A 115,343-nucleotide genomic window follows, 5' to 3' on the forward strand; every position below is an offset into this window, starting at 1 on the left:
TAGGACACCGCCGGACCACACCACCAAGGGTCGAGCCCCCGCACACCGTGCGGGGGCTCCCCGCATTTAACACCCCCCGCAACCGCACCGCAGCAGGGCACAGGCATCGCAGCACAGGCACTGCACCGCACCGGCACCACACCGGGCCCGCACCCGGCCGGCAGCGGAACGATCAGCCCACGTTTCTGCCGGCCCCCTGTAACACAAGCGCGGTCCCGGTCATCGGCGGACAATGCTGGCATGGATGCGACCAACCATGATGCCGAGACTCCCACAGTGACCGAGCAGCACGAGCAGGCCACGGCGGTGGTGACGGGGACCGTTGCCATGGGCGAGCTGCGGGCGTTCTTCGACCGTGCCTTCGACGAACTGGGTCGGGCCATGGCCGACGGGGCCTTCGAGCCGTCAGGACCTCCGATGGCCGTGTATCACGGAGTGCCCGCGGAGACGGTGCACCTGGAGGTGGGTTTCCCGGTGCAGGGGGAGGTCACCCCCAAAGGGACCGTGGTGGCCGGCCGGTTGTCTGCCTCCCGGGTGGCGACGTCCGTGCACCGCGGCAACTACGACGACCTGGGGCAGTCCTGGCAGCGACTGGCGGAGTGGGTGGAGCACCAGGGGCTCTCTCTCGGCGACCGCATGTGGGAGGTCTACGTGACCGAGCCGCGGCCGGGCGACGACCCCGCTGACATGGTCACCGAGCTCCACTGGACGCTTCGTCCCTGATGTTCCGGTCCCTGTTGTTCCGTGGGCCGCTCGGCCCACGACGAGGAAGGCCCCGACCGCGCGGTCGGGGCCTTCCTCGTCCTGGTGCAAACCCGCTGCGCGGAGATCTACCGAATGGTCTGTGCCTCCGAGAGCGTCAGCCCCTCCTGAGCTTCCTGGACGGACCCGGTCACGGTGCGACTGTCGATGAGCTTGTTCATGACCACGGCGATGGCGCCGTCCCCGGTCACGTTCGTCGCTGTGCCGAAGGAGTCGATGGCGATGTACGTGGCGATCATGAGGGCGACCGCGGTTTCGTCGAAGCCCAGCATGCCCTGGAGCAGACCGACGGCTGCCATGATCGCACCGCCGGGGACACCGGGGGCGGCGACCATCGTGATGCCCAGCATGAGGATGAAGCCCACATAGGCCAGGTCGTCGATCGGGGTGCCGGTGATGGTCATGACGGCTGCCGAGAACAGCACGATCTTCAGGGTCGAACCCGCGAGATGGATCGTCGCGCTCAGCGGGATCACGAAGCCGGCCACGGACGGCCGGACGCCGTTGGCCTCCGCGCACCTGAGGGTGACGGGGATGGTCGCGGCGGAGGACGACGTGCCCAGCGCGGTGGCGTAGGCGGGGAGCATGTTCTTCAGCAGGACCGCGGGGTTCCGACCCACGTAGATCCCGGCGAGCACGTACTGAGCCATGAGCAGGACGGCGGACAGGGCCAGGGCGACTAGCACCACCTTCGAGAAGGTGGAGACGACCACCAGGATCTGACCGTTCATGGTGAGGCCCATGAACATCCCGAAGATGTACAGGGGCAGCAACGGGATGATGACCAGTTCCACGATGCGCATGATGATCCGCCGGAGGTCGTCCATGCTCCTGTGGAGGGTGTCACCGGGAATGAGGGTGATGCCCACGCCCAGGCAGAAGGCCAGGAGGAGTGCTGTCATGACGCCGAACACGGGCTCCATCTCGAGCGTGAAGAATCCGGTGAGGGCGCTCTCCTCGGGGTTGGCGAGGGCGTCGACGTCGCGCTCCCCGTCCAGCAGCCACGGGTATCCCGCACGCGCGACGACGAAGGCCAGCAGGCCTGCGAGGACGGTGGACGCGTACGCGATGGCGGCGGTCACGCCCAGCCACTTGCCGGCCCCTCTGCCGAGGTCACCGATGGCCGGGGTGACGAGACCGACGATCAGCAGCGGGACGATGAAGCCGAGAAAAGCGCTGAAGAGGTCGTTGAACGTCAGGAAGAGCCGGGCGACCGGTTCGGGGAAGAACAGACCGCAGGCGATGCCCAGGACGATGCCGAGCAGCACGCGCACCAGGAGGTGGGACGTGAGGGGTTTTTTGGTCATGGGCCCATCATCCGACGAGGGGGAGGCCGGGGACGAATCGGGACCGAGGGGCGCCGGACGTGCTTATACAATGGGAACGATCAGCATGGCGGACCGTTCTCCGGCCACCGCCGACATCCACGAGAGCCGACCGGCACCGCGTCGGCACAGAGGAGCGGTACGTGTCCGAGTCTTTCCAGCACGGGTCCCGGGACGAGCGCGGGAACGGAAGTTCCGGCGATCGCCGGTCCGGCGGAGGAGCCGGGCGCCAGGGCGACCGGTCCGGTTCGCCGTCCCGACGCCGGTTCGATGACGGACGGCGCAGCCCAGCCCGCGACGGCGAGACGCGCGGACGCGACTCCGAGGGCCGGGGCGCCACCGGCAGGCCCGGCGGCGAGCGGCAGGACGACCGCCGTGGTGGCTATGCCCCGCGCGGAGATCGGCGCGATGACCGCCAAGGCGACCGTCGTGGTGGGTACGCCCCCCGGGGTGACCGGCGTGACGAGCGGCAGGGTGATCGCCGCGGGGGCTACGGCGATGACCGTCGGCGCGATGACCGCCAGGACGACCGTCGTGGTGGGTACGCTCCGCGGGGCGAGCGGCAGGACGACCGCCAGGGTGATCGGGGGCCACGCCGTGAGGGTGAGGGCTACCGTGGTCGGCGTGACGACCGGCGTGACGACCGGCAGGACGACCGTCGTGGCGGCTACGCCCCCCGGGGCGACCGGCCCGACGACCGCCGTGGCGGCTATGCCCCGCGAGGTGACCGTCGTGACGAACGGCAGGGTGACCGCCGCGGAGGCTACGGTGATGACCGCCGGCGTGACGACCGGCAGGACGACCGCCGTGGCGGCTATGCCCCGCGAGGTGACCGTCGTGACGAACGGCAGGGTGACCGCCGCGGAGGCTACGGTGATGACCGCCGGCGTGACGACCGGCAGGACGACCGCCGTGGCGGCTATGCCCCGCGAGGTGACCGTCGTGACGAACGGCAGGGTGACCGCCGCGGAGGCTACGGTGATGACCGCCGGCGTGACGACCGGCAGGACGACCGCCGGGGTGGATACGCCCCGCGAGGTGACCGCCGCGGTGGATTCCCGGACCGCAACGAAGGCTTCCGTGGTCGGCGCGACGACCGGGACGACGTCTCGACCCACCGTCACCGTGCGCCCGAGGTCGACGAGGACATCACGGGTCGCGAGCTCGACAAACCGACCCGCGCCCAGCTGGGGGCACTCGAACCGCGCAATGCCGAGGCCGTCGCCAAGCACCTGGTCATGGCCGGGCGCTATCTGACGGACGTCCCCGAACTCGCGCTCGAGCACGCACAGGCGGCCGGACGGCGCGGCGGCCGCATCGCCGCGGTGCGGGAGGCCACCGGGATCGCGGCGTACGAGGCGGGTGACTACGCGCTGGCGCTCAAGGAACTGCGCACGTTCCGGCGGATGACCGGCGCCGAGATCCACCTTCCCCTGATGGTCGACTGCGAGCGGGCCCTCGGGCGCCTGGACAAGGCCGTGGAGCTCGCGACGTCCGAGGCCGTGCAGTCGCTCGAGCCCAGCGAGAGGGTGGAACTGGCCATCGTCCTGGCCGGCATGCGACGTGACCAGGGGGACGCGCAGGGGGCGGTGGACGCGCTGACCATTCCGCAGCTCGACAAGAACCGGGGCTTCCCCTACAGCCCCCGGCTGTTCCGCGCGTACGCCGAGACCCTGAGGGGCGTCGGCAGGGACCATGAGGCTCTCACGTGGGACCGGCAGGCCGTGGTGGCCGAGGCCGCCCTCGGGACGGGGCAGTTCGCCGAGCCGGAGATCGTCGACTTCGACGACGAGGACGAGACCGAGCAGGTGCCGGCGAACGGCGTCGCCCTGGCCGGCGCCGAGGAGACGGCCGAGATGCCGGGCCAGGACCGGGCGGACGCCCCGGCCCACGGCCCTGCCGGGCAGACCGTCGGGCCGAACCTGGCAGGGAGCGCGACCGGTGCGGCCGACGGCGACCTGGGCGGCGACCCCGACGGCGGGATGGACGACGAGACCGAGGATGTGCTCGACGAGGGTGCCGACGAGGACCCGGACGAGGACCCGGACGACGAGGGAGAGAACCAGGAGCACGACCTGGACCCCGACGACGACTTCGAGGGCGGCTCCGAGGACGACCTCGACCCGGACGACGACGCGGATCTCGTCGACCTCGGCGGCGAGGACGCCGGCGACGTCGAGGACGGCGGCCCGCAGCGTGGCTGAACGGCTGCTCGACCGGTTCGACGCCGTCCTGAGCGATCTGGACGGCGTCGTCTACGCCGGCCCGCACGCGATCCCCGGGGCACCCGAGATCCTCCGCCGGATCTCCGCGGACGGCGTGCCCGTGGTGTACGTCACGAACAACGCCTCGCGCTCCGTCGCGACGGTCGCCGAGCACCTGACGGACCTGGGCGTGCCGACCGGCCCCGACGGCGTCGTGAGCGCCGCGCAGGCGGGAGCCGAGCTCCTGGCGCAGCGGGTCCCGGCCGGCACCGCGGTGCTCGTCACCGGTTCCCAGGCCCTGGCCGACGTCGTCGCGGACGCCGGGCTGGTCCCGGTCCGGGCCCAGTCCGACGCGCCCCGCGCCGTGATCCAGGGCTTCGACCCCGGCCTGGGCTGGGCCGAGCTCGCCGAGGCCGCGTACACGCTGGCCGACCCGGACGTGCTGTGGGTCGCGACCAACACCGACCGCACCATTCCACAGGCCCGCGGCCTGGCGCCCGGCAACGGCACCCTCGTGGCCGCCGTGGCGGCCACGACGGCGCGGCCGCCCGTCGTCGCCGGCAAGCCGGAGGCCCCGATCTTCCGCACCGCCGCCGAGCGGGCGGGCAGCACCCGTCCCGTGGTGCTGGGGGACCGGCTGGACACCGACATCCGGGGCGGCAACGCCGCCGGCTTCGCCACGATCGCGGTCCTCACCGGGGTGGACACCGTGCACACGATCCTCGCGGCGTGCACCGCGGAGCGCCCGGACCACGTCGTCGGCACCCTGCACGCGCTCTTCGAGCCGTACCCCGACGTCGAGGTCTCGTCCTCGGCAGGGGGGCACACCGCGCGCTGCGGGGCGGCGGAGGCCGAGACCGACGGCACGCGGCTGCGGATCCGGGGCGCCCAGGACGACCTCGACGCCTGGCGGGCCGCATGCGCGGCCTGGTGGGCGGCACACCCCCACACCGACGTCCCCGTGGTCCCCGACCCCGAGTGGGAGGCGGGGAAGTGACCGCCGACGCCGGGCCGCCGCACGCGGCGGGGGACGGCGGAGCAGCCCTGCGTCCGACCGGTCACGCCGGGGTGGACGCGGTGCTCGACCGGGCCGGCGAGCTGGAAAGGCTGCCCGTCGCCGAGCACCCCGGCCGCTACGGGGAGCTGCACGCGGCCCTCGTCGCCGAGCTCGACGCCGAGCCCGGCACCGTCCCCGCCGGCCTCGTGCCGCGCCCCCGGACCGGACAGGAGGAGGCGGGGCCGCGGTGAGCGCCCGTCTCGACCAGGAGCTCACCGCGCGGACACTGGCCCGCTCCCGCACGGTCGCCGCCCGGTGGATCGGGGAGGGCCGGGTGCTCGTGAACGGCCGGCCCGCGACCAAGCCCTCCGTCCGGGTCGGCCCCGACGACCTGCTGGAGGTCCGGCCCGCCGCCGCCCCGGACTACGTCAGCCGGGCCGGGCACAAGCTGGCCGGGGCGCTCGCCGCCTTCCCGGACATCGAGGTGGCGGGCAAGCGGTGCCTCGACGCCGGCGCCTCGACGGGTGGGTTCACCGACGTGCTGCTGCGCCGGGGCGCCCGGGAGGTGGTCGCCGTGGACGTGGGCCACGACCAGCTCGACCCCTCGCTCCGGGGGGACCCGCGGGTCCGGGCGCTAGAGGGCATGAACGTGCGCTGGATGCGCCCCGAGGACATCGGCGGCCGGGCGGAGCTCACGGTCTGCGACCTGTCGTTCATCTCGCTGACCCTGGTCCTGGAACCACTGGCGGAGGCCACGGTGCCGGGCGGGGACCTCGTGCTCATGGTCAAGCCGCAGTTCGAGGTCGGCGCCGACCGTCTCGCCCGCACGGGGGTGGTCACGAGCGAGCTGGAACGTGCCCGGGCCGTCGAGGCGGTGGCTGCCGCGGCCCGGAGCCACGGACTGTCGGTCCGGGGCCGGGAGCGCAGCCCGCTGCCGGGCCAGGACGGCAACCATGAGTTCTTCCTGTGGTGCCGCCGGGATCCGCCGTCCTGACTGTCCCCGCCCTCGCGTAGGGTGGTGAGCGGTGCCCGGTCCGCGGGCACGGCGTGCGCCACGGGCCGGTCCCGGTCCTGACGACGCCCGCGCGCACCGAGCAGTCGAGAACGGGAGGACCCGGTGAGCCGAAAGATCCTGGTCATGGCGCACATGGGCCGGCAGGAGGCCAAGGACGCCGCCCGCGACTCCTGTCTCCAGCTGCACGAGGCAGGCCTGGTGCCGGTGATCTCGCGGGACGACCTCGAGGCGCTCCAGGAGGACGCGGTGCCCCTCGCGCCCGTGGAGGTCATCGAGGAGGACGTCTCCCTGCGGGAGGTCGAGCTCGTGATGGTGCTCGGCGGGGACGGGTCGATCCTGCGCGCCGCCGAACTGGTGCGCAGCGTGGACACCCCGCTGCTGGGCGTGAACCTGGGCCACGTGGGCTTCCTCGCCGAGAGCGAGCGCTCCGACCTGCGCGAGTCCGTGGAGGCCATCGTGGACGGGCGCTATACGGTGGAGCAGCGCATGACGATCGACGTCACCGTGTGGCAGGACGAGAAGAAGGTCCTGCACACCTGGGCGCTCAACGAGGCCTCGGTGGAGAAGGGCGACCGCGAGAAGATGGTCGAGGTGGTCATCGAGGTGGACCGCCGGCCGCTGAGCACCTTCGGGTGCGACGGCGTGGTCCTCGCCACCCCCACCGGCTCCACCGCCTACGCGTTCTCCGCGGGCGGGCCCGTGGTGTGGCCCGAAGTCGAGGCGCTGCTCATGGTGCCGCTCAGCGCCCACGCCCTCTTCGCCCGGCCCCTGGTCATCTCCCCGAACTCCATGATGGCCGTCGAGGTCCTCACCCGCACCGACGCCCGCGGCGTGCTGTGGTGCGACGGGCGCCGGACCACCGAGCTGCCGCCCGGCTCCCGGATCGAGGTGGTGCGCTCCCCGAAGGCGGTCAACCTGGCGCGGATGCACCGCACCCCCTTCTCGGAGCGGCTCGTGAAGAAGTTCGAGCTGCCCACGAGCGGCTGGCGCGGCCCGGTGCCCCCGCACGAAGCGGCCGCGGCGCGGACCACGGCCCTGCCCACCGTCCGCGGCGACCAGAGCGCCGGCGGCCGGGCACAGGAGCTGCAGAAGTCCACGGTGGGGCACGAGATGCCCCACGAGCCGGACGCCCCGTCCCGCCGCACCCGGGACGAGACCGGGGAGGACGGCTGAATGATCGAGGAGATCCACATCCACGACCTCGGCGTCATCACCGACGCCGTGCTGCCTCTCGGCCCGGGGCTGAGCATCCTCTCCGGTGAGACCGGCGCGGGCAAGACCATGGTGGTCACCGCCCTCGGGATGCTGCTGGGCAACCGCTCCGACGCCGGCGCCGTGCGCTCCGGGGCGCCCAAGGCCGTCGCCGAGGCCGTCGTGCGGGTCCCGGTCGGCCATCCGGCCGCCGCCCTCGTCGAGGACGCCGGCGGGGCGGTCGACGTCGAGGCCGTCGGGGACGCCGAGGAGGCCCTCGTCACCGTCGCGAGGACCGTGACCGCGGAGGGGCGCAGCCGCGCCCATGTCGGTGGCCGCTCCGCTCCCGTGGGCACCCTCTCCGCGGTGGGCCAGACCCTGGTGGCGGTGCACGGCCAGTCCGACCAGCTGCGGCTGAAGTCCCCGGCCGCCCAGCGCCACGCCCTGGACCAGTACGCGGGGGAGGAGCTGGCCGCGGAGCTGCGCCGCTACCGGGAGCGGCTCGCCGAGTACCGCTCCGGGCAGCAGACCCTGCGCGAGGTCACCGAGCACGGCCGCGAGCGCGCGCTCGAGGCGCAGAGCCTGCAGGGCGCCCTGGAGGAGATCGACGCCGTGGACCCCCAGCCCGGGGAGGACGAGCGCCTCGACCAGGAGAGCCAGAAGCTGACCAACCTCGAGCAGCTGCGTGCCGCCGCCCTCACGGCCCACGCCGCCCTGAGCGGCGGGGAGTTCGCCGACGCCGACACGCCGGACGCGACCGCCCTCGTGGCGGCGGCGCACCGGGCCCTGCAGCAGGAGGCCGACTCCGACCGTGATCTCGAGGAGCTGTCCGGGCGGGTCGGCGAGCTCGCCGTGCTCGTCAACGACATCGCCGCGGACCTCTCCGGCTACGCCTCGGGCCTCGACGACGAGGGACCCGCCCGCCTGGCCGAGGTGGAGTCCCGGCGGGCCAGGCTCAAGACTTTGACCCGCAAGTACGGCGCCTCCGTGGACGAGGTCCTCGACTGGGCGGAGCGCTCGCGGGCGCGCCTCGACGAGCTCACCGACGACCCCGCGCGGGAGCAGGAGCTCCGGGCTCGCCTCGAGCAGCTGCACGCCGAGCTGAGCGAGCTGGCGGCGCGGATGACCGACCGGCGCCGGGACGCGGCGCACCGGCTCTCCGAGGCCGTCAGCTCCGAGCTCACGGCGCTGGCCATGCCCAACGCCTCCCTGGTCATCGAGGTCGAGCCGACGCAGGAGTTCTCCGGCCACGGGCGGGACGAGATCTCCTTCCTCCTCAAGCCGCACGCCGCCGCCGCGCCGCGGCCCCTCGGCAAGGGTGCGTCCGGCGGTGAGCTGTCCCGTCTCATGCTCGCCATCGAGGTGGTCCTCGCCGCCGTGGACCCCGTGCCCACCTTCGTCTTCGACGAGGTGGACTCGGGCGTGGGCGGCAAGGCGGCCGTGGAGATCGGCCGCCGGCTGAAGATGCTCGCCCAGCACGTCCAGGTGCTCGTGGTGACGCACCTGCCGCAGGTCGCGGCCTTCGCCGACCAGCACATCCTCGTCACCAAGAGCACGGACGCCACGGTCAGCGACGTGCGCGTGCTCGACGAGGAGGAGCGCGTGGTGGAGCTCGCCCGGATGCTCGCGGGTCACGAGGACTCCGCGGCGGCGCGCGAGCACGCCCGGGAACTGGTCCGCGGGGCAGTGCTCTGAGGTGTCCGCGCACGGTGATCCCCAGCACGCAACCGACGTCCTGAGCGGACAAGAATGATAGGGTCGAATTCCGTGGTGAATGCAAACGAAGCCGCCCACGTGGCCGGCGCACAGCAGACCGAAAACCAGCGACCGGGCAAGGTGACCCGCCAGATCTTCGTGACGGGCGGCGTGGCCTCCTCCCTCGGCAAGGGGCTGACCGCCTCGTCCCTCGGGATGCTGCTGCGGGCACGCGGGCTCTCCGTGACGATGCAGAAGCTGGATCCGTACCTCAACGTCGATCCGGGCACCATGAACCCCTTCCAGCACGGCGAGGTCTTCGTGACCGACGACGGGGCGGAGACCGACCTCGACATCGGCCACTACGAGCGGTTCCTCGACGAGAACCTCGACGCCTCGGCGAACGTGACCACGGGCCAGGTGTACTCCACGGTCATCGCCAAGGAGCGGCGGGGCGAGTACCTCGGGGACACCGTCCAGGTCATTCCCCACATCACCGACGAGCTGAAGAACCGCATGCGCCGCCGCGCGCAGGGCAACGACCAGCCGGACATCATCATCACCGAGATCGGCGGCACGGTCGGCGACATCGAGTCCCAGCCGTTCCTCGAGGCCGCACGGCAGGTCCGCCAGGACGTCGGCCGCCGCAACGTGTTCTACCTGCACGTCTCCCTGATCCCGTACATCGGCCCCTCGGGCGAGCTGAAGACCAAGCCGACCCAGCACTCCGTGGCCGCGCTGCGCGGGCTCGGCATCCAGCCGGACGCGCTGGTGCTGCGCTCCGACCGGCAGGTCCCGGACACGATGCTGCGCAAGATCGGCAACGCCTGCGACGTCGACCACGACGCCGTGATCTCCTGCCCGGACGCCCCGAGCATCTACGACATCCCCCGGACCCTGCACTCCCAGGGACTCGACACCTACATCCTCGACTACCTGGGGCTGGACTACCGGGACGCCGACCTGGCGCAGTGGGAGCGCCTGCTCAAGGCCGTGCACGAGCCCGCGCACTTCGTCACGGTGGCCATGGTCGGCAAGTACATCGACCTGCCGGACGCCTACCTGTCGGTTTCCGAGGCCCTGCGCGCCGGCGGCTTCGCCAACGACGCCCGCGTGAAGATCAAGTGGGTGGCCTCGGACCTGTGCGAGACGCCGGAGGGGGCCCAGCGGGAGCTCGGCGACGTCGACGCGATCTGCGTCCCGGGGGGCTTCGGCATCCGTGGCATCGAGGGCAAGCTCGGCACCCTGCGCTTCGCCCGGGAGCACCGCATCCCGACCCTCGGCCTGTGCCTGGGCCTGCAGTGCATGGTCATCGAGTTCGCCCGCTCGGAGCTCGGACTGGCCGGGGCCTCCTCGACCGAGTTCGAGCCGGAGACCGCGTACCCGGTCGTGGCGACCATGGACGAGCAGAAGCAGTTCGTCGAGGGCGCCGGCGACCTCGGCGGCACCATGCGGCTCGGCCTCTACGACGCGCAGCTGCAGCCCGGGTCCGTGGTGGCCGGCGCCTACGGCTCCACCGAGGTCAAGGAGCGCCACCGCCACCGCTACGAGGTGAACAACGAGTACCGCGGGCGCCTCGAGGCGGCAGGACTGGTGATCTCCGGGACCTCCCCGGGCGGCACCCTCGTGGAGTTCGTGGAGCTGCCCGCCGACGTGCACCCGTACTACGTGGGCACCCAGGCGCACCCCGAGCTCATGTCCCGCCCGACCCGCCCGCACCCGCTGTTCGACGGGCTCGTGAAGGCGGCCCTCGACCGCCGTGAGGCCGAGGGCCGCTGAGTCCCCGCCCGTGGCCGCACGGGCACCCCGGTGCAGGCGCCGGTCCTCGCGAGGACCGGCGCCTGCACCGTCACCCCACCCGCACCCCGCTCGCCGCCGCGGCAGCCCGCGCCGGGCCGCCGATCCGAAAGGGACCCCCATGGACATCCGCCACCTCGCACCCGAGGAGCTCTCCGACCAGCTCAGCGACCGCCGCACGGTGGCCTCCGAGACGGTCTACGAGGGCTTCATCTGGGACGTCCGGCGCGACGAGTTCGAGCTCGCCCAGGGCGAGGACCCGCTCCGGCGCGACTACATCACCCACCCCGGCGCCGTGTCCGTGCTCGTGCTCAACGACCACGACGAGGTGTTCCTGATCAACCAGTACCGCCGGCCGGTCGGAATGACCATGTGGGAGATCCCCGCCGGTCTGCTGGACGTCGAGGACGAGGCCCCCGCCTCGGCCGCCCAGCGGGAGCTCGCGGAGGAGGCGGACCTGCGCGCCGAGCGCTGGGACGTCCTCGTGGACTTCCACAACAGCCCGGGCTCCTCCTCCGAGGCCAACCGGATCTTCCTGGCCCGGGGCCTCAGCGACGTCCCCGACCACGAGCTCCACTCGCGCGACGGGGAGGAGGCGGAGATCCACGGGGCGTGGGTCCCGCTCGACGGCGCGGTGCGGGCGGTGCTGGAGGGCCGCCTGAACTCGCCCGCCGTGGTGATCGGGGTTCTCGCCGCCCACGCCGCCCGCTCGGAGGGCTACCGGTCGCTGCGCCCGGCGGACGCCCCGTGGCCCGGTCACCCCGACCTCCGGTGACCGGCACCCCGGCCGGCGGGACGTCCGGGACGCCGTCCGGCGACGCGCTCGAGCGGGCCCTGGATCGCTATCTGCAGCACCTGGCCGTCGAGCGGGGCCTGGCCGCCAACACGCTGGCCGCGTACCGGCGGGACCTGCGCCGCTACGCCGAGCACCTCCGGGAGCGCACGGACCCGCCCGTGACCACCCTGGAGGGGATCACCACGGGACACGTGCGCGACTTCCTCCGGGACCTGTCCGCCGGGTCGGAGGACAGCGCTGCCCTGAGCACCCGCAGCGCCGCGCGCAGCCTCGTCGCGGTCCGGGGCGCCCACCGGTTCTGGGCTCTCGAGGGCCTCACCCGCACGGACCCCGCGGCCCCCGTCCAGCCGCCCACGCCCGGGATGCGCCTGCCCAAGGCCGTCCCGGTCGAGCAGGTCACCGCGCTGCTCGAGTCGACCGGCACCGAGACCCCCCAGCAGCTGCGCGACCGGGCGCTGCTGGAGCTCCTCTACTCGACGGGCGCCCGCATCTCGGAGGCGACCGGCCTTGACGTCGACGACCTCTCCCGGGCCGTGCGCCGGAGCGGTGAGCCGGAGGACACGGGGGCCGGGATGCCCTTCGTGCGGCTGTTCGGCAAGGGCGGGAAGGAACGGATGGTCCCGCTCGGCTCCTGGGCCGTGCGCGCCGTGGACGACTGGCTGGTGCGCGGCCGGCCCGCGCTCGCCGCCGAGGGACGAGGCACGCCCGCGCTGTTCCTCAACGCCCGGGGCGGGCGGATCAGCCGCCAGACGGCGTGGACCACGGTGAAGAGCGCGGCGGAGCGGGTGGGCCTGGGCGACCGGATCACCCCGCACACGCTGCGCCACTCCTTCGCGACCCACCTCCTCGAGGGCGGCGCCGACCTGCGCGTTGTCCAGGAGCTGCTCGGCCACGCGTCGGTCAGCACCACCCAGGTGTACACCCTGGTGACCGTCGACTCCCTGCGGGAGGTCTACGCCGCCGCCCACCCGCGCGCCCGGTAGCCCGGCCCTCCGTGGCGCGTCCGGAGCCGGTCACACAGGTGAAAGTGCTGTCGCGAAGACCGGCCGGCGGCCTAGCCTGGACGCACGCCCGGACACTCCGCCCGGGCGGAGGGGGATGGGGACGCCATGCCGGAGACCACGCAGCCCAGCGCACCGCGCACCATGCAGCCCGGCACGCAGCACGGCGCCCTGTCCGGCACGCCGGGGAGCGGCCGGACGCACCGGATCCTGCTCGTGCTGCTGTGCGCGCTGGCGCTGGTGGTCGGGGGCCTCGGCGTCCCGGCGTCCGCGGCCACGGCGATCGAGGCCGAGCACCAGCGGCTCGGGGGCGCGGAGGGCCGGCTCGGCCGGGCGCTGGGCCCGGAGCGGTGCGGACTCGTCCGGGACGGCTGCTACCGGTCGTTCGAGCGCGGGAGCATCCACTGGTCCCCGCGGACCGGGGCGCGTCCCACCTGGGGAGCGATCCGCGCGGCGTGGGCCGCGCAGGGCTACGAGCGGGGGTCGCTGGGCTATCCCGTGGGCCGTGAGGTCTGTGGACTGCGTGACGCCGGTTGCTACCAGGCCTTCGAGGGCGGGGTCGTGCTGTGGTCGCGGCCGAGCGGGGCCCATCCCACCGTCGGCGGCATCCGGGCGGCCTGGTTGCGCCACGGCGCGGAGCGCGGCGCCCTGGGCTATCCCGTCTCGGGGGAGTCGTGCACGAGCAGCGGCTGCCGTCAGAGCTTCCAGCGCGGATCCGTCACGTGGGCGCGCGGCGCCGGGACCCGGGTGGCCCGGGAGATCGACCGCGCCGCGTCGGTGTACGTCGTCGTCAACAAGCGCCGCCCCCTCGACCCCGCGGACTACGTGCCCCGTCCCCTCGAAGCCGTGGGCGGGCAGCTGCTGCGGGCGGACGCCGCCGCGGCGTTCCGGCGGATGCAGCGGTCCGCCGCGGCGGACGGCGCGCCCCTGACGGCGGTCAGCGGCTACCGCTCCTACACCACGCAGGCGAGCCTCTACCGCCACTACGTGGCGCTCTACGGGCAGGCGCAGGCGGATCTGATCTCGGCCCGCCCGGGCCACAGCGAGCACCAGACCGGGCTGGTCATGGACATCGGCGACCCGAGCGGGGAGTGCGGTCTGCAGAGCTGCTTCGAGGACACCCCGGCGGGGGCGTGGGCGCGCGAGCACGCCCACGAGCACGGCTTCATCGTGCGGTACCCCCGGGGCCGCACGGCGACCACCGGCTACGCCTACGAGCCGTGGCACCTGCGCTACGTCGGCGTGCACGTGGCCGGCGGCATGGTCGACCAGGACATCCCCACGCTCGAGCACTACATGGGGCTGCCCGCGGCGCCCACGTACTGAGCGCCCACGTCGCGGTCGTCCGCCTCGCGGACGGCCGTGTCCCGTCCGGAACCGTCGCCGACCCTGGGGCGTCGGCGGGTCCCCGGTCCGGGCCACCCGTGCCGGGTCCCGGACAGTCACCGGGACGCCCCGCTGAGCCGGCCCTGTGCTACAGGTGCCGCTCGTCCGGGCCGTTGTACTCGGAGAGCGGGCGGATCAGGGAGTTGGACGCGACCTGTTCCATGACGTGGGCGGTCCAGCCCGTGATCCGGGCGGCCACGAACAGCGGGGTGAACGTGGGGATGTCGAAGCCCATCAGCCAGTAGGTGGGACCGGCCGGGTAGTCGAGGTTGGGCTTGATGCCCTTGGCCTGGTCCATGGACCGCTCGAGCCCGTTGTACAGGCCCAGCAGCTCGGCCCGGCCGTAGTGGGCGACCATCGTGTCCAGGGCCGCCTTCATGGTGGGCACCCGGGAGTCCCCGTGCTTGTACACGCGGTGGCCGAAGCCCATGACCTTCTTCTTCGCCGCCAGGGCCTCGTCCATCCAGGCCTTGGCGCGGACCTCGGCGTCGGCCTCGGTCTCCTCCTTGCGGATGCCCAGCTCCACGAACGTCTCCATGACGGCCTCGTTGGCCCCGCCGTGCAGCGGTCCCTTGAGCGCGCCGATGGCGGCGGTGACCGCCGAGTGCAGGTCCGACAGGGTCGAGGTCACCACCCGGGCCGTGAACGTCGAGGCGTTGAAGGAGTGCTCGGCGTAGAGGATCATCGACACGTTGAACGCCTCCACGACCTGCGGGTCGGCCTCCTCGCCGAAGGCCATCCACAGGAAGTTCGCGGAGTAGTCGAGATCGTCGCGCGGGGGCACCACGTCCTGGCCGCGGCGGCGGCGCTGGTCGTAGCAGACGACGGCGGGCATGGCCGCGAACAGCGTCTGCGCCTTGGCCAGGTTCGCCGCGGGGGAGGAGTCCTCGGCCTGCGGGTCCTGGGCGCCCAGGACGGACGCCGCGGTGCGGCAGACGTCCATGGGGTGGCAGGTGGTCGGCAGGGCGTCGATGATCGCCTTGAGCTCCGGCGTCAGGGCACGGTGCTCCCGCTCCCGGGCCTTGAAGTCCGCCAGCTCGTCGTCGGTGGGCAGCTCGCCGTTCCACAGCAGCAGGGCGACCTGCTCGAAGGAGCAGGACGCGGCCAGCTCCTGCACGGGATAGCCGCGGTAGAGCAGGGAGTTGGTGTCCGAGTTGACCTTGGAGATGGCCGTGTAGTCGGCAACGACGCCGGCCAGCCCCTTGTGGACCTCGCTCTGGGTCTCGGTCATGGTGGTCTCCTTCACGTGGTCGGTGCGGTGGGTGCGGTCAGTGGTGCAGTCCGGGGACCTCGAAGTCGAAGACCCCGGAGTCGAACTGGTTGTACCCGTTGTAGTCCACCAGCTCGTAGAGCCGGGCGCGAGTGAGCATGTCCGGCACGGCCGCCTCCTGGGTGCCGTCGGTGCGGATGGCGTCCAGCACGCGCTCCATGGCGCCCAGGGCGGCGCGCATCAGGGTCACCGGGTAGATGATCATGTTCACGCCGGCCTCCTGGAGCTGATCGGCGGTGAACAGCTGCGACTTCCCGAACTCGGTCATGTTCGCCAGGATCGGCACGTCCACCGCCGCCCGCATCGCCTCGAACTCCGAGAGGTCGGCCATCGCCTCGGGGAAGATCGCGTCCGCCCCGGCGTCCACCAGGGCCCTGGCCCGGTCGGTGGCCGCGGCCAGGCCCTCGACGCCGCGGATGTCGGTGCGGGCCATGATCAGGAAGTTCGGGTCCCGGCGGGCCTCGGCCGCGGCACGGATCCGTTTGACGGCCGTGGCCAGGTCCACGACGTTCTTGCCGTCCAGGTGGCCGCAGCGCTTGGGGTTGAACTGGTCCTCGATGTGGCACCCGGCCAGGCCCGCGTTCTCGAGCTCCTGCACGGTGCGGGCCACGTTCATGGGCTCCCCGAAGCCGGTGTCGGCGTCGACGAGGCACGGCAGGTCCGTCACCCGGGCGATCTGCCCGGCCCGGGCAGCCACCTCGGGCAGCGCGGTGAGCCCGATGTCGGGGAAGCCGAGCTCGTTGGCGAGCACGGCCCCGGAGATGTAGACGCCGTCGAAGCCCTGCTCCTGGATCAGTTTCGTGGACAGCGGGGTGTAGGCGCCGGGGAACCGGACGGTGGCCGGACCGGCCAGCATCTCGCGCAGGGCGATCCGCTTGGCCTCGGGGGTGGTGGTGGAGAACAGCATGGCTCTAGAAGATTCCCTTCGTGCCGGTGCGCAGGTCGACGGAGGCGGTGACGTTGAGGGCATCCAGCTCGCCGGCGCCCAGGTCCGGGAGGTTCTCGGCGGCGGCGATGAAGCGCTCCAGCTCGTCGTCGGCGACGACGCCGGCGGCGAGGGTGCGCAGCTTGGTGACGTACTGGTCGCGGGCGAACGGGCGGGCGCCGAGCGGGTGGGCGTCGGCCACCGCGATCTCCTCGACCACGGTGGTGCCGTCGGTCAGGGTGATCTCGGCCCGTCCGCCGAAGGCCTTCTCGGCCGGGTCGAGGGAGTGGTAGCGGCGGGTCCACTCCGCGTCCTCGGCCGTGGTGACCTTGTTCCACAGGGCCACCGTGTCGGGGCGGCCGGCGCGCTCGGGGGCGTAGGAGCCCACGTGGTCCCACTGTCCGTCCTGCAGGGCGACGGTGAAGATGTAGGGGATCGAGTGGTCGAGGGTCTCCCGGGTGGCGGTCGGGTCGTACTTCTGCGGGTCGTTGGCCCCGGAGCCGATCACGTAGTGGGTGTGGTGGGAGGTGTGCAGCACGACGGAGGCGATCCGGGCCGGGTCGGCCAGCTCGGGCCGTTCGCGGTGCAGCTTGCGGGCCAGGTCGATCCAGGCCTGCGCCTGGTACTCGGCCGAGTGCTCCTTGGTGTAGGTGTCCAGGATCGCGGCCTTGGCCTCGCCCGGGGCGGGCAGCGGCACCTCGTAGGCGGCGCCGGGGCCGTCCAGCAGCCAGGCGATGACCCCGTCCTCGCCCTCGTAGATCGGGGTGGGGGAGGTCTGCCCGCGCATGGCGCGGTCCACGGCCTCCACGGCCATCTTCCCGGCGAAGGCCGGCGCGTGGGCCTTCCAGGTGGAGATCTCGCCCTTGCGGGACTGGCGGGTCGCGGTGGTGGTATGCAGGCCCTGGCCGATCGCGTGGAAGATCGTCGGCACGTCCAGGCCCAGCAGGGTGCCGATCCCGGCGGCCGCGGACGGGCCGAGGTGGGCGACGTGGTCGATCTTGTGGGCGTGCAGGCAGATGGCCTTCACGAGGTCCACCTGCAGCTCGTAGCCGGTGGCGATGCCGCGCACGAGGTCGTGGCCGGTGGAGCCCACGTGCTGGGCCACGGCCAGGATCGGCGGGATGTTGTCGCCGGGGTGGGAGTACTCCGCGGCCAGGAACGTGTCGTGGTAGTCGAGCTCGCGAACGGCCACGCCGTTGGCCCAGGCCGCCCACTCCGGGGAGACCTTGTGCCGGTCCGCGGCGACCCCGTAGAGGGCGGACCCGGTCCCGTGCGGTCCCGGCGCGTGGGACAGCGCCTGGTCCCGGGCCGAGACGATCGGGTCCCGGTTGAGGGAGGCGATCGCCACCGAGGCGTTGTCCAGGACCCGGTTGATCACCATCTCGGTCACCTCCGGGGTGACCTCGACCGGGTCCGCGGCGACCTCGGCCATCTTCCAGGCCAGCTGCTCCTCGCGGGGCAGGTTGTCCTTGGACGGGTGGACGCGAACGGAGTGGAGAACGGTCATGGGATTTCCTCTCGTGGGGACGGACGACCGCCGGCGGTGGTCGAGGTGGGTCCTCGCTCAGCCGGCGGCCTCGAGCGGGGGAGCGGGCTGGACCCACTCGCGGACGGGGGTGGTCAGGACGGCCTGCAGCGAGTTGGCCAGGTGCACGCGCGTCGCGGCCTCGGCGAGCTCCTCGGAGCCGTCCGCGACGGCGCGGGCGATCTGGGCGTGCTCGGCGGCGGCGCGCGCGAGGCGGTCGGGGTTGGTGCGAGAGAGCTTGCGCACCCGGGCCAGGTGCAGGCGCAGGGAGCGCTGGGCCGCGGTGAGGTACGGATTGGCCGTGGCCTCGTCGATGGCCCGGTCCATGCGCTCCACGAGGTCGTAGTACTCGGCCCGGTCCGTGCCCGGCCCGTGGAGCTGGGCCACGACCGCCTCGAGCTCGGCGGCCAGTCCCTGGAACGCGACGGGGTCGCGGCGCCGGGCGGCGAGCCGGGCCGCCCGGCAGTCGAGGGCCTCCCGCAGCTCGAACAGGGCGCGGACGTCCTCGAGGGAGACCTGGGAGACCACGACGCCGCGGCCCCGGTGCGCCTCCGCGAGACCGTCGGCGGTGAGCCGGCTGAGGGCCTCGCGGATCGGCGTGCGGGAGATGCCGAAGCGCTCCGACTGCTCGACCTCCCCGAGCACCTGGCCCGGGAGCAGGCGCCACTCGACGATGTCCTCCCGCAGGGCCTCGTAGGCGCGGTCGCTGGCTCGCACGGCTCCCTCCTCGCTCTGGCGGACCGTGTCGGGGAGTGCGACGCGGACCCTCGGTGACAGGCATCACAATGCACGAGCATTGTATACACAGTTCCGGACGGAAGGCCAGGGATTTGGCCTGTCCCGGCTACATTGCACATCAGTGTATACAGAGGCCTTGTCGCATGTGACCTGCACCACTAGGGTGTCCGGCAGGACCGCAACCCCCGGGAGGGACCCATGAGCACCGACCACCGAACACCGCAGCAGGCCGAGGGCTACGCGGAGGCCTACCGTCGCAGCGTGCAGGACCCGGAGGGGTTCTGGCTCGACGCCGCCCGTGCCGTGGACTGGGTGCGCGAGCCCACCACCGCCCTCGACGACGCCGCCGCCCCGCTCTACCGCTGGTTCCCGGACGGCGAGCTCAACACCTCCTACAACGCCCTCGACCGGCACGTGGAGGCCGGCCACGGCGAGCGCACCGCGCTGGTCTACGACTCCGCGGTGCTGGGGATCCAGGAGCGCTTCAGCTACGCGCGCCTGCGGGACGACGTCGCCCTGCTCGCCGGGGTCCTCGCGGCCCGGGGGGTGGGCAAGGGCGACCGGGTGCTCGTCTACCTCCCGATGATCCCGCAGGCCGTCGTGGCGATGCTCGCCTGCGCCCGGCTGGGCGCCGTGCACTCCGTGGTCTTCGGCGGGTTCGCCCCGAAGGAGCTCGCCTCCCGCATCGACGACTCCCGGCCGGTCGTGGTGGTGACCACGACCGGCGGGGTCGAGCCGAAGCGGCGGATCGAGTACATCCCGGCGATCGAGGAGGCCCTGCGGATGGCCGAGCACGCCCCCGGGACGGTGCTGGTGCACGAGCGCCCGGGGTTCGAGACCACGGTCGAGGACGCCCGGGGCCGGGCCGGGGCCGACGGGCGGCCCGCTGTCGAGTGGCTCGACTGGGCGGCCGCCGTCGAGGGCGCCGAGCCCGCGGCGCCCGTGCCGGTCGCGGCCACCGACCCGCTCTACGTCCTGTACACGTCCGGGACCACCGGGGCCCCCAAGGGCGTGGTCCGCGACAACGGCGGGCACGCCGTGGCCCTGACGTGGTCCATGCGCAACATCTACGACGTCGGCCCCGGCGAGGTGATGTGGACCGCGTCCGACGTCGGGTGGGTCGTGGGCCACTCCTACATCGTCTACGGCCCGCTGCTGGCCGGCGCCACGACCGTGCTCTACGAGGGCAAGCCCGTGGGCACCCCGGACGCCGGGGCGTTCTGGCAGCGCGTCGAGGACCACGGCGTCAAGGTGCTGTTCACCGCGCCCACGGCCCTCCGGGCCATCCGCCGGGCGGACCCCGAGGGCGAGCTGGTGCGCCGGCACGACATCGGCTCCCTGCAGACCCTCTTCGTGGCGGGCGAGCGGCTCGACCCCGAGACGTACCACTGGGCCTCCCGGGTGCTCGGCGTCCCGGTCGTCGACCACTGGTGGCAGACGGAGACGGGGTGGGCCATCTGCGCGAATCCCTTCGGGATCGAGCGGCTGCCCCTCAAGGCCGGCTCGCCGTCCGTGCCGGTGCCGGGCTACCGGGTGGAGATCCTGGACCCGCTGAGCCGGCCGGTCGAGACCGGCGAGGAGGGCAACATCGCCCTGCGCCTCCCGCTGCCGCCGGGCACGCTGGCCACGCTGTGGGGCGACGACCAGCGGTTCGTGGACTCCTACCTCAGCGCGTTCCCCGGCTACTACGCCACGGGCGACTCCGGTCACGTGGACGAGGACGGCTACGTCTACGTCATGGGGCGCACCGACGACGTCATCAACGTCTCCGGGCACCGCCTGTCCACCGGGGCGATGGAGCAGGTCCTGGCCTCCCACCCGGCGGTGGCCGAGTGCGCCGTGATCGGGGTGGGGGACCCGCTGAAGGGCCAGCGGCCGTCCGGGTACGTGGTGCTCAAGACCGGCGCCGACGTGGCGCCGGACCGGCTCCGGGACGAGCTCGTGGCGCTGGTGCGCCGGCAGATCGGGGCGGTGGCGGACTTCAAGGACGTGGCCGTGGTGGAGGGGCTCCCCAAGACCCGCTCCGGGAAGATCCTGCGCAAGACCATGCGGCAGATCGCCGACGGCGAGGACTACGCCGTGCCCTCGACGATCGAGGACGCCACCGTGCTGGAGGCCCTCGAGGAGGTGCTGCGCCCGCCTCGCGGACGGTGACGCTCCGACGCACGACCACGAACCCGTGACGTCTCCCCGGGGCGGCCGCCACCGCCCCGCGCCCTCTCCCGGTCGGGAGTGGCGTGGATCGGGCCGGGCCCGGTGGCGCGTGATCGCCGCCGGCGTCCTGTTCCGGGCCGGGGACATCGTGGCCCGCGGCGAGGCGGCCGAGGCCGGGGCGGAGAGCACGGGACCGGACGCGGAACCCTCGCTCGGCATCGGCTCGAGGTCCGGCGGCGTCGCGTGCTGCCCCTCGTCGAGGTCCGGGCGCCCTTCGCGCTGTCCCGCCAGGAGCTCTTGTTCGCCGACCGCGGCGCGGCCGACCCGGACCTCCGGGACCTGGCCCGGGCCGCGCACCGGATGGCGGTGACGACCGCCGCCGTGCGCGCCGCCTGACGACCGTGCCGTCCGGCCGGGGCGCGGGCTGCCGCGGGCTGCCGCGGGCGGGCACCGGGTCAGCGGCCGGGGGAGACGTCCTGGCCGGCCCACCCGTACTCGAGCTCCGGCCGTCCGGGCGTGCCGTGGCGCGGGCGGCGCTGCACGAGGCCGCGGGCCGCCAGGTGCTCGAGGTAGCGCCGTGCCGTGACCCGGGACAGCGTGCTGCGCTCGGCGACCTCACCGGCCGAGAGCCACTCCCCGCCCCGCATCAGCGCGGTGACGGACTCCAGGGTCTGCGGGGACAGGCCCTTGGGCGCGTCCGGGCGGGTGGGCGCACCGAGGGCCGCGAAGGCACGGTCCACCTCGGCCTGTCCCATCGTTCCCCCAGCCCCCAGGGCGGAGCGGTAGCGCCGGTAGGCGTGGAGCTTCTCCTCGAACACGGCGTAGGTGAAGGGCTTGATGAGGTAGCCGACCACGCCGAGGGTGCTCGCCGCCCGGACGGTCGCCACGTCCCGGTGCGCCGTGATCACCAGCAGGTCCACCGTCTCGCCGCGGGCGCGGAGGGTCCGGGCCACGTCGAGACCGGACATGTCCGGCAGGTTCACGTCCAGCAGCACGAGGTCCACGGGGCGACCCGCCCGCCGGGCGGCCTGCACGGCCTGCACGGCCGTCCGCCCGGACACGGCGGTGGCGGCCGCCTCGAAGCCCGGCGAGCGATCGACGTACTGGGCGTGGGCGGCGGCGGTGAGCGGCTCGTCGTCGACGACCAGGACACGGACCGGCGCGCTCACGGGGACCGCCCCGCCACGGCGTCCCGGCCCACCGGGACGGTCACGGTGAACACGGCCCCGCCGTCGTTGCGGTGCTCGATCCGCGCGCCCCACCGGTCGACGACCTCCCGCACCAGGTGCAGGCCCACGCCGCGTCCCTCCGGACCGGCCGGCTTCGTGGTGACGCCGAGCCCGAACACGTCCTGGGCGAGGTGGTCGGGGACCCCCATCCCGGTGTCCGCGACGGTGATCACGACCGTGCCCCGGTCAGGGTCGGCGTCGTCGGGTGCCCCGGCGATCTCGACCTCCACGACCGGGCGCACCCGCGCGGCGTTGGCCGCGGCGGCCTCGACGGCGTTGTCGACGAGGTTGCCGACGAGGGTCACGAGGTCGGCGGGGGAGACGGGGATGCGGGGCACGTCCGGGTCCACGACGACCTCCAGCTCCACGCCGCGCTCGTGGGCCGCGGCGGTCTTGCCGACCAGCAGGGCCGCGAGGAACGGGTCGTCGAGGTGGGCGAGGAGGTCCTCGGACAGGACCCGGGTGCGCACCATGTCGGCCGAGGCGAAGTCGAGGGCCTCCTCGTCGCGGCCGAGCTCCAGCAGGGAGACGACCGTGTGCATCCGATTGGCGTGCTCGTGGGTCTGGGCCCGCAGCGCCCCGGCCAGGGCTGCGGTGGCGCGCAGCTGCCCCGACAGCCGGGAGATCTCCGTGTGGTCCCGCAGGATCACGATCGTGCCGCGCCCGGCGAGCGCCCCGCGGGCCGGGAGGGCCGAGACGATGAGCGTGCGCTCCCCGACCACGAACCACTGCTCCTGCACGGGCGCCCCCGAGCCCAGGACGGCGGCCAGCGCGCCGGGCAGGGCCAGGTCTGCGACCGGGAGGCGCTCGTGCCGGGCCGGGCCCGGGGCCCCCGGCGCGCGGCGGACCCCGAGCAGCTCCCGGGCCCGGGCGTTGAGCACCTGCACCGCACCGGCCGTGTCCACGAGCAGGAGACCCTCGGTGGCCTCGTTGAGCACGGCGTCGTGCAGGGAGTGCACCTGGGCGAGCTCCTCCGGCCCCCAGCCGTGGGTGACCCGACCCAGGTACCGGGCCCCGAGCGCCGCGACCGTGGCCGACGCGGCGAGCAGCAGCAGCCCGACGAGGAGCACGGCGGGGAGCTGGGCGAGCGCCTGCTGCGAGACGGCCTCGAGGAGGACCCCAGTGGCCACGAGCGCCACGACCGTTCCGTCCTCGTCGCGGACCGGGGCGATGGTGCGCACGGAGGGGCCGAGGTTGCCGCGCTCGGTGCTGGTCCAGGTCTCCCCGGCGAGCGCGTGCGAGCGGTCCCCGCGGTAGGCCTCCCCGACGGAGGAGGGCAGGGGGTGCGTCCAGCGCGTGCCGTCCGGGGCCATGATCGTGACGAAGTCGAGCTCCGTGTCCGCGAGCAGCCGGTCCGTGAGCGGCTGCAGGACGGCGTGCGGGTCCGGACCCCCCACCGCCCCGAGCACGTACGGGTCGTCCGCGAGGGCCGTGGCGAGGACCCGGGTCACCGCCTCGGCGCGGTCCACGACCGCTGCGCGCTCGTGGGCGAACAGGACCAGGGAGACGGCGAGGGTCACCAGCGCGACCACGGCGAGCTGCATCAGGAGGAAGCGCCGGGCCAGGGACATGTCCGCTCCTCACCCTCCTGGTCGTCCCTCCCGCAGTTGTGGTGGGCGTCACGACCATTATGACCACAACACGACAGGTGACCGGGCGGCGGTGAGACTCGTCACATCGGCCCGGTCCCGGGCCCCGCGCCACCCATCCGAACCGGAGGACAAGCATGGCCACCGTCGCCACGGACCCCGTCGACCCGCAACCGCCCGCCCAGAAGCAGAAGAAGGACAGGACGCACTACCTGTACGTCTTCGTCATCGTCGCCGTCGTCGCCGGCGCCGTCCTGGGCCTCGTGGCCCCCGAGTTCGCCCAGACGCTCAAGCCCGTCGGCACCGCGTTCATCGCCCTGATCAAGATGATGATCGCCCCCATCATCTTCTGCACGATCGTCCTGGGCGTCGGCTCCATCGCCAAGGCGGCGACCGTCGGCAAGGTCGGCGGCCTGGCCCTGGCCTACTTCATGGCGATGTCCACCATGGCGCTGGGCATCGGCCTGCTGGTCGGCAACCTCATCCACCCGGGCGAGGGGCTGAACATCCAGGGCTCGGAGTACGAGATCACGGACGCGGGCCACGGTGACGGCGAGGGCGGGACCATCGGCTTCCTGCTCGGCATCATCCCCACCACGCTGCTGTCCTCCCTGACCGAGGGCAACATCCTGCAGACCCTGTTCGTGGCGCTCATCGTGGGCTTCGCCCTGCAGCAGATGGGTCCGGCCGGCAAGCCCGTGCTCCGAGCCGTCGGCTACGTCCAGGCCCTGGTCTTCCGGATCCTGATCATGGTCATGTGGGTCGCCCCGATCGGCGCGTTCGGCGCGATCGCCGGCGTGGTCGGCGAGACCGGCGTGCAGGCCATCGTCTCGATGGCCACCCTGATGATCGCCTTCTACCTCACCTGTGTCCTGTTCATCGTGGTGGTCCTGGGCGGGCTGCTGAAGGCGGTCACCGGCATCAACATCTTCCGGCTCATGAAGTACCTGGGCCGCGAGTACCTGCTGATCTTCTCGACCTCCTCCTCCGAGGCGGCCCTGCCGCGGCTCATCGCCAAGATGGAGCACGTGGGCGTGTCCAAGCCCGTGGTCGGCGTCACGGTCCCGACCGGCTACTCCTTCAACCTGGACGGCACCGCCATCTACCTGACCATGGCCGCCCTGTTCGTCGCGTCCGCCATGGGCAACCCCCTGGCCCTGGGCGAGCAGATCTCCCTGCTGGTGTTCATGATCATCGCCTCGAAGGGCGCCGCCGGGGTCACCGGCGCCGGGCTGGCCACCCTCGCCGGCGGACTGCAGTCCCACCGCCCCGACCTGGTCGACGGGGTCGGCATCATCGTCGGCATCGACCGCTTCATGTCCGAGGCCCGGGCCCTGACCAACTTCACCGGCAACGCCGTGGCCACCCTGCTGATCGGCAAGTGGACGCGCGAGATCGACCTCGTCCAGGTCGAGCGCGTGCTCTCCGGCCGGGACCGGTTCGACGAGTCCACGATGGCCGCGCACTCGCACGGCGCCGCCGAGGACCGGCCCGCCGCCGAGCGAGACACCCGGCCCGGCTCCGGTGCCCGCGTGGAGGAGTCCGTCGCGGAGAAGGTCGACGCCGCGGCGGGCGTGCGCTGACCCGCTCCCGCGCCGGAACCCGCGTCCGGCCCGCGCCCGTCGTGCCCCCAGGGGCGCGGCGGGCGCGGGCCGTTGCCGTCCTCCGGCTCCACCGCCGCCCGGGAATTCGGGGCGGCACGGCGGCGGCGGTACCCTGGAAGCTGATCGAGTCCAGGAAAACCCCAGGTCGGCCCGTCCGGCCCGGGCCGCCCCGTGCCCGGGGCCGGTCCGCCCGAGTGCGACCACGAACGAAAGAGCGGTGCCACGAGTGAGCCAGCAGAGCGACGAGAGGAACCCCGGCACGGGCGAGGCCGGGACGGGGACCGTCGGCCTGACCGGCCGTCCCGCCCGCGACTTCCCCGAGCCGCCCGAGCTCACCACCCACGGGCCCGCCCGGATCATCGCGATGGTCAACCAGAAGGGCGGGGTCGGCAAGACCACCTCGACCATCAACCTGGGTGCGGCGCTCGCCGAGCTGGGCCGCAAGGTCCTGCTGGTCGACTTCGACCCGCAGGGCGCCCTCTCCGCCGGCCTCGGCGCCAACCCCCACGAGCTGGAGCTGACGGTCTACAACGTCATGATGGACCGCTCCGTGGACGTGTGGGACGTGGTCCAGGAGACCGACGTGGAGGGCGTCGACCTGCTCCCCGCCAACATCGACCTCTCCGCGGCCGAGGTGCAGCTGGTCACCGAGGTGGCCCGCGAGCAGGTGCTGGCCAGTGCGCTGCGCAAGCTCGAGGAGCACTACGACGTCATCATCATCGACTGCCAGCCCTCACTGGGGCTGCTGACGGTCAACGCGCTGACCGCCGCACACGGGGTGGTCATCCCGCTCATCGCCGAGTTCTTCGCCCTGCGCGCCGTGGCGCTGCTCGTGGACTCCATCGAGAAGGTCCAGGACCGGCTCAACCCCCGCCTGCAGATCGACGGCGTGCTCGCCACGATGTTCGACTCCCGGACCCTGCACTCCCGCGAGGTCATGGCCCGGATCGTGGACGCGTTCGGCGACAAGGTCTTCGACACCGTCATCAAGCGCACCGTGAAGTTCCCGGACGCCACCGTGGCCGCCGAGCCCATCCTCTCCTTCGCCACGGCGCACCAGGGCGCCGAGTCCTACCGCCAGCTGGCGCGGGAGCTCATCTCGCGCGGCGGCGCGCCCTGATGCACCCCGAGGAGCCGCCGGTCCCCGAGGGGCCCGGCGGCTTCGCGGTGCGGCTGGAGGACTTCGCGGGGCCCTTCGAGGTCCTGCTCTCCCTGATCGCCAAGCACGAGCTGGACATCACCCGGATCGCCCTGGCCACGGTCACGGACGAGTTCCTCCAGTACGTGCGCGCCCTGCACGAGATCGGCTCGACCCGGGCGCTCGACGAGGCCAGCGAGTTCCTCGTGGTCGCCGCGACCCTCCTGGACCTCAAGGCCGCCCGGCTGCTGCCGCGCGGAGAGGTCGAGGACGAGGAGGACGTGGCCCTGCTCGAGGCGCGGGACCTGCTCTTCGCGCGGCTGCTGCAGTACAAGGCGTTCAAGGAGGTGGCCGTCCTGCTCGACGAGCGGATGCGGGCCGAGTCCACTCGACTGCCCCGGTCGGTGCCGCTGGACCCGGAGGTGGCCGCCGTGCTGCCCGAGCTCGACTGGCGGACCGCCCCCGAGCAGTTCGCCGAGATCGCCCGGTCCGTCTTCGCGCCCCGGCCCGAGGCGCCCGCGGAGGTCGGGGTGGACCACCTGCACGGGGGCGCCGTGACGATCCGGGACGAGGCCGAGGTCCTCGCCGGGCTGCTCGAGGACGGCGCCCCGCGCTCCTTCCGGGTGCTCGTCGCGGACGCCGGGTCCACGCTCGCGGTGGTCGTGCGGTTCCTGGCGCTGCTCGAGATGTACCGTGACGCCGTGCTCGAGCTCTCCCAGGAGCAGCCGCTGGGGGAGCTGACGGTCCGCTGGACCGGGGCGGGCACCGGGTGGACCGCCGACCGGCTGTCCGAGGACGCCGCCGGCGCCGAGGACGGGAGCCCGGTCCCGCACGGGGCCCCGGTCGAGGTCCCGGCCGCCGCGGGAGCGTCCGCGTGAGCCCCGCGGCGGAGGGCGGACCGGATCTCGAGGCGCTGCCCGGCGGTGTGCGGGCCGCCGTCGAGGCGATCCTGATGGTCGCCGACGAGCCCGTCAGCGAGTACGAGATCGCCGCCGTCCTGGTGGTCCCGGTCGCCTCCGTGCAACGGGTCCTCGACCGGCTCCGCGCGGAGTACGACGGCGTCGCCGCGGATCCGGGGTATGATGGGACGTTGGCGCCGCGCGGGTTCGAGCTGCGCAGCACCGGTGCCGGCTGGCGGATCCACTCGCGCAGCGAGTTCGCCCCCGTGGTCTCCGCGTTCGTCGCGGAGGGACAGACCGCCCGGTTGTCGCAGGCGGCCCTGGAGACCCTGGCCGTCGTGGCCTACCGCCAGCCCGTGAGCCGGGGACGCATCTCCGCGATCCGCGGGGTCAACGTCGACGGCGTCGTCCGCACGCTCGTGCAGCGAGGCCTGATCCGCGAGCTCGAGCGGGACGGCGAGTCCGGCGCCGTGCTCTACGGCACCACCACGTTCTTCCTGGAGAAGATGGGCATCGGCTCGCTCGACGAGCTCCCCGACATCGCCCCTCATCTGCCGGGCATCGACCAGATCGACCACTACGAGGACTGAGACACCACCATGGCCACTTCACGTTCATCATCCGGCCGCCCCGGGCCCGGCGGCCGCCGCACTCCCGGTTCCCAGGGCGGCCAGAAGCCCCGCACCGGCCAGGGCGGCACGTCGTTCCAGGGCGGGAAGGGCGCCTCCGGCCGCGGCCCCGCCAAGGGTGGTGCCGCCCAGGGCGGACCCGCCAAGGGCGGCACCGCGAAGGGCGGCGCCGCGAAGGGCGGCGCCAAGGGCGGGTCCTCGACAGGCACCGGCCAGGACCGCGGACCCCGCCCGTTCGCGTCCTCCGAGAAGAGCGCCCGGCGGATGCCCGCCACCCCGTACCGCCCCCCGCACCGGAAGCGGCGGCCCAAGAACCCGCCCGTGGACCGGCTCGACCAGCACGACCCGGACGGGGTGCGGCTGCAGAAGCTCATGGCCCAGGCCGGCGTGGCCTCGCGGCGCGTGTGCGAGGAGATGATCGAGGCCGGCCGCGTGCAGGTCAACGGGGAGACGATCACGGAGCTCGGCATCCGGGTGGACCCGGACACCGTCGAGATCCACGTCGACGGCGTCCGCGTGCAGCTCGACGAGAACCTCGTCTACTACGCCTTCAACAAGCCCGAGGGGGTGCTCTCCACCATGGAGGACCCCGAGGGCCGGCCGTGCGTGGCCGACTACCTGAACCAGCAGAAGAACGAGCGCGTCTTCCACGTGGGCCGCCTCGACGTCGAGACCGAGGGCCTGCTGCTGCTGACCAACGACGGCGAGCTGACCAACCGGCTCACCCACCCCTCCTACGAGGTCCCCAAGACCTACCTCGTGCAGGTCCGCGGCCCCATGGAGAAGGGCGTCGGCACGGCCATGAAGGCCGGCATCGAGCTCGAGGACGGCATCGCCTCCGTCGACTCCTTCCGGCTCGTGGACTCCACCCCCGGCCACCTGCTCGTGGAGGTCGTCCTGCACTCCGGGCGCAACCGCATCGTGCGCCGGCTCTTCGACGCCGTCGGCCACCCCGTCGAGAAGCTCGTGCGCACCGAGGTCGGTCCCATCCGGATCGGTGACCAGCGCCAGGGCACCATCCGCCGGCTCTCCAGGACCGAGGTCGGGCACCTCCTCGCCTCGGTGGGCATGTAGGGAGCAGCCGTGACGCAGACCCCCTCCGCGCCGCCGGCCCCCGCGGCGACCTCCGGGCCCGTGCTCGTGGTCGGCGCCGGCCTGCTCGGCGCCAGCATCGGGCTGGGCCTGCGCCACCTCGGCGTGGACGTCTGGCTGCAGGACTCCTCGCCCACCGCCGAGGCCGTGGCCCAGGACATCGGCGCCGGCCGCTCCTGCCGCGCGGCGGGGGAGGACCAGGTCCCTGAGCCGGCCCTCGTCGTCGTCGCCACCCCGCCCGACGTCACCGCGCAGACCGTGGCCGACGCGCTGGGACGCCACCCGGAGGCGGTCGTCCTCGACATCGCGTCCGTCAAGGAGGCCGTGCTGGAGGACGTGCGCGCCCTGGGCGGCGACCTCACCCGGTACGTGGGCACCCACCCCATGGCCGGACGGGAGCGGTCCGGTCCCGTGGCCGCCCGCGGCGAGCTGTTCACGTCCATGCCCTGGGTCGTGTGCGACTCGGGCGCCTCCGCGCCCGCGGCGCTCGCCGCGGCGAAGAACCTGGCCGTGGACCTCGGGGCGACCGTCACGTTCATGGACGCCCGCGAGCACGACGCGACCGTGGCCCTCATCTCCCACCTGCCGCAGGTGATGTCCTCCCTGTTGGCCTCCCGCCTGCAGGACACCCCGCTGCACCACCTGTCCCTCGCGGGCCAGGGGCTGCGGGACACCACGCGCATCGCCGCCTCCGACCCCGGCCTGTGGGTGCAGATCCTCTCGGCGAACGCCGCACCCGTGGTGGCGTCCCTGCACGGGGTGCGCGAGGACCTGGACCGGCTCATCGCGACTCTCGAGGCGCCCCGGGCGCCCGGCGCGCGGCTGGACATCGCCCAGCTCATGGCGGAGGGCAACGCCGGCCGGGCCCGCATCCCGGGCAAGCACGGCGGCGCGCCCCGGGCGTTCGCGACCCTGACCGTGCTCGTCGGGGACGTCCCCGGGCAGATCGCCCGGCTGCTCACCGAGATCGGGGAGATCGGCGTCAACCTCGAGGACCTGCGCCTCGAGCACTCCCCGGGCCAGCCCGTGGGCCTCGTCGAGGTCTCCGTGCTGCCCAACCGCCGCAAGGAACTCGTCGAGGCGCTCCAGGAGCGCGGATGGAAGGTCGTGCAGTGAACACCGGAACGAACACCGCCCGCAGCGCAGCGCCCGGGACCGGGGCGCCGGCGGACGCCGGACGCCAGCTGGTCGTCGCCATCGACGGACCCTCGGGCTCCGGCAAGTCCAGCGTGTCCAAGGAGGTGGCCCGCCGCTTCGGTCTCGCCTACCTGGACACGGGCGCCATGTACCGCGCCCTCACGTGGTGGTGCCTCGACCGCGGGGTGGACCTCTCCGACGGCGGCGCCGTGGTCGAGGCCGCCCGCGACTTCCCGCTCGCCCAGGGCACCGATCCCGACCGGGAGCTGGTGTTCGTGGGCGGGACCGACGTGGGCGTCGAGATCCGGGGCGCCCGGGTGACGGAGGCCGTCAGCGCCGTGGCCACGAACCCGGCGGCGCGGGCGGTGCTGGTGGCCCGCCAGCAGGAGCTCATCGCGGACAGCGGCCGGCGGATCGTGGCCGAGGGCCGGGACACCACCACCGTGGTGGCCCCGGACGCCGACGCCCGGATCCTGCTCACCGCCGACGAGCGGGCCCGGATGGCTCGCCGCGGCCTGCAGAACGGCGGCGTCGAGGACGCCGAGCAGCTCCGGGCCCGGGTCGTGGGCCGGGACGCGAAGGACGCCACGGTCGTGAACTTCACCCAGGCCGCCGACGGCGTCGTGACGATCGACTCCTCCGAGCTCACCGTGGAGCAGACCGTCCAGGCCGTCATCGACGTGGTCGTCCGCGCCGCGGGCCGCACCGCCTAGACCGTCCCCCCCCCCGACATTTTCCGCACCCCGACCGGCCGCACCCGGCCCAGCGAAGGACAGCCATGACCGGCAACCCCGAGAACCCCGCGCACGACACCGCCCACGACCCCTACGAGGCCGAGATCCTCGGCGGCACCACGGACGACGTCGCCCAGCGGCTCGCGGCCATCGACGACGACGAGGCCGAGCAGCGCGCGCAGGCGCTGCGGGCCGGGCTCGAGGACTACGAGCTCGATGAGGAGGACGCCGCGCTGCTCGCCGAGTGGGCGGAGGACGGCGACCAGGCACCGGTGCGCCGGCCCGCCCCGGTGCTCGCCATCGTGGGCCGCCCGAACGTCGGCAAGTCGACCCTCGTCAACCGCATCCTCGGCCGGCGCGAGGCCGTCGTGGAGGACACCCCGGGCGTGACCCGCGACCGCGTCTCCTACCGGGCCACCTGGAACGGGCGCAACTTCACGCTCGTGGACACCGGCGGGTGGGAGTACGACGCCAAGGGCATCAACGCCCGCGTCGCCGAGCAGGCCGAGATGGCCGTGGAGTTCGCCGACGCCGTGCTGCTCGTGCTCGACGCCACCGTGGGCGTCACGGCCGCGGACGAGGCCATCGTGAAGATGCTGCGCAAGGTCCGCAAGCCGGTGATCCTGGTCGCCAACAAGGTCGACTCCCCGCAGCTGGAGGTCGAGGCCACCTACCTGTGGTCCCTCGGCATGGGGGAGCCGCACCCGGTGTCCGCCCTGCACGGGCGCGGCGCCGCCGACGTCCTCGACGCGGTCACGGAGCTGCTGCCGGAGTTCTCCGCGGTGGCCGAGACCGAGCTGACCGGCGGCCCCCGCCGCGTGGCGCTCATCGGGCGCCCGAACGTGGGCAAGTCGTCGCTGCTCAACAAGCTGGCCGGGTCCGAGCGCGTCGTCGTGGACCCCCTGGCCGGGACCACCCGCGACCCCGTGGACGAGCTGATCGAACTGGGCGGCAAGCCGTGGCGCTTCATCGACACCGCCGGCATCCGCCGCCGCGTGCACATGGCCCAGGGCGCGGACTTCTACGCGTCCCTGCGCACCCAGGCGGCCCTCGAGCGCGCCGAGGTGGCCGTGGTGCTGCTCGCCGCGGACGAGGTGCTGTCCGAGCAGGACGTCCGCATCCTGCAGCTGGCCGTGGACTCCGGCCGCGCCCTCGTGCTCGCCTTCAACAAGTGGGACCTCATGGACGAGGACCGCCGCTACTACCTCGAGCGGGAGATCGACCGCGACCTCGCCCACGTGGCCTGGGCGCCGCGGGTGAACGTCTCGGCGAAGACCGGCTGGCACAAGGACAGGCTCGTCCCCGCCCTGGAGACCGCCCTGGCCTCGTGGGACACCCGCGTCCCCACCGGGCGGCTCAACGCGTTCCTCGGCGAGATCGTCGCGGCCCACCCGCACCCCGTGCGCGGCGGCAAGCAGCCCCGCATCCTCTTCGGCACCCAGGCCTCCTCCCGCCCGCCGCGCTTCGTGCTGTTCACCACGGGCTTCCTCGACCCCGGCTACCGACGGTTCATCACCCGCCGGCTCCGCGAGACCTTCGGTTTCGAGGGCACTCCCATCGAGGTGTCCATGCGCGTGCGGGAGAAGCGGAACCGGAAGCGCTGAGGCGCACGCCGAGATGAATTCCGCCGGAGCTTGCTGTAATGTGATGCGAGTGCTCGGGGCGGGAACGCACTGAGCACTTCGGGCTGTGGCGCAGCTTGGTAGCGCACTTGACTGGGGGTCAAGGGGTCGCAGGTTCAAATCCTGTCAGCCCGACGATTCGGGGCCGGTGGACCGCGGGAACGCGGACCACCGGCCTTCTCTCGTCCCTCCACCGTGCCGCCGGCCACTGTGCCTCTTCGGCGCCCGTGCGGCCTACCGCCGGGCCCGGGACGGCCCGGAGCGGGGGACGGGGCCCGATCCGCACCGCGGCGCATACACTGCACGGGACGTCGAATGCTCCGGTCCCGGGGCCGACCGCGAAGGAGCGCCGGAGTTGAACGACCTGCACACCCTGCCCAAGGCGGAGCTTCACCTGCACATCGAGGGCACCCTCGAGCCCGAGCTCGCCTTCGAGCTCGCCGCCAAGAACGGGGTGGCGCTGCCCTACGACTCCGTCGAGGAGCTGCGGCGGCAGTACGACTTCGAGGACCTGTCCTCGTTCCTCGCGCTCTACTACGCCACGATGGCGGTGCTGCGCGACGCCTCCGACTTCGAGAGGCTGACCCGGGCCTACCTCGAGCGGGCGGGCGCGCAGGGCCTGCGGCACGTCGACGTCTTCTTCGACCCCCAGGCGCACACCGTCCGGGGAGTGCCGCTCGGGACGGTGGTCGACGGCATCCGCGCCGCCCTCGACGCCGCCCGTGCCGAGCACGGCCTCACCAGCACGCTGCTGCTGTGCTTCCTGCGGGACCGGCCCGCCGCCGAGGCCGCCGAGCTCTTCGACTCCCTCGGGGACCAGCTGCCGCGGATCGACGGGATCGGCCTCGACTCGGCCGAGATCGGACACCCGCCGGCCCTCTTCGAGGAGGTCTACGCGCGGGCGCGGGCGGCCGGGCTGCACGTCGTCGCCCACGCGGGGGAGGAGGCGGGCCCCGAGTACGTGCGGGAGGCCCTGGACGTGCTGCGCGTGGAGCGGCTGGACCACGGGATCCAGTGCCTGCGCGACCCCGGGCTCGTGGACCGCCTCGTCGCGGAACGGGTGCCGCTCACCGTCTGCCCGCTGTCCAACGTGCGGCTGCGCGTGGTCGACACGCTCGCCGACCACCCCGTCCTGGACATGCTCGAGCAGGGACTGCTGGTCACGGTCAACTCGGACGACCCGGCCTACTTCGGCGGCTACGTGGGGGACGTCTTCCAGGGCCTGCGCGACGCGCTGGGCCTCACCGACGAGCAGGCGGCGGCCCTGGCCCGCAACTCCGTGGACGCGTCCTTCGCCGGGACGGAGCGCAAGCACTCCATCCACGCCGAGATCACCGCGTGGGAGGGGCGCTGAGCGCCCGACACCCGAAGGGCTCCGCATCCCCGGGGCCCCGGTGAGGTCTGTGCCATAATCATGCCGACCGCACCCGCCGGACCAGGAGTGATCCCATGAGCAACATCCCCGCCGACCTGTCCTACACGGCCGAGCACGAGTGGATCGCGGGCCCCGGCGCCGACGGCGCGGTGCGCATCGGGATCACCGACCACGCGCAGAGCGAGCTGGGCGACGTCGTGTTCGTCCAGCTGCCCGAGGTGGGGGAGAACGTCGAGGCGGGCGCCGCGGTGGGGGAGATCGAGTCCACCAAGTCGGTGAGCGACATCTTCGCCCCCGTCTCCGGCGAGATCACCGCGGTCAACGAGGCGCTCGAGGACGAGCCCGGGACCGTGAACACCGCCCCGTACGCGGAGGGCTGGCTGTTCGAGGTCCGCCCCGCCGGCGAGGACTACCGGTCCGGCCTGCTCGACGCCGAGGGGTACGCCGCCCAGCTCGACTGACCCGCGCAGGACCCCGACCGCGCGCCGGGACGTGTCCCGGCCGCCCCTCCGTGTCTCCACCACCCGGTACACTGAAGAGCAACCGGGTGGCTCCGGCCGGTTGCCCGGAAACCGCCGGGACAGGAGGTCGCGGGGTAGGGGTCCCACAGGATCCGTCCACCATCACGTCACCAGTCGAGGGAAGAGATGTTCAGAACCCAGCACGGCTCGAACGCACCCCAGGGGGAGCCGGAGACCACGTCGATCCAGATCGTGGCCGAGGTCCTCTCGCACGCAGCTTCCCACAAGCTCTCCCCCGAGGAGAGCTCCGCAGTATCCGCGCTCCCGCCGCGCAGCGCCCTGCTCGTCGCCCACGACAGCGGGGGCTCCGGGTCGCGCTTCCTCCTCGACCGGGACGAGGTGCCCGCCGGCCGCCACCCGTCCTCCGAGATCTTCCTGGACGACGTCACCGTCTCGCGCCGGCACGCCCGGTTCGTCCGGCGCGGCGACTCCTTCGAGATCATCGACTCCGGCTCCCTGAACGGCACCTACGTCAACGGCGACCGCGTGGACAGCGCGCAGCTCGACAACGGCGACGAGGTCCAGATCGGCAAGTTCCGATTCACGTTCTACCGTTCGCTGCGCTCGCAGTCGGACCAGTAGAAGGGAGCCATGACCGACCCCGCGGAGACCGATCCCCACCGGGACGACGTCCAGCACGAGCCCCGGGTGGGCATCAGCGCCGTGCTCAAGGAGCTCGGTGCCGACCACCCCGGCATCACCGCATCCAAGCTGCGCTTCCTGGAGGACAAGGGCCTGGTCCACCCCGCGCGCACCGCGTCGGGCTACCGCAAGTTCTCGCGCGCCGACGTGGACCGGCTGCGCCGGATCCTGGAGCTCCAGCGCGACCGCTACCTCCCGCTGAAGGTGATCCGGGAGCGGCTGGACGCCGACGAGGACGCCCGGGCCGACGACCCCCGCCGCACTGCGGAGGCCGCGGACCCCGTCACCGCCCCGCTGCCGGTCGTCAGCGCGCCGCGCACCTACAACCTGCGGGAGCTCGCCGCCCGCACCGGCGCCGGCGTCCCGCTCGTCCGCGAGCTCGTGAGCTACGGGCTGATCCGGGAGCAGAACGGGGCCTTCGACGACCACGCCCTCGCCATCACCCGGGCAGCCCTCGCCCTCACGGCCCACGGCCTGGAACCGCGCCACCTGCGCCCCTTCAAGGCCGCCGCGGACCGCGAGCTGGGCCTCGTGGAACGAGCCGTGGCGCCCCTGACCTCCCGCCGGGACGCCGCCTCGAGGGCCCGCGCCGTCGAGCGCGCCCAGGAGATCTCCGGGCTGTGCCTCACCATCCACACCTCGCTCGTGCGCTCGGAGATCGCCGCGCTCCAGGAGCGGGCCGCGGTGGAGGGCTGACATGGCCGTGCACCAGGTCCTGATGGAGATCGCGGGCGTGCGCATGGACGTGCCGTCGGCGCAGCCCGTCGTCGTGCTCCGCGAGGTCGAGGGCGGACGGCACCTGCCGATCTGGATCGGCACGAACGAGGCGACGTCCATCGTCTTCGCCGTCCAGGGGATCGAGCCGCCCCGGCCCCTGACGCACGACCTCGTGCTGTCGGTGGCCACCGCGTTCGGCCGCACGCTCACCCGGGTGCGGATCCACACGGTGGAGGAGGGCGTCTTCCACGCCGCGCTCGAGTTCTCGGACGGAACGGTCGTCGACTCCCGGGCCTCGGACGCCATCGCCCTGGCCGCACGCACCGACTGCCCCATCCTGTGCACCGAGACCGTCCTCGACGAGGCCGGCCTCGTGATGAGCGGGGACGGGGAGCTGCGGGAGCCGTCCCCCCGCGCGGAAGAGGGGGAGCAGCAGCTGCCCCCCGAGACGCAGGTCGAGCAGTTCCGCGACTTCCTCGACAACGTCGACCCCGAGGACTTCTGACTCGGCGCCGTCCGCCCGACACGGGACCCGGGCGGCTGATGGCTTTGACCCCGTCCCCGGGGAGGTCTACCGTCGAAGCAGTACTCGAGGTGTTCCCGGGGGGATCCGGACGTCTCTGCGAGACCACCCACTCCCGGCGCCGCGAGCACCGGGTCCACGAGCGAGGAGGCGGCGTGAGCGACCGCGAGCAGCCCGGCGGCACGGCGGGGACCGGCAGCCCTCCGGCTCAGGGCACCCAGGGCGTCCTCTTCGACGACTCCGTGATCCGGGACGAGTCCGTGGGCTACCGCGGCCCCACCGCGTGCAAGGCTGCGGGCATCACCTACCGGCAGCTCGACTACTGGGCGCGGACGGGTCTCGTGGAGCCCACCGTGCGCGGCGCCTCCGGGTCCGGCACGCAGCGCCTCTACAGCTTCCGCGACATCCTGGTCCTCAAGATCGTCAAGAGGCTCCTGGACACCGGCGTCTCCCTGCAGCAGATCCGCACCGCCGTGGGCGCACTGCGCGCCCAGGGCGTCGCGGACCTGGCGCAGCTCACGATGATGAGCGACGGCGCCAGCGTCTACGCGTGCACGTCCCCCCACGAGGTCATCGACCTGGTGCAGGGTGGGCAGGGCGTCTTCGGGATCGCCGTGGGCCGGGTCTGGCGCGAGGTCGAGGGAACCCTCGCGGCGCTCCCCGGTGAGCACACCGGAACGGACCGGGCCCCCGCTCAGGAGCCCCTGCCCGACGACGAGCTCTCCGCCCGCCGGGCCCGCCGGCAGAACGCGGGCTGATCCGGGCGGCTCAGGATGAGCCGTCGAGCAGGCCCTGCAGGATGGCCGTGTACCGCCCGGAGATGTCCCGTGCCTCTGCCCCCGGCCAGCGGTGGATCGGCCACGCCGCGCCCTGCGCCTGCTGCCAGACGGGGAGGTCCGGGATCACCGGGCTCACCAGCAGCGGGCCGAACAGCTCCTGCAGCTCGCCCAGACGGTGACGGTGCTCCACCGACGAGTGCTGGACCTTGTTGACCACCACGCCGGCCGCCGGCACGGCCCACGTGCGGCTCTGCTCGAACTGGGCGATCGCCGTCATCGTGCGCTTGGTCCCCGCCACCGAGAACAGCGAGGGCTCCGCCACCGAGAGCACCTTGTCGCTGGCGGCCCACGCGGTGCGGGTCAGGGCGCTCAGCGTGGGCGGGCAGTCGACCAGCACCAGGTCGTACTCCTTGGCGTCGGAGAGCGCCCGCTCCAGCCGGCCGAGATCCTTGTCCCGGTACTCGGAGCGGTCGAGGTGGGACGAGCGGGCCGAGCCCGGGGCGACGTCGAGGGCCCTGCTGTCCAGGCCGTCGCGCACCGCCCAGGCCGAGCCCACGACCACGCGCTCGAGGGACCCTCGACGAGGCCTGCGCAGCACCCCTCCGATGTCGTGACCGCGCTCGGGGTGCACACCGAGCCCGGTCGTGGCGTCGGCGTGCGGGTCGAGATCGACCACCAGCGTGGGCACGCCCGCCTGCAGGGCGGCCGAGGCGATCCCCAGGGTCACGGAGGACTTGCCGACACCGCCCTTGAGGCTGCTGACGCTGACGATCTGCACGGAGGGGACACCCTTCGCTCGCGGGGAAACGGGAGGAACGGCTCCTCGGGTCCGGGATCGGGGGCCGCGGCGAGGAGACGGCTGCGCCCATCGTAGCCGGGTGCGCGCGCTCCGTCCCGGTGCGGCGCGGGCCCACCCGCGGGCCATCCGCCGTCCTCCGCCCCGCCGGTGCGCGCCGACCACGGCGACGCTCTGTGACGGCAGTCACAGTGTGCCCCGGGGCGGCGTGGTTCACTGGTCAGGAACGCCCGCGGACGGCCATGCCGACCGCGTGCGCGACGTTGCACGACCTTCGACGAATCAGTGCCCGGGTGTCCGCCGGACGGCCCCGGGTGCGGAACGGGTGTTGATGTTCTCCAAGATCCTGGTGGCCAATCGCGGCGAGATCGCGATCCGTGCTTTCCGTGCCGCGTACGAGCTCGGGGCCAAGACGGTGGCGGTGTTCCCTTACGAGGACCGCAACTCGATCCACCGGCAGAAGGCCGACGAGGCGTACCGGATCGGCGAGGAGGGCCACCCCGTCCGGGCGTACCTGGACGTGGCGGAGATCATCCGGGTGGCCAAGGAGTCCGGGGCGGACGCGATCTACCCGGGCTACGGGTTCCTGTCGGAGAACCCGGACCTGGCCCGTGCGGCGGCGGCGGAGGGCATCACGTTCGTGGGTCCGGCGGCGGGCATCCTGGAACTGGCCGGCAACAAGGTCGCAGCCCTCAAAGCGGCGAAGCGGGCAGGGATCCCGACGCTGGCCTCGACGGAGCCCTCCGCGGACCCCGAGGAGCTGCTGGAGCAGGCCGCGGGCATCGGGTTCCCCATCTTCGTCAAGGCGGTGGCCGGCGGCGGGGGCCGCGGGATGCGGCGGGTGGAGACGCCGGAGGCGCTGCCCGAGGCGCTGGCCGCGGCGATGCGCGAGGCGGACACGGCCTTCGGGGACCCCACCGTGTTCCTGGAGCAGGCGGTGCTGCGGCCCCGCCACATCGAGGTGCAGATCCTCGCCGACAACGAGGGCGGGATGGTGCACCTGTTCGAGCGCGACTGCTCCCTGCAGCGCCGGCACCAGAAGGTCGTGGAGATCGCCCCGGCCCCGAACCTCGACGAGGGGATCCGCCAGGCCCTGCACCGGGACGCGGTGAAGTTCGCGAAGGAGCTCGGCTACGTCAACGCGGGCACCGTGGAGTTCCTGGTGGACACCGCCGGGGAGCGGGCCGGGCAGCACGTGTTCATCGAGATGAACCCGCGCATCCAGGTCGAGCACACCGTGACCGAGGAGATCACCGACGTCGATCTCGTCCAGTCCCAGCTGCGCATCGCGGCCGGGGAGACCCTGACTGACCTGGGCATCGCCCAGGACGAGCTCACCGTGCGCGGGGCGGCCCTGCAGTGCCGGATCACCACGGAGGACCCGGCCAACGGGTTCCGCCCCGACGTCGGGAAGATCTCCGCCTACCGCTCCGCCGGTGGGGCCGGGGTCCGCCTGGACGGGGGCACCGTCTACGCGGGGGCCGAGATCTCCCCGCACTTCGACTCGATGCTGGTGAAGCTCACCTGCCGGGGACGGGACTACGCCACCGCGGTGCACCGGTCCCAGCGCGCCCTCGCCGAGTTCCGCATCCGCGGAGTGGCCACCAACATCCAGTTCCTCCAGGCGGTGCTGGCCGACCCGGAGTTCCTCGCCGGCAACGTGGCCACCGACTTCATCGAGCGCCGCCCCGAGCTGCTCGAGGCCCGCACCTCGGGGGACCGGGCGACGAAGGCGCTGACCTGGCTGGCCGAGGTCACGGTGAACCAGCCCAACGGGGAGCGGGTGGAGGGCATCGACCCGCGCACCAAGCTGCCCCACTACCCGGGGGACAAGCAGGACGAGCCGTTCCGCTCGCCCTTCGACGGGCCCTCCGAGCACACCCCGCCGGACGGGTGGCGGCAGCGGCTGCGGGACCTGGGGCCCGAGGGCTTCGCCAGGGCCCTGCGCGAGCAGGAGGCCGTGGCCGTGACCTCCACGACGTTCCGCGACGCCCACCAGTCCCTGCTGGCCACCCGGGTGCGGACCCGGGACCTGCTCGCCGCCGCCCCGGCCTACGCCCACACCCTGCCGCAGCTGCTGTCCGTGGAGGCCTGGGGCGGGGCCACCTACGACGTCGCGCTGCGGTTCCTCGGGGAGGACCCGTGGGAGCGGCTGCGGCTGCTGCGGGAGGCGATGCCGAACATCCCGATCCAGATGCTGCTGCGCGGGCGCAACACCGTCGGCTACACCCCGTACCCCACCGAGGTGACGGACGCGTTCGTGGCCGAGGCCGCGGCGACCGGGGTGGACATCTTCCGGATCTTCGACGCCCTCAACGACGTCGAGCAGATGCGCCCGGCCGTCGAAGCCGTCCGCAGGACGGGCACCGCGGTCGCGGAGGTCGCCCTGTGCTACACCGGTGACCTGCTGGACCCGGCCGAGGACCTCTACACCCTGGACTACTACCTGGACCTCGCCCAGCAGTGCGTCGACGCCGGCGCCCACGTGCTGGCGATCAAGGACATGGCCGGGCTGCTGCGCCCGGCGGCCGCGGCGAAACTGGTGACCGCCCTGCGGGAGCGCTTCGACCTGCCCGTGCACCTGCACACCCACGACACCGCCGGCGGCCAGCTCGCCACGCTGATGGCCGCCATCGGCGCCGGGGTGGACGCGGTGGACGTCGCCGAGGCCTCGATGGCCGGGACCACCTCCCAGGTGCCCGCCTCCGCGCTGATCGCCGCTCTGGCCCACACCGACCGCGACACGGGCATCCCGCTGGAGGCCGCGACCGCCCTGGAGCCCTACTGGGAGGTCATCCGCCGGATGTACGCCCCCTTCGAGTCCGGGCTCACCGCCCCGACCGGGCGCGTCTACCGGCACGAGATCCCGGGCGGTCAGCTGTCCAACCTGCGCCAGCAGGCCATCGCGCTGGGGCTGGGGGAACGGTTCGAGGCGATCGAGGACATGTACACCGCCGCCAACGCCATGCTGGGCCGGCTGGTGAAGGTCACCCCCTCCTCGAAGGTCGTGGGCGACCTCGCCCTGCAGCTCGTGGGGATGGGGGTGGACCCGGGCGAGTTCGAGGCGAACCCGCAGAAGTTCGACATCCCGGACTCGGTGATCAGCTTCCTCGCCGGGGAGCTCGGCACGCCCCCCGGCGGCTGGCCCGAACCGTTCCGCTCCAGGGCGCTCGAGGGACGCACCGTCAAGGTCGGGGTCACCGAGCTGGCCCCGGAGGACTCGAAGGCCCTGGCCGGGGACTCGGCGACCCGGCGGGCGACCCTGAACCGGCTGCTCTTCGCCGGCCCCACCCGGGACTACGAGGCCAGCCGGGCGAAGTACGGGGAGCTGGCGCTGCTGCACACCCGGGACTTCCTCTACGGGCTGACCTCCGAGCACGAGCACGTGATCTCCCTCGGCAAGGGGGTGCGGCTGCTGGTCACCCTGCAGGCCATCTCGGAGCCGGACGACAAGGGCATGCGCAGCGTGATGGTCACCCTCAACGGCCAGCCCCGCACGATCGAGGTCCGCGACACCTCGATCGCCTCCTCGGTGCCCGAGACCGAAAAGGCCGACCCGTCCGACCCGGGCCACGTGGCCGCCCCGTTCGCGGGGGCGGTGACCGTGACCGTGGCGGAGGGCGACACCGTGGAGGCCGGGGGACAGGTGGCCACCATCGAGGCCATGAAGATGGAGGCCTCCATCACCGCCCCCACCGGCGGGACCGTCCAGCGGGTGGCCCTCAAGGGCGTCACCCAGGTCTCCGGCGGCGACCTCCTCCTGGCGCTCGGCACGGCGGGCTGACCCGGCACCGCCTCCGCCGGCACCGCGGTCCCCGGGAGGGCCGCGGCGCCGGCGGTGGCCGACCCGGAGCGGGAGCACCCGCGCATAGGATGGGCGCCATGCGGAAATTCGACCTCATCATCATCGGCTCCGGCTCGGGCAACTCCATCCTTACCGAGGACTACGAGGGCCTGGACGTCGCCATCGTCGACGGCGGGACCTTCGGCGGCACCTGTCTCAACGTCGGCTGCATCCCGACGAAGATGTACGCGTACCCGGCGAGCGTGGCCCGCCGCGCCCACGAGGCGGACCGGCTCGGCCTCGACGCCGCGGTCAACGGCGTGCGCTGGCGGGAGATGCGGGACCGGATCTTCGGTCGGATCGACGCGATCTCCCACGGCGGGCTCGCCTACCGCCGGACGCTGCCGCACGTGACGGTCTACGAGGAGCACGTGCGCTTCACCGCTCCGATGACCCTGCGCACCGCGTCGGGGGAGGACATCACGGCCGACCAGATCGTGGTGGCGTCCGGCTCGCGACCGGTGCGGCCGGAGATCCCCGGGATGGACCTGCCCCAGGTGCACACCTCGGACACGGTCATGCGCATCGACGAGCTGCCCCGCCGCGTGGTGGTGGTCGGCGGCGGCTACATCGGCGCCGAGTTCGCCCACGTCTTCTCCAGCCTCGGCGCGCGGGTGACCCAGGTCAACCGCTCCCACCGCATCCTGCGCTACCACGACCCGGAGATCGCCGAGCGGTTCGCGCGCGAGGCCTCCCGGCAGTGGAAGCTCGAGACGGGCTGGTCGCTGAGCGAGGTCGAGGAGTGGGACGGCGACGAGGGCGCCGTGATGGTCACCTTCCGCGACCCGCAGGACCCGGAGCTCGTCATGCGCCTGCCCGCGGACGTGGTGCTCGTGGCCACGGGCCGGCAGCCGAACACCGACGTGCTCGACGCCCGGGCGGGCGGCCTGGACGTGCGGCAGGACGGTCTGCTGGCCGTCGACGAGTACCAGCGGGCCCTCTCCGGGGGCTCTCCCGTCGAGGGCGTGTGGGCGCTCGGCGACATCAGCTCGCCCTACCAGCTCAAGCACGTGGCCAACGCCGAGGCCCGCACGGTGCAGCACAACCTCCTGCACCCGGGCGAGCTCCGGGCCACCGACCACCGGTTCGTGCCCTCCGCCGTGTTCACCAGCCCGCAGATCGCCTCCGTCGGCATGACCCAGGAGGAGGCCGAGCAGTGGGCGGTCGAGCAGGGCAGCGAGATCACGGTCAAGGTGCAGGACTACGGGGCCACTGCCTACGGGTGGGCCATGGAGGACCGCACGGGTCTGTGCAAGCTGATCGCCGAGAAGGGCACCGGGCGCCTCCTGGGCGCGCACCTGATCGGTGAGGAGGCCTCCCTGCTCATCCAGCCCCTGGTGCAGGCCATGTCCTTCGGCCTCGACGCCCACACGATGGCCCGCGGCCAGTACTGGATCCACCCCGCCCTGAGCGAGGTCGTCGAGAACGCCCTGCTGGGCCTCGACGTCCCCCAGCACTCGCCCCTGGCCCCGGAGGCCCTCGTCGGCGGCCGGTGATCCCACCGGCCGACGACCGGCCCGGCGCTATCCGCGGCCCGGCAGGTGCGCCTGGGAGAGCTTCTCCTTGATCCGCTCCGCCGGGGTGGCGGGGGCCGGGGCCGGCTCGGGGGCGGGACGGGAATAGATCTCCTCGATCCGGTCCGCGAAGTCCTGGGCGATCCGGGTCCGCTTGATCTTCATCGACGGGGTGAGATGCCCGGAGGCCTCCGTCCAGTCGACGTCGAGGATCTCGAAGGCCCGGATGCTCTCCGCGCGGGAGACCGCCTGGTTCGCGTGGGTCACGATGTCCTGGACGTGCTCGACGACCTTCGGGTGGCGCGCCGCCTCCGCCACGGGCATCGCGGGGTCCAGCCCCATGAGCTCGAGGCGCGCGGGGAGCACGTCCTGGTCGAGGGTGACGAGGGCGGCCACGAACGGCCGGTCGTCCCCGACCACCATGACCTGGGAGACCAGGGCCGAGGCGCGGATGGGGTCCTCCAGCACGTTGGGGACCACGTTCTTGCCGCCGGCGGTGACGATGATCTCCTTCTTCCGCCCGGTGAGGGTGAGGGCGCCGTCCTCGTCGAGGGAGCCGAGGTCGCCCGTGCGGAACCAGCCGTCCTCGAACGCCGCGGCGGTGAGGTCCTCGCGGCCGTGGTAGCCGCGCATGACGTGCGTGCCCCGGACGAGGACCTCCCCGTCCTCGCCGATCCTCACCTCGTTGCCCGGCAGCGGCAGGCCCACGGTGCCGATCTTGCCGATCTCGGGGGTGTTGACGGCGATCGGGGCGGTGGTCTCCGTGAGCCCGTAGCCCTCGACGACGTACACGCCGATCCCGTTGAAGAAGTGGCCCAGCCGGGTGCCGAGGGCGGCGCCGCCCGAGACGGCGTGCGTGACCTCCCCGCCCATCGCCTCCCGCAGCTTCGAGTACACGAGTCGGTCGTAGAGGGCGTGGCGCGCGCGCAGGATCGGCGACACCCGTCCGTCCTGACCGGCCCTCGAGTGCGCGACGGCCGTGGCCACGGCGCGCTCGAAGATCAGGGACTTCGCCTTCCCGCTCTTCTCGGCCTTGAGGCGGGCGCTCTGGTAGATCTTCTCGAACACCCGCGGGACGGCCAGGATGAACGTGGGCCGGAAGGCCGCGAGGTCCCCCATGAGGTTCTTCACGTCCGGGGTGTGGGCCAGGACGGTCCCGGAGTATAGGGCGATCACCTCCACGAAGCGGGCGAACACGTGGGCCAGCGGCAGGAAGAGCAGCGTCCGGGCGCCCGGGTGGATGATGTCCGCGACGACCAGGGTCGTGTTCTCGCACAGCCGCACGAAGTTCCCGTGCGTGAGCTCGCACCCCTTGGGCGGACCGGTGGTCCCTGAGGTGTAGATGATCGTGGCGACGTCCTCGAGCCCGCGCGACGTGCGGCGCGCCTCGAGCTCCTCGTCGGGAACGTCCGCGCCGGCGCGCGCGAGCTCGTCGAGGCCGGTGCCCGTGCCGTCCAGGCGCCAGACGTTCTCCGCGGCGCGGAACGGCGTCTCCCGCGAGGCCGCGCGCACGGACTCCTCGAGGGCCTGCGTCTCGACGAAGACGGCCTTGGCGCCGGAGTCGCCCATGATCCAGGCGATCTGCTGGGTCGAGGACGAGTCGTAGACGGGCACGGGCACCGCGCCGGCGTACCAGATCGCGAGGTCCGCTAGGGTCCACTCGTAGCGGGTCCGGCTGAGGATGCCCACCCGGTCCCCGGGCTCGATCCCCGCGGCCACGAGACCCTTCGCCACGCCCTGCACGCTCGTGAGGAACTCCCGGGCGTGCACCTCGCGGGGGGCCCCGTCCGCCGCGAGGACGGTGTACAGGTGCGGATCCTGCTCCTGGCCCGCCTGCATCAGCAGGAAGTCGGTGATGCGGCTGTGGGCCGGTGGGTCCACGAGGGCGTCGGTCGCGACGTGGCGCATGGGGGTCTCCTCGGATCGGGGTCGGTGGGCCGTCCACGCCAGTCTAGTGAATTGGCTCACGCAAACCCCGTCAGACGCGGGCGCCGTCGTCCAGGTCGTCGCGGTCGTCGGGCAGGGACCGCAGCAGCTGCCCGATGGCCCCCACCACGGCGACCAGGCCGGTCACGATGGCCCACCACGGCAGGGAGCCGGGCAGCAGGGAGAACACCACCAGCAGGACGGGCACGCCGACCAGCACGGTCCACGACAGCAGTGCCCCGCCGCTGAGTCCCTGCGTGACCGGTCCGGGGTCGGGGGAGTACGGCGCGTCGTCGTCCTCGGTGCCCTCCGGGTCCCCGCCGTCCTCCGTCCCTGCGGCGGACCCGCCGGGGGCGGGGTCCTCGGGGGACCAGTCCCGGGGCCCGGCGAGGTGCCGGTCGTCGGCCCGGCGCACGTCCTCGAGATCCGACACGATCCGGCTCCACTCGTCCTCGGGGCCGGCCCCGCCCGGCGTCCCGGGGCCCGCGCTCATCGCCGGCCCTCCCGGGAGGCCGGGCGCAACGGTCTTCCGGTGACGGGGCTGCGTCCGGCCAGCAGGTCCTGCAGGAAGCGCACGGACCGCGACGAGACCACGTCCGCCTCCCGGTCCAGGGTGGCCACGTGGAAACTCTCCGCCAGACGGACCAGCTCCACGTCCCCGCCCGCGCGGCGCAGCACGTGGAGGTGCGAGGCGTCGGAGACCACGTGGTCGTGCTGCGAGCGCAGCACCAGGACGGGGGCGGTGACGGCAGGCAGCATCCTCCGGGTGCGGGCCATGAACCGGCCCAGCTCGGCGACGCCCGCCACCGGCGTGCGCGGGTAGGCGTGCTCGGTGACGCCGGGGAGGCTGATGTCGTCCCCCACGCCCGGCACGGAGGGCACCGCGCGGTGCAGGGCCTGGGCGAGGCGTGCCGTGCGGCTGACGAGGGACAGGGCCGGGTTCAGGGCCACGACCCCGTCCACGGGCAGGGTCGCGGCGAGATGCAGGGCGAGCGCCCCGCCCATGGACAGCCCGCACACCACCACGACGTCGTGCCGGGCCCGCAGCTGCTGCACGTGCTGGGCCGCGTGGTCGCGCCACTGCTCCCAGCGGACGCCGGCGAGGTCCTCCCAGCGGGTGCCGTGGCCGGGCAGCACGGGCCCCACGACGTCGGCCCCCGCCTCGTGCAGGGCCCGCCCCCACGGGCGGACGCTGAACGGGACGCCGGTGAAGCCGTGCAGCACGAGCACGCCCGCGGGGCCATCGGCCGGATACCGGAACGGGGCGCCCGGATCGTCCTCGGCGGCGGGCCCCCTGCTCGCGGGAGGGGAGGGCAGGTGCTGGTCCTCGACGGGTGGCGTCATGCGTCCATGATGTCAGGAGGGAGCCCTGGCTCGGGCGGACCGGCGCCCGTGCCCGCGCGGACGTGAGAGAATACCGGAGGCCGGACCCGGTCCGAGCGGCACGGACCCTCGCGACATCCCGATCAGCACGAAGGAGTCCCCTCCCACATGGTCTACATGTTTCTGAAGCGCTACGTCGTCGGCCCCCTGATCAACGTCGCCTTCCGTCCCGAGGTCCGCGGCCTGGAGCACGTGCCCGACGAGGGCCCGGCCATCCTCGCGAGCAACCACCTCTCCGTCTCCGACTCGGTGTTCATGCCCGTGGCCGTGCCCCGGCAGGTGTACTTCCTGGCGAAGTCCGACTACTTCGACGGCCCCGGCGTCAAGGGACGGGTGACGGCCGCGTTCTTCCGCGCCATCAACCAGATCCCCATGGACCGGTCCGGAGGCCGGGCCAGCGCGAAGTCCCTGAGCAACGGCGGGCGCAAGCTGCTGGAGGGCGAGCTGCTCGGGATCTATCCGGAGGGCACCCGCTCCCCGGACGGCCGCCTCTACAAGGGCAAGATCGGGGTGGCCCGGCTCGCGCTCGAGACGGGCGCCCCGGTCGTCCCGATCGCCATGGTCGGCACCGACAAGGTCCAGCCGATCGGGACCAGGCTGCCGCTGCCCCGCCGCCGCGCCCGGGTCACCACGATCTTCGGCGAGCCGCTCGACTTCTCCCGCTACCGGGGCCGGCAGGGCGAGCACGCCCTGCTGCGCGAGGTCACCGACGAGATCATGCACGCGATCCAGGCCCTCTCCGGCCAGGTCTACGTGCACGCCTACGCCTCGGAGCACAAGAAGCGGCTCGCCGAGCAGAAGCGCCAGGAGACCAAGCAGGCCGCGGCGGACCTCGTCGGCACCGCCAAGGACAAGGCCCGCAGCGCCGCCCACACCGCCCGCCGGACCGCGGACTCCATCGCCCACCGCGACCGCCCCGGGGCCGCGGACGACGACTCCCCGCGGCCCACCGCACCCTGATCCCGCGCCCGGCCCCGCCCCGGACGAGACATAGGAAGACATGATGCTCGACTTCACCGTTCCCGACAGCCTCCGCAACCTCGCCTCCCCGGTGCCCTCAGCGGCCGACTACCCGGGGCTGGACGACTGGCGCGAGCTGGCCGCCGACCAGCAGCCGACCTGGGGCGACCACCCCGACTTCGCCACCTCGATCGCCGAGCTCAACACGGTCCCGCCCCTCGTCTTCGCGGGGGAGGTGGACAAGCTGCGCGACCGGCTGGCCGACGTCGCCAACGGCCGGGCGTTCTTCCTGCAGGGCGGGGACTGCGCCGAGACCTTCGAGGGCGCCACCGCGGACCGGATCAGCGCCCGGGTCAAGACGCTGCTGCAGATGGCCGTGGTGCTCACGTACGGCGCGTCCATGCCCGTCGTGAAGATGGGCCGCATGGCCGGGCAGTTCTCGAAGCCCCGCTCGTCCAACGACGAGACCCGTGACGGCACGACCCTGCCGACGTTCCGCGGCGAGATGGTCAACGGCTTCGACTTCACCGAGGAGTCCCGGGTCCACGACCCGAGGCGGATGGTGCGCGGCTACCACACCTCCGCCTCCACCCTGAACCTCATCCGGGCCTTCACCACGGGCGGGTTCGCCGACCTGCGCCTCGTGCACGCCTGGAACATGGGCTTCACCACGAACCCGGCCCACGCCCGGTACGAGTCGCTGGCCCGCGAGATCGACCGGGCCGTGAAGTTCATGGACGCGTGCGGCGCCGACTTCGACGCCCTGCGCACCACGGAGTTCTACGCCGGCCACGAGGCCCTGCTGCTGGACTACGAGCGGGCGCTGAGCCGCATCGACTCCCGCACCCACCTCCCGTACGGGACGTCCGGGCACTTCCTGTGGATCGGGGAGCGCACCCGGGAGCTCGACGGCGCCCACGTGGACCTGCTCTCCCGGCTGCGCAACCCGATCGGTGTCAAGCTCGGCCCCAAGACCACCGGGGACGACGCCCTCGCGCTCATCGACAAGCTCGACCCGCAGCGCGAGCCCGGGCGGCTCACCTTCATCACCCGCATGGGCGCGAAGAACATCCGGGAGAAGCTGCCGCCGCTCGTCGAGGCCGTGGAGCGCTCCGGCGCCAAGGTCGTGTGGGTCACCGACCCCATGCACGGCAACACCGTGTCCCTCCCGTCCGGCTACAAGACCCGCAACTTCGACGACGTCGTGGACGAGGTCCGCGGCTTCTTCGAGGTGCACGAGGCGATCGGCTCTTTCCCCGGCGGCATCCACGTGGAGATGACGGGCGACGACGTCGCGGAGTGCCTCGGCGGCGCCGATCCCGTCGACGAGTCCTCCTTCCAGGACCGCTACGAGTCGCTGTGCGACCCGCGGCTGAACCACATGCAGTCCCTGGAGATCGCGTTCCTCGTGGCGGGCTACCTCTCCCGCCGCTGAGCGCAGGACCGGCCGACGGGGCCGGGGCCGGATCTGCCGTCCGCTAGACGACGGTGAGGACGACCTCGGCCCCGTCCGTCGTCTGGGCCACCACGTAGCCGAAGGGCGCGCCGAGACTCTCCTCGACCCGCGCCGGGAACCCCGCCTCCGCGAGGACCAGGACCGCCTCGTCCACGGGCCGCCCCAGCACCCCGGGGGCGGCCCCGGCGCGGGCCCCGCCGGAGACGGCGAGGTCCACCGCCGACCCCTCGGCCACCGCCTCGCCCGGCTCGGGGTGCTGCCCCACGACCGTCCCGGGGGCGGCGTCGTCGGAGACCTGGCTGCGGCTGCCGACCGTCAGTCCGGCCTCCTCGAGGCGCGCCCGGGCGTCCTCCTCGGTCATCCCGGCGACGTCGGGCGCGGTCGTCCGCGCGGGACCGGTCGAGACCAGCAGGACGACCTGCTCCGCGGCTCGCACGGTGGCCCCGGCCGGCGGGTCGGTGCCGAGCACGGTGCCGGCGGGGGCCACCGGGTCCGCGGTCTCGTGCACGGCGACGTTGCCCAGACCGGCGCCGGCCAGGTACTGCTCGGCGAGCTCGGGACCCGCTCCCCGCACGTCCGGCACGCTCGCGGTGCCGCCCGGGCCGGAGCCCAGGAGCCAGCCCAGGAACGCCGCCCCGGCCACCGCGAGCGCGACCAGGGCCAGCGTCCCGGCCGCGTGCAGGGGACGGGCGGGGCGCAGCTCGACCTCGGGCCGCCACGGGTCGGAGGAACCGCTCGGGGACCGCGGGGGCAGCGGCCGGCCGGGCGCCGCCGGGGCGCCGTTCCGGGCTGCGCTCAGGGTCTCGGTGGGCGCGCCCGGCGGTCGCGGCACCCCGGTCCCGGTGGCCGCGGGGCCGAAGGCCTCCGTGGGGGCGGCGGTGCTGAGAGCCTCCGTGGAGGCGCCCGGACCGAGGGCCTCCGTGGGGGCGCCCGGACCCAGGGTCTTCGTCCGGGCGGCCTCGGCACCCAGGGACGCGGTGGGCGCGACCGCGGGGTCCAGGGCCGCCGTGGCGCCGCTGTCCGGGACCGGCGCGGGCGGGGCGCCGCGGACGGCGCCGGGCGCCGGTCGGCGGTCGAGCTCCGTCGGCCGCAGCCCCGCCCGGACCGCCCGGAGCTCCTCGAGGAAGCTGCCGGCGTCCGGCGGACGCCGCTCCGGGTCCCGCGCCGTGGCCCGGGCGACGAGCCGTGCCGGACCGTCCGGGAGACCGGGGTCGAGGGTGCGCAGGTCCGGGACGGCGCCCTCCGCGTGGGCCCGGGCCACGGCCAGCGGGCCGCCCTCGAAGGGACGGCGGCCGGCGAGGAGCTCGAAGAGCACGATCCCGGCCGAGTACACGTCCGCACGGGTGTCCACCCGCTGCCCGGTCACGAGCTCCGGCGAGGCGTAGCCCACCGTGCCCAGCACCGTTCCGGTCGCCGTGTGCTGGTCGACGGCGCGGGTGAGGCCGAAGTCCGCGACCGTCACCCGGCCGGTCCCGGAGATCAGCACGTTCTCCGGCTTCACGTCACGGTGCACCAGACCTGCCCGGTGGGCGGCCGCGAGCCCGTCGAGGACCGGTTCCAGCAGCGCCAGCGCCTCGCCCGGGGGCAGGGCGCCGCGCCGGCGCAGGAGATCGCGCAGCGTCGAGCCCTCCACGTGCTCCATGACCAGGTACGGCACCCCCTCGCGGGTGTGGCCCTGGTCGAGCACGGCGACGACGTGGGGGTGGGACAGCCGCGCCGCCGCCCGGGCCTCCCGCACGAACCGGTCCGCGGCGGCCGGGTCCTCCGCCAGGTGGGCATGCATGAGCTTGACCGCCACGACGCGCTGCAGGCGCGTGTCCACCGCCCGGTACACGGTGGCCGTCCCGCCGCGGGCGATGCGCGGACCCAGCTCGTAGCGGCCCTCGAGGAGGGTCCCGGTCAGGTGGTCGGGGAGCGCGTGCTGCACGGCCTCAGCCTAGGCCGCGGCGCTGTGCGCACGCTGGGTCGGAGGTCACGGTCCGAACCGCTTGCGGTGGCTCTTGACGTTCTTGACGTACTGCTTGGTGTCGTCGTACATCCCGTACTTCTTCACCCCGTGCAGGCCCTGGTAGTACGCGGCGATGGCCACGTCGGTGCTGGGCGCGGCGCGGCCCAGCTGCCGGATGATGGCCACGCCGGCGGTGACGTTGTCCTGCGGGTCGAGCAGGTCGAGCTCCCGGCCCACGAGGCCCGAGGCCCAGTCCCCGGCGTCCGGGATGACCTGCATGGCGCCCACGGCGTCGGCGGGGGAGACGGCCCGGTGGTCGAAGCCCGACTCCTGGTAGGCGTGCGCCAGGGCGAGGGACGGGTCCACGCCCATCTGCACGGCGGTGTCGTGGACGAGCCGGCGCATCTGCTCCCGGGAGGGCGCCGGACGGGAGGAGAGCTGCTCGTGGTGGCGGTTGGCGGAGTCCACCACGCCGTCCTCGTACGTGCGGCCCAGGAAGGTGTCGCCGACGGCGCGCTCGGGCGCCGGCCGGGGCTCCTCGGCGCGCTCCGGCGCGGGGGCCTGCGCGGTCCGGACCGTGTCGGGGGCGGGCGCGGCGACCGAGAGCCGCTGCCCCGGGCGCAGCAGCGAGTTCACCGTGAGGTCGTTGCCGTCGAGGAGCGACTGGACCGACACCCCGCGCGCCTGCGAGATGCTCCACAGCGACTTGCCGGAGCGCACGACGTGCTCCGTGCGGGGCGGCTCCTCCACGGGCGGGGCGGTCCGCCGCGGGGACTCGGCCGCCGGGGCGGCGGCGTCGGGAAGTCGCAGCTTCTGGCCGGGCATCAGCAGCGCCGCGCCCGAGAGGTCGTTCCACCGCATGAGCTCGTCCACGGCGACGCCGTGGCGCTGGGCGACCGCCCACAGGGAGTCCCCGGGGGACACGGTGTGCACCGGGGCCTTCGTCGTCTTCTGGCCGACGAGCAGGGGCGCCGAGGCCACCTGGGCCGTCTGGGCGGGGGCGGCGTGGGCCACGGTGCCCCCGCCCAGGGCGGCCAGGGCGGCGACGGCGGTGACCGCCGACCCCGTGCGGGCGCGGCGCGCCCACCCGGGGGAGCGGTCGTCCTGGTTCCCGGAGGGCTCGGCGGTGGTGCGGGGCGGTGCGTCGTTCGGGTCGGTCGTGTCGCTGTCGGGGGGAAACGGCATGAAGGGGCTCTCTGACGCTGATCGGGGAAGGTGCGGAGGTCTCAGCCGGCTCCGCGGGTCGAGCATACCGTGGCGGGCCCGCGTGGCACGGGCACCGGCGGACGTGGCACTCTGGGGGCGTGAAGAACACATCCGGAATCAGCACCGAGGAGTTCGACCGCCTGGACGGTCTCGTCCAGGAGTGGTTGCCCCTGCCCGACGTCGCCGAGCGGCTCGGCCTCGTGATCACCCGCGTCCACGGCCTCGTCGACGACGGGACGCTCCTCGCCGTCCGCAACCCCCACGACAGCATCCGCCGGGTGCCGGCGGCCTTCCTGCTGGACGGCGCCGTGGTCGACTCGCTGAAGGGCACGGTGGCGGTCCTGCGGGACTCCGGCTTCACCGACGTCGAGGCGATCACGTGGCTGTTCACCGAGGACGAGTCCCTGCCGGGCCGTCCCGTCGACGCACTGCGGGACGGGCGCAAGACGGAGATCCGCCGACGGGCGCAGGCCCTGGCCTGGTGACCCGCTCCTGACCGGCGCGCCGGGCCGGCCCCGCGACCGGTTCCGGCGCGGCCGGTCTCAGGACGAGCGGCGGACCGCGGCCGTCGCGAGGCCGCGCAGCGCGGCCATGGGCACGGCGCCGGCCCCGAACCGGTCCAGCGCCGTGAACGCCTCCCGGCTGAGCCGCCCGATGAGCTCCTCCGTGGCGCCCAGGGCGCCGCACGCGGTGATGAGCGCGCGGAGCTCCTCGACGTCCTCCTCCGTCAGGTCCGGCCGGCCGAGGGCCTCCTCGAGCCGCGCGATCTGCGCCTCGTTGCCGAGCGTGCGGACGTAGCCGACGAGCACCGTCCGCTTGCCCTCGCGCAGGTCGTCGCCGGCGGGCTTGCCCGTGGCCGCGGGGTCGCCGAACACGCCCAGGACGTCGTCGCGCAGCTGGAACGCCTCGCCCAGGGGCAGCGCGAACGCGGAACAGCGCTCCAGGACCGGCTCCGGCGCCCCGGCCAGGGCGGCGCCGAGCACCACGGGGTGCTCCACCGAGTACTTCGCCGACTTGTACCGGATGACGTCCAGGGCCCGCTGCACCGCGCCGTCTCGGTCCTGGCCCCCGCCGGCGACCTCGCCCTGCACGTCGAGGTACTGCCCGGCCATCACCTCCGAGCGCATGAGGTCGAACACCGCCCGTGCGCGGTGGCCGCCGCGCGCCGTGGTGGCCGCGGCGAAGAGCTGCTCGCTCCAGGACAGGCACAGGTCCCCCGAGAGGATCGCGGCGGCCACCCCGAAGGCGGGACCGTCGAGGGCCCAGCCCCGGTCCGCGTGCACGGACTCGAAGCGGCGGTGCACGCTCGGGGCGCCGCGGCGGGTGTCGGAGCGGTCGATGACGTCGTCGTGGATGAGCGCGGCGGACTGGAAGAGCTCGAGCGCCGCACCGGCCCGGACGACGGCCGGGTCCTCCGGGTCGCCGCCCGCCGCCCGCCAGCCCCAGTAGCACAGCCGTGCCCGCAGTCGCTTGCCGCCGGCGGAGAGCGCGACGACGGCGTCCAGCAGCGGGAGCGCGTCCGCCGAGATGCCGCCCAGGACCGTCCGCTGCCGCCCGAAGAACTCCTCCAGCTCCGCGTGCAGCCGGGCCACGAACCGCTCGTCCTCGGCGCGGAAGGCGTCCTCGGGTCGGGACCGCGGCACAGTGCCGGCGGGTGCGTCGGGGTGGTGCGGGAGCGGCGGGCACGGCATGGGCGGATCGACCTCGGTCTCGGGGCGGTGGCGGATGCCCTCTGACGGCCGTCCGCGATGTCCGCCCCAGCCTATCGAAGGTCCGGTGGACGGGTCGTGGCGCTCCGCCCGGGCCGGTGCCCGCACGGCGGCCGCGATGTCCGCACCGGGAGCTATGCTGTGCCGGACCCGGGAGGAGAGCACGGTGAACGAGGAGCCGAGGGACCGGCTGGACCGCTGGCGGGCGTGCGCCGTGCTGCACGTCGACATGGACATGTTCTACGTCGGCGTGGAGCTGCTCGCGGCCCTCGGGCTGCGCGGCCGGCCCGTCATCGTGGCGGGGGCGGGCAGCCGCTCCGTCGTCCTCTCCGCGTCCTACGAGGCCCGGGCGTACGGCGTCCGCTCCGGCATGCCCCTGGCGCGGGCCCGGGCGATGTGCCCGCGGGCCGTCCTGCTCGAGCCCCACCGGGACGCCTACGACGCCTACTCCCGCCGGGTCATGGCGATGTTCCGGGAGATCACCGACCGGGTGGAGCAGATCAGCGTGGACGAGGCCTTCCTCGACGTCGCCGGAGCCGTCCGGCGGCTCGGCCCGCCGGTGAGCATCGCCCGCGGTCTGCGCGCCCGCGTGCGGGACGAGCTGGGACTGACCGCCTCCGTGGGGATCGGCGCCCACAAGACCGTCGCGAAGATCGCCTCCACCCGATCCAAGCCGGACGGCCTGCTGCTCGTCCAGCCCGAGGACACCGTCGCGTTCCTGGCGGAGCTCCCGGTCTCGGCGCTGTGGGGCGTCGGCGGGCGCACGGCCGAGACGCTCACCGGCGCGGGCCTCAGGAGCGTCGGGGACCTCGCGGCCGCCCCCGTGCCGATGCTGACCCGCCTGGTCGGCCGGGCCGCCGGCCACCACCTGCACGAGCTCGCCAACGGGCGGGACCCCCGCCCGGTCGAGCCGGTCCGGGAGGAGAAGAGCGTGGGCGCGGAGGAGACCTTCCCCCGGGACGTCGCCGACGACCGGGTGCTGCACGAGACCCTCCTGCGCCTGAGCCACCGGACCGCCTCACGGCTGCGCCGCCAAGGACTGCGCGCCCGCCGGGTGGGGCTCAAGGTGCGCTGGGCGGACTTCACGACCATCACCCGCTCGCGCACCCTGCAGCACCCCTTCACCTCGGCCCACGACCTGCTCGAGCACGGCGTGGGCCTGCTCGAGGAGCTCGGGGCCAGGCCCCAGCCCGTCCGGCTCCTCGGCATCCGTGCCGAGCGCCTGGAGCCCGCCACGGACGCCCTGCAGCTGAGCCTGGACGGCCGAGAGGAGGAGTGGGGGGCCGCTGAGCAGGCCATGGACCGTGTGCACGCCCGCTTCGGGGTCGAACGCCTCGGACCCGCCCGTCTCCTGCCGCCCGCACCACGGAATCCGGAAGGCAACTCGGAGGCTGTTGACAGCCGTGTGCGCGGTGCCAATTCAGCACCCGACGGTCTATCCTGGTAGGAGGCGGCGCCGGAACAGCCGGGGAATCCGCACCCGAAGGATGAGGAGGCATACCGTGCCACTGTCCGAGCACGAGCAACAGCTCCTGGCCCAGCTGGAGAAGCAGCTCCACGCGGACGACCCGAGGTTCGTGACGAGCATGGGCTCCCGTGCCGTCAGGGGTGCGTCCACCCGCAACATCGTCCTCGGGATCGTGATCGCCGTCGTGGGCCTGCTCGTCCTCCTGGGCGGGGTCGTCATCGACTCCATCCTGGTGGGGGTCCTGGGCTTCGTCGTGATGGGCGCGGGTGTCTACGTCGCCACCCTGCGCTCCGGCAAACCGCGCCCCGGTGGCGAGACCGGCAAGGGCGGCCCGCCCCGCCGCTCGTCGCCCTTCCTGCAGAACCTCGAGGAGCGCTGGGACCAGCGCAACTCCGGAGGCCCGTCCTCCTGACCGGCGCCGAGCCGGCCGCAGGGCGCCCAGCGCAGGGCGCCGCCCGGTCCCGCCGCCCCGGCCGGATCCCTCCACCTCCCACCACCGTGCCGCCGCCCCACGGCGTCCAGGGTCCGACCAGCTCCTCGGTGCACCGCCGGGGAGCTTTTTCGTGCCGCGGGAGCGCCTCGGGCAGCGTCCTCCACTGTCCTCCCCGCCGCCCTCCTGCCGGTGTCCGGCACGGCGCGCCGCTCGCTCCTCCACCGTCCTCCCCGCAGCCCTCCACCGGGGTCCCGCCCGCCCACCTGGGGCGACACCGGCCACGGACCGCGGGTGCCGCGCCACGCCGCCGCGGCCGGGCCCCGCGTTCGTTGACCGGGGAGTGAAGTGGAGTAAAGTGGGGCGAAGAGATGGATCTGGGAGAACTCTCGGGCTGGAGAGGCGGTGAGCATGTTTCTCGGAACGTACTCACCCCGTCTCGACGAGAAGGGCCGCCTGATCCTGCCGGCGAAGTACCGGGAGGAGCTGGCAGAGGGACTCGTCCTGACCCGTGGTCAGGAACGGTGCCTCTACGTGTTCAGCGTCCGCGAGTTCGAGCGGGTCCACGAGCAGCTGAGGGCGGCACCGCTGTCCTCGAAGCAGGCCAGGGACTACATCCGGGTCTTTCTCTCGGGCGCCTCGGACGAGGTCCCGGACAAGCAGGGCCGAGTCACCATACCGCCGCCGTTGCGGGACTACGCCGGGCTGGGCCGGGAGCTCGCCGTCATCGGTGCGGGCACCCGGGCGGAGATCTGGGACGCCCAGGCGTGGAACGACTACCTGAACGAGAAGGAGGCCGCCTTCTCCGAGACCGAGGAGGAAGTGGTGCCCGGGCTCTTCTGAGCACAGGGCCGCCGAGACCACCCGCGGAGCACGCGGAGCCGCTTCCCGGATGAGATCTCCAGCCGCACAGCCGTCACCGTCCTGACTCACCTTCCCCTGAGCCAGGCCGGATTCGAGGGACGGCCAGCGGATGGGGTTCTGATCCTGGAAGGCCCGCCGCCGCACCACGGCGTCGACCGGCGCCGGCCACCGAAGACCGAACCACCGTCGACCGCCGAAGAGAGGGCCCATGGCGCAACGCCCAGCCGAGCAGCTCCACGTTCCCGTGCTGCTCGAGCGGTGCCTCGACCTGATGGCTCCCGCGCTCGGCGAGGACGGCGCCGTGGCGGTGGACGCGACGATGGGCATGGGCGGTCACTCCGAGGCGCTGCTGCGGCGCTTCCCCGGACTGCAGCTGGTGGCCATCGACCGGGACCCGCAGGCGCACGCGCTGGCCGGGGCGCGGCTCGCCCCGTTCGGGGACCGGTTCCACCCCGTGCACACGACCTACGACCGGATCCCGGAGGCCCTCGGCCGGCACGGGTTCGACCACGCGGACGCGGTGCTCTTCGACCTCGGGGTCTCGTCCCTGCAGCTCGACGAGCGCGAGCGCGGCTTCGCCTACTCCTACGACGCCCCCCTCGACATGCGCATGGACTCCACGGCGCCCGTCACGGCCCAGGACGTGGTCAACGAGTACAGCGAGGAGGACCTGCGCCGGATCCTGCGGGACTGGGGCGAGGAGCGCTTCGCCGGCCGCATCGCCCGCGCGATCGTGGCGCAGCGGGCCAGGACCCCGCTGCGGACCACCGGCGAGCTCGTCGAGGTCGTCCGCGGGGCCGTCCCCCAGGGAGCCCAGCACCGCAAGGGGCACCCGGCGAAGCAGACGTTCCAGGCGCTGCGGATCGAGGTCAACGAGGAGCTCGACGTCCTGCGCCGGGCGGTCCCCGCCGCACTGGACGCCGTGCCCGTCGGCGGCCGCGTCGTGGCCATGAGCTACCACTCCCTCGAGGACCGGATCGTCAAGCAGGCCTTCGCCCGCGGTGCCGCCTCGACGGCGCCGAAGGGCTTCCCCGTGGAGCTCGACCAGCACAAGCCCACCCTCCGGGTCCTGACCCGCGGGACGGAGACCCCCACGCCCCGGGAGATCGACGAGAACCCCCGTGCTGCCTCCGCGCGCCTGCGTGCGGTGGAGCGCATCCGAGAGCACACCCCCCCCACAGCACAGAACGCGCAGAGGTACACGGCATGAGCGGAACCGGACTCCAGCGACGCCCGGCACGCCCGGCCTCCCCGCGCGCAGGCATCGGTGCCTGGGCCGGGCGGCGCGGGCAGCGCCCGCCGGTGGAGGGCACCTCCGCCCGTCAGCTGAGCACCCCGGCCCCGCACACGGAGGAGCCGTCCGGGTCCACCCGGGCCCCGCTGTCCGTGGTCCCGGGCCGGGCGCGGCGCCGGCGGTTCTCCACCGTGGTGCTCAGCCTGGTGGCGCTCGTGGTGGCGCTGGCCTCCATCCTGGTCCTGAACATCCAGATCTCCGGCGGCCAGTACCGGCTCGTGGAGCTGCGCGCCCAGGAGCAGGCCCTCAGCCAGCAGAACGAGGCGCTCACCCAGGACCTCGAGTTCTACAGCGCCCCGCAGAACCTTGCGGTGATGGCGGCGGACCTCGGCATGGTCCCCGCCCAGGGCTCGGGCACGGTCGACCTCACGGACGGGACCGTCGAGGGCGATCCGCTGCCCGCGCAGCCCCAGAAGAACCACGAGATCCTGGTCGACCACGCCCACCAGACCGGCTCCGAGGCGGCGGACCGCGCCGCCCAGCGCGCCGAGGACCGCGAGCGGGAGAAGTCCGAGCAGGAGCGGGAGGACGCCGAGCGCCGGGCCCGCGAGGACGCGGCGCCGTCCGGCGCCGCGGGGGCGGACGGCGGCTCCCTCTCGGCCCCGCCGCAGCGCACGCCCGGGGAGTGACCGGGGCACCGGCCCCCGCCCCCGCCGGCAGCAGCTCCCCGGACATCTCCCAGTCGCAACCAGGAACGAGGCAGACACGTGGCACGCGCACGCTCGACGTCCGACGCCCCCCGCGCCCGCGGCATCGGCCGCAGCCACATCGGCGTCGTCCTCGTGCTCGGCCTGCTGGTGGTCCTCGGCATCCGCCTCGTGTGGGTGCAGGGCTTCGACGTCGCCGGCCGGGCCGAGGCCGCCGCGGGGGAGCGGTCCCGCACCGAGGTGGTCCCCGCGCTGCGCGGTGAGATCCGGGACACCCACGGCAACGTCCTCGCCCGCACGCTGCAGCGCTACGACGTCACGGTCGACCAGTCCCTGGTGCGCGAGTTCGAGCGTCCCCTGGCGGACGGCACCACGGAGACCGTGACCCCCACGCAGGCGGTGTACCAGCTCGCCGACGCCCTCGAGCTCGAGGACACCGAGGTCAAGGAGGCCCTGGACGGCGACAAGCAGTTCGAGTACGTGTCCCGCGGGGTCACGCCCGAGCAGTGGAACACCGTGCGCGAGCTGGGCCTGCCCTACGTGTACGGGCAGCCGTCGTCCGACCGCATCTACCCCCACGGGCCCGTCGGCGGCAGCGTGGTCGGGTTCATGGGCGGGGACGACGAGGCGCTCGGCGGGATCGAGCAGACCCACGACGAGCTGCTGCGCGGCACGGACGGGAGCCGGACCTTCGAGATCAGCGCCGACGGCGTGCGGATCCCGGTGGCCCCCCAGGAGGAGAGTCCCGTGGAGGACGGCTCCTCGGTGCAGCTGTCGATCGACAGCGACGTCCAGTTCTTCGCCCAGCAGGCGGTCACCGAGCGCGCCGAGGAGCTCGACGCCGAGTGGGGCACGGCCGTGGTCATGCGGATCGAGGACGGCGCGGTGCTGGCACTGGCCGACTCCTCGACCGTGGACCCCAACGACATCGGCTCCGCGGAGGCCGAGGACCTCGGGGCCCGGGCCGTCACCCAGGCGGTGGAGCCCGGCTCCACCCAGAAGATCCTCACCGCGGCGGCCGCTGTGGAGGAGGGCGTGGCCACGCCGCGCACGGAGGTCACCGTGCCCCCGTTCCTGGAGATCGAGGGGCAGAAGATCACCGACGCGTTCGACCACGGCGAGCAGCGGCGCACGTTCGCCGGGATCATCGCCGACTCGATGAACACCGGCACCGTCCTGATCGGCGGCAAGCTCACCCCGGAGCAGCGCCACGAGTGGATGCAGCGCTTCGGCGTGGGCGAGACCACGGGGATCGAGCTGCCGGGGGAGTCGCCCGGCATCCTCACGAGCGCGGACCAGTGGGACGTGCGCCAGCAGTACACCGTGCTCTTCGGACAGGGCGTCGCCCAGACCCCGCTGCGCACGGCGACGATCTTCCAGGCGATCGGCAACGGCGGGGTCCAGGTGGAGCCCCGTGTCGTCGAGTCCGTCCTCGCCCCCGACGGCACCAGCACTCCGGTCGAGCGGCCCGAGGGCGAGCGGATCGTCTCCGCGGAGACGGCAGAGCAGGTGCTGGACATGATGGAGGTCACCGTCACCCAGGGCGGCGCCAAGGAGGCCGCCGTGGAGGGCTACCGCGTGGGCGGCAAGACCGGCACCGCCGAGGCCCCCAGCCCGGAGGGCGGCTACGACGGCTACACCACCTCCTTCGTGGGCGTCGCCCCCGTCGAGGACCCCCAGTACCTCGTGGCGGTCACGCTCCAGCGGCCCCAGGGCAACGTCCGTGCGATCGGCACCACTCCCACCTTCAGCAAGATCATGGGACAGGTGCTGCGCCACTACGACGTCCCGCCCTCCACCACCGACCCCGTGGAGATCCCGCTGCGCACGGACGATCCGGAGGAGACGGACGAGGCCGAGGGGACGGTCCCGGTGGACACCCCGCCGGGCGTCGAGGCGCCGGAGGACGGCGGCACCACGGACGGTGCCACCGGCAGCACCGGGGCCGGCGCCGAGGCCGGAGCCGAAGCCGGGACCGGGGCCGCCGGGAGCGGCGCTCCCGCCCCGGCGGCGTCCCGGCGGGCCGACGAGGGCGACTAGACTTCCATATCGCCGTGCCCGGCCCCCCCCCCCCGGGCCCCCCCCCCCCCCCCCCGCTCCCGGCGGACCACCCACCCGCCGCCCAGACCACGAAGGACGTTCATGGACGCGACAGCCCAGCAGGGACACGACGCGCAGACGATGCGCCCCGCCCGGCCCCGGCCGCTGAGCCTCGCGGAGACCGCCCGGCTCGCGGGCGGGACGGCGCCGTCCCGTGCCGTGGACGTCACGGGCATCTCCCTGGACTCCCGGGAGCTGCGTCCCGGCGACCTCTACGCCGCGCTGCCCGGCGCGCGCACCCACGGCGCCCGGTTCGCCGCCGCCGCCGAGCGCTCGGGCGCCGCCGCGGTGCTCACCGACGCCGAGGGCACCGGGATCCTCCGCGACGCCGGCATCCGGCTGCCCGTGGTCGAGGCCCCGGACCCCCGCCGCTCCGTGGGCGCGATCGCCGCGCGCCTCTACGGCTCCCGGCCGGAGGACGGGACCGCCCCGGCGCTGTTCGCGGTGACCGGCACCAACGGCAAGACGACCACCACCTACTTCACCAACTCGGTGCTCCGCGCCCTGGGCCGGCGCACCGGCCTGATCGGCACGATCGAGATCCTCGCGGGCGACGAGTCGATCCCCTCCCGGCTCACCACTCCGGAGGCCCCGCACGTGCACGCGCTGCTCGCGCTCATGCGCGAGCGAGGCATCACGGCGGCGTCCATGGAGGTCTCCTCCCACGCACTGCAGTTCCACCGGGTGGACGGGGTGCGCTTCGACGTCGCCGGGTTCACCAACCTGACCCAGGACCACCTCGACCTGCACGGGTCCATGGACGAGTACTTCGCGGTCAAGGCCCAGCTGTTCACCCCGGAGCGGACCCGCCGGGCCGTCGTCGTGGTCCAGGACGAGGACGACGTCTGGGGCCTGCGGATGGCCGAGCACGCGCGGGAGCAGCTCGGCCCGGACCTGGTGGACACGATCGCCCTGCGCGGCGGCGTGCCGGGGGACCGGGACGCCGGACCGGGCCGGCACGGCGCGGACTGGACGCTGACCACCCTGACCCGCCGCGGCATCGGCCACTCGTTCGCGCTGCGGCACCGGGACGGCCGGACGCTGACCGTGTCCACGGCGCTGCCGGGTGACTTCAACGTGGCCAACGCCGCGCTCGCCGTGGTCATGGTCGTGGCCTCCGGGGTCGACGTCGCGGACGTGCAGCGCGTCCTCGACGAGGCGGACCCCCTCACCACGGACGTGCCCGGGCGCATGCAGCTCATCGGCACGCAGCCGACCGCCGTCGTCGACTTCGCGCACAACCCGGACGCCCTGCGCCGCGCCCTCGCCGCCGTCGAGCCGCCCGACGAGGAGGGCCGCGTCATCGTGGTCTTCGGCGCCACGGGGGAGCGGGACCGGTCCAAGCGCCCGATCATGGGCGAGATCGCCGCACGCCACGCCGACGTCGTGATCGTCACCGACGACGACCCGCACGACGAGGACGCCGGCACGATCCGCGTCGAGGTCGCCGCCGGGGCGCTCGCGGCCCGCGACGCCGGCGCCCGCGCCCAGGAGGTGCTCGTGCTCGAGCCCCGGACCGTGGCCATCCGCGCCGCGGTGGCCATGGCCGGGCGCGCCGACTCCGTGCTCGTGGCCGGCCGCGGGCACGAGACGGTCCAGGAGATCCGGGGCGTGGACCACCCGCTGGACGACAGGGAAGAGCTGCGGGCCGCGCTGGCCGACGGGCAGCAGGACCGTTGGGAGAACCGATGATCGACCTCACCGCCGCACAGCTCGCCCAGATCACCGGCGGGCGCGCCGTCGGCGCCGCCGCCGAGGCGCCCACCGTCCGCCACGTCGCGACCGACTCCCGCGAGGCGCGTCCCGGGACGCTGTTCGTCGCGAAGCCCGGAGAGGTCACCGACGGCCACGAGTACGTGGGCGCCGCGTTCGCCTCCGGCGCCGTCCTCGCCCTCGTCGAGCGCGAGGTCGCCGACGCCGCGGGCGTCACCTACCCGGGCGTGCTGGTCCCCGACGTGGTGGAGGCCATGGGCCGGCTGGCCGCCTGGGTCGTGGCCCAGCTGCGGGCCGACCACGAGGTGAAGGTCATCGCCGTCACCGGCTCCGTCGGCAAGACCACCACCAAGGACCTCCTGCGGGGCATCTTCGCCGCGGAGGGCCCCACGGTCGCGCCCCGCGGCTCGTACAACGGAGAGGTCGGCGTGCCGCTGACCGTCTTCGAGGCCGAGCCGGACACCCGGTTCCTCATCATCGAGATGGGCGCCACCCGGATCGGCAACATCGACTACCTGTGCCGGATGGTCCGCCCCGACATCGGGGTGGTGCTGTGCGTGGGCTCGGCCCACGCCGGAGAGTTCGGCGGGGTCGCCAACATCGCCCGCGCCAAGGGCGAGCTCGTCGAGTCCCTGCGGGCCGACGGGGTCGCGGTCCTCAACGACGACGACCCCCTGGTCCGCCAGATGCACCGCCGCACCGCCGCGCCCGTGCTGTTCTTCGGGGAGTCCCCGGCGAACGCGCTGCCCGACGTCCCGGCCGCCCGGGTGCACGCCTCCGCGATCCGGCTCGGGCCCGGCGGCAGCCCCGAGTTCCGCCTGCACTTCCCCGACGGCTCCGAGCAGCAGATCGTCTCCCGGCTCATCGGGGAGCACCACGTCTCCAACCTGCTCGCGGCCGCCTCGGCGGCCTTCGTGGCCGGGGTCGCCCCCGAGCGGATCGCGGCCTCGCTCAACGCCCAGGGCGCCGCGAGCCGGTGGCGGATGGAGCGCACCGAACGGGCCGACGGAGTCACGGTCGTCAACGACGCCTACAACGCCAACCCGCAGTCGATGCGCGCCGCGCTGCAGACCCTGGCCCAGCTCGGCCGCGGCTCCGGGGGCTCCGCACCCCGCCGCACCTGGGCGGTGCTCGGCGGCATGCTCGAGCTCGGCGACAGCACGGTCGAGGAGCACGACACCCTGGGCCGCATGGTCGTCCGGCTCAACATCTCCAAGCTGATCGCGGTCGGCGACCTCGCCCGGCCGGTGTACGACGCCGCCCAGCTCGAGGGCTCGTGGGGCAACGAGGCCACCTGGGCGGCGACCCCGGAGGACGCCGAGGAGATCCTGCGCCAGGAGCTCGCCCCCGGCGACGTCGTGCTCTTCAAGTCCTCCAACGCCGCCGGCCTGCGCATCCTGGGGGACCGGGTGGCCGCCGACGCCGGGGAAGGTGCCGCCGGGCCCGCCCCGGGCAACGACGCCCCCGCGCACGGCGACCACTGGCTCTCGGCCGGCCCCTTCGTCAACGCCGCCCTCGACCCGAGCGGGAGGCCCACCACCCCGGGACCCTCCGCGGAGGGGAACGAGACGGCATGATCCAGATCCTCATGGCGGCCTGCTTCGCCCTGGTGCTGTCCCTCTTCGGCACCCCGGCCTTCATCAAGTTCCTCGCCCGGCGCGGCTACGGCCAGTTCATCCGGGACGACGGACCCACCAGCCACCACACCAAGCGCGGGACGCCCACCATGGGCGGCGTGGCGATCCTCGGCTCCGTGGTGGCCGCCTACGCGCTGACGCACCTGATCTCCGGGATGCTGTGGCCCTCCTACGGTGGCGTCAGCCTCTCGGGGCTGTCCGCGCTGCTGCTGATGCTCGGCATGGGGTTCGTCGGGTTCATCGACGACTACAAGAAGATCGCCAGGAAGCAGAACCTCGGGCTCAGCCCCGTGGGCAAGATCGTCCTCCAGGGCCTCATCGGCACCGCGTTCGCCCTGCTCGTGCTGCTCGTCCCCGGCCCCCAGGGCACGACCCCGGCGTCCTCCGCGATCTCCGTGACCCGTGACACCTCCCTGGACCTCGCGTTCGCGGGCACCGCGGTCGGGGCCGTCCTCTTCGTGATCTGGGTGAACCTGATCGCCACCGCCACGACCAACGCCGTGAACCTCACCGACGGCCTCGACGGCCTCGCCACCGGCGCGTCCATCCTCGTGTTCAGCGGCTACCTGCTGATCGCCATGTGGCAGAACACCCACCTGTGCGGATCCGTGGCCCAGGGGGTCTGCTACGAGGTGCGCGACGCCGCCGACCTCGCCCTCACCGCCGCGGCCCTGGTCGGGGCCCTCGTGGGCTTCCTGTGGTGGAACACCTCCCCGGCGAAGATCTTCATGGGCGACACGGGCTCCCTCGGCCTCGGCGGCGCGCTCGCCGCGTTCGCCGTGCTCACCCGCACCGAACTGCTGCTCGTGCTCATCGCCGGGCTGTTCGTGATCATCACGGTCTCCGTCATCCTGCAGGTCGGCTACTTCAAGCTCTCCGGCGGCAAGCGCATCTTCAAGATGGCGCCGCTGCAGCACCACTTCGAGCTCAAGGGCTGGAACGAGGTGACCATCGTGGTCCGCTTCTGGATCATCGCCGGGCTGTTCGTCGCGGCCGCGCTCGGCGTCTTCTACGGCGACTGGCTGCTCTCCCACGGAGGAATGATCCAATGATCCACGCGAGCAACGACAACCCCGTCCTCGACCGACCGCGCCTGGCCGGGCTCACGTCGTGGGACGCGGACTGGGCCGGGCTGCGCGTGGTCGTCGCCGGCATCGGCGTGTCCGGCTTCGCCGCCGCGGACACCCTGATCGAGCTCGGCGCGCTCGTCGTCGTCGTCGACGGGGCGGACACCCCGGAGACCCGGGCGAAGGCCGACACCCTGCGGATCGTCGGCGCCACCGACGTCCTGCTCGGGGAGACGGCCCAGGAGACCGTGCCCGACGTCGAGGGCGCCCGCCCCGAGCTGGTGGTCACCTCCCCGGGGCTGCGGCCCGACCACCCCCTGCTGGCCGCCGCGGCCGCCGAGGGCATCCAGATCTGGGGGGACGTGGAGCTCGCCTGGCGGGTCCGCGAGCGCGCCGGGCGCAGGACCGCCGAGTGGGTGTGCATCACCGGCACCAACGGCAAGACCACCACGGTCGGGATGACCGCGTCGATGCTGCAGGCCGCCGGGCTCACCGCGGCCGCCGTCGGCAACGTGGGCACCCCCGTCCTGGACGCGCTGCGCGACCCGGTCGAGCACGACGTCCTCGCCGTGGAGCTGTCCAGCTTCCAGCTGCACTGGACGTCCTCGGTGTCGCCGCTGGCGTCCGTGGTGCTCAACGTGGCCGAGGACCACGTGGACTGGCACGGCGGCTACGAGAACTACGTGGCGGACAAGTCCCGGATCTACGAGCACACCCGGGTGGCCTGCGTCTACAACGCCCAGCAGGCCGAGACGGTGCGGATGGTCGAGGAGGCCGACGTCGTGGAGGGCTGCCGCGCCGTGGGCTTCACCCTCGAGACCCCCGACGTCAGCATGCTCGGCGTCGTGGAGGACCTGCTCGTGGACCGCGCCTTCCTCGACGACCGCCGGGGATCCGCCCTCGAGCTGGCCTCGATCACCGACACCGGCCCCCTCCCCACGCCCCACGGCGTGGCCAACGCCCTGGCGGCCGCGGCGCTGGCCCGGGCGGCCGGCGCCCCGCCGGAGGCCGTGCGGGACGGGCTGCGCGCCTGGGAGCCCGGCGACCACCGGATCCAGGCCGTCGCCACGACGCACGGCGTGCTGTGGATCAACGACTCCAAGGCGACCAACCCGCACGCCGCCGAGGCGGCCCTGAGCGCGTTCGACTCCGTGGTGTGGATCGCCGGCGGCCTGTCCAAGGGCGTCTCCTACGACCGGCTCGTCGCCCGGCACGCCGGCCGGCTGCGCACCGTGGTGCTCATCGGCACGGACAACGACTCGCTGCTCGCCGCGCTCGCCGCGCACGCCCCGCAGGTCCCCGTCCTGCGGACCGCCGAGCGTCCCGGTCCGGGGACTGGCGACGCCGTGATGGGCGAGGCCGTCCGGCTCGCCCACGAGGTCGCGCAGCAGGGCGACACGGTGCTGATGGCCCCGGCGTCCGCCTCGATGGACCAGTTCGACTCCTACGCCCACCGCGGTGACGCGTTCGTCCGGGAGGTCGCCGACCTCGTGGGACGGCTCTCGTGACCCAGGTGCAGGACCGGGCGGGACTCGCCCAGACGGCCCGCGGCCCCCTGGGCGGGGCGCGGCGCTTCTGGCGGGCCCTCGTGGACGGTCCGCTCATCCACTCCTACTACGCGCTGGCCGGCTCCGTGCTGCTGCTCACGGCCATCGGCATCATGATGGTCCTCTCCGCCTCGGCGGTCGAGTCCATCTCGGCGGAGGAGTCCGCGTACTCGTACTTCGTCAAGCAGGCCACCTTCGGCGGGATCGGCGTGCTCCTGATGTTCGGCCTGTCCTTCGTGCCCACCGCCTGGTACCGCCGGGGCGCCACCGGGCTCCTGGTCCTCGCCGTGCTGCTGCTCATGCTCGTCTTCACCCCGCTCGGGCAGGAGATCAACGGCAACCGCAACTGGATCGTGGTCGGCGGTCAGACCTTCCAGCCGTCCGAGGCCGCGAAGCTCGCCGTCGCGGTCTGGCTCGCAATGGTCCTCGCCCGGCAGGGCGACGCCGTGCGGGACTGGCGCCAGGCCCTGTGGCCGTCTGGGCTGGGCATCGGGGTCCCCGCCCTGATGATCGTGCTCGGCGACGACGTAGGCACGGCGCTGGTCTTCGTGCTGATCTACGCGGCCGCCCTGTTCTTCGCCGGGGCGCCCCTGCGGCTGTTCGCGCTCGCGGCCGCCGGGGCCGCGCTGGTCGGCACGCTGGCGGTGGTCACCGCGCCCCACCGCGTGGACCGGATCACCGGCTGGCTGTTCGGCGAGTGCGGCGCCACCGACGCCTGCTACCAGGCCCAGCAGGGGCTCAACGCCCTCGCCTCGGGCGGCTGGTGGGGCGTGGGTCTGGGCCAGTCCCGGCTCAAGTACAACTACGTCCCCGAGGCGCACAACGACTACATCTTCTCGATCATCGGCGAGGAGCTGGGCCTGCTGGGCACGGTCCTGATCCTCGCCCTCTTCGCGGTCATGGCCCTGGCGATGGCCCGCGTCATCCTGCGCGCCCGCAGCAGCTTCGTCCGGATCGCCACCGCCTGCATCGTGACCTGGCTCGTCGGCCAGGCGTTCATCAACATCGGCATGGTCACGGGAGTGCTGCCCGTGATCGGCGTCCCCCTCCCGTTCATCAGCTACGGTGGGTCGTCGCTGCTGATGAGCCTCGCGGCCGTCGGCGTCGTGATGTCCTTCACCCGGCTGCCGCGCCGGATCCAGGTCCCCACCCGCACCCCCCGCCCCCGCACCCCGAACGAGGATCGCGCATGACACCGTCCGAACCCACCCCCGGAGGCCGCGCGCCGTCGGTCCTGCTGGCCGGCGGGGGCACTGCCGGCCACGTCAGTCCCCTCCTGGCCGTGGCCGCCGCGCTGCGGGAACAGGCCCCGGGGGCACGGCTCACGGCGGTGGGCACGGCGTCCGGGATGGAGACCCGGCTCGTCCCGCAGGCGGGCCTCGAGCTCGAGCTCGTGGACCGGGTGCCGCTGCCGCGCCGGCCGTCCGTGGACCTCGTCCGGCTGCCCGGGCGGCTCCTCGGCGCCGTGCGGCAGGCCGGGGAGATCCTGGACCGGGTCCGGCCGGACGTGGTGCTCGGCGTCGGCGGGTACGTCTGCACCCCCGTCTACCTCGCCGCCGCCCGGCGCGGCCTGCCCATCGTGGTCCACGAGGCCAACGCCCGGCCGGGCCTGGCCAACCGGGTGGGCGCGCGCTGGGCCAGGACCGTGGCCGCCGCGTTCCCCGGCACCCCGCTGCGCGGGGCCGTGACCGTCGGCATGCCCATGCGCCGGGAGATCTCCCACCTGGACCGGGAGGCGCTGCGCGCGGAGGCCCGCCGCTCCTTCGGGCTCGACCCGGGCCGGCCCACCGTCGTGGTCACCGGCGGCTCCTCGGGCGCCCTCGCCATGAACCGGACCGTGGCAGGGGTCGCCGAGGAGGTCGCCGCGTGCGGCTACCAGCTGCTCCACGTCACCGGCCGGGGCAAGCAGCTCACCCGGGACGACGGCGCGCCGCTGAGCGCCCCGGGCTACGTGCAGGTCGAGTACGTGGACGGCATGGAGCGCGTCTACGCCGCCGCGGACCTGTTGGTGGCCCGCGCCGGCGCCGCGACCGTCTCGGAGGTCGCGGCCGTCGGCCTGCCCGCCGTGTTCGTCCCGCTGCCCGTCGGCAACGGCGAGCAGGCGCTCAACGCCGCCTCCCTCGTGGCGGCCGGCGCGGCGCAGCTCGTCGCCGACGACGCGTTCACCCCCGACTGGTACCGACGGCACGTGCACCCCCTGCTGGCCGACCCCGACCGGCTCGCGGCGATGGCCGCCGCGAGCCGCGGCCACGGCGTGCGCGATGCCGACACCGTGCTGGCACGGCTGATCCTCGAGGAGGTCCCCGGTGAGCACTGAGCACGAGACCGACCCCGGCCTGCTCGGCCGGGTCCACTTCATCGGCATGGGCGGCGCGGGGATGTCCGCCGTCGCGAAGCTCATGCTGGCCCGCGGGGTCCCGGTCAGCGGCTCCGACCGTCAGGACTCCCCGGCGCTGCGCCAGCTCCAGGACCTGGGCGCCACCGTGTTCGTGGGCCAGCGCGCCGGCAACGTCGACGGGGCGCAGACCGTGGTGGTGTCCACCGCGATCCCGCCCGAGGACCCCGAGTACTCCGCCGCGCGGGCCGCCGGGCTGCGCGTGCTCCACCGCTCCGAGGCGCTCGCGGCCGCGATGCACGGCCGCGCGGTCGTCGCCGTGGCCGGCACGCACGGCAAGACGACCACGAGCGCCATGGCCGCGCTCGCGCTGCACACCGCCGGTCTGGAGCCCTCCTGGGCCATCGGCGCGCACGTGGCCGACCTCGGCTCCAACGCGGCCCTCGGCGCGGGCCCGTGGTTCGTGGCGGAGGCCGACGAGTCGGACGGCTCCTTCCTGGCGTACGGCCCGCGGATCGCGGTGGTCACGAACATCGAGCCCGACCACCTCGACTTCTACGCCTCCCGCGAGGCCTTCTTCCGGGCCTTCGACGAGTTCGCCGCGACGCTGCCGGGGGACGGGCTGCTCGTGGCCTGTCAGGACGACCCCGGCTCGAGGGCGCTCGCGGAGCGCCACCGGGCCGCCGGCGGGCGGGTCCTCAGCTACGGCACGGACCCGGGGTCCGACGTCCGGGTGCTCCCCGGGGAGGCCGACGGGCTGCGCACCAGCAGCACCCTGCTGCTGGGCGAGGGCGCGGACCGCCGCGAGGAGCAGCTCGAGCTCGTGGTGCCGGGCCGGCACAACGTCCTCAACGCGACCGCGGCCTTCTGCGTGGCCCTCGAGGCCGGCGTCCCGCCCGCGGACGCGGTGCGCGGGCTGGCCGGGTTCCACGGCTCCGCCCGGCGCTTCGACCTGCGGGGCGAGGTGGACGGGGTCCGGGTCTTCGACGACTACGCCCACCACCCCACCGAGGTGGTCGCCGCGCTCACGGCGGCCCGTGAGGTCGCGTCCGGGCACCGGGTGATCGCGATCTTCCAGCCGCACCTGTTCTCCCGCACGCGCGAGTTCGCGGCCGAGTTCGCCGACGCCCTCGCGCTGGCCGACGAGGCGCTCGTCATCGACATCTTCGCCGCGCGGGAGCAGCCCGTCGACGGCCTCACGAGCGAGATCGTCACCGACCGCGCCCCCGCCCACGTCCGCTACGTGCCGGACGGCGCCGACGCGGTCGCCCAGGCCGCGCAGGCCGCGCGGCCCGGGGACCTTGTGCTCACGGTGGGCGCCGGGGACGTCACCGCCCTCGGCCCCCGGCTCGTGGACCGCCTCGGAGCCCGCTGATGAGCCGGCACGGCCGCTCGCACCAGCCCCGCTCCGGGAACTCCGCCGGGGACCCGACCGGGAGCGCCGCCGGGGACGGCGGCGCTCCCGGTCCCGCCGAGGGGACCTTGCCGGAGCCCTCCCCGGCCCCCGCCGCGGAGCGCGTCCCCGAACCTCAGGGGGGCCCCGGGCCCGGGGACCCGCCCCGGTCCGGGAGCACCGCCGCCGGCGGGGCCGTTCCGCAGGGCGGGCGCGTGCGCGTGAACGACGGGACCAAGGTCACGCCCCTGGCCGACGAGGACGACCTCGAGGAGGTCCCGGCCGCCGGCGGCCGGTTCAGCGCCTGGCGGCGGCACCGGCAGGAGCGCGCCGCCACCCGGACCCTGACCGCCTCCCGGCTCCCCCCGGAGGACGAGCCCGCCCGGGGCGGTTCCACGGCGGTCGGGGCCACGGTCGTGGCCTTTCCGGCCTCACCCGGGGCCCGGCGCCGGCGCCGCCGGATCGGTGCCGTCCTCGGCCTGCTCGCGGCCCTCGCAGTGCTCGCCGGCGTCCTGTTCCTCTCGCCGGTCCTCGCCGTGCGGGACGTCACGGTGCGCGGCGCCGAGCTGACGGATCCCGCCCGCGTCGAGTCCGCGCTCGACGTCTACCGGGGCGTCCCCCTGACCCGGATCTCCAAGGACGAAGTGCGGGACCGGGTGGGGCAGATCCCGCAGGTCCGCTCCATCGAGGTCCTGCTCGAGCCCCCGCACCACCTCGTGGTGGCGCTGCACGAGCGCGTGCCCGTGGCGGCGATCGAGGACGGCGACGAGTTCGTGGTCGTCGACTCGGAGGGCGTGGAGCTGATGACTGCCGGCTCGGCGGCGGACGCGGGCGTCCCCGTCGTCACGGGCGGCCGCGACGTGCTCGAGAGCGAACGGTTCGAGACGATCTCCGACGTGCTGGCCGCCCTGCCCGAATCCGTGCTCGCCCAGCTGCGCACCGCCTCGGCCGAGTCCCTGTCCTCGGTGGAGCTGGTCTTCACCGACGGGCGCACGGTCGTCTGGGGCACGGCCGAGGACAGCGAGCTCAAGTCCCAGGTGCTGCGGGAGCTCGTCGAGGCCCGCGGCTCCGGCAGCGGGGTCGAGACCTACGACGTGTCGAGCCCGACGCGTCCCGTGGTGCGCTGACGGGCCGGTCAGTCCCTCACGTTGCACCAGAGGTCGAGAGTGTGGCGGAAGGAGCGCACGACGTGCGGTTTTGGCGAAAAGTGTCGAAAGCGGTATGGCTTGTCGTGCAGGTGGTCCCCGTCGTTGTTAGGCTTGACCCCGACATCGAACCCGCCGGGGGAGCAGCCGACGGCCTGAGATTCGACCTTCGATCGAGGGTTGAGGAACGGCTCGCGATCCCGGACCCGAACCATCTCGAGTTAGGTACCCATGGACTCCTCCACCCCCCAGAACTATTTGGCCGTCATCAAGGTCGTCGGAATCGGCGGCGGCGGCGTCAACGCCGTCAACCGGATGATCGAGGAGGGGCTGCGCGGCGTCGAGTTCATCGCGATCAACACGGACGCGCAGGCCCTGCTGATGAGCGACGCCGACGTCAAGCTCGACGTCGGGCGCGAGCTCACGCGCGGCCTGGGCGCCGGCGCCAACCCCGACGTGGGGCGCCAGGCGGCGGAGGACCACCACGAGGAGATCGAGGAGGTCATCAAGGGGGCCGACATGGTCTTCGTGACCGCCGGTGAGGGCGGTGGCACCGGGACCGGTGGCGCCCCCGTGGTCGCCCGCATCGCCCGCTCCCTGGGGGCCCTGACCATCGGTGTCGTCACCCGCCCGTTCACCTTCGAGGGCCGCCGCCGGTCCAACCAGGCCGAGAACGGGATCGAGACGCTGCGCGACGAGGTCGACACCCTCATCGTGATCCCCAACGACCGGCTGCTGTCCATCTCCGACCGCAACGTGTCCATGCTGGACGCCTTCAAGTCCGCGGACCAGGTGCTGCTCTCCGGCGTGCAGGGCATCACCGACCTGATCACCACCCCGGGCCTGATCAACCTCGACTTCGCCGACGTGAAGTCCGTGATGCAGGGCGCCGGCTCGGCGCTCATGGGCATCGGTGCCGCGCAGGGCGAGGACCGTGCCGTGAAGGCCGCCGAGCTCGCCATCGCGTCGCCGCTGCTGGAGGCCTCCATCGACGGCGCCCACGGTGTGCTCCTGTCCATCCAGGGCGGCTCCGACCTCGGCCTGTTCGAGATCAACGAGGCCGCCCGCCTGGTGCAGGAGGTCGCGCACCCCGAGGCGAACATCATCTTCGGCGCGGTCATCGACGACGCCCTGGGCGACCAGGCCCGCGTCACGGTGATCGCCGCAGGCTTCGACTCGGTGAGCCCGGAGACCAACGCGAACAACACCAACGCGGCCGCCCAGCAGGCGGCGACCACGCGCGCGGCCTTCGGCTCCGGCGCCGGCCAGCCCGCCGGCGTGGGCCGCGCCCCGCAGCGCGGCGGCGCCCCGTCCTTCGGCCAGCCCTCGACCGCGCAGCGGTGGGCCCAGCCGGTGCAGAACGACGACGTGCCCGACGACGCCGGCTTCGACGTCGACCTGCCCGCCGAGGCCGAGGCCGGCGCCGCGACGGGCTCCGGGCGCAAGGACTCCCTGGACTTCCCCGACTTCCTGAAGTGAGTCCGGCCCCCCGGGGGCGGACGCGGGGGACCCGCGTCCGCCCCCGGGCGCTTTAACCCCGCCGCCGGTCCGGCGGCGGCAGGACGAGACACGACGAAGCACGACAGGAGGACCCGGTGTTCTGGTGGCAGGACGACGTCGGGCAGGGCGTCCGGGTGGCGTTCACGGACCGCGGCGCGGGCAACCTCGCGCTGCACACGGGTGACGACGCGGACGCGGTGCGGGGCCGCCGCGCCGCGCTCGAGCGCTCGATCGGCGTCCCCGGCGGCTCCCTGGTCTTCCTCGAGCAGGTGCACGGCACGGACGTCGCCGACGCGGACCGCGCCGACCGGCCGGCCGTGCCGACCGCCGACGCCGCGGTCACGGCCACGGGCGTGCCGCTGGCCGTGATGGTCGCCGACTGCGTGCCCGTGGTCCTCGTCGGGGAGGGCCCGCGAGGTCCGCTCACGGGCGTGGCGCACGCCGGGCGCCGCGGCCTGCTCGACGGCGTGCTCGAGCGCACGGTCGAGCAGTTGCGGGACCGGGGCGCGCGCGGGCTGTCCGCGTGGCTCGGCCCCTCGATCTGCGGGCGGTGCTACGAGGTGCCGGCCGCCATGCGGCAGGAGTCCGCGGAGCGGATCCCCGCGGTGGCCGCCACGACGTCCTGGGGCACCCCGGCCCTCGACCTGCGCGCCGGGGCCGCGCAGCGGCTGACCGCGCTCGGGGTCGGCGTCGTCGAGCCGGCGGCGGCCGGCTCCTCCTGCACCCTCGAGAACGAGCAGCTGTCCTCCCACCGGCGGGACCCCGGCTCCGGCCGCATCGTCGGCCTCGTCTGGCGCGCCGGTCCCCGCGGGGAGGACGTCGCGTGAGCACCGACCGGACCGCCGCCCCCGGCGGGGACGATCCGCGGACCCTGGAGCTCTCCCGGTCCCTCGACCGGGTGCGCGCCCGGATCGCGGCCGCGGCACGGCGCAGCGGGGCGGCCGAGGAGCCCGTGCTGGTCGCCGTGACGAAGTTCTTCCCGGCCGCGGACGTGGCCCGGTTGCACCGGCTCGGCGTCCGGGACGTGGGAGAGAACCGGGACCAGGAGGCCGCCGCCAAGGCGCGGGAGGTGTCCGGGCTCGTGGACGGACCCCTCACCTGGCACTTCGTGGGACAGCTCCAGTCCAACAAGGCGAAGTCGGTCGTGCGCTACGCGTCGTGGGTGCACTCCGTGGACCGGGCCTCCCTGGCCACGGCCCTCGGCAAGGCGGTGCAGCGGCACCGGGAGGCCGTGGCGGCCGGGGACGCGGCCCCCGGGCCGTGCGCCGGCCAGGACCTGACGTGCCTCGTCCAGGTGTCCCTCGACGCCGAGGAGCGCCGCGGCGGTGCCCGCCCCGAGGACGTCGTGGGGCTCGCCGAGCAGATCGCCCGCACCGAGGGACTGCGGGCCGGGGGCCTCATGGCCGTCGCCCCGCTGGGGGCGCCCCCGGGGCCCGCCTTCGACCGCCTCCAGGAGCTCTCGCAGCAGCTGCGACGGTCCCTCCCGGAGGCCACGGCCGTGTCCGCGGGCATGAGCCAGGACCTCGAGGAGGCGGTCGCCAGGGGGGCCACGCACGTGCGCGTCGGCTCCGATATCCTCGGCCCCCGGGCGCCCGTAGGATAGCTTGGAGGACGGCCCCGCGGGGCCAGGGCCGTACCGCGTTCCGGGCAGCACGACGGGCGCAGGGCGGTCCGAGGATCCCGGAACTCCCCCCACCGCCGATATCCGCACAGACAGTCAAGGAGAGCACCATGGCCGGAGCGTTGCGCCGCACCATGATCTATCTCGGCCTCGCCGAGACGGACGAGGACTACGACGAGCCGACGCCGTCCCGCCAGGAGCACCAGCCCGCCGTCGCGGTCCGCGAGGAGCCGCGCGAGGCCCGCGCCCACGAGTCCACCGCGGTGGCCGTGCCCCGCCGGTCGGCCGAGTACCGGGCGCCGGTCACCTCCATCAAACGCGCCCCCTCCAGCTCTCGAGAGGACAGCTCGACCTTGCGCACGATCACCACGGTCCACCCCCGCTCCTACAACGACGCGAAGTCCATCGGCGAGGCCTTCCGCGAGGGCACGCCCGTCATCATGAACGTCAGCGACATGGGCGACGCCGAGGCCAAGCGCCTGGTGGACTTCTCGGCCGGCCTGGTCTTCGCCCTGCACGGCTCCATCGAACGGGTCACCGGCAAGGTCTTCCTGCTCACCCCGTCCTACGTGGAGGTCGTCGGGCACCCCGCCGGCGGCGAGGACGAGACCGACGACCACCAGGAGGACTGAGGCGGACCGATGGACCTGTTGCTCTCCGTGCTGTACCTGGCACTGCACCTCGTGTACGTCGCGCTGCTCGCGCGCCTCGTGCTCGACTGGGTGCAGATGTTCGCCCGCAACTGGCGGCCCCGCGGGGCCGCCCTCGTCGGGGCCTCGGCCGTGTACACCGTCACCGACCCGCCGATGCGGTGGCTGCGGCGGATCGTGCCGCCCCTGCGCTTCGGCGGGGTGTCGCTGGACCTCGGGTTCCTCATCCTCATCTTCGCCGTCAGCATCGTCCAGGGCATCATCGGCTCGATGCTGGTCTGACCCGATGCCGGTCTGACCCGATCCCGTTCTCATCCGCTGCCGGTCCGGCCTGACGCCGGCCCGGGGCCGGTGCGACTCGGTGCCGGTCCGACCGGCCCGCCGAGGACCGGCCTGTACGCTGTAACCGCACGACCACCGGGCACCGGCCACCGCGCCGCCCCGGCCCCGGTCTGACGGTTCCCCCGCCGCGGGCCGCGCCCGCGCTCCGCCCACGAAGGAATGCACCCATGGCTCTGACGCCCGAAGACGTCATCAACAAGCGGTTCCAGCCCACCAAGTTCCGGGAGGGCTACGACCAGGACGAGGTCGACGACTTCCTCGACGAGATCGTCGTGGAGCTGCGCCGCCTGAACCAGGAGAACACGGACCTCAAGCAGCAGCTCGAGGCCGCCGGGCAGCCCGTCGCCCCCAGGGACTCCGCGTCGTCGCCCGTCTCCGAGCCCGGCCTCCCGGTCGCGGAGGAGACCGTCGGCGCCGAGTCCTCCGCGCCGGTCACCACCGGTGCGCAGCTGGACGCGGTGGAGCAGACGGCGCCCGCCGCGGCGGAGCTGCCGGAGACCGGTGCCGCCGAGACCGCCCCCGCGGGGACCCCGCCCGCCTCCGGGGCGGCGCAGTCCGCGGCCGGCGTCCTGGCGATGGCCCAGAGGCTGCACGACGAGTACGTCGCCGAGGGCACGGCCGAGCGGGACCGGATCATCGGCGAGGCCCGCGACCGGGCCGAGGAGCTCGTGACGGACGCCCAGCGCACGCGCGAGGAGACCCTCACCGCCCTCCAGGAGGAGCAGGCCGAGCTGCAGGCCCGCGTCTCGGGACTGCGCTCCTTCGAGCAGGACTACCGCACCAACCTCAAGGCGTACATCCAGGACCAGCTGCAGGACCTGGACACCACGCCGTCCCTCGAGCCCGCGCCGACCGCGGACGGCGCCATCGGCGCGGTCCGGATCGAGCAGGCCTAGCCACCGGGCCACGACGCGCGACCCGCGGAGGGACCGGCCACGTGCCGGTCCCTCCGTCGTCGCCCGGCCGGGTGCTCCGGCCGGGAGCGCTCCTGGAGGGGAGCCTCCCGGGCGGGAGGCTCCCGTGCGGACGTGGCACCATGGAACGGGACCGGAGTCCCCGCCGCCCTGCCCCGCGGGGCGGCCCGTCAGACCGATCCGCCACCTGAGGAGAGCATGAGCGAGTCCCCCGAAGTCCCCGCCGGCGCACCCGACCGCGGGGTGCCGCGGGGCGTCCTGCTCCTCGCCGCGTCCGGCGCGATGCTGGTGTACGCCGCGGACCAGCTCACCAAGTGGTGGGTCGTCGCGAGCATGGAGCTCGGCCGGCGGACGCCGGTGGTCGAAGGACTGCTGTCGTGGCAGTTCATCCGCAACCCCGGCGCCGCGTTCTCCCTGGGAGAGGACATCACCTGGGTCTTCACCGTGGTCATGGTGGTCGTCTCCGTCCTCATCGTGCTCACCCTCCGCCGCGTCCGCTCGGCCGCGTGGGCCCTGGCCCTGGGTCTCGTCCTCGGCGGCGCCCTCGGCAACCTGACCGACCGGCTCCTGCGGGAACCGGGCTTCGGGGTGGGGCACGTGGTGGACTTCATCGCCGTGCCGCGCTTCGCGATCTTCAACATCGCCGACTGCGGGGTGGTCGTGGGGGTGTCCCTGGTGGTGCTCCTGACCCTGCTCGGCCGGGAGCTCGACGGCACCCGCACGGGCTCGGGCGGCCCGGGCGCGGAGCGGCTCGAGGCCTCGCCGGAGGAGGAGGGCACCCGTGGCTGAGTCCGAGGAGCACGTGCAGGAGCGCTTCACCGTGCCGCCCGAACTGGAGGGCCACCGCGCGGACGCCGCCGTGGCGGCCCTCACGGGGCTCTCCCGCTCCGCGGCCGCCGTGCTCTGCGCGGAGGGTCGGGTGCTGCACCGCGACCGGCCGGTCGCCAAGTCCTTCCGGGTCGAGGCCTCGCAGACGCTCACCGTGCACGTGCCCGTCCCCGAGGACCCGGCGCGGATCGTGCCGCAGCTGGTCGAGGACTTCCGCGTGGTCCACCTGGACGACGACATCGTGGTGATCGACAAGCCCCCGGGCGTCGCCGCGCACCCCTCGCCCGGGTGGAAGGGACCGACCGTGGTCGGGGCGCTGGCGGGCGCGGGCGTCACCGTGAGCACCTCCGGCGCCCCCGAACGGGCCGGCGTGGTGCACCGGCTCGACGTCGGCACGTCCGGGCTGATGGTCGTGGCCCGCACCGAGCGCGCGTACACCGCGCTCAAGCGCGCCTTCAAGGAGCGGACGGTCACGAAGGTCTACCACACCGTGGTGCAGGGCCTGCCGGACCCCCTGCGCGGGACGATCGACGCGCCGATCGGGCGCCACCCCGGCTACGACTGGCGCTTCGCCGTGGTCGAGGGCGGTCGCCCGTCGATCACCCACTACGAGGTCCTGGAGGCCTTCGGCCGGGCTGCGCTCGTCGAGGTGCACCTGGAGACCGGCCGCACCCACCAGATCCGCGTGCACTTCTCCGCGCTGCGCCACCCCTGCTGCGGGGACCTCACCTACGGCGCGGACCCCGCGCTGTCGGCCGGCCTCGGACTCACCCGGCAGTGGCTGCACGCCAAGGGGCTGGGCTTCGAGCACCCGGGGACGGGGGAGCCGGTCGAGTACGAGAGCCCGTACCCGCCGGACCTCTCGTTCGCCCTCGAGACGCTGCGCGACGGCGGGCCCGCCTGAGCCTGCGGACCGGCGCCGGCCGGGGACCGCCTGAGCCCGTGGACCGGCGCCGGCCAGGGAGCCGCCCGCGGCGGGCCGGTCGCGCCGGGGCCGAGCGGTCGGTGCGGGCCACTACACTGGTCGGGTGACGACGGCGACCGGCAAGAACAGCTTCACCCACCTGCACGTGCACACCGAGTACTCCATGCTCGACGGTGCGGCACGCCTCGACGACCTCTTCGAGGCCTGCCACGAACTGGGGATGTCCTCCCTGGCGACGACCGACCACGGCTTCGTCTTCGGGGCCTTCGACTTCTGGAACAAGGCCCGCAACGCGGGGATCAAGCCCATCATCGGCGTGGAGGCCTACCTGACGCCGGGCACCGCCCGCTCCGACCGCACCCGCGTGAAGTTCGCCGACGGCGGCCGTGACGACGTCTCGGGCGGCGGCGCCTACACCCACATGACCCTGCTGGCCGAGACCACCGAGGGCATGCAGAACCTGTTCCGGGCCTCGTCCCTGGCCTCCCTCGAGGGCCAGCTCTACAAGCCGCGCATGGACCGCGAGCTGCTGAACACCTACGGCAAGGGATTGATCGCGACCACGGGCTGCCCCTCGGGCGAGGTCCAGACCCGGCTGCGGCTGGGCCAGTACCAGGAGGCCCGGCATGCCGCGGCGGAGTTCCGTGACATCTTCGGCGCCGAGAACTACTACTGCGAGCTCATGGACCACGGCCTGGGGATCGAGAAGCGGGTCACCGGCGACCTGCTCAAGCTCGCGAAGGACCTGCAGCTGCCGCTCGTGGCCACCAACGACCTGCACTACACGCACGCCGAGGACGCGAAGTCCCACGCGGCGCTGCTGTGCGTGCAGTCCGGCTCGTCGCTGGCGGACCCGAAGCGGTTCAAGTTCGACGCCGACGAGTTCTACCTGAAGTCCCCCGCGGAGATGCGGGAGCTCTTCCGCGACTTCCCCGAGGCCTGCGACAACACCCTCGAGATCGCCGAGCGGTGCAACGTCGAGTTCGACACCTCCGCGAACTACATGCCCCGCTTCCCGACCCCCGAGGGCCACGACGAGGAGTCCTGGTTCGTCGAGGAGGTCCAGCGGGGCCTGCACCACCGCTTCCCCGGCGGGATCCCGGAGGACGTGCAGCGCCAGGCGGACTACGAGAAGGGCATCATCCTGCAGATGGGCTTCCCCGGGTACTTCCTGGTGGTGGCCGACTTCATCAACTGGGCCAAGAACAACGGGATCCGGGTGGGGCCGGGCCGCGGCTCCGGTGCCGGCTCCATGGTCGCCTATGCCATGCGCATCACCGAGCTGAACCCGCTCGAGCACGGGCTGATCTTCGAGCGCTTCCTCAACCCGGACCGCGTGTCCATGCCCGACTTCGACGTCGACTTCGACGACCGCCGCCGCTCCGAGGTGATCCACTACGTCACCGAGAAGTACGGGGACGAGCGCGTGGCCATGATCGTCACCTACGGCACCATCAAGGCCAAGCAGGCCCTCAAGGACTCCTCGCGCGTGCTCGGCTACCCCTTCTCGATGGGGGAGAAGCTCACCAAGGCCATGCCGCCGGACGTCATGGGCAAGGGCATCTCGCTGAAGGACGTCTACGACGAGAGCGCCAAGCGCTACGGGGAGGCCGACGAGCTGCGCGAGATCCTCGCCCAGGACCCGGAGGCGAAGAAGATCTTCGACACCGCCGAGGGCCTGGAGGGGCTCAAGCGCCAGTGGGGCGTGCACGCGGCCGGCGTCATCATGTCCTCGGACCCGCTGATCGACATCATCCCGATCATGCGCCGCGAGCAGGACGGCCAGATCATCACCCAGTTCGACTACCCCACCTCCGAGGGTCTCGGGCTGATCAAGATGGACTTCCTGGGGCTGCGCAACCTCACGATCATCTCCGACGCCATCGAGAACATCACCCTGAACCAGGACGGGTTCGTGCTCGACCTGGAGAACCTCCTGCTCGACGACGCCGAGTCCTACGAGCTGCTGGCCCGCGGCGACACCCTGGGGGTGTTCCAGCTCGACGGCGGGCCCATGCGCCAGCTGCTCAAGCTCATGCGCCCCGACAACTTCGAGGACATCTCCGCGGTCATCGCGCTCTACCGCCCCGGACCCATGGGCGCGAACTCGCACACCAACTACGCGCTGCGCAAGACCGGCCAGCAGGAGATCACCCCGATCCACCCCGAGCTCGAGGAGCCGCTCGCGGAGATCCTCAACACGACCTACGGCCTGATCGTCTACCAGGAGCAGGTCATGGCGATCGCCCAGAAGGTCGCGGGCTTCTCGCTCGGCCAGGCCGACATCCTCCGCCGCGCCATGGGCAAGAAGAAGAAGTCGGAGCTGGACAAGCAGTACGAGGGCTTCCACGGCGGCATGGCGGAGCGCGGCTACTCCGAGGCAGCCATCAAGGCCCTGTGGGACATCCTGCTCCCCTTCTCGGACTACGCGTTCAACAAGGCCCACTCCGCGGCCTACGGCCTCGTGTCCTACTGGACGGCGTACCTCAAGGCGCACTATCCGGCCGAGTACATGGCCGCGCTGCTCACCTCGGTGGGCGACGACAAGGACAAGCTCGCCCTGTACCTCACGGAGTGCCGCCGGATGGGCATCACCGTGCTGCCCCCGGACGTCAACGAGTCCGCGCTGAACTTCACCCCGGTGGGCACCGACATCCGCTTCGGGATGGGCGCGGTGCGCAACGTGGGCGCGAACGTGGTCAGCGCGATGGTCGAGGCCCGCGAGGAGCGCGGCGCCTTCACGTCCTTCAACGACTTCCTCGCGAAGGTCCCGGCTGTGGTCTGCAACAAGCGCACCATCGAGTCCCTGGTCAAGGCGGGCGCCTTCGACCGGCTGGGCCACACCCGGCGCGGGCTCGTGCTCTGCCACGAGGAAGCCGTGGACGCCACGGTGGCCGTCAAGCGCCAGGAGGCGGCCGGACAGTTCGACCTCTTCGGGGGCATGGGCCTGGACGACGAGGACCCCACGACCTCGCTGACCGTCGCGGTCCCGGACGTGCCCGAGTGGGAGCGCAAGGACCTGCTGGCCTTCGAGCGCGAGATGCTCGGCCTGTACGTCTCCGACCACCCGCTGCGCGGCCTCGACGAGGCGCTCGGCCAGTACGCCGACACCTCGATCCAGCCGCTGCTCGGCGAGGACGGCAGGCCCGACGGCGCCGTGGTGACCGTGGCGGGCATGATCACGTCCCTGTCCCGGCGGATCGCCAAGACCTCGGGCAACGCCTACGCCCGGGTGGAGCTCGAGGACCGGACGGGCTCGATCGAGATCATGTTCTTCGGCAAGGCCTACGCCCCCATCGCGGGTGTGCTCGCGGAGGACCTCATCTGCGTGATCAAGGGGCGGCTGCAGCGCCGGGACGACGGGTCGGTGACGATCTCCGCGCAGGAGCTCACCGTGCCGGAGCTCTCGGCGGACGGGCACAGCGGTCCGGTGCTGATCGCCCTGCCCGAGTTCCGCGCCACGGAGGAGACGGTCAAGGAGATCGGCGCGGTGCTGCGCAACCACCGCGGGGACTCCGAGGTGCGCATCCACCTCGAGACGCGCCAGAAGGTGCAGGTCCTGCGCCTGGGTCCGGACCTGCGGGTGAACCCCTCACCGGCGCTGTTCGGGGACCTCAAGGTCCTGCTCGGCCCGACCTGCCTGGAGGTGTAGCCCACCGGGCGGCGGAGCGCAAGGTCCGGCACCCGGCCGGGCGTCGCGGTGGAATACCATGGAGAGCGTGACTACTGCTGAGACGACCACGACTCCCGTCCTGCGAACGATCGACCTGCGCGGGCGGCACCTGTCCTGGTCCCAGCTGCGGGCGGCCGTGCCCCGGCAGAGCTCCACGTCGCTCGCGTCGGCGCAGCAGGCCGTGGAGGAGATCATCGCCGCGGTCCGCGCCGAGGGCGCCGTCGCCCTGCGCCGCTACGCGCAGCGCTTCGACGGCGTGGAGCAGGACCGGCTGCGCGTCGACCCGGCGGAGATCCGCCGGGCCGTCGACGAGCTGGACCCGGCCGTGCGCCGGGGCCTGGAGACCGCCATCGAGCGGACCCGGGCCTTCGCGCAGGCGCAGCGGCCGGCCGACGCCCGCGTCGAGGTCGCGCCCGGCGCCGTGCTCGTGCACCGGTGGACGCCCTTGCGCCGGGCGGGGCTCTACGTGCCCGGCGGGCTGGCCGTCTACCCCTCGTCCGTGGTCATGAACGTCGTCCCGGCCCAGGCGGCAGGGGTCGGCTCGGTGGTGCTGTGCAGCCCGCCGCAGAAGGAGTTCGGCGGTCTTCCGCACCCCACGATCCTCGCCGCAGCCGGGCTGCTCGGGGTGGACGAGGTCTGGGCGATCGGCGGCGCCCAGTCGCTGGCCGCCATGGCCCACGGGGTCACGGACGGCGAGGACGTCCTGGAGCCGGTCGACACCGTGACCGGTCCGGGCAACGTCTACGTCGCCACCGCCAAGCGCCTGCTCCGTTCCGTGGTCGGCGTGGACGCCGAGGCGGGGACCACCGAGATCGCGGTGCTGGCCGACGACACGGCCGTGCCGGCCTACGTGGCCGCCGACCTGATCTCCCAGGCCGAGCACGACCCCGCCGCCGGCGCGGTGCTGATCACCCACTCGCCGGGGCTCGCCGAGCGGGTCGCCGCGGAGCTGGCCGTCCAGGTGCCCGAGGCGAAGCACCGGGAGCGGATCACCACGGCCCTGTCCGGGCCGCAGTCCGGGATCGTGCTCACCGACGACCTCGACGCCTCGATCGCCGTGGCCGACGCCTATGCCGCCGAGCACCTCGAGATCCACACCGCCGACCCGCAGGAGGTCGCCGCCCGGGTGCGCAACGCGGGGGCGATCTTCCTGGGTCCCTACAGCCCCGTCCCGCTCGGCGACTACGCGGCGGGCTCGAACCACGTCCTGCCCACGGGCGGGACGGCGGTGCACGCCCAGGGCCTGTCCACCACCGCGTTCATGAAGGCCGTGCAGATCGTCGAGTACACCCAGGACGCGCTCGCCCGGATCGGGGAGGACATCGTGGCCGTCGCGCGCTCCGAGGACCTGCCCGCCCACGGCCGCGCCATCACGATCCGCACCGGGAGCTGATCCGACCGTGCACTGCCCGTTCTGCCGTCACACCGACTCCCGCGTCGTCGACAGCCGCACCACGGACGACGGGACGGCGATCCGCCGCCGCCGCCAGTGCTCCGAGTGCGGCCGGCGGTTCACCACGCTCGAGACCACGACCATCTCGGTCATCAAGCGCTCGGGCGTCACCGAGCCCTTCGACCGGCAGAAGATCGTCAACGGGGTGCGCAAGGCCTGCCAGGGCAGGCCGGTGAGCGAGGACGACCTCGCGATGCTCGCCCAGGAGGTCGAGGAGACGATCCGGGCGCTGGGCGCCGCGGAGATCGAGGCCCACGAGGTGGGGCTCGCGATCCTGGCCCCGCTGCGCCGGCTGGACGTCGTGGCGTACCTGCGCTTCGCCAGCGTCTACCAGGCCTTTGACGGCCTCGGGGACTTCGAGGAGGCGATCGACCTCCTGCGGCGCCAACAGGCCGAGCAGACCGGGCAGCAGACCATCCCCGCCACCGTGGAGCCGATCGGGGCCGCCCGGAAGCGCACCGGCCGCCGACCGCGGGGCAAGGGCCTCGAGGGAGTGTCCCAGCCGCGGCTGCTCTGACGTGGTGGCCGTCCGGTGCCGTCCCGGCCTGCTGATGGCCGACCTCCCGGCGTGTCTCTTGCCGCAGCCCGGACAGCAGTCGTAGAGTGGGCTACGTAACAGGCTCCCGCCGGGGGCTGCGGAGGGGAAGCCGCGGCCCCCGGCGGGTTTTTTCTGTTCCGGGTGCGGAGAAGACCGTGCACCGACCGCAGGATGAGGTCGGTGCACGGTCTTCTCCGTGAGCGGGACGGCGTCGTGCGCTGCGACGGCCCGGACGGGCCGCTGGGGGTCGGGCCGTCCGGGTGGTGGGGTCGTCAGCGGGCGGACACCGGCAGGTCGGCACGCAGCGCGGCCCCGACGATGCCCGCGTTGTTGCGCAGTTCCGCCACCTTGATGGGCGTCCGCAGCTCCAGGTAGGGGAGGAACTTGTCGGGGTTCTTCGACACCCCGCCGCCCACGATGAACAGGTCCGGGGAGAAGAGGAACTCGACGTGGCTGAAGTAGGGCTGCAGCCGCTTGGTCGCCCACTTCTTCCAGGGCATGTCCTCGCGCTCCCGCGCCGACGCCGAGGCCCGGGTCTCGGCGTCGTAGCCGTCGATCTCCAGGTGGCCGAGCTCGGCATTGGGGACGAGCCTGCCGTCCTGCACGAGCGCCGAGCCGATGCCGGTGCCCAGGGTCAGCACGATGACGAGTCCGCCGACGCTCCGGCCGGCGCCGTACACCGCCTCGGACAGCCCCGCCGCGTCGGCGTCGTTGAGGGCCTCCACGGGTCGGCCCAGCCGCCGCGTCATGAGGGAGTCCACGTCCGTGCCGATCCACGACTTGTCGATGTTCGCCGCCGACAGGGCGACGCCGTTCTTGATGATCGCGGGGAACGCGATGCCGACCGGGGAGTCCGGAGCCGGAGCGTCGGGGCGGGCCTGCAGCTCCTCGACGATCTTCGCGACCGTCTCCGCCACCGCCTCCGGGGTGGCCGGCTGCGGCGTCGCGATGCGGAAACGCGTGCCGACGAGCTCCCCGGTGTCGAGGTCCACGATCCCGCCCTTGGTTCCGGTGCCCCCGAAGTCGACACCGATCGCTCGGCGGTGGGCCGCGGGAACGGTCGCGGGAAGTTCAGTGGTCTGTGGCTGGCTCATGGAAGGTCCTCTCGCGGGCCGGAGCGGTCGGTCAAGTGTGGGCAGTCTACGGCAGGGCCTACGGAAGTGTGAGGACGTCCACCCCGTCCTCGGTGACGGCCATGGTGTGCTCGAACTGCGCGCTGCGCCGACGGTCGCGAGTGGTCACGGTCCAGTCGTCGTCCCACTGCTCCCACTGGACCGTGCCCAGGGTCAGCATGGGCTCGATCGTGAAGACCATGCCCGGGACCATCAGGGTGGAGTAGGACGGCGCGGCGTCGTAGTGGGGGACGATCAGCCCGGAGTGGAACTCGCGGCCCACCCCGTGACCCGTGAAGTCCCGCACCACGCCGTAGTCGAAGCGCCGGGCGTACTTCTCGATGACGCGGCCGATGACGTTGATCTCGCGGCCCGGGCGGACCGCCTTGACGGCCCGGTTCAGGGCCTCCTCGGTGCGCTCGACCAGCAGGCGGGACTGCTCGTCGACCTCGCCCACCAGGAACATCCGGTTGGTGTCGCCGTGGAAGCCGTTCTTGTAGGCCGTGACGTCCAGGTTGATGATGTCGCCGTCCTCAAGCACCGTGGAGTCGGGGATGCCGTGGCAGATCACCTCGTTGAGGGACGTGCAGATGGACTTGGGGAAGCCCCGGTACCCCAGGCAGGAGGGGTAGGCCCCGTGGTCGCACAGGTACTCGTGGGCGATCCGGTCGAGCTCGTCCGTGGTCGTGCCGGGCACGGCCGCCCGGCCGGCCTCCTGCAGGGCGCGCGCCGCGATCCTGCCCGCCTCGCGGATGAGCTCGATCTCGTCCGGGGTGTAGACGTTGCCGCCGCGGCCCTCGTCCGGCTCCGCCCGGCCCACGTACTCGGGGCGGAGGATGGCCGCCGGCACGCGCCGGCCGGGGGTCACGGAGCCGGGGGCGAGGGCCCCCACGGGGGCGGTGCCGCCGGGGGCGGGAGCGGTGAGGTTGTGCGTGGGCACGGGGGTCTGGACCTCCTGGATCGGGTGAGCCGGCCCCGTCCGGGCCGGTCCGGGCCTAGGATCTACCCTAGCGCGCCGGGCACGGGACCGGCCCGGTCGACGGGGCCCGGCGGCCACCGAGAGGAGAGGTCATGGCCGAGTTCTGGTTCAACACCTACACCCACCAGGTCGAGGAGGGCCCGCAGTCGGACTACCGCAAGCTGCTCGGGCCCTACGCCACGCGCGAGGAGGCGCAGAACGCGCTGAAGCTCGCCGCGGAGCGCACCCGGAAGTGGGACGAGGAGGACCGCGCCTTCGAGGAGGGCTGAGCGGCCGCGGGCGCGGCGCCCCGCGGGTCCGGGACTGCCGGGCAGGGGTGGCGCGTCGCGGCCGGTGGCTCAGAAACCGTGCTCGGGGCCGGGGAACGTCCCCGAGCGCACGTCCTCGACGTAGCGGCCCACGGCGTCGGAGACCACTCCGTGGAGGTCCGCGTACTGCTGGACGAAGCGCGGCATCCGGCCCCGGCGCAGTCCCAGCATGTCCTGCCACACGAGCACCTGGCCCGTGGTCGCGGGCCCGGCCCCGATGCCCACGGTGGGGATCTCCAGGGCGGTGTCCACGGCTGCGGCGGCCTCTGCCGGGACCATCTCCATCACCAGGCAGAACGCCCCGGCGGCCTCGAGGGCACGGGCGTCCTCGACGAGCGTCCGCGCGGCGTCGCCGCGGCCCTGCACCCGGTACCCGCCCAGGGCGTGCTCGCTCTGCGGGGTGAAGCCGATGTGCGCCACGACGGGCACCCCCGCCTGGACCATGGCCAGGACGTGGGGGGCGAACCACGCCCCGCCCTCGAGCTTCACCGCGTGCGCGCCGCCCTCCTTGAGGAAGCGCACCGCGGTGGCCACCGCCTGCTCGGGGGAGGCCTCGTAGGAGCCGAAGGGCAGGTCCACCACCACGAAGGCGCGCTCGACGGCCCCGGACACGGCCCGGCACATCGGCAGCAGCTCCTCCACGGTGACGGGCAGGGTGCTGGAGTGGCCCAGGACGTTGTTGCCCGCGGAGTCCCCGACCAGCAACGAGTCGACGCCGGCCGCGTCGAAGATCGCCGCGGTCAGGGCGTCGTAGCACGTGAGCATCGTGAACTTCTCACCACGGCGCTTGGCCTCGCGCAGGTGGTGCGTGCGCACCCGGCGCACGTCCAGCGCGCCCGGTGCCGGGCGGGGGGTCTCCTGGGTCATGTCCCCACCCTATCGGGCGCGCCGCCCGGGCCCGTTCCCGTCCGGCGGGCGCGGCGGGGCAGCGCGTTAGAGTGGGCTGGACAGCAAGTGTGCCCGGTCGGCACAGCACGCCCGGGCAGGAAGACGAGGAAGACAACCATGGACCGTCAGCAGGAGTTCGTCCTCAGGACCATCGAGGAGCGCGACGTCCGCTTCGTGCGCATGTGGTTCACGGACGTGGTCGGGAGCCTCAAGTCGGTGGCCCTGGCCCCCGCCGAGGTCGAGGCGGCCTTCGAGGAAGGGCTCGGCTTCGACGGCTCCTCCATCGAGGGCCTTTCGCGGGTGTCCGAGGCGGACATGCTCCTGCAGCCGGACCCGTCCACGTTCCAGATCCTGCCGTGGCGCAGCGAGACGGAGCCCACCGCACGGATGTTCTGCAACATCCTCACCCCGGACGGCGAGCCCTCCTCCTCGGACCCGCGCGGGGTGCTCAAGCGCGTCCTGGAGAAGGCCTCGGACATGGGCTTCACCTGCTACACGGCGCCGGAGATCGAGTTCTACCTGCTGAAGTCCGCGGACCTCGACGCCGAGGGCCGGCCGACGCCCGTGGACCACGAGGGGTACTTCGACCACGTGCCGGGCGGCGTGGTGCAGGACTTCCGGCGCAAGGCCGTCAACATGCTGGAGGCCGTCGGGATCTCCGTCGAGTTCTCCCACCACGAGGCGGGCCCCGGGCAGAACGAGATCGACCTGCGCTACGCCGACGCCCTGCAGACGGCCGACAACATCATGACGTTCCGCACGGTCATCAAGGAGGTCGCGCTCTCGCAGGGCCTGTACGCGACCTTCATGCCCAAGCCGTTCACGGAGCACCCCGGCTCCGGCATGCACACGCACTTCTCGCTCTTCGAGGGGGACACCAACGCCTTCTTCGAGGCCGGGTCCGAGTTCCGCCTCTCCCGCACGGCCGGGCACTTCATCGCCGGCATCCTGCGGCACGCCCCCGAGTTCACGTCCGTGACCAACCAGTTCGTGAACTCCTACAAGCGGCTCTGGGGCGGGGGAGAGGCCCCCTCCTACCAGTCCTGGGGGCACAACAACCGCTCCGCCCTCGTGCGGGTGCCCCTGTCCAAGCCGGACAAGGTGCAGGCCGCGCGCATCGAGTACCGCGGCATCGACTCCGCCACGAACCCCTACCTCTCCTACGCCGCGCTGCTGGCCGCGGGGCTGCGGGGCATCGAGAACGAGTACGAGCTCCCGCCCGTGGAACTGGACGACGTCGCGGCGATGAGCTCCGCCGAGCGCCGCGCCCTCGGCCACAACCCGCTGCCCTCGAGCCTGTACGACGCCATCCGGGAGACCGAGGAGTCGGAGTTCATGGCCGAGCTGCTCGGGGAGCAGGTCTACGACTACTTCCTGCGCAACAAGCGCCGCGACTGGAACGACTACCGCCGGGTCGTCACGCACTTCGAGCTCAAGAACAACCTCGGCATCCTCTGACCCCGGACGGACCGTCCCATGACACACCCTCCCCAGTCGGCGGCCCCCGCGGACCCCGTCGCGTCCGGCCGCCTCATCAAGGTCGGCTTCGCGGACACGGGCAACGCCCAGCGCTGGCTCGCCTTCCCCGAGCTCGCCGAGGTCGACCTCGACCGGCTGCTGGAGGGCCTGGCGCTGGCGGCGTCGCCCGACGTCGCCCTGCAGCTCACCGTCCGGCTCCTCGAGAGCTCCCCGGAGCTCGCCCAGCGGATCAACGCGGGCCCGGAGGCCTCCGAGACCATGTTCCGCCTGCTGGGCGCCTCCGAGGCGCTCGGGGAGTTCCTGCTCCGGCGCCCCGAGCACCTGGACCTGCTCGAGGAGCCGGCCGCCGCCGAGCCCGGGGAGATCCCCGGGGAGCAGTTCCGCGACGCACTGCTGAAGGCGGTCGGCGCGGATCCGGCCGCGCGCACCCCGGTGGCGGCGGAGGCCGGGGACATCGCCTGCAGCGCCCTGCGCGTCGCCTACCGGCGGGAGCTGGCGCGCATCGCGATCCGGGACGTCGGGGCCCTCTACCCCGCCGACCACATGCCCGCGGTGGGCCGCCAGCTGGCCGACCTCGCCGCCGCGGCCCTCGAGGGTGCGCTCGCCGTCTCCCGGGCGGAGGCGGCGGGGACCTGGGCCCCCGAGACCGTCGACCGGGTGCGGCTCGCCGTGATCGGGATGGGCAAGTGCGGCGCCCGGGAACTCAACTACATCTCCGACGTCGACGTCGTCCACGTCATGGCCGTCGAGGACCCGGACGGCGCGGAACCCCTGGACGGGGCGGAGGCCACCGTCATCGCCACGGCCCTCGCCACGGGCACCGCCCGGGCGCTCATGGCCCGCGGCGCGGAACCCCCGCTGTGGGAGGTGGACGCCAACCTCCGGCCCGAGGGCAAGGACGGGCCGCTCGTGCGCACCCTGGACTCGCACGTGCGCTACTACGAGCGGTGGGCCGAGTCCTGGGAGTTCCAGGCCCTCCTCAAGGCCAGGCCGGTCGCCGGGGACCCGGAGCTCGGGGCGGCGTACCGGAAGGCCATCGAGCCGTTCGTGTGGCGCAGCTCCGGGCGCGAGGGCTTCGTCGAGTCCGTGCAGGCCATGCGCCGGCGGGTCACGGACAACATCCCGGCCGCCGAGGGGGAGCGCCAGATCAAGCTGGGCCCCGGCGGGCTGCGCGACGTCGAGTTCACCGTCCAGCTCCTCCAACTGGTGCACGGGCGCACGGACGAGCGGGTCCGGACGCAGGCCACGACCGAGTCCCTGGCCGCGCTGTCGGAGGGCGGCTACATCGGCCGCCGGGACAGCGAGCAGTTCTCGGCCCACTACCGCTGGCTGCGCCTGCTGGAGCACCGCATCCAGCTGTTCCGCCTGCGCCGCACCCACCTCATGCCGCGCGGGGAGCGGGAGCTCACGGTCATCGCCCGGTCGCTGCGCGGCGCCGCGGACACCGCCCGCCCGTCCGCCGACTCGCTGCTCGAGGAGTGGCGCAAGGTCAAGCGCAGCGTGCGGGGAATGCACGAGCGGATCTTCTACCGGCCGCTGCTCGCGGCGCTCGCCCACCTGCCCGAGACCGACACCAGCCTCTCGGCCGAGTCGGTGCGGGACCGGCTCGCCGCCCTCGGCTACCGGGACCCCAAGGCCGCCGTGCGCCACATCGAGGCGCTCACCCGCGGCGTCAGCCGACGGGCCGAGATCCTGCGCACCCTGCTGCCCGTGCTCCTGGGCTGGCTGGCCGACGGCGTCGACGCCGATGCGGGCCTGCTGGGCTTCCGGCGGCTCTCCGAGTCCCTCGGGACCACCCCCTGGTTCCTGCGCCTGCTCCGCGACTCGAACGCCGCAGCCGAACGGCTCTGCCAGATCCTCTCCAGCTCCCGGTACGTCACCGACCTGCTGGAGAACTCTCCGGAGGCCACCGCCTGGCTCGGCCAGGACGACGAGCTCTGCCCCGTGTCCTTCGAGACGCTGTGGAGCGAGATCCGCGCGCAGATGGCCCGTCACCCCGACCCGGGGGAGGCCGTGCGGATGATCCGGCTGATCCGCCGCCGCGAGGAGCTGCGCGTGGCGCTCGCGGACACCTCCGGGCTGCTCGACGTCGAGCAGGTCGTGGAGGCGCTGTCCGACATCGACCGGGTCTGCATCCTGGGCGCCCTGCACGTGGCCGAGCGCGAGGTCTACGACCGTGCCGGCCGGCTCGCCGACGTCCTCGTCGTCGCGATGGGCCGGCAGGGCGGGCGGGAGATCGGCTACGGCTCCGACGCCGACGTCATGTACGTCTACGCCCCGGTGGGGGACGCGGACCCTGCGGCCGCCCGGGAGCAGGCCGAGGCCCTGCTGCAGCGGATGGTGCAGCTGCTCAAGGCGCCCTGCTCACCGCCCATCGTGGCGGAGCGTGTGCTGGAGATCGACAACGACCTGCGCCCGGAGGGCAAGCAGGGACCCATGGTGCGCTCCGTCGAGTCCTACGCCGAGTACTACGCCCGGTGGGCGCAGACTTGGGAGTTCCAGGCGCTCACCCGGGCGCTGCCCGTCGCCGGCAGCGACGAGCTGGCCGACGCGTTCCGGCGGGTCGTCGACCCGCGCCGCTACCCGGAGGAGTTCGCGGAGCGCCAGCTGCTCGAGGTCCGGCGCATGAAAGCCCGCGTGGAGAACGAGCGCATGCCGCGGGGCGCGGACCCGTCCCGGCACCTGAAGCTGGGCCGGGGCGGGCTCTCGGACGTCGAATGGCTCGTCCAGACGCTGCAGCTCCAGCACGGGCACCGCGTCCAGGGGCTGCGGACCACGAGCACCCTGCGCGCCCTGCACGCCGCGGAGGAGGCAGGTCTCGTGAGCGCCGAGGACGCCGTGGCCCTGTCCGCCGCGTGGCGGCTGGCCACGGCCGTGCGCAACGGCAACGTCCTGCGCACCGGGCGCCGCTCCGACGCCCTGCCCTCGAAGCGGGCCGACCTCGAGGCGGTCGCCCGCTGGTGCGGGTACCCCCACGGCTGCGCCGGCCGGCTCGAGGAGGACTACCTGCGCACCACCCGCAAGGCCCGGGCCGTTTTCGAGCGGCTCTTCTACGGGCACTGACGGCGGCCCCTGGCGCCGTCCCCGGGGCGTCGGCGGCACCGGGAAGGCCCCGGAACCCGTCCTGCGGGTCCGGGGCCCTCCCCGTGGCGCTGCGGCGCAGCGCTGCCGCGGCTCAGACGCCGTAGTACAGCGAGAACTCCAGCGGGTGCGGGACCACGGACAGCGGCTTGAGCTCGAACTCGCGCTTGTACTCGATCCAGGACTGGATGGTGTCCTCGGTGAAGACGTCACCGGCGAGCAGGAACTCGTGGTCCTCTTCCAGGGCCAGCAGCGCCTCCTCGAGCGAGGCCGGGGCCTTCTTGATGTCCTTGGCCTCCTCGGCGGGCAGCTCGTAGAGGTCCTTGTCGATCGGGTCGGCCGGCTCGATGCGGTTGCGGATGCCGTCGAGGCCCGCCATCAGCTGGGCGGCGAACGCCAGGTACGGGTTGCACGAGGGGTCCGGGGCGCGGAACTCGAGGCGCTTGGCCTTCGGGTTGGTGCCCGTGATCGGGATGCGGATGCCGGCGGAGCGGTTGCCCTGCGAGTACACCATGTTGACCGGGGCCTCGAAGCCCTTGACCAGGCGGCGGTAGGAGTTCACCGTCGGGTTGGTGAAGGCCAGCACGGCCGAGGAGTGCTCGAGCAGGCCGCCGATGTACCAGCGGGCGAGGTCGGACAGGCCCGCGTAGCCCTTCTCGTCGTAGAACAGCGGCTCGCTGCCCTTCCACAGGGACTGGTGGCAGTGCATGCCGGACCCGTTGTCGTTGAAGACGGGCTTGGGCATGAACGTGGCCGACTTGCCGAAGGCGTCCGCCGTGTTCTTGATGACGTACTTGAACTTCTGCAGGTCGTCGGCGGCCTTCGTCAGGGTGTTGAACTTGTAGTTGATCTCGGCCTGACCGGGAGCGCCCACCTCGTGGTGGGAGCGCTCGACCTCGAGGCCCACCTCGTCCAGTGCCACGCACATGGCGTCGCGCAGGTCGGCCTGCTTGTCGACCGGGGAGACAGGGAAGTAGCCGCCCTTGGTGGCGGTCTTGTTGCCCAGGTTCCCGCCCTCCTCCTTGCGGCCCGTGTTCCAGGCGGCCTCGTCGGAGTCGATGGCGTAGAAGGAGCCCTGCGGCTGGATGTCGTAGCGGACGTCCTCGAAGATGAAGAACTCGGCCTCCGAGGCGAAGTTGGCGACGTCCGCGATGCCCGTCGACGCCATGTAGGCCTCGGCGCGCTCGGCGACGCCGCGGGGGTCGCGGTGGTAGGGCTCACCGGTGCGGGGGTTCACGATCGAGCAGGTGACCACGAGCGTCTTCTCGACGCGGAACGGGTCCACGAACGCCGACGTCGGGTCCGGGATGAGCTGCATGTCGGACTCGGCGATGCCCTGGAAGCCCCGGATGGAGGAGCCGTCGAACAGCTGCCCGTGCACGAAGAAGTCGTCGTCCACCGACTTGGCGGGGAGGTTGAAGTGCTGCTGCACGCCGGGCATGTCCGTGAACCGGACGTCGACGAAGATGATCTCCTCGTCCTTGATGAACGTGAGGACTTCCTCGGGTGTCTGGAACATGTGCTGTTCTCCTTGTTAGGTGGGCTGGACCGCCGTGCCGGGAACGCTCGATCGGCGTCCGTTTCCGGGGACAACGCTACGGACCGGGCATTAAGGCTCCGTGTCCCGGGTGTTTCCTCGGTGTTACACAGGAGGCCCCGGGGAGCCACGGTCTCCCGCCAGTCTAGGGGAGTCCCTCCCCGATACCCTGAGGGGATGATCGACAGAAGCGACGTGGGCTCATGGCTCGAGGGGCCGGGGACCGGCCCGCAGCAGTACCCGGGGCAGCGCCTCGGGAGGCCGGAGCAGGGGCCGGGCTCCGTGGGTCGCGTGGGGCGGCGGATCGTGGCCCTGGTCCTGGACTGGTTCCTGTGCTGGGGCCTCGCCGAGTGGCTCGTGCCCCAGTGGAACGAGCAGGGCCTGATGACCCTGTCGTTCCTGCTCGTGCTCAACGTGCTGCTGGTCGGCGCGACCGGCCACACCCCCGGGCACCTGCTGCTGGGCCTGCAGGTGCAGACGTTGTCAGGGCGGCCGGCGGGCTTCGCCCGCGCCGCGGTCCGCTCCCTCCTGCTGTGCCTCGTGATCCCGGCAGTCGTGTTCGACCCGGACCAGCGCGGCCTGCACGACCGGGCAGCGGACACGGTCCTCGTGCGCACGCGCTGAGCGCCCCGCCGGGCACGGCGCCCGGCACGACGACGGAGCCCCTCGCCTTCTCGTGGAAGGCGAGGGGCTCCGTGGCTGTCGTCCGGGCGAGGGCGGGTCCGCGGCTCAGCGGCCGCGCATGGCCCGGCGGTCCGGGCGGGCGCGCATCGGGTCCACGCCCTTGGGGATCGGCAGGCGGTTGCCCAGGGTGCTGATCCGCTTGTGCACCGTCTGCACCTCCTGCTGGGTGAGCTTCTTGTCGAGCTTCTTCATCCGCTTGGACAGCTCGCGCAGCGGGACCTGTCCTTCGCCCTTGCCGGTCTTGATGACGTGGATCGGCACGTTCTGGATCACGGGCCCGATCCGGCGGCGCTCCTTGGCGACGAGCTTGTCGACCCGCCCGGCGGGGCCCTCGGTCACGAGGACCACGCCGGGACGGCCGATGGCGCGGAAGATGAGATCGCGGGTGCGGGGGTCCATGGCGGCCGGCTGGTCCTCGACGATCCAGCCGCGGCGCAGCGCGGACAGGGCGGCACCGGCGGCCCCGGGCTGGTCCTCGATCCGGGCGAACGCGGCGCGCTCGGCCCGCCGGGAGAGGTAGAAGGAGGCAGCCAGCAGGGCGAACGGCAGCCCGATGAGCAGCCCGGTGATCCAGTTGCCCAGGAGGACGCCGATGAGCAGGAAGACCAGCAGGACGCCGAGGCCGATCAGCAGCATCCACCAGCCGATGTTGGGCTCGACCTCGCGGGTCATCTTGAAGACCTGCTTGATCTGACCGAGGAAGCCGGGTCCCTTGGTCGCCTTCCGCTGCTTCCTCGCCTCGCGCTTCTGCGCCCGGGTGGGCTTCCCTGTCGGCTTCCCGGGGGAGGTGGATCGCGACGTGGAGCGCGACTTGGCGTGGGAAGGTGACACGGTGAGACCTCGTCCTGTGGTGCGGTGGCGGTGTTCCGGGGGGACCCGCGGCGTCAGGGCGTCAGGGTGCCCGGCCGTGGTCCGTCCTCCAGTTTAGCGGGTGGGCGGGGCCGCGCCCCGCCCGACCTCAGCGGAGTCTCTGCAGGAGCGAGGAGGCCTCCTGGGAGGCGCTGCCGGTGTCCTCGATGTGCGCCAGGTGGTCCGGGATCACCCGGCCCGACTTCTCCATGGCCCGGGCCCACAGCCGGCCGGCGCGGTACGAGGACCGGACCATCGGACCGGCCATGACGCCCAGGAACCCGATCTCCTCAGCCATCTCGGAGAGCTCCACGAACTCCTCCGGCTTGACCCACCGGTCGATCGGGTGGAACAGCGGGGAGGGGCGCAGGTACTGGGTGAGCGTGATGATGTCGCACCCGGCGTCGTTGAGGTCGCACAGCGCCTCGTAGATCTCCTGGTTCGTCTCGCCCATGCCGAGGATGAGGTTGGACTTGGTGATCATCCCGGCGTCCTTGCCCTGGGTGATGACGTCCAGGGAGCGCTCGTAGGTGAACGCGGGCCGGATCTGGCGGAAGATGCGCGGGACCGTCTCCACGTTGTGGGCGAAGACCTCCGGCGCGGCGTCGATGACCTGCTGCAGCCGGTCGGGCTTGCCCTGGAAGTCGGGGATCAGGATCTCCACGCCGGTGTTCGGATTCAGCGTGTGGATCGCGCGGATGGTCTCCGCGTACAGCCAGGCGCCGCCGTCGTCCAGGTCGTCACGGGCCACGCCGGTGACGGTCGCGTAGCGCAGTCCCAGCTCCTTGACGGACTCGGCCACCTTGCGGGGCTCGGTGACGTCCAGCAGGTCGGGCTTGCCGGTGGCGATGTCGCAGAAGTCGCAGCGGCGGGTGCACTTGGAGCCGCCGATCAGGAACGTGGCCTCCCGGTCCTCCCAGCACTCGTAGATGTTGGGGCAGCCGGCCTCCTCGCACACGGTGTGCAGGCCCTTGCCGCGGGCCAGGGATTTCAGCTCCTGGAACTCGGGACCCATCCGTGCGGTGTTCTTCAGCCAGGACGGCTTCTTCTCGATCGGCGTTTCGGCGTTGCGCGCCTCGACGCGCAGCAGGCGGCGGCCCTCGGGGGCAACGGTCATGGTCGGTCTCCTTGTCGAGATGTCGACGGTGGTGCGCTCACGGTCCCGGCGGTCCCGGGGCGGCGCGGGTCAGCTGACGGCGGTGGACCAGGGCAGCGGGCCCGGGGTCCCTGACGGGACGAACTGTTCGCACAACTCGTCCCGGCGGGCGGATATTTCCTGCTCCATGCGCCCGACCACCGTCTCCGGGGTCACGAGTCGGCCCGTCTCCTGCGAGAGGCTCGTGACGGAGGCGTCGGTGATGCCGCAGGGGATGATCTTGCCGAACGGCCGCAGGTCGTTGGAGCAGTTCAGTGCGAAACCGTGCATGGTGGCCCGCTTGGAGACCTGTACGCCGATGGCGGCGATCTTGCGGTCCTGCCCGTGCTCGTCGGAGAGCACCCACGCCCCGGACCGGCCCGCCACGGTGGTGGCCTCCACCCCGAAGTCCGCGACCACGGCCACGATGATCTCCTCGAGCAGGCGCACGAAGCGCACGACGTCGATGGGCGTGGTCAGCCGGACGATGGGGTAGCCCACGAGCATCCCCGGGCCGTGGTAGGTGAGCTTTCCCCCGCGCCCGATCTCCACGACCTCGGTCCCGTCGTAGGGGTGCTCGTGGGGTTCGGTGCGCCGTCCGGCCGTGTAGACCGGGGGGTGCTCCAGCAGCAACACGGTGTTGTCCCGCTCGCCCGCGACGACCTCGCGGTGCACGTTCTTCTGCAGCTCCAGCGCCGAGCGGTAGTCGACGAGGTGCGGGTCGAAGCCGAGCCGTTCGAAGCAGAGGGACATGATCCCAGCCTATCGCGCGCCCGGCCCGGCGCGCGCCGGGCGGGGGCTGTGGACGGCGTCCACGGACCCTGGTGGCGTGCGGGCATGCTGGGGGCATGGAGCAGCGTCCCGTCCCGCACGGCGGCCACCACGAGCCCTCCCGGTCCCCGTCCGTCGCCGCGCGGGCGCGGCTCGCCGCGGCGGTCCGCGACGAACGTGCGCACGGCGGCGCCGGCCCGTCCGGCGGCACGTGGGCTGAGGACACGCCCCCGCGGCTCCCGCCCGAGGACGGCCTGGAGCCGGTGCGACGCCTGGGCGGGCGGTCCTGGCTGGTGCGGGAGGCCCGGTCCGGGGAGCACTTCGTCCTGCGGTCCTGTCCGGAGGCGCCCGGGCCGGAGCGCGACCGGTCGCGGGCCGCGCTCCGGTCGCTCGCCGTGGCCCTGGCGGGCCGGGACGAGCCCTGTCTCGTGGCCGTGCGCGGACTGCTGGGCCCGGCGGCGGACCCCGTGGGCCTGGTCGAGGACTGCCTGGCGGGCGGCTCCCTCGCCGACCGGCTGGCCGAGCGCGGCCGGCTGGTGCCCGCCGAGGCTGCCGCGGTGCTCCGGGACGCCGCGACGGGCCTGGCGGCCCTGCACGCCCTCGGCCGGTCCCACGGAGACCTCTCCGCCCGGCAGGTCCTGTTCCGCAGCACGCAGGCTCCCGCCGCAGGCACGGCGGCGACCCCGGCGACGGCGGACGGTGGCGGGCATCTCGCCGCCGTGCGCGCGGGCACGGCGCCCGGGAGTCCGGCGGAAGACGTCCGCGCTCTCGGGGCCGTCGGTTGGGCGGCGCTCACCGGGCGAGCACCGGCCCGGGAGGCGCGGCAGGTGCCTCTGTCCCTGCTGTGCCCTGGCGCTCCGCCCGGACTCGTCCGCGCGGTCGAGGCCGCCCTCGACGCCGATCCCTCGGCCCGGCCCACGGCGGCGGACCTGGCCGACCGGTTCGCGCGGGCCCACGAGGCGGTCCCCGACGGCCCGGGGGTCCCCTCTGCCCGTCCGGAACGGGTCCAGACGGTGGGTGGTCTCCGGGCCGTGCTCGTCGGTGCCGCGGCGCTGCTGCTGGCCGCCGGAGGCACGGTCCTCCTGCCGCGGGAAAAGCCCGCCCCGCCCGCGGTCCCGGCGGCCGAACCGGCGGCGACCCACCCGGCGACCCACCCGGCGGCGACGCACCCGGCGCAACCGCTGGCTCCCGGGCGGCCGGGTCCAGTGGCATCGGGGCCCGTCGGCGGCACGCCGCGGGCCGCCACCGACGCCGCGGAACCCCGGCGGGCGCTGCGGGAGCTGGTGGCGCTGCGGGGCGAGGCCCTGCGCACCGGTGACGCCCGGCTGCTGGACGAGGTGTACGCCCCCGGCGCCGAGGCCGCGGCGGCCGACCGGGACGTCATCGCGCGGGCAGGCGGGGACTTTCCCGAGCTCGTGCTCGAGGTCGGGAGCGTCCGCGACGCGCCGGCCGGGTCCGCGGAGCCGGGCAGGGTCGTGCTGGTGGCCGAGGTGCGGATCGACGGCTACCGCGGCGCGCCGGGCACGAGCCCGTCCGTGGTGCCGGCCGGGGACGGATGGGTGCAGACGGTCCTCGTGGCCCTGGTCGAGGGGGAGCGGGGCTGGCGGCTGGCCGGGGTGGAGCCCGCAACGGGTGCGTCGGGCCCGCCGGGGGCGGACCCGGTCGAGCAGGAGCCGGCACGGCAGGACCCCCGGGGCTGACGGGCAGCGCCGGGGGTCCGGTCGTCGGGGGTGCAGGGCGGGGGCGGGGCTCACCAGAGGGTGGCGACCGCCATGTTGATCAGCGCCAGCCCGCCCACGGCGTGGGCCAGACCGGTCGAGACCGTCTCCCCCCGCCTGGTCCGCCGCTGGCCCACGAAGGCGGCGACCGCCACGGCGAGGGCGACCAGCAGCTTCACGGCGACCTTGACGTGGTTGACGTCGCCGTCGCCCATCTCGTGGACGGCCACGAGCAGGAGACCGGTCACGAGGCTCAGCAGCGAGGCGTGGAACTGTCCGGGGGACACCGTGGGGCGCTTCATGGTGTAGATCCAGGTGCCCACGATGATCGCAGCGCCGACGAGGTGCAGGAAGACGAGGAGTCCGGTCAGGAAGGTCATGTCCCCGACCCTATCGGAGCGTCGTCAGCGGACGCCGAGAGGGCGTGTCCCTGTGACCAGGAACACGCCCTCTCGGTGCCCCGGGCCCTCCGCAGGTGCTCAGCGGGGGCCGGGGACCGGCACGGGGCCGGTCAGAGGCCGACCTCGGACTCGAAGCGGCCCTCCTCCAGGCGCGCCTTGAGCGCCTGAAGGAAGCGACCGGCGTCCGCGCCGTCGACCAGGCGGTGGTCGTAGGTCAGCGACAGGTAGCACATCTGCCGGATGGCGATGGTGTCGTTGCCGTCGGCGTCGGCGACCACCATCGGGCGCTTCACGATCGAGCCCGTGCCGAGGATCGCGACCTGCGGCTGGTTGATGATCGGGGTGTCGAACAGGGCCCCGAACGAACCGAGGTTCGTGATCGTGAACGTACCGCCGGTGAGGTCGTCCGGCGTGATGTTGCCGTCCTTGGCCCGGGAGCCGAGATCCGCGATCTGCTTGGCCAGGCCGCCGAGGTTGAGGTCGCCGGCGTTCTTGATGACCGGCACCAGCAGGCCCTTCGGGGTGTCCACCGCGATGGCGATGTTCTCCGAGCCGTTGTAGACGATCTCCTTCTCGGCCTCCTTGAAGGTGGCGTTGAGCTTGGGGTGGGCCTGGAGGGCCTCGGCCACCGCCTTGGCGAAGAACGGCAGGTAGGTGAGCTTAGCGCCCTCCCGCTCCTGGAACTTCGCCTTCGCCCGGTCGCGCAGCACGGCCACCCGGGTCATGTCGACCTCGGTCACCTGGGTCAGCTGGGCGGCCTCCTGCAGCGACTCGCGCATGCGCTGGGCGATCGTCATCCGGATCCGCGGGGCCTTCTCGGTGGTCCCGCGCTTGGCGTCCGCCTTCGGCGCGGCCGGGGCGGCCTCCTTCGCCGGCGCGGCAGCTGCCGGCTCGGCTGGGGCCTCGGCGGCCGGTGCCGCGGCGTTCTTCTGCTGCTCGGCGGCGGCCAGCACGTCCTGCTTGCGGATGCGGCCGCCCACACCGGTGCCGGTGAGCGCGGAGAGGTCCACGCCCTCCTTCTTGGCGAGCTTGCGCACCAGCGGGGTCACGTAGGACGAGTTGTCGCCGGTCGGGGCCTCCGCGTTCTCGGTGCGGGCGCCGTCGCGCTGGGCGGCGTCCTGCTGCTCGTCCCCGGAGGTGTCGGCCAGCACGGGCTCGTCGGTCTTGACCAGGGCCTCGTCGCGGGACGGCGCCTTCTCCTGCTTCCCGGCGGAGGAACCCTCGTAGCCCTCGCCGCCGGCGGAGGGCTGCTTCGCCGGCTTCTCCTCGGCGGAGGACTCCGCGGCGGGCTTCTCGGCCGGCTTCTCCGCGGAGGGGGCGGAGCCGGAGCCGATGATCGCCAGGACCTGGCCGACCTCGGCGTCCTCGTCCTCCTGCACCCGGATCTCCAGCAGGGTCCCGGCCACGGGGGAGGGGACCTCGGTGTCGACCTTGTCGGTGGAGACCTCCAGCAGCGGCTCGTCGACGGCGACCTCGTCCCCGACCTGCTTGAGCCACCGGGTCACGGTGCCCTCGGTCACGGACTCGCCGAGTGCGGGCAGGGTGATCTCGCTGCCCTCGCCCGTCTGCTGGGCCTCGGCCTGCGGGGCCTGCTCCTCGCCGGAGGACTCCTGGCCGGACGACTTCTGCTCGGCGGCCTCGTCGGTCGCCTCCGGGGTCTCGGCCTCGGTCGCGGCGTCCACGGCCTCCTCGGCGGAGGGCTGCTTCGCCGGCTTCTCCTCGGCGGAGGACTCCGCGGCGGGCTTCTCGGCCGGCTTCTCCGCGGAGGGGGCGGAGCCGGAGCCGATGATCGCCAGGACCTGGCCGACCTCGGCGTCCTCGTCCTCCTGCACCCGGATCTCCAGCAGGGTCCCGGCCACGGGGGAGGGGACCTCGGTGTCGACCTTGTCGGTGGAGACCTCCAGCAGCGGCTCGTCGACGGCGACCTCGTCCCCGACCTGCTTGAGCCACCGGGTCACGGTGCCCTCGGTCACGGACTCGCCGAGTGCGGGCAGGGTGATCTCGCTGCCCTCGCCCGTCTGCTGGGCCTCGGCCTGCGGGGCCTGCTCCTCGCCGGAGGACTCCTGGCCGGACGACTTCTGCTCGGCGGCCTCGTCGGTCGCCTCCGGGGTCTCGGCCTCGGTCGCGGCGTCCACGGCCTCCTCGGCGGAGGACTCCGCGGCGGCCTCGTCCTGGCCGGATCCGCCGTCGGACCCGGAGCCCGAGCCGTCCCCGATGACGACCAGCGGCGCGCCGACCTCGACGTCCTCGTCCTCCTCGACGAGGATCTCCTCGATCACGCCCGCCACGGGGGAGGGGATCTCGGTGTCGACCTTGTCCGTGGACACCTCGACCAGGGGCTCGTCGACGGCGACCTCGTCACCGACCTGCTTGAGCCACCGGGTCACGGTGCCCTCGGTCACGGATTCGCCCAGTGCGGGCAGGTTTACGGTTTCTGACATGGTCCGACCGTCTCTCTTTCGGTGCCTTCGATGATGCCGTCCGGGCGCCGGGCCCGGTTCCGGGGTGGTGGGGGGAGGCCCCGCCCGGGAGGGGCAGGGCCTCGACGCGGTCAGCCGTGCAGCGGCGCGCCCGCGAGGGCCATGGCGGCCTCGCCGATGGCCTCGTTCTGGGTGGGGTGGGCGTGCACGAACGCGGCGACGTCCTCGGGGTAGGCCTCCCAGTTGACGATGAGCTGGCCCTCGCCGATCTGCTCGCTGATGCGCTTGCCGATGGCGTGGAAGCCGATGATGGGGCCGTCCTTCTCGCGCACCAGCTTGATGATGCCGCCGGTGCCCAGGATCGAGCTCTTGCCGTTGCCGGCCAGGTTGTACTCGGCCACCTCGACGTTGTCCTCGCCGAACTTCTCCTTGGCCTTCGGCTCGGTGTAGCCCACCGAGGCGATCTCCGGCTCGGTGAACGTGACCTTGGGGATGTTCACGTCGTCGACGACGGCCGGGTTCAGGCCGGCGATCTCCTCGGCCACGAACCGCCCCTGCTGGTAGCCGCGGTGGGCGAGCTGGACGCCGGGGACGATGTCGCCGATCGCGTAGATGTTGCCCACGCCGGTGTGCAGCCGCTCGTTCGGGGTGACGAAGCCGCGATCCATGGGGATGCCCTGCTCCTCGTAGCCCATCTCGGCGGTGTTCGGGCCGCGGCCCACGGCGACGAGGACGATGTCGGCCTCGAAGACCTTGCCGTCGGCCAGGGTGACCTTCGCGCCGTTGTCGTCCTGCTCGACCTTCTCGAAGAAGGTGCCGAGGCTGGACTTGATGCCGCGCTTCTTGAACTCCCGCTCGAGGATCTTGATGAGCGCGGGGTCCTCGTTGGCGACCAGGTGGGGCAGGCCCTCGATGACGGTGACGTCCACGCCGAAGGACTTCCACATGGAGGCGAACTCGCAGCCGATCACGCCGCCGCCGAGGACGATGGCGCTCTTGGGGACGAAGTCGATCTCCAGCGCCTCGGTCGAGGTCATGATCCGTCCGCCGATCTCGACGCCCAGGGTCTTGGAGATCGAGCCGGAGGCCAGCACGACGTGCTTGCCCGTGTAGGTGGTGCCGTCGACCTCGACGGTGTTCTCGCCCGTGAGCTTGCCGACGCCCTCGATGACCTTGATCTTGCGCATCTTCATCAGACCGGTGAGGCCCTTGAACTTGCCGGCGACGATCTTGTCCTTGTACTCCCGCACGGCCGCCATGTCGATGGAGTCCAGCGTGGTGTGGATGCCGTACTTGGAGCTCTCCCGGGCGTCCTCGGCCAGCTCGGCGGAGTGCAGGTAGGCCTTGGTCGGGATGCATCCCCAGTGGAGACACGTGCCCCCGAGCTTGTTCTTCTCCACCAGGGCCACGGTGAAGCCGAGCTGGACGGCCCGCAGCGCGGCGGCGTAGCCGGCACTCCCTCCGCCGAGGACGAGGATGTCGAATTCGTTGTCGGCCACGTGTTTGGCTCCCTTGCGCGTTGACGTCGTTCCGGGTGGGTCGCACCCGTCCCGTGACGGGTTCGTTTCGTACATACCTTAGCCCTACGCCGGAGGGAGCGACCAGGCGGGCGCTCCCTCCGGCGCAGGGGTGTCGCGGGACCTCAGCCGCGCTCGGCGACGGCGTCCTCGAGCAGCCGCACGAGCGTGCGCACGCCCGCGCCCGTGCCCTCCGTCGGGGTGTAGCCGTAGGGCGATCCCTCGTTGAAGGAGGGGCCGGCGATGTCCACGTGCGCCCACGGCACCCGTGCCCCGTCGTCGCCGCCGACGAACTCGCGCAGGAAGATCCCGGCGACGAGCATCCCGCCGTTCTTGTCCCCGATGTTCTTGAGGTCGGCGACCTTCGAGTCCAGGGACGGGCGCAGGTGCTCGGGCAGCGGCATGGGCCAGCCGTCCTCGCCGGCGCCGCGGGCGGCCTCGGCCACGGCGGTGCGCAGGGTCTCGTCGCCCATGACCCCGAAGGTCCGTGCGCCCAGGGCCACCATCTGCGCACCGGTCAGCGTGGCGATGTCGACGACGGCGTCGGGGCCCTGCTCGCACGCGGCCACGAGACCGTCGGCCAGCACGAGGCGCCCCTCCGCGTCGGTGTTGAGCACCTCGACGGTGCGGCCGCCGCGGATGGTGATGACGTCGCCGGGGCGGGTGGCCGTGGACGAGGGCAGGTTCTCGGCCAGGCACAGCCACCCGGTGACCTTCACGGGCAGGCCCAGCTCGGCGGCGGTGAGGACGGCGGCGAGGACGGCGGCGGCGCCGGCCATGTCCGACTTCATGGTCATCATCGAGGCCGGGGGCTTGAGGGAGAGCCCGCCCGAGTCGAACGTGATGCCCTTGCCCACGTAGGCGTAGTGCTTCGTGGCGCGCGCCGGGGCGTACTCCAGCTTGACGAGGCGCGGGCCGTGCACGGATCCCTGTCCCACGCCCAGGAGCCCTCCGTAGCCGCCCTTGGCGAGCTCCTTCTCGGCGAGCACGGTCACCGACACCTTGGTGCCCTCGGCGGCCTGCCGGGCGTAGTCCGCGACGGCCTCCGGGTACATGACGTTGGGGGAGAGGTCCACGAGGGTGCGGGCCGCGCGGACGCCCCGGCCGAGGGCGGCGGCGCGGTCGAGGCACCGGCTCAGCGCGGCGCGCGCCACGCCCGGGGCGTGCACGACGGCGGAGGCGAGGGGGGCCCGCACGGACCCGGCGGTCGCCGCGCGCTGGTGGGCGAAGGCGAAGGCGCCGAGGGCGGCGCCCTCGGCGACCGCCGCGGCGTCCTGCTCGGAGTCCACGGGCAGGGCGAGCACCGCGGAGTCGGTCCCGGCGAGCCGTCGCACGGCGGAGCCGGCGGCCCGGCGCAGCGCCTCCGCGCGCTCGGCGGCGTCCTCGGGCAGGAGACCGACCCCGGTGAGGACCACCACGGTGAAGGGCAGCCCGGACGGCGCCGGCACCACGGTCACCTCGTCGGCGGATCCCTTCACGCGCAGCGCCGCCGCTGCGTCCACGACGGCGGCGAGCTTGCGCTGCTCCCCGGCGGGGAGCAGGACACGGCCCGAGCCGTCGCCCTCCCGCCCCTTCTCCACGCCGAGCACCAGCGCGTGGGCCGGCGTCCGGCCCAGGGTCCTGTGCGTGGCGGTGAGCTCGATGCCCCGGGATTCGAGCAGGTCCTGTACGTCGGGCATGGATCGTCCTTTCGCTGAGGTCGGGACCGGCGGGGCAGGTCCGGTCCGCTCCCGGCGGCCCGGCCCGGCCGGCAGGCGTGCTGTCGATCCTATCCCCGTGGGTCCGCGCCGCCGGGGCCCGGACCCACGGGGCGTGCCGTGGCGGTGCCCCGCCGTGCCCGGCGGGGAATAAGGGGGTGCCTGCGGACGGTTGACATGATCCGGGCGCGCCGACGGCGGCGTGCTCCCACCGGCCGCCCCACGGACGCCCGGAACCGACCCACCCCAGGAGGAAGAGCTGTGCTGGACCCCACCTCGCTGTACCTGAGCAATCCCGCTCTGCTCGAGGACGCCCGGGTTCGTGGCCTGCCGCTGATCGTCGCCCTGTCCGGCTACGCGGAGGCGGGGCACGTGGCCGTGCAGATCGAGCACACCATCACGGAGGCCCTCCCGCACGAGGTCGTGGCCCGTTTCGACCTGGACCAGCTCTACGACTACCGTGCACGCCGCCCGCACGTGAGCTTCGTGGAGGACCACTTCGAGGGCTTCCAGACCCCGGAGCTGTCCCTCCGGCTGGTCACGGACGGCCTGGGGCGCAGCTTCGCGCTGCTGACCGGCCCCGAGCCGGACCTGCAGTGGAACCGGTTCACGGAGGCCGTCGTGGGCCTGGCCCGGCGGATGGACGTGTCCCTCGTCGCCATCGTCTCGGGGATCCCCATGCCCGTCCCGCACACCCGTCCGTTCATCGTCTCGGTGCACGGCAACCGGGCCGACCTGCTGCCCGCCGAGCACGCGTGGAAGCCGGTCGTGGAGATGAGCTCGTCGGCCGCTCAGCTGCTGGAGATCCGCCTGGGCGAGGCGGGGATCGACAACATCGGCTTCACCGTCCACGTCCCGCAGTACCTGGCCGAGGCGCACCTGCCGCACGCCGCCGTGGCCGCCCTCGAGCACATCAGCGCCGTGACCTCGCTGACCCTGCCCTCGGACGAGCTGCGCGAGGCGGCCCGCGAGATCGAGCGCCAGATCGACCAGCAGGTGGGTGCGTCGCCCGAAGTGCAGGCGGTCGTCTCCGGCCTGGAACAGCGCTACGATGACGTCGTCGACGCCTCGGCACCGCGCTCCCTGCTGGTGGGGGACGAGTCCGAGCTCCCCGACGCCGACGAGATCGGCGCCGCGGCCGAGGCCTTCCTCGCCGCCCAGGAGGACGACCAGGACTGAGCCCGGCCGGCGCGCGGGGCGGTCCGGCGTCGTCGCGGGCGACCCCGTCGTCCCGGGTCCCCACCGGGACCCGTCCCCCCGAGAGCGAAGTGCATGCCGTCCGACCGGTACCGGGTCCACGAGCCCGGCAAGGACTCCCGCCGCGCCTACCTGGTCTTCGCGATCGGCACCTTCGCCTACTTCAGCGCCGTGGCCCAGCGCACCAGCTTCGGCGTCGCAACGGTCGACGCGGCCGAGCGCTTCGGCACCGCCGCCTCGGCGCTGTCGATGTTCTCGCTCATGCAGGTCCTCGTCTACGCGGCGCTGCAGATCCCCGTGGGCGTGCTCGTGGACCGGTACGGCTCCCGCGTCATGGTCGCCACCGGGGCACTGCTCATGGCGGTCGGGCAGGTCCAGCTGGCCCTGGCCGACACGGTCGGCGAGGGCGTGGCGGGCCGCGTGCTCGTGGGCGCGGGGGACGCGACCACCTTCGTGTGCGTGATGCGTCTGATCCCCGCCTGGTTCTCCGCGCTGCGCGTGCCGCCGCTGACCCAGTTCCTGGGCGTGGTCGGCAACCTCGGCCAGCTCGTCTCCGTCATCCCGTTCGCCTGGCTGCTCGAGCTGACCGGGTGGTTCCCGTCCTTCGCGGCGCTGGCCTCCCTCGCGCTGCTCGCCGCCGTGCTCTCCGCGGCCCTGCTGCGCAACGCACCCCCCGGGGTGGAGGTGCTGAACCGTGAGCTGGGCCTGCGGCGGACCGGCCAGGTGCTCCGGGAGAGCGTGGCCGAGCCCGGGACCCGGCTCGGCTTCTGGGTGCACTTCACCACCCAGTTCGCGGGCAACACGTTCGTGCTCATGTGGGGCTACCCCTATCTCGAGTACGCCCAGGACCTGTCGGACACCACGATCTCCCTGGTGATGACCTCCTTCGTGCTGACCAACCTGGCCGTGGCCCTCGGCCTCGGCGGGCTCTCCGCCCGCCGCCCGCACCGCCGCGTCCGGCTGTCCCTGGGGGTCACGGCCGTGATCTTCGCGGCGTGGACCGTCCTGCTGGTCTGGCCGGGGACGGCTCCCGTCCCGGTCGTGCTGGCCGCCGTGTGCGTCATCGCGATCAGCATGCCGGCCTCCATGATCGCCTTCGACATCACCCGAAGCTTCAACCCGGCCCGCCGCTCGGGCACCGCCACGGGCATCGTCAACGTGGGCGGTTTCACCGCCTCGGTGCTGGCCATCTTCGTCACCGGCTTCGTGCTCGACGTGCTGCACGCCGGGGGCTTCCGCGACGAGCTGTACGCCCCCGACGCGTTCCGGGTCGCGATCGCGGCGCAGTTCCTGGTCGCGGCGGCGGGCGCCGCGGGCGTGCTGGCCACCGCCCGGCGGGTGCGCCGGCAGCACGGGCACGACGCCGCCTGACCGGCCCCGCGATCCATCGGCACTGCACCGCGCCGGGCACCGGGTCCCGGCGCGGCCGGCGGTCCACAGGTCGGGCCCGGGCCGGCGCCCCCGGCCTCGGGAGTGCCCAGGCTGGGCGCATGAGACAGCACCCCACCCGAGACCCCTTCGTCCCCGTCGTCCGGTGCGCGGCCGACCTGCTCGCCGTCGTGCCGCACACTCTCGGCTACCGGCCCGCCGACTCCCTCGTCCTGTTCGCCGCCGGCGGCGGGACGGCGGGGGCGTGCGTGCGCGTGGACCTGCCGGGCGGCCCGTCCGGCGGAGGCCTCGAGGAGGCCTTCGTCACGGAGCTCGCCGAGCTCGTGGGCCACGACGCCCTGAGCGACCGGGTCTTCGTGATCGTGTACACGTCGTCGTCCCCCGGGGACCCGCCCGGCGCGCCGGCCCCGCCCCCCGGGGTGGACCGTGTGCTCGCCGTCGTGGACGAGGCCGCCCGGCGCGCGGGGCGGGCCGTGGCGGGGCGCTGGATCGTGGCCGGCGACCGCTGGTGGCCGGCCGAGGAGCCGGCCGACGTCCAGGACGTCGCCTGCATCGAGGACAGCGTCGTCAACGCCGCGCTCGTGGCCTCGGGCAGCTCCTACGCGGCCGCCCCGCGGCTTGCCATGGACCACGAGTACGGGGCGCTGCCCGCCGGCACCGACCGTGGCACCGGGCGCGCCGCGATCCGCTGGGCACGGGCCGGGGAGGGCGCGTGGCACCACCTCGACCGCCTCGGGCCGGCACTGTCCGTCTGGGCCGACGTCCTCGCCGCGGTCCTGGGCTCGCCCGCCGGACCGATGCCCGCCGTGCTGGGCCTCGACGACGAGCTGCTCGGCTTCCTGGCCTCGAGCCTGACGGACCCCGTGCTCGCCGACCTGCTCCTCGCGGCCTGTGCCACGGACGACCAGGCCGGCGTCCTCGCGGCCGCCGCGATGTGGGCCGAGCTGTGCGACGACGTCGACGACCAGGAGGACGGACCCGGTGCCGAGGGCGTCCCGATCGGGCCCACCCGCGCACCGGTCCCCCCGGGCGTCCCGCCGGTGCCGCCGCGACCGTCGGCCGGTCCTGGCGGCGGCAGGCCCGGCCGGGCTGCCGCCCCGGTGCCCGCGCCCGACGCGGGGGAGCTGGTCCGGTTCTCCCGCGTGCTCTCCGGCGAGTGGGCGGAGACCCCGCACTGGTCGCTGCTCGACACCCTCTACCGGGTGCTGCAGGTGCTCAGCTGGCTCCTGGAGTCCGCGGGGCCGGGTGCGGGGTCGGGTGTGCGGCCGGGAGCGGCCGAGGACGCCGAGCGGGCCGGGGCGGACGACGAGGCGCGGGGGCGAGCCGTGCTCGCGGGCGTGCTCGTCGAGCTCGCGCAGCTCAACCGTTTCCGCGCGCGCGGTTCCCACACCGCGCACTTCGTGCGCCGCGCCACCGCCCTGGTCCCCGGTCACCCGCCCGCGCTGCGCGTGCTGCGCCTGGCCGACGCCCGGCCCGTGCCCCTCTGGGCCCGGGACCGTGCCACCGCCTGGCACTCCTGAGCCGCGGGTCCCGAGCTTTTTCCGTTCCGTCCGGCCGGGCGGGAACAAATCCTGCCCACGGGTGGTTCCGGCTGTCAGGACCCTTCAAGCCCGCCGCGCCGGACACTGCCCGGCGCACGGACTTGACAGGGTCATAGGCGTGTTGCCCGGAGGGCGGACGCCGTGACCGCTCAACGAAAGGCTCTCAGTGTCACCTGCCGCCAGCAACAAGACGACGGACACCGCCGCCGAGACCCCGGGCACCGGGGACGCTCGGTCGCCGTCCGGTACCACGGGCACGTCGCCGCGGGCGAAGACCGCCGCTGCGAAGTCGACCGCGACCAAGAAGACCGTGGCCGCGAAGAAGACCACGGCGGCGAAGTCCACCGCCGCGAAGTCCACCGCGCCCAAGAGCGCCACCGGGGCCGCCTCCACGAAGTCCACGGCCGGCAGGTCGACCGCGACCCGGACCGCCGCGAGCAAGCCCCCGGCCGCGCCGAAGGCCACGGGCCGCAAGAAGGCGGCGGCTCCGGCGGACAAGGAGGCCCTGGACGTCGTCGGGGAGTCCGAGGAGGACGTCGTCGTCACCGACGACGCCGACATCGAGACCGCCCTGACCGACGAGGCCGGGGTGATCGACCCCGAGGTGGACGAGGACGCCGAGGCGGAGGAGGAGGCCGCGCCCGAGGAGGCGCCCGCCGCGCCCGCGCCCAAGGACGAGAAGACCTCGGGCTTCGTCATCACCAACAACGACGACGACGACGCCCCGGCCCAGCAGGTCGTCTCCGCCGGGGCCACTGCCGACCCGGTCAAGGACTACCTGAAGCAGATCGGCAAGGTCGCGCTGCTGAACGCGGAGCAGGAGGTGGACCTGGCGCTGCGGATCGAGGCCGGCCTGTACGCGGAGCACAAGCTCGCGGACGGGAAGGACTCCCTGGACCCGCAGACCCGCAAGGAGCTGCGCTGGGTCGTCCACGACGGCAAGCGCGCCAAGAATCACCTGCTCGAGGCGAACCTGCGCCTGGTCGTCTCGCTGGCGAAGCGCTACACCGGTCGCGGCATGCTCTTCCTGGACCTCATCCAGGAGGGCAACCTCGGCCTGATCCGCGCGGTCGAGAAGTTCGACTACACCAAGGGCTTCAAGTTCTCCACGTACGCCACGTGGTGGATCCGCCAGGCCATCACCCGGGCCATGGCCGACCAGGCCCGCACCATCCGCATCCCGGTGCACATGGTCGAGGTCATCAACAAGCTGGCCCGCGTCCAGCGCCAGATGCTGCAGGACCTCGGCCGGGAGCCCACCCCGGAGGAGCTGGCCAACGAGCTCGACATGACGCCCGAGAAGGTCGTCGAGGTGCAGAAGTACGGCCGGGAGCCGATCTCCCTGCACACCCCGCTGGGCGAGGACGGCGACTCCGAGTTCGGCGACCTGATCGAGGACTCGGAGGCCGTGGTCCCCGCGGACGCCGTGAGCTTCACGCTCCTGCAGGAGCAGCTGCACTCGGTCCTGGACACCCTCTCCGAACGGGAGGCGGGGGTCGTGGCGATGCGCTTCGGCCTGACCGACGGCCAGCCCAAGACGCTCGACGAGATCGGCAAGGTCTACGGCGTGACGCGGGAGCGCATCCGGCAGATAGAGTCCAAGACGATGTCCAAGCTGCGCCACCCGTCCCGTTCGCAGGTGCTGCGCGACTACCTCGACTGACCGGCCGGTCCCGCGCCCGGACACCGTCCGGGCGCGGGACGCCCACGACGACGGCCAGGACCGGGTCCGTGCACCGCTGCGGTCGCGGCGCCGTTCCCGGTCGGGTGACCGGTGACGTGCCCCGTTCCGGTGACCGGGTCGCGGACCGGGCACGCAGGAGGGCCCCGACACCAGGTGTCGGGGCCCTCCTGCGTGCCCGGCTGCTGCGGGCGTCCCGGTCAGGAACCGATGCGCTCGGTCTCGTCCTGCCAGGTGGCGGCCAGCGGCCGCAGCTTCTGCTCGTTCTTGCGCGCGTGGTGAGCACAGAACAGCAGCTCACCGCCCGTCGACTCGAGGATCACTCGGACGTAGGCCTGGGCGCCGCACGCGTCGCAGCGGTCGGTCGCATTGAGCTCTCGGCTCTCCAATGTTGCGTTCACGGGATCCTCCTCCTGGGTCGTACGCGTTGCACGGGGCACGGGGCCGCCGGTGCGGGTACCCGGGGTCTCGTGGACGCATCGGGGTACTGCTATATACAACCACGACCCTCGGACAATCGATTCCGGTGGGGGCTGTTTTTCGCCCCGGGCGTAGGTCACGGCGCCGGGCGGCGGGCCGGCGCCGTGACCTACGCCCGGGCCTGCGGTGTCCGCCGCCCCGACTACAGTGGTGGGGAATCCCGCCGTCCCCCAGGAGTCGTATCCCCGTGACACCGTCCCGTTCCGAGTACAACGCCCGCCACCTCTCGGTCCTCGAGGGCCTCGAAGCCGTCCGGAAGCGGCCGGGCATGTACATCGGCTCCACCGACTCCCGCGGGCTCATGCACTGCATGTGGGAGATCATCGACAACTCCGTGGACGAGGCCCTCGCCGGCTTCGGCCACCAGATCACGGTGGTCCTGCACGCCGACGGCGCGGTGGAGGTCCACGACGACGGCCGCGGCATCCCCATCGACCTCGAGCCGCGCACCGGGCTGACCGGCGTCGAGGTCGTCTTCACCAAGCTGCACGCGGGCGGGAAGTTCGGCGGCGGCTCCTACAGCGCCTCCGGGGGCCTGCACGGCGTGGGCGCCTCCGTGGTCAACGCGCTCTCCGCACGCCTGGACGTGCAGGTGGACCGCGGCGGGAAGACCTACCAGATGTCCTTCCGGCACGGGGAGCCGGGGCGCTTCGTCGACCAGGGCAGGCCCTCCCCGCACGCCCGGTTCGAGCCCTTCGTGGAGGGGTCGGTGCTCGACGTCGTCGGCAAGGCCAAGCGCGGGGTCACCGGCACGCGGATCCGGTACTGGGCGGACGAGCAGATCTTCACGACGGACGCGAAGTTCAGCTACGAGGAGCTCGCCAAGCGCGCCCGCCAGACCTCGTTCCTGATCCCGGGGCTGCGCCTCACCGTGCGCGACCAGCGGGGCCTGCCCGGCACGCCGGGGGAGTTCGGGACCCACGAGGAGGTGTTCCAGCACGACGGCGGGATCTCCGAGTTCGTGGAGTACCTCGCCGCCGACAGCTCGGTCACCGACGTGTGGCGCTTCCAGGGCGAGGGCCGCTTCAAGGAGAACGTCCCGGTCCTGGACGAGAACGGCCGCTCCAAGCTCACGGAGCTGGACCGCACGTGCGAGGTCGACGTCGCCCTGCGCTGGGGCATCGGCTACGACACGTCCCTGCGCTCGTTCGTGAACATCATCGCGACCCCCAAGGGCGGCACCCACCAGGCCGGTTTCGAGGCGGCCCTGCTGAAGACGTTCCGGAAGCAGATCGAGGCCAACGCCCGCAAGCTCAAGGCCGGCAGCGACAAGATCGAGAAGGACGACGTCCTCGCCGGTCTCACGGCCGTGCTCACCGTGCGGCTGGCCGAGCCGCAGTTCGAGGGCCAGACCAAGGAGGTCCTGGGCACCCCTGCCGTGCGCCAGATCGTGAGCCGGGTCATCGAGAAGGAGCTGACCGCCAAGCTCACGTCCACCGGCCGCCACGACAAGCAGCAGGCCGGGCAGCTGCTGGAGAAGGTCGTGGCGGAGATGAAGTCCCGCATCTCCGCGCGGGTCCACAAGGAGACCCAGCGGCGCAAGAACGCCCTGGAGACCTCCTCGATGCCGGCCAAGCTCGTGGAGTGCCGCTCGAACGACGTGGAGCGCTCCGAGCTGTTCATCGTGGAGGGTGACTCCGCCCTCGGCACGGCGCGGCTGGCCCGGTCCTCCAACTACCAGGCGCTGCTGCCGATCCGCGGCAAGATCCTCAACGTGCAGAAGGCGTCCATCACGGACATGCTCGCCAACACGGAGTGCGCCGCCCTCATCCAGGTCATCGGCGCCGGCTCGGGGCGCACCTTCGACCTCACGGCCGCCCGCTACGGCAAGATCATCATGATGACGGACGCCGACGTCGACGGCGCGCACATCCGCACCCTGCTGCTCACCCTGTTCTACCGCTACATGCGTCCCCTCGTGGAGGCCGGACGGGTCTACGCGGCGGTGCCGCCGCTGCACCGGGTGGAGATCGTCAACGCGGGCAGTACGGCCAACGAGATGGTCTACACGTACTCCGAGCGCGAGCTCGCGGACCTGCTCGCGCGGCTCGAGGCGGAGGGGCGGCGGTACAAGGAGCCCATCCAGCGCTACAAGGGTCTCGGCGAGATGGACGCGGACCAGCTCGCGGAGACGACCATGGACGTCCGGCACCGGATGCTGCGCCGGATCCGGGTCGAGGACGCCGAAGCCGCCGAGCACGCCTTCTCCCTGCTCATGGGCTCCGAGGTGGCCCCGCGCAAGGACTTCATCATCGAGGGCGCCACGCAGCTGGACCAGGAGCGCATCGACGCCTGACCGCACCGGGGCCTGCCGCGCCGGGGGCCGGTGCCGTGGCCCGGCCGCTACGCTGGGCAGGGACGAGCGACCGTCCCTGAGGAAGGACCCCGCATGACCGCCACCGGCCCGCACACCCCGTCCCCTGCCCCCGGCCGGCCCCGGCCGGTCACCGTCACCGTGACCGGTGCCGCGGGCCAGATCGGCTACGCCACCGTCTTCCGGGCCGCGGCGGGCGACCTCCTCGGGCCCGGCACCCCCGTCCGCCTGCACCTGCTCGAGCTCCCGCAGGCGCGGCGGGCCGCGGAGGGCACGGCCCTGGAGCTGCAGGACGGGGCGTTCCCGCTGCTCGACGGCGTGGAGGTGTTCGAGGACGCCGACGCCGCCTTCGAGGGCGCCTCGGTGGGACTGCTCATCGGGGCCCGCCCCCGGTCCCAGGGCATGGAGCGCGCCGATCTGCTGGAGGCCAACGCCGGGATCTTCTCGGTGCAGGGGCGGGCCGTCAACCGTGGAGCGGCCGAGGACTTCCGGGCCGTGGTGGTCGGCAACCCCGCCAACACCAACGCCTACATCGCCGCCTCGCACGCCCCGGACGTCCCGCGCGAGCGGTTCACCGCCCTGACCCGGCTCGACCACCACCGCGCGCTCGCCCAGCTCGCCGCGGCGACCGGGGCACACGTCGACGAGATCGAGGGCGTCGCCGTGTGGGGCAACCACTCCGCGAGCCAGTACCCGGACCTGACCCACGCCACGGTCGGGGGCCGGCCGGCGCTCGAGGTGCTGGCGGGGAAGGGCCACGACCTCGCCTGGGTGGACGACACCTTCATCCCCCGGGTGGCGCGCCGCGGGGCGGAGATCATCGACGTGCGCGGCGGCTCATCGGTGGCCTCAGCGGCCCACGCGGCCCTCTGCCACGTCCGCGACTGGGTCCTGGGCACCGCCGAGGGCACGTGGACGTCCATGGCGGTCGCCTCCGACGGCTCCTACGGCGTGCCGGACGGGCTCGTCAGCTCGTTCCCGGTCGTCTGCCGGGACGGCCGGGCCCGGGCCGTCCCGGACCTGGAGCTGGACGAGTTCTCCCGCACCCGCATCGACCGCTCCGTCCGGGAGCTCGAGGAGGAGCGGGCGGCGGTGGAGCAGATGGGGCTGCTCGGGCCCCGCCGCTGAGCCTCAGCCGTAGGCCGGACCCACCGCGTCGATCACCTGGTCCGTGGGCACGCCCGAGCCGTCCCGGCGACCGTGCTCGGTGGGCAGGGCCCGGGCCACGCCCGATGCCGAGACGGCCTTGGCCGGACCGTGCCCCACCCAGGCCAGGGCCAGTCCCGTCTCGCCCTTCAGGAAGCGGTGCGCGCGCACTCCGCCGGTGGCCCGCCCCTTGGGCGGGTACTCCGAGAACGGGGTGACCTTCACGGAGTACTGCGACATGCCGGGCAGCACCTCGTCGGCGCGGGCGAGGGTCACGACCACAGGCGTCTCGTCCGCGGCGCGCACGGCCCCGAAGAACACCACGGCGTCCCCCGGGACCAGCTTGACCCCGGCGACGCCGCCGGCGGTGCGGCCCTGGGGGCGCACCGCGCCGGCGTCGAAGTGCAGCAGCTTCCCGTCCCGGGTGACGAACACCAGCTCGTCCTCCGTGGCGGCGGACTCGGCGAGACCGACCACCTCGTCGCCGTCCTTCAGTGCGATGACCTCCCAGTCCTCGCGGTTGAGGGGATACTCGGGGCTGACCCGCTTGACCACGCCGTTGCGGGTGCCCAGGGCGAGCACGGCGTTGAGCGGCGCGAGCCCCACGAGCCGCTCCCCGCGGCCGAGGGTGAGGAAGTCCTTGACCGGGACGCCGTCACCCAGCTTCGGGGTGCCCTCGTAGGCGGTCAGCACGGGCACGTCCATCACCTGGACGCGCAGCATGCGCCCGGTCGAGGTGACCGCCCCGATCTCCCCGCGGGCGGTGGCCCGCACCGCGGAGACCAGGGCGTCGTGCTTGATCCGCCGCGGCGGGTCCACCATCGGGACCTGGGAGGACGTGCGGGCGAGCTGGCCCGAGGTGGACAGGAAGACCCAGCACGGGTCGTCGGCGATCTCGAGGGCGAGCCCGCCCGCCGGGGTCCTCCCCGGAGCGGGGGCCGCCGCGGCGGCCGCGGCCGCCGGCAGTGCCTCGGACTCGAGCAGCTCGGTGCGCCGGTCGTCGCCGTGGGTCTCCGCGGTCTCCGCGAGCTCCGCGGAGACCAGGGCCCGCAGCCGGGAGTCGGAGGCGAGGGTCTCCTCGAGCTCGGCGATCTCCCGGCGCAGCTCCTCCTGCTCCTTCTCGAGCTCGATCCTCGAGTACTTGGTCAGCTGCCGCAGGCGCAGCTCGAGGATGTGGTCGGC

The 115,343-nt window shown here is 73.4% G+C and carries 96 protein-coding genes and 1 tRNA gene (1 of these 97 running past the window's edge); 69 read left to right on the forward strand and 28 right to left on the reverse strand.

The annotated features are described in order from the left end of the window. The first annotated feature begins 276 nt into the window (after positions 1-276). Positions 277-723: a GyrI-like domain-containing protein gene (locus ACFYE3_RS13680; RefSeq protein ID WP_387610035.1), complete on the forward strand. Its 447-nt coding sequence runs from the start codon at positions 277-279 to the stop codon at positions 721-723. Between the two features lie 107 nt (positions 724-830). On the opposite strand, the gene ACFYE3_RS13685 is transcribed toward ACFYE3_RS13680, so the two are convergent. After that, positions 831-2,069 (reverse strand): dicarboxylate/amino acid:cation symporter, encoded by a 1,239-nt coding sequence (locus ACFYE3_RS13685; RefSeq protein ID WP_387610037.1) that lies wholly within the window; start codon positions 2,067-2,069, stop codon positions 831-833. An 80-nt stretch (positions 2,070-2,149) separates the two neighbouring features. Further along, positions 2,150-3,373, reverse strand: a complete 1,224-nt coding sequence (locus ACFYE3_RS13690; protein ID WP_387610039.1) for a hypothetical protein — start codon at positions 3,371-3,373, stop codon at positions 2,150-2,152. Here ACFYE3_RS13690 and ACFYE3_RS13695 point away from each other — a divergent pair. The 10 genes from ACFYE3_RS13695 to ACFYE3_RS13740 all read left to right on the forward strand — a co-directional run bounded on the left by ACFYE3_RS13695 (position 3,326) and on the right by ACFYE3_RS13740 (position 14,109). Next, complete coding sequence (locus ACFYE3_RS13695) at positions 3,326-4,291, forward strand: hypothetical protein (RefSeq protein WP_387610041.1); 966 nt, start codon at positions 3,326-3,328, stop codon at positions 4,289-4,291. The two genes, ACFYE3_RS13690 and ACFYE3_RS13695, sit on opposite strands and share 48 nt — an antisense overlap. After that, complete coding sequence (locus ACFYE3_RS13700) at positions 4,284-5,288, forward strand: HAD-IIA family hydrolase (protein ID WP_387610043.1); 1,005 nt, start codon at positions 4,284-4,286, stop codon at positions 5,286-5,288. The genes ACFYE3_RS13695 and ACFYE3_RS13700 overlap by 8 nt, the downstream gene beginning before the upstream one ends. Continuing rightward, positions 5,285-5,539, forward strand: coding sequence for a hypothetical protein (locus ACFYE3_RS13705; protein WP_387610044.1), 255 nt, complete (start codon positions 5,285-5,287; stop codon positions 5,537-5,539). The genes ACFYE3_RS13700 and ACFYE3_RS13705 overlap by 4 nt, the downstream gene beginning before the upstream one ends. Continuing rightward, positions 5,536-6,282: a TlyA family RNA methyltransferase gene (locus ACFYE3_RS13710; protein WP_387610046.1), complete on the forward strand. Its 747-nt coding sequence runs from the start codon at positions 5,536-5,538 to the stop codon at positions 6,280-6,282. Before ACFYE3_RS13705 ends, ACFYE3_RS13710 begins: the two co-directional genes overlap by 4 nt. 123 nt (positions 6,283-6,405) lie before the next feature. Then, the gene (locus ACFYE3_RS13715) at positions 6,406-7,476 is read left to right on the forward strand and encodes an NAD kinase (RefSeq protein ID WP_387610048.1); all 1,071 of its coding nucleotides are present in this window, start codon (positions 6,406-6,408) and stop codon (positions 7,474-7,476) included. Beyond that, positions 7,477-9,189: a DNA repair protein RecN gene (gene recN / locus ACFYE3_RS13720; protein ID WP_387610050.1), complete on the forward strand. Its 1,713-nt coding sequence runs from the start codon at positions 7,477-7,479 to the stop codon at positions 9,187-9,189. It begins immediately after the preceding gene. 54 nt (positions 9,190-9,243) lie between these two features. Continuing rightward, on the forward strand, positions 9,244-10,968 hold the full coding sequence (locus ACFYE3_RS13725) for a CTP synthase (protein WP_387610051.1): 1,725 nt from the start codon (positions 9,244-9,246) through the stop codon (positions 10,966-10,968). A gap of 139 nt (positions 10,969-11,107) precedes the next feature. Further along, positions 11,108-11,761 (forward strand): NUDIX domain-containing protein, encoded by a 654-nt coding sequence (locus tag ACFYE3_RS13730; protein ID WP_387610053.1) that lies wholly within the window; start codon positions 11,108-11,110, stop codon positions 11,759-11,761. Beyond that, the gene (locus ACFYE3_RS13735) at positions 11,758-12,765 is read left to right on the forward strand and encodes a site-specific tyrosine recombinase XerD (protein ID WP_387610055.1); all 1,008 of its coding nucleotides are present in this window, start codon (positions 11,758-11,760) and stop codon (positions 12,763-12,765) included. The genes ACFYE3_RS13730 and ACFYE3_RS13735 overlap by 4 nt, the downstream gene beginning before the upstream one ends. A gap of 126 nt (positions 12,766-12,891) precedes the next feature. Further along, positions 12,892-14,109, forward strand: coding sequence for a D-alanyl-D-alanine carboxypeptidase family protein (locus tag ACFYE3_RS13740; RefSeq protein WP_387610057.1), 1,218 nt, complete (start codon positions 12,892-12,894; stop codon positions 14,107-14,109). A gap of 148 nt (positions 14,110-14,257) precedes the next feature. Here ACFYE3_RS13740 and ACFYE3_RS13745 read toward each other — a convergent pair whose 3' ends face one another. From ACFYE3_RS13745 to ACFYE3_RS13760, 4 genes are read right to left on the reverse strand one after another with little or no spacing between them, the layout of a single operon-like run. Further along, positions 14,258-15,400 carry a bifunctional 2-methylcitrate synthase/citrate synthase gene (locus ACFYE3_RS13745; protein ID WP_387610059.1) on the reverse strand — a complete coding sequence of 381 codons (1,143 nt, stop codon included), beginning with the start codon at positions 15,398-15,400 and terminating at the stop codon, positions 14,258-14,260. Positions 15,401-15,437: 37 nt separating this feature from the next. After that, complete coding sequence (gene prpB / locus ACFYE3_RS13750; protein ID WP_387610061.1) at positions 15,438-16,346, reverse strand: methylisocitrate lyase; 909 nt, start codon at positions 16,344-16,346, stop codon at positions 15,438-15,440. Positions 16,347-16,350: 4 nt separating this feature from the next. Continuing rightward, a complete protein-coding gene (locus ACFYE3_RS13755; protein WP_387610062.1) occupies positions 16,351-17,871 on the reverse strand; it encodes an MmgE/PrpD family protein in 1,521 nt (506 codons plus the stop codon). Between the two features lie 57 nt (positions 17,872-17,928). Then, a complete protein-coding gene (locus tag ACFYE3_RS13760; protein ID WP_387610064.1) occupies positions 17,929-18,606 on the reverse strand; it encodes a GntR family transcriptional regulator in 678 nt (225 codons plus the stop codon). Positions 18,607-18,825: 219 nt separating this feature from the next. Between ACFYE3_RS13760 and ACFYE3_RS13765 the strand changes: the two genes are divergently transcribed. Together ACFYE3_RS13765 and ACFYE3_RS13770 are read left to right on the forward strand one after the other, a co-directional pair. After that, entirely contained in the window at positions 18,826-20,781 is a 1,956-nt protein-coding gene (locus tag ACFYE3_RS13765; RefSeq protein WP_387610066.1) for an AMP-binding protein, read from the forward strand. A gap of 243 nt (positions 20,782-21,024) precedes the next feature. Beyond that, complete coding sequence (locus tag ACFYE3_RS13770; protein ID WP_387610068.1) at positions 21,025-21,177, forward strand: encapsulin; 153 nt, start codon at positions 21,025-21,027, stop codon at positions 21,175-21,177. A gap of 59 nt (positions 21,178-21,236) precedes the next feature. Here ACFYE3_RS13770 and ACFYE3_RS13775 read toward each other — a convergent pair whose 3' ends face one another. Next, on the reverse strand, positions 21,237-21,950 hold the full coding sequence (locus tag ACFYE3_RS13775; RefSeq protein ID WP_387610069.1) for a response regulator: 714 nt from the start codon (positions 21,948-21,950) through the stop codon (positions 21,237-21,239). Continuing rightward, positions 21,947-23,581, reverse strand: coding sequence for a sensor histidine kinase (locus ACFYE3_RS13780; RefSeq protein ID WP_387610071.1), 1,635 nt, complete (start codon positions 23,579-23,581; stop codon positions 21,947-21,949). The genes ACFYE3_RS13775 and ACFYE3_RS13780 overlap by 4 nt, the downstream gene beginning before the upstream one ends. Before the next feature lie 155 nt (positions 23,582-23,736). On the opposite strand from ACFYE3_RS13780, the gene ACFYE3_RS13785 reads away from it, so the two are divergent. From ACFYE3_RS13785 to ACFYE3_RS13855, 15 genes are all read left to right on the forward strand, one after another. Beyond that, positions 23,737-25,182, forward strand: a complete 1,446-nt coding sequence (locus tag ACFYE3_RS13785; RefSeq protein WP_387610073.1) for a cation:dicarboxylate symporter family transporter — start codon at positions 23,737-23,739, stop codon at positions 25,180-25,182. A 247-nt stretch (positions 25,183-25,429) separates the two neighbouring features. Beyond that, complete coding sequence (locus tag ACFYE3_RS13790) at positions 25,430-26,323, forward strand: ParA family protein (RefSeq protein WP_387610075.1); 894 nt, start codon at positions 25,430-25,432, stop codon at positions 26,321-26,323. Then, the gene (locus ACFYE3_RS13795; protein ID WP_387610077.1) at positions 26,323-27,219 is read left to right on the forward strand and encodes a segregation and condensation protein A; all 897 of its coding nucleotides are present in this window, start codon (positions 26,323-26,325) and stop codon (positions 27,217-27,219) included. Before ACFYE3_RS13790 ends, ACFYE3_RS13795 begins: the two co-directional genes overlap by 1 nt. After that, a complete protein-coding gene (gene scpB / locus ACFYE3_RS13800) occupies positions 27,216-27,830 on the forward strand; it encodes an SMC-Scp complex subunit ScpB (RefSeq protein ID WP_368811152.1) in 615 nt (204 codons plus the stop codon). Before ACFYE3_RS13795 ends, scpB begins: the two co-directional genes overlap by 4 nt. Positions 27,831-27,839: 9 nt before the next feature. After that, entirely contained in the window at positions 27,840-28,943 is a 1,104-nt protein-coding gene (locus ACFYE3_RS13805) for a pseudouridine synthase (RefSeq protein WP_387610079.1), read from the forward strand. Between the two features lie 9 nt (positions 28,944-28,952). Further along, a complete protein-coding gene (locus ACFYE3_RS13810) occupies positions 28,953-30,077 on the forward strand; it encodes a prephenate dehydrogenase (protein ID WP_387610080.1) in 1,125 nt (374 codons plus the stop codon). After that, positions 30,074-30,811 (forward strand): (d)CMP kinase, encoded by a 738-nt coding sequence (gene cmk / locus ACFYE3_RS13815; RefSeq protein WP_387610082.1) that lies wholly within the window; start codon positions 30,074-30,076, stop codon positions 30,809-30,811. Before ACFYE3_RS13810 ends, cmk begins: the two co-directional genes overlap by 4 nt. A 65-nt stretch (positions 30,812-30,876) precedes the next feature. Beyond that, positions 30,877-32,436 (forward strand): ribosome biogenesis GTPase Der, encoded by a 1,560-nt coding sequence (der, locus tag ACFYE3_RS13820; RefSeq protein ID WP_368821157.1) that lies wholly within the window; start codon positions 30,877-30,879, stop codon positions 32,434-32,436. A gap of 79 nt (positions 32,437-32,515) precedes the next feature. Further along, positions 32,516-32,589 (forward strand) — tRNA-Pro (locus ACFYE3_RS13825). A gap of 220 nt (positions 32,590-32,809) precedes the next feature. Then, positions 32,810-33,808, forward strand: a complete 999-nt coding sequence (locus ACFYE3_RS13830) for an adenosine deaminase (protein ID WP_387610084.1) — start codon at positions 32,810-32,812, stop codon at positions 33,806-33,808. 95 nt (positions 33,809-33,903) lie between these two features. Further along, positions 33,904-34,290 carry a glycine cleavage system protein GcvH gene (gene gcvH / locus ACFYE3_RS13835; RefSeq protein WP_387610086.1) on the forward strand — a complete coding sequence of 129 codons (387 nt, stop codon included), beginning with the start codon at positions 33,904-33,906 and terminating at the stop codon, positions 34,288-34,290. A gap of 186 nt (positions 34,291-34,476) precedes the next feature. Next, the gene (locus ACFYE3_RS13840) at positions 34,477-34,932 is read left to right on the forward strand and encodes an FHA domain-containing protein (protein WP_387610087.1); all 456 of its coding nucleotides are present in this window, start codon (positions 34,477-34,479) and stop codon (positions 34,930-34,932) included. 9 nt (positions 34,933-34,941) lie between these two features. Next, positions 34,942-35,688: a transcriptional regulator FtsR gene (gene ftsR, locus ACFYE3_RS13845; protein WP_387610088.1), complete on the forward strand. Its 747-nt coding sequence runs from the start codon at positions 34,942-34,944 to the stop codon at positions 35,686-35,688. A 1-nt stretch (position 35,689) separates the two neighbouring features. Next, the gene (locus tag ACFYE3_RS13850; RefSeq protein ID WP_387610089.1) at positions 35,690-36,214 is read left to right on the forward strand and encodes a bifunctional nuclease family protein; all 525 of its coding nucleotides are present in this window, start codon (positions 35,690-35,692) and stop codon (positions 36,212-36,214) included. Between the two features lie 173 nt (positions 36,215-36,387). Beyond that, positions 36,388-36,990: a MerR family transcriptional regulator gene (locus ACFYE3_RS13855; RefSeq protein ID WP_387610091.1), complete on the forward strand. Its 603-nt coding sequence runs from the start codon at positions 36,388-36,390 to the stop codon at positions 36,988-36,990. Positions 36,991-37,000: 10 nt separating this feature from the next. Here ACFYE3_RS13855 and ACFYE3_RS13860 read toward each other — a convergent pair whose 3' ends face one another. Further along, positions 37,001-37,789, reverse strand: a complete 789-nt coding sequence (locus ACFYE3_RS13860; RefSeq protein ID WP_387610093.1) for a ParA family protein — start codon at positions 37,787-37,789, stop codon at positions 37,001-37,003. A 349-nt stretch (positions 37,790-38,138) separates the two neighbouring features. Here ACFYE3_RS13860 and ACFYE3_RS13865 point away from each other — a divergent pair, with 349 nt between their 5' ends. Together ACFYE3_RS13865 and ACFYE3_RS13870 are read left to right on the forward strand one after the other, a co-directional pair. Further along, the gene (locus ACFYE3_RS13865; protein ID WP_387610095.1) at positions 38,139-41,591 is read left to right on the forward strand and encodes a pyruvate carboxylase; all 3,453 of its coding nucleotides are present in this window, start codon (positions 38,139-38,141) and stop codon (positions 41,589-41,591) included. A gap of 98 nt (positions 41,592-41,689) precedes the next feature. Next, positions 41,690-43,147: a mycothione reductase gene (locus ACFYE3_RS13870; protein ID WP_387610097.1), complete on the forward strand. Its 1,458-nt coding sequence runs from the start codon at positions 41,690-41,692 to the stop codon at positions 43,145-43,147. A gap of 27 nt (positions 43,148-43,174) precedes the next feature. Here the strand turns inward: ACFYE3_RS13870 and ACFYE3_RS13875 are convergent, their stop codons facing one another. From ACFYE3_RS13875 to ACFYE3_RS13885, 3 genes are all read right to left on the reverse strand, one after another. After that, a complete protein-coding gene (locus tag ACFYE3_RS13875) occupies positions 43,175-45,073 on the reverse strand; it encodes an AMP-dependent synthetase/ligase (protein ID WP_387610098.1) in 1,899 nt (632 codons plus the stop codon). Between the two features lie 70 nt (positions 45,074-45,143). Beyond that, positions 45,144-45,584, reverse strand: a complete 441-nt coding sequence (locus tag ACFYE3_RS13880; RefSeq protein WP_387610100.1) for a hypothetical protein — start codon at positions 45,582-45,584, stop codon at positions 45,144-45,146. Then, positions 45,581-46,435: an alpha/beta hydrolase gene (locus tag ACFYE3_RS13885; protein ID WP_387610101.1), complete on the reverse strand. Its 855-nt coding sequence runs from the start codon at positions 46,433-46,435 to the stop codon at positions 45,581-45,583. The genes ACFYE3_RS13880 and ACFYE3_RS13885 overlap by 4 nt, the downstream gene beginning before the upstream one ends. Before the next feature lie 147 nt (positions 46,436-46,582). Between ACFYE3_RS13885 and ACFYE3_RS13890 the strand changes: the two genes are divergently transcribed. Continuing rightward, on the forward strand, positions 46,583-47,434 hold the full coding sequence (locus tag ACFYE3_RS13890) for a lysophospholipid acyltransferase family protein (protein ID WP_387610102.1): 852 nt from the start codon (positions 46,583-46,585) through the stop codon (positions 47,432-47,434). 40 nt (positions 47,435-47,474) lie between these two features. After that, positions 47,475-48,869, forward strand: coding sequence for a class II 3-deoxy-7-phosphoheptulonate synthase (locus ACFYE3_RS13895; protein WP_387610104.1), 1,395 nt, complete (start codon positions 47,475-47,477; stop codon positions 48,867-48,869). 43 nt (positions 48,870-48,912) lie between these two features. On the opposite strand, the gene ACFYE3_RS13900 is transcribed toward ACFYE3_RS13895, so the two are convergent. After that, complete coding sequence (locus ACFYE3_RS13900; RefSeq protein ID WP_387610106.1) at positions 48,913-50,817, reverse strand: protein kinase domain-containing protein; 1,905 nt, start codon at positions 50,815-50,817, stop codon at positions 48,913-48,915. Between the two features lie 45 nt (positions 50,818-50,862). Beyond that, entirely contained in the window at positions 50,863-52,023 is a 1,161-nt protein-coding gene (locus ACFYE3_RS13905; protein WP_387610108.1) for a lytic transglycosylase, read from the reverse strand. Between the two features lie 119 nt (positions 52,024-52,142). Here ACFYE3_RS13905 and ACFYE3_RS13910 point away from each other — a divergent pair, with 119 nt between their 5' ends. After that, positions 52,143-52,529, forward strand: a complete 387-nt coding sequence (locus ACFYE3_RS13910; protein ID WP_387610110.1) for an Rv2175c family DNA-binding protein — start codon at positions 52,143-52,145, stop codon at positions 52,527-52,529. A 57-nt stretch (positions 52,530-52,586) separates the two neighbouring features. On the opposite strand, the gene ACFYE3_RS13915 is transcribed toward ACFYE3_RS13910, so the two are convergent. Then, entirely contained in the window at positions 52,587-53,735 is a 1,149-nt protein-coding gene (locus ACFYE3_RS13915; RefSeq protein ID WP_387610276.1) for a polyprenyl synthetase family protein, read from the reverse strand. 184 nt (positions 53,736-53,919) lie between these two features. On the opposite strand from ACFYE3_RS13915, the gene dinB reads away from it, so the two are divergent. From dinB to nrdR, 25 genes are all read left to right on the forward strand, one after another. After that, positions 53,920-55,200 carry a DNA polymerase IV gene (dinB, locus tag ACFYE3_RS13920; protein ID WP_387610112.1) on the forward strand — a complete coding sequence of 427 codons (1,281 nt, stop codon included), beginning with the start codon at positions 53,920-53,922 and terminating at the stop codon, positions 55,198-55,200. A gap of 55 nt (positions 55,201-55,255) precedes the next feature. Then, a complete protein-coding gene (locus ACFYE3_RS13925; RefSeq protein ID WP_368821176.1) occupies positions 55,256-55,633 on the forward strand; it encodes a DUF3040 domain-containing protein in 378 nt (125 codons plus the stop codon). Between the two features lie 429 nt (positions 55,634-56,062). Then, on the forward strand, positions 56,063-56,494 hold the full coding sequence (gene mraZ, locus ACFYE3_RS13930) for a division/cell wall cluster transcriptional repressor MraZ (protein ID WP_368821269.1): 432 nt from the start codon (positions 56,063-56,065) through the stop codon (positions 56,492-56,494). Between the two features lie 229 nt (positions 56,495-56,723). Next, positions 56,724-57,725, forward strand: a complete 1,002-nt coding sequence (gene rsmH, locus ACFYE3_RS13935; RefSeq protein ID WP_387610114.1) for a 16S rRNA (cytosine(1402)-N(4))-methyltransferase RsmH — start codon at positions 56,724-56,726, stop codon at positions 57,723-57,725. Continuing rightward, the gene (locus ACFYE3_RS13940; protein WP_387610116.1) at positions 57,722-58,438 is read left to right on the forward strand and encodes a hypothetical protein; all 717 of its coding nucleotides are present in this window, start codon (positions 57,722-57,724) and stop codon (positions 58,436-58,438) included. The genes rsmH and ACFYE3_RS13940 overlap by 4 nt, the downstream gene beginning before the upstream one ends. A gap of 78 nt (positions 58,439-58,516) precedes the next feature. Continuing rightward, entirely contained in the window at positions 58,517-60,496 is a 1,980-nt protein-coding gene (locus ACFYE3_RS13945; RefSeq protein ID WP_387610117.1) for a peptidoglycan D,D-transpeptidase FtsI family protein, read from the forward strand. A 102-nt stretch (positions 60,497-60,598) separates the two neighbouring features. Next, positions 60,599-62,248 carry a UDP-N-acetylmuramoyl-L-alanyl-D-glutamate--2,6-diaminopimelate ligase gene (locus ACFYE3_RS13950; RefSeq protein WP_387610118.1) on the forward strand — a complete coding sequence of 550 codons (1,650 nt, stop codon included), beginning with the start codon at positions 60,599-60,601 and terminating at the stop codon, positions 62,246-62,248. Then, a complete protein-coding gene (locus tag ACFYE3_RS13955) occupies positions 62,245-63,846 on the forward strand; it encodes a UDP-N-acetylmuramoyl-tripeptide--D-alanyl-D-alanine ligase (RefSeq protein WP_387610120.1) in 1,602 nt (533 codons plus the stop codon). Before ACFYE3_RS13950 ends, ACFYE3_RS13955 begins: the two co-directional genes overlap by 4 nt. After that, entirely contained in the window at positions 63,843-64,958 is a 1,116-nt protein-coding gene (gene mraY, locus ACFYE3_RS13960; RefSeq protein WP_387610121.1) for a phospho-N-acetylmuramoyl-pentapeptide-transferase, read from the forward strand. Before ACFYE3_RS13955 ends, mraY begins: the two co-directional genes overlap by 4 nt. Next, on the forward strand, positions 64,955-66,481 hold the full coding sequence (gene murD, locus ACFYE3_RS13965) for a UDP-N-acetylmuramoyl-L-alanine--D-glutamate ligase (RefSeq protein WP_387610122.1): 1,527 nt from the start codon (positions 64,955-64,957) through the stop codon (positions 66,479-66,481). The genes mraY and murD overlap by 4 nt, the downstream gene beginning before the upstream one ends. Further along, positions 66,478-67,713, forward strand: a complete 1,236-nt coding sequence (gene ftsW, locus ACFYE3_RS13970) for a putative lipid II flippase FtsW (protein ID WP_387610124.1) — start codon at positions 66,478-66,480, stop codon at positions 67,711-67,713. Before murD ends, ftsW begins: the two co-directional genes overlap by 4 nt. Continuing rightward, a complete protein-coding gene (murG, locus tag ACFYE3_RS13975) occupies positions 67,710-68,837 on the forward strand; it encodes an undecaprenyldiphospho-muramoylpentapeptide beta-N-acetylglucosaminyltransferase (protein ID WP_387610126.1) in 1,128 nt (375 codons plus the stop codon). Before ftsW ends, murG begins: the two co-directional genes overlap by 4 nt. Continuing rightward, the gene (gene murC, locus ACFYE3_RS13980) at positions 68,827-70,230 is read left to right on the forward strand and encodes a UDP-N-acetylmuramate--L-alanine ligase (RefSeq protein WP_387610128.1); all 1,404 of its coding nucleotides are present in this window, start codon (positions 68,827-68,829) and stop codon (positions 70,228-70,230) included. The genes murG and murC overlap by 11 nt, the downstream gene beginning before the upstream one ends. Further along, positions 70,230-71,375 (forward strand): cell division protein FtsQ/DivIB, encoded by a 1,146-nt coding sequence (locus ACFYE3_RS13985; protein WP_387610129.1) that lies wholly within the window; start codon positions 70,230-70,232, stop codon positions 71,373-71,375. The genes murC and ACFYE3_RS13985 overlap by 1 nt, the downstream gene beginning before the upstream one ends. A 249-nt stretch (positions 71,376-71,624) precedes the next feature. After that, positions 71,625-72,872: a cell division protein FtsZ gene (gene ftsZ, locus ACFYE3_RS13990; protein WP_387610131.1), complete on the forward strand. Its 1,248-nt coding sequence runs from the start codon at positions 71,625-71,627 to the stop codon at positions 72,870-72,872. Positions 72,873-72,988: 116 nt separating this feature from the next. Beyond that, positions 72,989-73,720, forward strand: a complete 732-nt coding sequence (locus ACFYE3_RS13995) for a polyphenol oxidase family protein (RefSeq protein ID WP_387610133.1) — start codon at positions 72,989-72,991, stop codon at positions 73,718-73,720. Beyond that, a complete protein-coding gene (locus ACFYE3_RS14000; protein WP_387610135.1) occupies positions 73,717-74,496 on the forward strand; it encodes a YggS family pyridoxal phosphate-dependent enzyme in 780 nt (259 codons plus the stop codon). The genes ACFYE3_RS13995 and ACFYE3_RS14000 overlap by 4 nt, the downstream gene beginning before the upstream one ends. A gap of 128 nt (positions 74,497-74,624) precedes the next feature. Next, positions 74,625-75,146 (forward strand): cell division protein SepF, encoded by a 522-nt coding sequence (locus ACFYE3_RS14005; RefSeq protein ID WP_368821191.1) that lies wholly within the window; start codon positions 74,625-74,627, stop codon positions 75,144-75,146. Positions 75,147-75,155: 9 nt separating this feature from the next. Beyond that, positions 75,156-75,446: a YggT family protein gene (locus tag ACFYE3_RS14010; RefSeq protein ID WP_017833679.1), complete on the forward strand. Its 291-nt coding sequence runs from the start codon at positions 75,156-75,158 to the stop codon at positions 75,444-75,446. Between the two features lie 227 nt (positions 75,447-75,673). Continuing rightward, a complete protein-coding gene (locus ACFYE3_RS14015) occupies positions 75,674-76,402 on the forward strand; it encodes a DivIVA domain-containing protein (protein WP_387610137.1) in 729 nt (242 codons plus the stop codon). A gap of 216 nt (positions 76,403-76,618) precedes the next feature. After that, the gene (gene lspA, locus ACFYE3_RS14020) at positions 76,619-77,209 is read left to right on the forward strand and encodes a signal peptidase II (protein WP_387610139.1); all 591 of its coding nucleotides are present in this window, start codon (positions 76,619-76,621) and stop codon (positions 77,207-77,209) included. Then, positions 77,202-78,152 carry an RluA family pseudouridine synthase gene (locus ACFYE3_RS14025; protein WP_387610140.1) on the forward strand — a complete coding sequence of 317 codons (951 nt, stop codon included), beginning with the start codon at positions 77,202-77,204 and terminating at the stop codon, positions 78,150-78,152. Before lspA ends, ACFYE3_RS14025 begins: the two co-directional genes overlap by 8 nt. Before the next feature lie 124 nt (positions 78,153-78,276). Then, entirely contained in the window at positions 78,277-81,825 is a 3,549-nt protein-coding gene (gene dnaE / locus ACFYE3_RS14030; RefSeq protein ID WP_387610142.1) for a DNA polymerase III subunit alpha, read from the forward strand. A 58-nt stretch (positions 81,826-81,883) separates the two neighbouring features. Beyond that, entirely contained in the window at positions 81,884-83,239 is a 1,356-nt protein-coding gene (gene hisD, locus ACFYE3_RS14035; protein ID WP_387610144.1) for a histidinol dehydrogenase, read from the forward strand. A 7-nt stretch (positions 83,240-83,246) separates the two neighbouring features. Next, positions 83,247-83,816, forward strand: coding sequence for a transcriptional regulator NrdR (gene nrdR / locus ACFYE3_RS14040; protein WP_133411691.1), 570 nt, complete (start codon positions 83,247-83,249; stop codon positions 83,814-83,816). A 293-nt stretch (positions 83,817-84,109) separates the two neighbouring features. Here the strand turns inward: nrdR and ppgK are convergent, their stop codons facing one another. Continuing rightward, positions 84,110-84,931, reverse strand: a complete 822-nt coding sequence (ppgK, locus tag ACFYE3_RS14045; RefSeq protein ID WP_387610146.1) for a polyphosphate--glucose phosphotransferase — start codon at positions 84,929-84,931, stop codon at positions 84,110-84,112. Positions 84,932-84,989: 58 nt separating this feature from the next. Continuing rightward, positions 84,990-85,889, reverse strand: coding sequence for a type I methionyl aminopeptidase (gene map / locus ACFYE3_RS14050; protein WP_387610147.1), 900 nt, complete (start codon positions 85,887-85,889; stop codon positions 84,990-84,992). 131 nt (positions 85,890-86,020) lie between these two features. Between map and ACFYE3_RS14055 the strand changes: the two genes are divergently transcribed. After that, entirely contained in the window at positions 86,021-86,197 is a 177-nt protein-coding gene (locus ACFYE3_RS14055) for an SPOR domain-containing protein (protein WP_368831695.1), read from the forward strand. Between the two features lie 69 nt (positions 86,198-86,266). On the opposite strand, the gene panB is transcribed toward ACFYE3_RS14055, so the two are convergent. After that, positions 86,267-87,103 (reverse strand): 3-methyl-2-oxobutanoate hydroxymethyltransferase, encoded by an 837-nt coding sequence (gene panB, locus ACFYE3_RS14060; protein ID WP_387610150.1) that lies wholly within the window; start codon positions 87,101-87,103, stop codon positions 86,267-86,269. 138 nt (positions 87,104-87,241) lie between these two features. Between panB and glnA (ACFYE3_RS14065) the strand changes: the two genes are divergently transcribed. Both glnA (ACFYE3_RS14065) and ACFYE3_RS14070 read left to right on the forward strand, forming a co-directional pair. Continuing rightward, positions 87,242-88,582 (forward strand): type I glutamate--ammonia ligase, encoded by a 1,341-nt coding sequence (gene glnA / locus ACFYE3_RS14065; protein ID WP_017834147.1) that lies wholly within the window; start codon positions 87,242-87,244, stop codon positions 88,580-88,582. A gap of 18 nt (positions 88,583-88,600) precedes the next feature. Further along, the gene (locus ACFYE3_RS14070; protein ID WP_387610152.1) at positions 88,601-91,666 is read left to right on the forward strand and encodes a bifunctional [glutamine synthetase] adenylyltransferase/[glutamine synthetase]-adenylyl-L-tyrosine phosphorylase; all 3,066 of its coding nucleotides are present in this window, start codon (positions 88,601-88,603) and stop codon (positions 91,664-91,666) included. Positions 91,667-91,778: 112 nt separating this feature from the next. Here the strand turns inward: ACFYE3_RS14070 and glnA (ACFYE3_RS14075) are convergent, their stop codons facing one another. Continuing rightward, the gene (gene glnA / locus ACFYE3_RS14075) at positions 91,779-93,203 is read right to left on the reverse strand and encodes a type I glutamate--ammonia ligase (protein ID WP_387610153.1); all 1,425 of its coding nucleotides are present in this window, start codon (positions 93,201-93,203) and stop codon (positions 91,779-91,781) included. Between the two features lie 195 nt (positions 93,204-93,398). Between glnA (ACFYE3_RS14075) and ACFYE3_RS14080 the strand changes: the two genes are divergently transcribed. Then, positions 93,399-93,845 (forward strand): RDD family protein, encoded by a 447-nt coding sequence (locus ACFYE3_RS14080; RefSeq protein WP_387610154.1) that lies wholly within the window; start codon positions 93,399-93,401, stop codon positions 93,843-93,845. Positions 93,846-93,950: 105 nt separating this feature from the next. On the opposite strand, the gene ACFYE3_RS14085 is transcribed toward ACFYE3_RS14080, so the two are convergent. From ACFYE3_RS14085 to lipB, 3 genes are all read right to left on the reverse strand, one after another. Continuing rightward, on the reverse strand, positions 93,951-94,736 hold the full coding sequence (locus ACFYE3_RS14085; RefSeq protein ID WP_387610156.1) for a DUF4191 domain-containing protein: 786 nt from the start codon (positions 94,734-94,736) through the stop codon (positions 93,951-93,953). Positions 94,737-94,863: 127 nt separating this feature from the next. Next, positions 94,864-95,871 carry a lipoyl synthase gene (lipA, locus tag ACFYE3_RS14090; protein WP_387610157.1) on the reverse strand — a complete coding sequence of 336 codons (1,008 nt, stop codon included), beginning with the start codon at positions 95,869-95,871 and terminating at the stop codon, positions 94,864-94,866. 69 nt (positions 95,872-95,940) lie between these two features. Then, on the reverse strand, positions 95,941-96,642 hold the full coding sequence (gene lipB / locus ACFYE3_RS14095) for a lipoyl(octanoyl) transferase LipB (RefSeq protein ID WP_387610159.1): 702 nt from the start codon (positions 96,640-96,642) through the stop codon (positions 95,941-95,943). 95 nt (positions 96,643-96,737) lie between these two features. On the opposite strand from lipB, the gene ACFYE3_RS14100 reads away from it, so the two are divergent. Continuing rightward, positions 96,738-98,360 carry a hypothetical protein gene (locus tag ACFYE3_RS14100; RefSeq protein ID WP_387610160.1) on the forward strand — a complete coding sequence of 541 codons (1,623 nt, stop codon included), beginning with the start codon at positions 96,738-96,740 and terminating at the stop codon, positions 98,358-98,360. A gap of 50 nt (positions 98,361-98,410) precedes the next feature. Here ACFYE3_RS14100 and ACFYE3_RS14105 read toward each other — a convergent pair whose 3' ends face one another. The 4 genes from ACFYE3_RS14105 to ACFYE3_RS14120 all read right to left on the reverse strand — a co-directional run bounded on the left by ACFYE3_RS14105 (position 98,411) and on the right by ACFYE3_RS14120 (position 104,395). After that, a complete protein-coding gene (locus tag ACFYE3_RS14105) occupies positions 98,411-98,758 on the reverse strand; it encodes a hypothetical protein (protein WP_387610162.1) in 348 nt (115 codons plus the stop codon). 131 nt (positions 98,759-98,889) lie between these two features. After that, positions 98,890-101,220 carry a 2-oxoglutarate dehydrogenase, E2 component, dihydrolipoamide succinyltransferase gene (gene sucB, locus ACFYE3_RS14110; protein ID WP_387610163.1) on the reverse strand — a complete coding sequence of 777 codons (2,331 nt, stop codon included), beginning with the start codon at positions 101,218-101,220 and terminating at the stop codon, positions 98,890-98,892. 110 nt (positions 101,221-101,330) lie between these two features. Beyond that, the gene (gene lpdA, locus ACFYE3_RS14115; protein WP_387610164.1) at positions 101,331-102,698 is read right to left on the reverse strand and encodes a dihydrolipoyl dehydrogenase; all 1,368 of its coding nucleotides are present in this window, start codon (positions 102,696-102,698) and stop codon (positions 101,331-101,333) included. 143 nt (positions 102,699-102,841) lie between these two features. After that, positions 102,842-104,395 carry a leucyl aminopeptidase gene (locus tag ACFYE3_RS14120; protein ID WP_387610165.1) on the reverse strand — a complete coding sequence of 518 codons (1,554 nt, stop codon included), beginning with the start codon at positions 104,393-104,395 and terminating at the stop codon, positions 102,842-102,844. 279 nt (positions 104,396-104,674) lie between these two features. Here ACFYE3_RS14120 and ACFYE3_RS14125 point away from each other — a divergent pair, with 279 nt between their 5' ends. The 4 genes from ACFYE3_RS14125 to ACFYE3_RS14140 all read left to right on the forward strand — a co-directional run bounded on the left by ACFYE3_RS14125 (position 104,675) and on the right by ACFYE3_RS14140 (position 110,203). Beyond that, complete coding sequence (locus ACFYE3_RS14125; protein WP_368831711.1) at positions 104,675-105,592, forward strand: proteasome assembly chaperone family protein; 918 nt, start codon at positions 104,675-104,677, stop codon at positions 105,590-105,592. Positions 105,593-105,685: 93 nt separating this feature from the next. Then, positions 105,686-106,981, forward strand: a complete 1,296-nt coding sequence (locus ACFYE3_RS14130) for an MFS transporter (protein ID WP_387610166.1) — start codon at positions 105,686-105,688, stop codon at positions 106,979-106,981. Positions 106,982-107,100: 119 nt separating this feature from the next. Continuing rightward, positions 107,101-108,519: a DUF4192 family protein gene (locus ACFYE3_RS14135; RefSeq protein ID WP_387610167.1), complete on the forward strand. Its 1,419-nt coding sequence runs from the start codon at positions 107,101-107,103 to the stop codon at positions 108,517-108,519. Between the two features lie 187 nt (positions 108,520-108,706). Next, positions 108,707-110,203: an RNA polymerase sigma factor gene (locus ACFYE3_RS14140; RefSeq protein ID WP_387610168.1), complete on the forward strand. Its 1,497-nt coding sequence runs from the start codon at positions 108,707-108,709 to the stop codon at positions 110,201-110,203. A 218-nt stretch (positions 110,204-110,421) separates the two neighbouring features. On the opposite strand, the gene ACFYE3_RS14145 is transcribed toward ACFYE3_RS14140, so the two are convergent. Then, positions 110,422-110,622 (reverse strand): DUF7455 domain-containing protein, encoded by a 201-nt coding sequence (locus tag ACFYE3_RS14145; RefSeq protein ID WP_017834164.1) that lies wholly within the window; start codon positions 110,620-110,622, stop codon positions 110,422-110,424. A gap of 266 nt (positions 110,623-110,888) precedes the next feature. Between ACFYE3_RS14145 and ACFYE3_RS14150 the strand changes: the two genes are divergently transcribed. Together ACFYE3_RS14150 and ACFYE3_RS14155 are read left to right on the forward strand one after the other, a co-directional pair. Continuing rightward, entirely contained in the window at positions 110,889-112,997 is a 2,109-nt protein-coding gene (locus ACFYE3_RS14150) for a DNA gyrase/topoisomerase IV subunit B (protein ID WP_387610171.1), read from the forward strand. Between the two features lie 93 nt (positions 112,998-113,090). Beyond that, on the forward strand, positions 113,091-114,143 hold the full coding sequence (locus ACFYE3_RS14155; protein WP_387610172.1) for a malate dehydrogenase: 1,053 nt from the start codon (positions 113,091-113,093) through the stop codon (positions 114,141-114,143). A gap of 3 nt (positions 114,144-114,146) precedes the next feature. Here the strand turns inward: ACFYE3_RS14155 and ACFYE3_RS14160 are convergent, their stop codons facing one another. Then, on the reverse strand, positions 114,147-115,343 hold the 3' end of the coding sequence (locus tag ACFYE3_RS14160) for a DNA gyrase/topoisomerase IV subunit A (protein WP_387610174.1). The gene runs 1,305 nt beyond the window's last position; only the last 1,197 of its 2,502 coding nucleotides appear in the window; its start codon lies beyond the right edge, outside the window — the gene reads right to left on this strand; it ends in the stop codon at positions 114,147-114,149.

It is taken from the genome of Kocuria arenosa (assembly GCF_042879215.1).
Classification (GTDB): domain Bacteria; phylum Actinomycetota; class Actinomycetes; order Actinomycetales; family Micrococcaceae; genus Kocuria; species Kocuria arenosa.

Bases quoted from the DNA above. Each gene is read 5' to 3' on its own strand.
- ACFYE3_RS13685 (WP_387610037.1), bottom strand. From the start codon at position 2,069: ATGACCAAAAAACCCCTCACGTCCCACCTCCTGGTGCGCGTGCTGCTC.
- ACFYE3_RS13695 (WP_387610041.1), top strand. From the start codon at position 3,326: ATGGCCGGGCGCTATCTGACGGACGTCCCCGAACTCGCGCTCGAGCAC.
- recN (WP_387610050.1), top strand. From the start codon at position 7,477: ATGATCGAGGAGATCCACATCCACGACCTCGGCGTCATCACCGACGCC.
- ACFYE3_RS13725 (WP_387610051.1), top strand. From the start codon at position 9,244: ATGATAGGGTCGAATTCCGTGGTGAATGCAAACGAAGCCGCCCACGTG.
- ACFYE3_RS13730 (WP_387610053.1), top strand. From the start codon at position 11,108: ATGGACATCCGCCACCTCGCACCCGAGGAGCTCTCCGACCAGCTCAGC.
- ACFYE3_RS13740 (WP_387610057.1), top strand. From the start codon at position 12,892: ATGCCGGAGACCACGCAGCCCAGCGCACCGCGCACCATGCAGCCCGGC.
- ACFYE3_RS13745 (WP_387610059.1), bottom strand. From the start codon at position 15,400: ATGACCGAGACCCAGAGCGAGGTCCACAAGGGGCTGGCCGGCGTCGTT.
- prpB (WP_387610061.1), bottom strand. From the start codon at position 16,346: ATGCTGTTCTCCACCACCACCCCCGAGGCCAAGCGGATCGCCCTGCGC.
- ACFYE3_RS13755 (WP_387610062.1), bottom strand. From the start codon at position 17,871: ATGACCGTTCTCCACTCCGTTCGCGTCCACCCGTCCAAGGACAACCTG.
- ACFYE3_RS13765 (WP_387610066.1), top strand. From the start codon at position 18,826: ATGAGCACCGACCACCGAACACCGCAGCAGGCCGAGGGCTACGCGGAG.
- ACFYE3_RS13780 (WP_387610071.1), bottom strand. From the start codon at position 23,581: ATGTCCCTGGCCCGGCGCTTCCTCCTGATGCAGCTCGCCGTGGTCGCG.
- ACFYE3_RS13785 (WP_387610073.1), top strand. From the start codon at position 23,737: ATGGCCACCGTCGCCACGGACCCCGTCGACCCGCAACCGCCCGCCCAG.
- ACFYE3_RS13795 (WP_387610077.1), top strand. From the start codon at position 26,323: ATGCACCCCGAGGAGCCGCCGGTCCCCGAGGGGCCCGGCGGCTTCGCG.
- ACFYE3_RS13805 (WP_387610079.1), top strand. From the start codon at position 27,840: ATGGCCACTTCACGTTCATCATCCGGCCGCCCCGGGCCCGGCGGCCGC.
- der (WP_368821157.1), top strand. From the start codon at position 30,877: ATGACCGGCAACCCCGAGAACCCCGCGCACGACACCGCCCACGACCCC.
- gcvH (WP_387610086.1), top strand. From the start codon at position 33,904: ATGAGCAACATCCCCGCCGACCTGTCCTACACGGCCGAGCACGAGTGG.
- ACFYE3_RS13840 (WP_387610087.1), top strand. From the start codon at position 34,477: ATGTTCAGAACCCAGCACGGCTCGAACGCACCCCAGGGGGAGCCGGAG.
- ftsR (WP_387610088.1), top strand. From the start codon at position 34,942: ATGACCGACCCCGCGGAGACCGATCCCCACCGGGACGACGTCCAGCAC.
- ACFYE3_RS13850 (WP_387610089.1), top strand. From the start codon at position 35,690: ATGGCCGTGCACCAGGTCCTGATGGAGATCGCGGGCGTGCGCATGGAC.
- ACFYE3_RS13865 (WP_387610095.1), top strand. From the start codon at position 38,139: ATGTTCTCCAAGATCCTGGTGGCCAATCGCGGCGAGATCGCGATCCGT.
- ACFYE3_RS13870 (WP_387610097.1), top strand. From the start codon at position 41,690: ATGCGGAAATTCGACCTCATCATCATCGGCTCCGGCTCGGGCAACTCC.
- ACFYE3_RS13875 (WP_387610098.1), bottom strand. From the start codon at position 45,073: ATGCGCCACGTCGCGACCGACGCCCTCGTGGACCCACCGGCCCACAGC.
- ACFYE3_RS13880 (WP_387610100.1), bottom strand. From the start codon at position 45,584: ATGAGCGCGGGCCCCGGGACGCCGGGCGGGGCCGGCCCCGAGGACGAG.
- ACFYE3_RS13885 (WP_387610101.1), bottom strand. From the start codon at position 46,435: ATGACGCCACCCGTCGAGGACCAGCACCTGCCCTCCCCTCCCGCGAGC.
- ACFYE3_RS13890 (WP_387610102.1), top strand. From the start codon at position 46,583: ATGGTCTACATGTTTCTGAAGCGCTACGTCGTCGGCCCCCTGATCAAC.
- ACFYE3_RS13895 (WP_387610104.1), top strand. From the start codon at position 47,475: ATGATGCTCGACTTCACCGTTCCCGACAGCCTCCGCAACCTCGCCTCC.
- ACFYE3_RS13905 (WP_387610108.1), bottom strand. From the start codon at position 52,023: ATGCCGTTTCCCCCCGACAGCGACACGACCGACCCGAACGACGCACCG.
- ACFYE3_RS13915 (WP_387610276.1), bottom strand. From the start codon at position 53,735: ATGCCGTGCCCGCCGCTCCCGCACCACCCCGACGCACCCGCCGGCACT.
- mraZ (WP_368821269.1), top strand. From the start codon at position 56,063: ATGTTTCTCGGAACGTACTCACCCCGTCTCGACGAGAAGGGCCGCCTG.
- rsmH (WP_387610114.1), top strand. From the start codon at position 56,724: ATGGCGCAACGCCCAGCCGAGCAGCTCCACGTTCCCGTGCTGCTCGAG.
- ACFYE3_RS13940 (WP_387610116.1), top strand. From the start codon at position 57,722: ATGAGCGGAACCGGACTCCAGCGACGCCCGGCACGCCCGGCCTCCCCG.
- ACFYE3_RS13950 (WP_387610118.1), top strand. From the start codon at position 60,599: ATGGACGCGACAGCCCAGCAGGGACACGACGCGCAGACGATGCGCCCC.
- ACFYE3_RS13955 (WP_387610120.1), top strand. From the start codon at position 62,245: ATGATCGACCTCACCGCCGCACAGCTCGCCCAGATCACCGGCGGGCGC.
- mraY (WP_387610121.1), top strand. From the start codon at position 63,843: ATGATCCAGATCCTCATGGCGGCCTGCTTCGCCCTGGTGCTGTCCCTC.
- murD (WP_387610122.1), top strand. From the start codon at position 64,955: ATGATCCACGCGAGCAACGACAACCCCGTCCTCGACCGACCGCGCCTG.
- murG (WP_387610126.1), top strand. From the start codon at position 67,710: ATGACACCGTCCGAACCCACCCCCGGAGGCCGCGCGCCGTCGGTCCTG.
- ACFYE3_RS13985 (WP_387610129.1), top strand. From the start codon at position 70,230: ATGAGCCGGCACGGCCGCTCGCACCAGCCCCGCTCCGGGAACTCCGCC.
- ftsZ (WP_387610131.1), top strand. From the start codon at position 71,625: ATGGACTCCTCCACCCCCCAGAACTATTTGGCCGTCATCAAGGTCGTC.
- ACFYE3_RS14005 (WP_368821191.1), top strand. From the start codon at position 74,625: ATGGCCGGAGCGTTGCGCCGCACCATGATCTATCTCGGCCTCGCCGAG.
- ACFYE3_RS14010 (WP_017833679.1), top strand. From the start codon at position 75,156: ATGGACCTGTTGCTCTCCGTGCTGTACCTGGCACTGCACCTCGTGTAC.
- ACFYE3_RS14015 (WP_387610137.1), top strand. From the start codon at position 75,674: ATGGCTCTGACGCCCGAAGACGTCATCAACAAGCGGTTCCAGCCCACC.
- lspA (WP_387610139.1), top strand. From the start codon at position 76,619: ATGAGCGAGTCCCCCGAAGTCCCCGCCGGCGCACCCGACCGCGGGGTG.
- hisD (WP_387610144.1), top strand. From the start codon at position 81,884: ATGGAGAGCGTGACTACTGCTGAGACGACCACGACTCCCGTCCTGCGA.
- ppgK (WP_387610146.1), bottom strand. From the start codon at position 84,931: ATGAGCCAGCCACAGACCACTGAACTTCCCGCGACCGTTCCCGCGGCC.
- ACFYE3_RS14055 (WP_368831695.1), top strand. From the start codon at position 86,021: ATGGCCGAGTTCTGGTTCAACACCTACACCCACCAGGTCGAGGAGGGC.
- panB (WP_387610150.1), bottom strand. From the start codon at position 87,103: ATGACCCAGGAGACCCCCCGCCCGGCACCGGGCGCGCTGGACGTGCGC.
- glnA (WP_017834147.1), top strand. From the start codon at position 87,242: ATGGACCGTCAGCAGGAGTTCGTCCTCAGGACCATCGAGGAGCGCGAC.
- ACFYE3_RS14070 (WP_387610152.1), top strand. From the start codon at position 88,601: ATGACACACCCTCCCCAGTCGGCGGCCCCCGCGGACCCCGTCGCGTCC.
- glnA (WP_387610153.1), bottom strand. From the start codon at position 93,203: ATGTTCCAGACACCCGAGGAAGTCCTCACGTTCATCAAGGACGAGGAG.
- ACFYE3_RS14080 (WP_387610154.1), top strand. From the start codon at position 93,399: ATGATCGACAGAAGCGACGTGGGCTCATGGCTCGAGGGGCCGGGGACC.
- lipA (WP_387610157.1), bottom strand. From the start codon at position 95,871: ATGACCGTTGCCCCCGAGGGCCGCCGCCTGCTGCGCGTCGAGGCGCGC.
- lipB (WP_387610159.1), bottom strand. From the start codon at position 96,642: ATGTCCCTCTGCTTCGAACGGCTCGGCTTCGACCCGCACCTCGTCGAC.
- ACFYE3_RS14100 (WP_387610160.1), top strand. From the start codon at position 96,738: ATGGAGCAGCGTCCCGTCCCGCACGGCGGCCACCACGAGCCCTCCCGG.
- ACFYE3_RS14105 (WP_387610162.1), bottom strand. From the start codon at position 98,758: ATGACCTTCCTGACCGGACTCCTCGTCTTCCTGCACCTCGTCGGCGCT.
- sucB (WP_387610163.1), bottom strand. From the start codon at position 101,220: ATGTCAGAAACCGTAAACCTGCCCGCACTGGGCGAATCCGTGACCGAG.
- ACFYE3_RS14120 (WP_387610165.1), bottom strand. From the start codon at position 104,395: ATGCCCGACGTACAGGACCTGCTCGAATCCCGGGGCATCGAGCTCACC.
- ACFYE3_RS14130 (WP_387610166.1), top strand. From the start codon at position 105,686: ATGCCGTCCGACCGGTACCGGGTCCACGAGCCCGGCAAGGACTCCCGC.
- ACFYE3_RS14135 (WP_387610167.1), top strand. From the start codon at position 107,101: ATGAGACAGCACCCCACCCGAGACCCCTTCGTCCCCGTCGTCCGGTGC.
- ACFYE3_RS14155 (WP_387610172.1), top strand. From the start codon at position 113,091: ATGACCGCCACCGGCCCGCACACCCCGTCCCCTGCCCCCGGCCGGCCC.